This is a genomic window from Dyella sp. Tek66A03 (assembly GCF_052567735.1).
The window spans coordinates 4403088-4518430 of the sequence record NZ_CP199584.1; the positions used below are offsets into that span (position 1 = coordinate 4403088).

The following is a 115343-nucleotide window of genomic DNA, read 5'->3' on the forward strand; positions in this document are numbered from 1 at the left end:
TTTGAATATCGGCCTGGCCGGGATCCGCATCTTCACCAGCCAGCGCATCGGTGAGTGCGGAGTGATACCACACGCCCGCCAGCGCACCCGCCGGAGGCGGAGTGCTGAACGCGAAAACGCTAGTGGTTCCGGATGAGCCAAGCGTGCCGGAAGTGGCCGTGCAGGAGAGATCCTTGAAGGTCGCATTGTTGATCACTGGCACATCGCTCTTGAGCACCGCGCCCCATAAGTCGGCCGCGAAGCGGAACACGATCAGCGCCTGCTCACCGCGCGTCTTGCCTGGATTGCCGCCGATTGGCGTCACGGGGGTGGGATCGTCCAGGCCCTTCCTGGTGCCGACGTCCTGATTGACGATGCGGATCTCGGCGGCGGAAGCCATGCCTGGCGCAAAACCCGCAGACAGCGCGATGCATAGGAAGACCAGCTTGCGGCGGTTCATCGGACAGCCTCCTGCGCCTTGCCCTTGCTGTCGCCAGCGGCGTCACCCTGGTGATGAATCAGCACGCTTCCATCCGCCCGCTGCTCGGCCACCAGACTGCTCACCAGGCTTTCGGGCACGTCCACGGCGGTCACCTCCACACCGCTGCGCAGGCGCAGCTTGCGCGTGGTGGCGAGTGCCGCCTGTTCGGTCAACGGACGCGCGAAACCCGTGCCGCCAGCGGTGGGTTGCTGGCTACGGCTTTGCGCTTCCTGGCCGGTCAGTGCCATTGAAAGCGCCGTACGCTCGGCCTCCGTCGGCTCGCGTAACCGGCCGGTCGCAGGGTCAATCGCTACCTGCACGCCCTGTACCGTCACCGTGGTCTGTGGTGCAAGCGCCTGATCGGCCGCCTGCGCCGACACCGCGCCGGCAAACAGCCACCCAGCCAGACTCAAACCTGCGGTCTGGATCATCGTTTTTCCTCGCATGAGACCTCCTCCCTTGAGATGCGAAAAGCGATGCCGGCAACCGGCACCGCCACGACCGCAGCGGAACTACCCCTTCCACTCCGGCGTTATGTCCGGACAGCGCCCAGCGCAGGGCCACCTGATAGGGGTCCTGGACGTAGCCAACCGGTAAACCGATGCGTACGCCCACCCGAGGGGAATGACCCTGAGGTGCGGCTAAAAGACGCTACCAGCAACTTCTTGCGATCGCCAAGGGCGTGGGGCTGGGGTTTTCCCCGCCGTCGCGTAGGGCATTTCTCGAGGTTTTTTGCACTGCACCCAGTCCGGCCTTGCTACGTCGGACTTGTCTGGGACAATGAACGACTTTCACTGTCCACCAAGCCCATGCAGTTGCTCGATATCGGCGCCAATCTCACTCACGAATCGTTTCACCACGACTTTGATGCTGTGCTGCAGCGTGCGCAGGCGCATGGCGTGACACGACTGATCGTCACCGGTGCATCGCGTGATGGCAGCACGCATTCGCTAGCGCTGGCGCAAAAGCACCCCGGCGTGCTTTACGCCACGGCGGGCGTGCATCCCCATCACGCGATCGATTACAACGACGCCACTGATGCCCTGCTGCGCGAACTGGCGACGCATCCAGAAGTGCGTGCCGTGGGCGAAACCGGGTTGGACTACAACCGTAATTATTCGCCGCGCGACGTGCAGCTCGCGGTGTTCGAGCGCCAGCTGCAGATCGCAGTCGATGCGCAGAAGCCGCTGTTCCTGCATCAACGCGATGCGCACCACGATTTCATCGCCTTGCTGCGGCGCTACCGCGACAAGCTGCCGGGTGTGGTGGTGCATTGTTTTACCGATACCGGCGAGGCGCTGCGTGACTATCTCGCGCTGGATTGCCATATCGGCATTACCGGCTGGATCTGCGACGAACGGCGTGGCACGCATTTGCGTGAGCTTGTACGGGAGATTCCTGCGAATCGCCTGATGATCGAAACCGATGCGCCCTATCTGCTGCCGCGCACCGTACGGCCGCAACCCTCGCATCGACGCAATGAGCCGATGTATTTGCGACATATCTGCGAAGAGATTGCCCGCGATCGCGGCGAAGCGGTGGAAGTCACGGCGGCCAATAGTACGGCGGCGGCGATGGCGTTCTTCGGCATCACCTGATCGCAGGATAGTTGTGTAGAAGCGCACCCTGTGCGCGACAAGCCGGCAGGACTGCCGGCTTGCACAGCGCAAGCTGCCCATAGGGCGAGGGCCAAGGATGGCCCGAGTGACAAGCCGGCAGGACTGCCGGCTTGCACAGCGCAAGCTGCCCGTAGGGCGAGGGCCAAGGATGGCCCGAGTGACAAGCCGGTAGGACTGCCGGCTTGCACAGCGCAAGCTGCCCGTAGGGCGAGGGCCAAGGATGGCCCGAGTGAAAAGCCTACGCAGCGGCGACGCCGTGATCGCGCACAGGGTGCGCTCCTACAACAACACCTATATCGCACCTACGAAGTGAGGATGCGTGTTTCGCCCGGCGCCAGCCCATCCAGCGCGTAGCCGCCGACGCGCTCGCGGATCAGGCGCAGGGTCGGAAAACCGACCGCCGCCGTCATGCGTCGCACTTGGCGGTTGCGCCCTTCGTGCAAGGTGATGCGCAGCCAGCTGGTGGGAATCAGTTTGCGAAAACGCACAGGCGGATCACGCGGCCACAGCCAGGCCGGCTCGGCGGCGTGTTCCGCACTGGCCGGCAGCGTGGGGCCATCGTTGAGCGTCACGCCGCGCTGCAGTGCTGCCACGGCGTCGTCTGTAACCTGGCCATCGACTTGCACTAGATAAGTCTTCGGCTGCTTGTGCTTTGGGTCGGTGAGTCGATGGGCGAGACGGCCATCATCGGTCAGCAGCAGCAGGCCTTCGCTGTCGTGATCGAGCCGGCCTGCCGGATAGACGTCTTTCTGCGTGACGAAGTCCGCCAACGTGCGGCGACCGTCCGCATCGGTGAACTGGCACAGCACGCCATAGGGTTTGTTGAATGCGATCAGCATGCGGGATCGATCGCGCGCCAGCTCGGCGCGCGATCGTGGTGAATCACGGCGACTTGGCTGGCGCTTCGGGCTTCACGAAACGCAGGGTCATGCGATCCGATTCGCCGATGGCGAGGTACTTGGCCTTGTCCTGGTCACCCAGGGTCAGCGTGGGCGGCAAGGTCCACACACCCTTCGGGTAATCCTTGGTGTCTTTCGGATTGGCGTTGATCTCGCTCTGCTCTTCCAGCTTGAAGCCGGCGTCGGTCGCCAGCTTCACCACAAAGCTGGTCGGCAGGTAGCCGCTTTCCTTGATGGCATCGACATTGGCATTGTCCGCCGCGCGATGATCCACCACACCGAGCACACCGCCCGGTCGCAGGGCGGCGTAAAACGCCTTGAACATGGTCGGCGCCGTATCGGCGATCACCCAGTTATGCACATTGCGGAAGGTGAGGATCATGTCGGCCGAACCCGGTGCGCCGAAGACCGGGGCCTTCGGGTCGAACTCCAGGATCTGGGCTTTGCCGAAGTGCGCCGGATTGCCGGCAAACTTTTCGCGCAACGCGGTGACATCGCGGCGCGCTTCGCCATCGTCTTTCGGCTTCAGCACGGCAGCGATGTAGTGACCGTTGTCGCGCAGCAGCGGTGCCAGGATTTCGCTGTACCAGCCGCCACCCGGGGTTATTTCGATGACCGTCTGATCCGGCCTTACGCCAAAGAACTGCAGCGTGGCCTTGGGGTGGCGATAGACATCGCGCGCTCGGTTTTCGGGCGAACGCCAGTCGCCTGCCAGCACCTGGTCCAGCCGCGACGCAGTGAAGTCAGTGGCGCTGGTCGGCGGCACCGCGGCGCCGGCCGGTTGATCCTGCGGCTGCGCATCAGCCGGCCCGGAATTGCCGCTACAAGCCGCCAACAGCAGCGCTGCCAGGCCCGGAATCACACGCTTATTCATCGACAACCCCTATCAAACAGAACAAAAAGCGCCTACACGGCAGGCTAGCACGCAGCTTGCCGGCCGCCACGTATACAAATGGTGGATGGACGGCACCCGGTTGCGCCGCTCATCATGCTCCCGACGGGTATACCGGCAAAGACTTGATCGCGGCGGTTTGTGGCAGGAAAGCACACGACCCTAAAGTCGGGCTTTCATTTCGCTAAATGAGGCGTGCGCCAGCTCAGTAGTGGATCACCGAGCGGATCACCTTGCCCTCGTGCATCAGGTCGAACGCTTCGTTGATGCGCTCCAGCGGCAAGACTTCGGTAATCATCTCGTCGATCTTGATCTCGCCGGCCATATAGCGATCCACATAACCGGGCAGCTGCGTACGCCCCTTGACCCCGCCGAACGCCGATCCGCGCCACACCCGTCCGGTCACCAGTTGGAACGGTCGCGTGCTGATTTCCTGTCCCGCACCGGCGACGCCGATGATGATCGACTCGCCCCAACCCTTGTGGCAGCACTCCAGCGCCGAACGCATCACCTGCACGTTACCGATGCACTCGAACGAGTAATCCACGCCGCCGTCGGTCAGGTCGACGATGACCTGCTGGATCGGCGTGTCCGGGTAATCCTTCGGGTTGATGAAGTCCGTCGCGCCCAGCGCCTTGGCCATGACGAACTTGTCCGGGTTGGTATCCACCACCACGATGCGGCCGGCCTTCGCCATCACCGCGCCCTGCACCACCGACAGGCCGATGCCGCCCATGCCGAACACGGCCACGCTCGCACCCGGCTCGACCTTGGCGGTGTTGAGCACGGCGCCGATGCCCGTGGTGATGCCGCAGCCGAGCAGGCAGACCTTTTCCAGCGGCGCCTCCTTATTGATCTTGGCCAGCGAAATTTCCGGCAGCACGGTGTATTCGCTGAAGGTGCTGGTGCCCATGTAGTGCAGCAACGGCTTGCCGTTGAGCGAGAAGCGCGAGGTGCCGTCGGGCATCAAGCCCTTGCCCTGGGTCACGCGGATCTTCTGGCACAGATTGGTCTTGCCCGAGAGGCAGAATTTGCACTCGCCGCATTCGGGCGTGTACAGCGGAATCACGTGATCGCCGACTTTAAGCGAGGTTACGCCTTCACCCACTTCTTCCACGATGCCGCCGCCTTCGTGGCCAAGAATCACCGGGAACATGCCTTCCGGATCGGCGCCCGACAAGGTGAAAGCGTCGGTATGACAGACACCCGTCGCCACGATGCGTACCAGCACTTCGCCCGCCTTGGGACCAGCGACGTCGACTTGTTCGATGGTGAGGGGCTTGCCTGCTTCCCAGGCGACGGCGGCGCGAGATTTCATGGGGTTTACTCCGGGGGATCGGGGGGATGCGAAGGGGAATGATGACGTTTTGGCGCGCGATGGGAAACCTCGCGATGGGTCAGGGATGGGTGGGCGCCGAGGTCAAAAGGGCAGGAGCGCACCCTGTGTGCGACAAACTGGAAGGACTGCCGGTTTGCACAGCGCATGCTGCCCGCAGGGCGAGGGCCAAGGATGGCCCGAGTGAAAACCAACGCAGCGGTAAAGCCGTGATCGCGCAAAGGGTACGCTCCTACACAGAGGAACCGAGGGCTGCGCTTTTCTGGCCCACGGACGACGTTGCGTACGACATCGTCTTCGCATAGGCCGCTGCCTCCTCATGCAGCCAATCGCGAAAAATCCGCAGGCTTGCGTGATCCCGCGCCCGTTCCGGATAGACCAGGAAATAGGCCTCCGGAATCTGCAGGTAGCGGTTGCCCAACACCTGCAGCAAGCCCGCCTCGATCATCGGCCGCGCCATCACCATGCGTCCCAAGGCCACGCCCATGCCTTCGCTAGCCGCGCGCTGCAAGGCGTCGGTATTGTCGAACTGCGCCACGTAACGTCGCGGCGGCTGGCCGCCGGTGGCGGTAAACCAGTCACGCCAACGATCACCGGGATCACCCAGCAGCGGCCACTTGGCGAGATCGGCGGGATCGACGCCACGCATGCGTTCCAGCAACGCAGGCGCCGCTACCGGGGCGATCCACTCGTCGAACAGGCGTTCAGTGACGAGGCCCGGCCAGGGGCCACGGCCATAGCGCATGGCGGCATCGACCGGATCACGATCAAAGTTGACCAGCTCCACGCTCGATTGCAGGTTGAGTTCCAGCTCGGGATGCGCCGCCACCAGGCGCGCCAGACGTGGCACCAGCCAACTCGACATCACGCCGGGAATGGCGCTGAGCGTCAGCGCTTCCTCGCGACGGACACGGTAACCCGACAGTGCGCGGTCGATGCCTTCGAAGTGATGCCCCACGGCTTCCATCAGGCGACGTCCCTCGGGGGTGAGTTGCACGCCACGAGGGCCACGATCGAACAGCCTGCGCTCCAGCCGCTGTTCCAGTTGGCGTACCTGGTGGCTGAGCGCACTGACGGTAAGGTTGGCCTGTTCGGCGGCGCGAGAGAGGTTGCCCAGGCGGCCGACCTGCACGAATTGTTGGAGCAGATCCAGCGAGATGCGCGCCATATTGAAATTTCCTCAAGCCTGGCTTGTGAATATATCGCTTTTAGGCGGCATGCGAGCCTCCTATCTTGAGCGCACCACCACACATGGCAACACGAAGGGAGGATGTCATGAGCTCGCTCTGGACTGACCTGTTGTTCATGCACGGCCACATCACGAATGTCGACTTGGCGCGTCGGTTGGCCGAAATGCCGAAATCCGACAAGAAGCCCACCGGCAAGCGGCAGCGTGCGCCCTTGCAGGCCCAGCGTTCCGCGGACAAGGGATGCCCTGCCCTGGCTGCTGGCGACTGCCTGCCGACTTGATTCGCCGCGGATCCGCTACCACGTCGACCGGGTACGCCCGTCGCATTCCGCGGCGGCCCTGGTAGCAAGGACCCCGCCCATGCCACTGCGCCAACTCGGCCGATCCACACTCTCCGTCGCACCGCTCGCCTTTGGTGGCAATGTGTTTGGCTGGAGTGCGGACGAACAGCGTTCGTTCGAACTGCTCGATGCGTTCGTCGACGCCGGCTTCAACCTCATCGATACCGCGGACGTTTATTCGGCCTGGGTGCCAGGTAATCGCGGCGGCGAGTCCGAGACCATCATCGGCAAGTGGCTCAAGCGGAGCGGCAAGCGCGACAAGGTGGTGATCGCCACCAAGGTGGCGAAATGGGCCGAGCATCCGGGCCTGTCGCCGATCAACATCAACCAGGCCGTGGACGGCTCGCTCAAGCGGCTGCAGACGGATCACATCGATCTGTACCAGGCCCATGAAGACGACGCGACGGTGCCGCTGCATGAAACCCTGGGCGCGTTCGCACGGCTGATCGAGCAGGGCAAGGTGCGCGTGATTGGCGCGTCCAACTATGGCGCGGATCGTTTCGGCGAAGCGCTGGCGGTCTCCGCGAAAAACAACCTGCCGCGCTATGAAACGCTGCAGCCGGAATACAACCTGGTCAATCGCGCGGTTTACGAAAAGGAGCTCGAACCGCTGGTTGTTGCCGAGAACATCAGCGTCATCAACTACTACGCCTTGGCCAGCGGCTTTCTGAGCGGCAAATACCGTAGTGAGGCCGACCTTGGCAAGAGCGCCGCCCGCGGCGGTACGGTGCGGAAGTATCTCAATGCACGCGGGCTGGGTATTCTCGCCGCGCTCGACAAGGTGGCGGCTGCACATGGCGCGACACCTGCACAGGTTGCGCTAGCGTGGTTGATTGCACGCCCGAGTGTGACGGCGCCGATCGCCAGTGCTACCAGCATTCCGCAGCTGACGGAGCTGTTTGGTGCGGTGAAGTTGCAACTTAGTGCTGAGGATATTGCGGCGCTGGATCGAGCGAGCGCCTGACATAGCCTCCTCTCCCCTCGGGGGAGAGGACTGAGGTGAGGGGTGGGTGCTCGCGATGAAGCCGCAACAGAGCAGGTTTTAAACCGACGTTTCCGCAAGATTGACCCCTCACCCTAACCCTCTCCCCGAAGGGGAGAGGGGACTAGAAGCTACTCGCTGCCGTCCGGCGCTTCCACCTGATAACCCTTCGCCTTGAGCTGCGCGATCAGTCCCTTGGGCGACAACACTTCTTCCATCGGCAACATCGCGAAGGTTTGCGCGTTCGCGTTCAACGCCTGCTCGGCGGCGCCGAGCCAGATCGCCTGTGCTTTCTGCTGGATATCGCTGAAGCCCAGCTGCTTGGCGAAGCCTGCCTCGGTGACGGCAGAAATACATGCTTCGCGCAGATCATTCATCGGCAGGCTACGCAATGCCTCGATGTCACCCGTGGCCCAGGCGTTGGCGCGCGCCGTGATGCGGCCCATATCGTGTTCCACGGTATCGAGCGTACGTCCGAAGCATTCCAGATCGTCCATGGGCGAGACCTTGAAGGTCTTCACGGCAGAACGCGGCTGTTCGATCAGCATGGTGTAGCGCGCCGCGCTGACCTTCACGCCATGCTTCTTGGCCAGCTCGCGCACCGTTTCCTTCACGCCACCGGAGGCACTCAGTCCGCTGCGCTTGACTGCCTTGTCGTACAACTCCACGGCCGCGAAGATCGGGCGCCAGTCTTCCACGCTGCGATCGCTGCCGATGTATTGCTGCTTGAGCACTTGCCAGCGTGCGTACTGCGCCGCGGGCACGACCTGTTGCAGACTTTGCCCGTCCGGATTCTTGCGAGCGCCGATCAAGGAGGGCAGCAAGAACAGCTTGCCGAAGAAATTCGTCTTCGGCTTCAAGGCCACAGACGGCGGCCCCAGCACTTCCTGCGATTCGGCGATGGTCTGTTCGACTTCGTCGGTTTTCCATTGCATGTGATCAGGCAAGGGCGACAACGTGCCAAGCACCCACATCACGTGATCACCCTTGCTCACCTTCCACAGGCCAGGTCCGGGTTGAATGCCACTGACCGTCACCGCGTCGAGATTGGTGACCTGCGATGGCACAGGGGCCGTCGCAGGAGTGGGCGGCGCACTTTGCCCGAAGACCGGTGCCGCGGCGACCAGAACGAACAGACCGACGGCCAGCGCCTGATGCAGATGACGGCTTAGCGAGTTACTGGTGGCGGTCCGATTCATGGATCGTGCTTCCTTTAGGGTCTGCATTCTGACCATTGAGCCATGGGTGCGGTTCCATGCATAGAAACCATCGATTCAGCCGCCCAGGCTGGGGCCGAGGCATGCCGCGGCTACGCACCACAGCACCGCGGCCCATGCAGGCTGTTTCGCCAGCGTGAGCATGGCAAAACCGCATGCGGCGATCACGATGTCGGCGGGTCCGTGCACCGTGCCCGTCCACACCGGATGATAGAACGCGGCAGCAAGCAAGCCGACGACGGCCGCGTTGATCGCGGCAACCACGCGCACCGCTTCGGCACGCGACGACAGGCGCTGCCAGAAGGGGAGCACACCACCGAGCAGCAGAAAGCCGGGCAGGAAGATCGCGGCCAAGGCGACCAACGCGCCGATCATGCCGCCCTGCCCGCCTTGCATCTGGCGGCCGAGATACGCGGCCAACGAAAACATCGGCCCCGGCATCGCCTGTGCCGCGCCATAGCCGGCAAGGAAGCTGCTTTCATCCACCCAGCCGGGCACCACCAGCGCCTGCCGCAACCACGGCAGCACCACATGGCCACCGCCGAAGACGAGTGCCCCGGCGCGATAGAAGGCCGCGCCGATCCGCAGCAGCAACGCGCCATGCGTGCCCATGCTCAGGGCCAACAGCAGCAAGACCGCGTAGAGAGATAGCAGCGGCATGGCCACGCGACGACCGTAGCGCGGCGTAGGCGCCTCATCGCGATGCGCCGTGAGGTGGCGGCAAAGCCATGGCCCCATCAAGGCAGCCAACACAATCACCAGCAACTGCATCCATGCCTGTGGCTGCCACAGCACGATGGCTGCCGAGCCCAAGGCGAGCGCGCGGCGCGGCCAGTCGGGTGTCAGCGCACGCCACATGCCGAGCACACCATGCGCGACCACGACCACCGCCACCAGCTTGAGCCCGTGCAGCAACGACTGCCCCCATGGGCCATGCAGGTAGGGCGCCCACCAGGCGAAGCCAAGCATGAGCAAGGCGGAAGGCAAGGTGAAACCGACGAAAGCCGCGATGGCGCCGGGCCAGCCCGCGCGCAGCAAGCCGATGGCGAAACCGAGCTGACTGCTCGCCGGGCCCGGCAGGAACTGGCATAGCGCGAGTAACTGGGAGAAGCGCGCATCGTCGAGCCAGTGCCGCTGTTCGACGAAAGCGCGCCGGAAATAGCCCAGATGCGCGATGGGGCCGCCGAAGGAGCGCAGGCCAAGGGCGAGGAAGACGGTGAAGACTTCCGTGGCGCGGCCGGTTGGCACGGTGGACTCGTTGGATTGAGGCAGCGCGTTCATGGGCGGGAGCCTAGCGCAGTGCGGCGAGTGCCTGCATTACGGAAGAAGACACGCAGATCATTTTAGCCCTACGCAAATGCGAGCCCGCATCGGACCCGCCAGCGAAGAGCGCAAGATGCCAATCAAAGAGGGCCGCTTGCGCGGCCCTCTTTTTGGTCTATGAAGATCCGACGATCAGCCCGCCGCAACGAGCGCCGCGAGTGCATCGTTGAACGTAGCACTCGGACGCATGGCCTTGCTCACCAGCTCCAGGTTCGGGTGGAAGTAGCCATGGATGTCCACGGACTTGCCCTGGGCCCCGTTCAACTCGCCGATGATCTTCGCTTCGTTGTCGGCCAGAGCCTTGGCCAGCGGTGCGAACTTCGCCTTGAGCTTGGCGTCGTCGTTCTGCGCAGCAAGCGCCTGTGCCCAGTACAAGGCCAGGTAGAAGTGGCTGCCGCGGTTGTCCAGCTCACCGACCTTGCGCGCCGGCGACTTGTTGTTGTCGAGGATCTTGCCGTTCGCCTCATCCAGCGTCTTGGCCAGCACGCTGGCATCCTTGCTGTGGTACCGGTTGCCAAGATGCTCGAGCGAGGCCGCCAGTGCCAGGAACTCGCCCAGCGAATCCCAACGCAGATAGTCCTCTTCCAGGAACTGCTGCACATGCTTGGGCGCCGAACCACCCGCGCCGGTTTCGAACAGGCCGCCGCCGGCCATCAGCGGCACGATGGAGAGCATTTTGGCGCTGGTACCCAGCTCCATGATCGGGAACAGGTCGGTGAGGTAGTCGCGCAGCACGTTGCCGGTCACCGAGATGGTGTCCTCGCCTTTGCGGATGCGCTCCAGCGAGAAGCGCGTGGCATCGACCGGCGACATGATGCGGATATCCAGACCGCTGAGGTCGTGGTCCTTCAGGTACTGCTCGACTTTCTTGATGATCTGGGTGTCGTGCGCACGCTGCGGATCGAGCCAGAACACGGCCGGCGTGTTGCTCAGGCGTGCGCGGTCCACCGCCAGCTTGACCCAATCCTGGATCGGCGCATCCTTGGTCTGGCACAAGCGCCAGATGTCACCGGTCTCGACCGCCTGCTCAAGTAGCACGTTGCCGGCCTCGTCGATGACCTTGACCACGCCGTCGCCGGCGATCTTGAAGGTCTTGTCGTGCGAACCGTATTCCTCGGCGGCCTGCGCCATCAGGCCCACATTCGGCACGCTGCCCATGGTGGACGGATTGAACGCGCCATGCGCCTTGCAGTCCTCGATCACCACCTGATACACGCCTGCATAGCTGCGGTCTGGAATGATCGCCTTGGTGTCCTGCAGCTTGCCTTCGGTGTTCCACATCTTGCCGGAGTCGCGAATCATCGCCGGCATCGACGCGTCGACGATGACGTCGCTGGGCACGTGCAGGTTGGTGATGCCCTTGTCGGAATTGACCATGGCCAGCGCCGGACGCTTGGCGTACTCGGCAGCGATATCGGCCAGGATCGCATCCTGCTGGTTCTTCGGCAGCGCACCGATGCGTGCGTACAAGTCGCCGATGCCGTTGTTCGGATCGAAGCCGATGCTCTTGAGCGCATCCGCATGCTTGCCCAGCACGTCCTTGTAGAACTCGGTCACCACGACGCCGAACATGATGGGATCGGACACCTTCATCATGGTGGCCTTCAGATGTAGCGAGAACAGCACGCCCTGCTTCTTCGCGTCGGCGATCTGCGCGTCGATAAAACTGGCCAGCGCCTTCTTGCTCATCACGGCGGCGTCGATGATCTCGCCGTCCTTCAGCGCGGTCTTTTCCTTCAAGACGGTGTGGCTGCCGTCCTTGCCGAACCATTCGATCGACACGTTGCCGCCCTTGGCGACCACGGTCGACTTCTCGCTGCCATAGAAGTCGCCACCATCCATGTGCGCCACGTGGGTCTTCGAATCCGCGCTCCAGGCGCCCATCTTGTGCGGGTGCTTGCGCGCGAAGTTCTTCACCGAAAGCGGTGCGCGGCGGTCGGAGTTGCCTTCGCGCAGCACTGGGTTCACCGCGCTGCCCTTGACCTTGTCGTAGCGCGCCTTGACGTTCCAGTCGCTGACGTCCTTGGGATCTTCCGGATAGTCCGGCAGCGCATAGCCCTGGCCCTGCAGTTCCTTGATCGCGGCCTTCAGCTGCGGCATCGAGGCGCTGATATTGGGCAGCTTGATGATGTTCGCTTCCGGCGTGGTCGCCAGCTGGCCCAGTTCGGCCAGGTCATTGGCGATCTTCTGGTCGTCCTTCAACACATCCGGGAACAGCGCAATGATGCGGCCGGCCAGCGAGATGTCGCGGGTTTCGACCTGGATGCCGGCGGTGCCGGTAAAGGCTTTGACAATCGGCAGGAGCGACGCCGTAGCGAGGTACGGAGCTTCGTCCGTGAGCGTGTAGATGATCTTCGGCGTGTTCGACATTTCTGCAATGACCTCGCGGGTTACGGCCTTACCAATAGGGGGGCGTGCGGACGCTCGATTCGTCCGGAGGCAACCGACATGGGGGCGGAAGCGGGGGACGAAAGCCCCTTATTGTCACGATTTCCGTCGGAGGGCGAAAGCACGCGGGCCTGGACAATGCGCAAGGGTATGGAGATTCAGGCGTTTTCTGTAGGAGCGCACCCCGTGCGCGATCACGGCATCACCGCTCCGTTGGCTTTTCACTCGGGCCATCCTTGGCCCTCGCCCCGTGGGCAGCTTGCGCTGTGCAAACCGGCAGTCCTGCCGGTTTGTCACTCGGGCCATCCTTGGCCCTCGCCCCGTGGGCAGCTTGCGCTGTGCAAACCGGCAGTCCTGCCGGTTTGTCACTCGGGCCGTCCTTGGCCCTCGCCCCGTCGGCAGCTTGCGCTGTGCAAACCGGCAGTCCTGCCGGTTTGTCGCGCACAGGGTGCGCTCCAACAACAACAACGAGCGGGTCAGACGTTCTCGCTAGCCGCCGGCAGACGCTGGGGCTGGCGATGCCGCAGGCGCCACGCGTGCACACGGTCGGCGAGGCAGGTGAAGATGACATACAGCGCCGGTGTGCTGAGCAGGGTCAGGCTCTGCGAGATGATCAGACCACCGATCAGCGCGATACCCAGGGGGCGGCGCAAATCCGAGCCTTCGCCCAGGCCCACCGCGATCGGTACCGCGGCAAGGATCGCCACCATGGTCGTCATCATGATCGGGCGGAAGCGCACCATGCAGGCCTCGTAGGCGGCGTCCATCGCGCTCAGCCCGCGCTCGCGGCGCGATACCAGGGCGAAGTCGATCATCATGATGGCGTTTTTCTTCACGATGCCGATCAGCAACACCAGGGCAATCTGCGCGATCACCGACAGTTCGGTGTTGGTGAACCACAGGGCGAGCAGCGCACCGACACCGGCGGCCGGCAAGGTCGAGAGAATGGTGACCGGATGGATCAGGCTCTCGTAAAGCATGCCGAGCACGATGTAGACGGTGACCACGGCACCGAGCAGCAGCCACAGCATGCCGCTCTGCGATTGCTGGAAACGACGGAAATCGCCGCCGATGTTGATGCGGATATCGCCCGGCAGGCGCATCTGGGAGCCGGTCTTCTGGATGATCTGCAAGGCTTCGCCCATGCTCACGCCGGGCGCGAGATTGAAGCTCATGCTCATCGTCGTGTACTGGTTTTCGTGCGTGATCTGGGTGGGCGCCAGGCCCGGTACCTGCCGCGCGAACGCGGTAAGCGGCACCATCGCGCCACTGGTGCTGGATACGTAAAGCGCGTCGATGGCGGCCGGTGTCGCCGTCTGGTTCGGCAGCGCGTTGACCACCACTTTGTACTGGTTGAGGTCGGAGTAGATCGTGCTGATCTGGCGCTGGCCGAACGCGTTGTAGAGCGCGCCGTCGATGGTGCCGATGCCGACGCCCAGCCGCGCCGCCTTGTCGCGGTCGATCACGATGTTCTGCTGCAGGCCGGCGTCGTCGACGTCACTACCGACGTCCTTGAGCTTGGGATTCTTCTTCAGCTCGGCCACCAGCTTGGGCAGCCACAGCTGCAGTTCGCCGGGATCGTCGCCCTGCAGCGATACCTGGTACTGCGCACCCTGGCTGGTACCGCCACCACCGAAGCTGGGCAGATCCTGGATCGGGCGCAGGCGCACGTTGAGATCCGGATAACGCGCGGCCTTGGCACCGAGTCGCGCCAGCACGGCGAACGTATCGTCCTTGCGGCCCTGGGCATGCGTCCTGAGTTCGATATCGAACGTGCCGGAAGCGCCCTGGCGACTGGTGCCCAGGCGGGAGCCGACGCGGGCGACGTCATGGTCCTTCAGCAGCATGTCGATCAGTCGTTGCTGGCGTGCCACGGCATCCTGGAACGACACCGTGGCGCCCGAGGTGGCGCGACCGCGAATCAGTCCGGTGTCCTGCGGCGGGAACAAGCCAGTCTTGACCACGCCGAACAGGAGGATCGTCGCCACGATCAGCGCCAGCGGCGTCAAGGCAAACGCCAGCGTGTGCTTCAACGAGAACTTCAACGCCCGCGAATACACGCCGAGCATGCCTTGCTGGAACTTCTCCAGGGCGATGCCGACACGCGAGGTTGGCTTGTCGTCGTCATGGCCGCTAAGAAACTGGCCGCACAGCGAGGTGGTGAGCGTGAGCGAGACCAGCGCCGAGACGATGATCGCCGCCACCAAGGTGATGGTGAATTCCTTGAAGAACAGACCCGTGATGCCGCCCATGAACAGCAGCGGGATGAACACCGCCACCAGCGATGCGGTAATCGACACGATGGTGAAGCCGATTTCCCTGGCGCCTGCCAGCGCCGCGTCCATACGCGTCATGCCCTGGTCGATGTGACGCACGATGTTCTCGATCACCACGATCGCATCGTCCACCACGAAGCCGATCGCAATCACCAACGCCAGCAGGGTGAGGTTGTTGAGCGTATAGCCAAGCACGTACATCACCATCGCCGCGCCGGCCAGCGACAGCGGGACCGCCGCCGTGGCGATCAGGGTCGGTGCGAGCCGGCGCAGGAACACGGCCATGGTCAGCATCACCATCAGCAGGCTGATCAGCAGCGTGGCCTGCACTTCATGCAGCGAGGCGCGGATGGTCGGCGTGCCGTCGAAGTACGGCGTCAGCGTGGTGCCTGGCTGGAGATAACTGCGCAGCACCGGCACGGCCGCCTTCACCCGATCCACCGTACCGATGATGTTCGCGGTCGACTGCCGGTAGACGTACATCAGGATGGCCGGTTTACCCTGGAACCAGGCCGCCTGATAGGCATCCTGCAAACCGTCGTATACCTTGGCCACGTCCGACAGGCGCACCGGCACGCCGTTGTGCGAAGCGATCACCAGGTTGGCGAAGTCTTCCGCCTTGTGCAGCGAATCATTTGCGGTCACCGCCATGGTGGTCTTGCCGTCCGACAGGAAACCCTGCGGCGAGGTCACGTTGGCGGCGGTGAGCGCATTGCGCAGCTGATCGGGCGACAGACCCAGCGCATTGAGCTGGCGTAGGTTCACGTCGACGCGGATCGCCGGCGTGGCGGCGCCGACGATGTCCACTTCGGACACGCCTTCGAGCTGACGCAGGCGCTGTGCCAGCAGCGAGTCGGCCACGTCGTAGAGATCGCGCGCCGACTGCGTATCGGAGGTCAGGGCGAACGCAATGATCGGGTCGTCGTTCGGGTTGGCCTTCTGGTAACTCGGTGGCGCATTCAGACCGCTGGGCAGGTCGGACTGGGCGGCATTGATGGCCGCCTGCACATCGCGCGCGGCAGCATCCAGGTTGCGCCCGGTGTTGAACATCATGAACACCTGGGTACTGCCCAACGAACTGGACGAACGCATGGTGTCGATGCCGGCCACCTGGCCGAGATGCCGCTCCAGTGGCGCCGCCACGGTGGTCGCCATGGTGCCGGCGCTGGCACCGGCCTGACTCGCCTGCACGAAGATCACCGGGAACTGCATGTTCGGCAGTGCCGCCACACCGAGCAGCAAGTAGCAGATCAGACCTACCACAAACAAACCTATCGCCAGCAGCGAGGTGCCGATCGGGCGGCGAATGAAGGGGCCGGAGATGTTCATGCAGTCAACGTAACGCCAAATGCGCCCACCTGCCCTGCTGCCGCCGCAGCGGTATGGCGGGTGTGCGTCAGGAAACGACCGGCGCAATCAGGGGAAGCGCCGGAATGAACGGGCCGCCGGCCCATGATGGGATCAACGCACGAGTCCGCCATTGGTTGATTCGTGACCATGCCCAACACGCCGAAAGGGGGAGCGGTTAGAGCCTGTTCAAAGTCTCCGCGTGGCCCGCGCCGGGAGCTGTTTGCGCGCAGGCCTAGGAAGAAGGAGGGAGTGTACGTCCGTACACGACCGAGTGATGACGCCGGCGTGCGGGCAAACAGACCCGGCCCGTAGGGTTGAGCCCGTGTGCCCGCCAGGAACCGGCGCGCGGCTCGACCTGACAGCCAGTCAGGCGCTTCGCCACGCACCGCTCCCTGGCGGGCACACGGGCTCAACGCGGGCCACGCGGAGACTTTGAACAGGCTCTTAGAGACCGCTCCCCCTCGTTGGTTAGCTTTATTGCATCGCCGGCCAAGCGGCGACCGTACGCCACAATCACATCGCTCCTCGTACCTGTGCACGCTCCAGCTCTCGACGTTCGCGCCGCTCGCGCAGCCAGTCGGAGAAACGCTCCATGTACAGGTAGATCACCGGCGTCGTGTACAGCGTCACCAGCTGCGAGAGCAGCAGGCCGCCGACGATCGAAACGCCCAGCGGCCGGCGCAATTCGGCACCGATGCCGTTGCCCAATGCCAGCGGCAACGCACCCAACATGGCCGCGGCCGTGGTCATCATGATCGGGCGGAAGCGCAGCAGACAGGCGCGGCGAATCGCTTCGTGCGGCTTCATGCCTTCGCGCTGTGCCTCGATCGCGAAGTCGATCATCATGATCGCGTTTTTCTTCACGATGCCGATCAGCAAGACGATGCCCACGATGCCGTCCACCGACAGGCTCATGCCGCACAGGATCAGCGCCAGCAACGCACCCACACCGGCAGGCGGCAGGGTGGAGATGATCGTCAACGGGTGGATATAGCTCTCATAGAGCACGCCCAGCACGATGTAGATCACCACGATCGATGCCACCAGCAGCAGCACTTCGTTGGTCAGCGAGGTAGAGAACTCCGCCGCCTTGCCGACGAACTCGCCACGCACCTGCGGTGGGAAGTTGAGCTTCTGCTCTACCTCATGGATTGCCTTCACTGCCTCGGACAGCGAATAGCCCGGCGCCAGGTTGAACGACACAGTTACCGCCGGTAGCTGCTGCTGATGGCTCACCACCAGCGGCGCACTGGTGACTTCGGCCGTCGCCAGCGAAGCGAGCGGAATGGTGCCGCCCGCGCCGATGACCACGCCGGTGTTCGCCACGCCAAGGCCGGTACTGGTGGATGAATTACTCGATGCCACCTGGCCGAAGCTGGTGGCATTGCTGCCGGTCAGCGCACCGCTGCCGTTGCTCTTCACGGTGAGCTGGTTGAGCAGCGCCGTGCTGGAGCGGAACTGCGGCGCCACTTCCAGCACCACGCGGTACTGGTTGAGCTGGGTGAAGATGGTGGAGATCTGTCGCTGGCCGAAGGAGTCGTACAGCGTGTCGTCGATGGTCTGTACCGGCACGCCTAGTCGGCTCGCCTTTTCGCGATCAATGGTGAGCTTCAGCGACGTGCCCTGGTCGGCAAGGTTGTTGTCGACGTCGGACAGTTCCGGCCGCTCGCGCAGTGCCTGGGTCATCTGGTTGGCATAACCCGACAACTCGGTCGCATTCACATCGGACATCGAGTACTGGTACTCGGTGGCCGACACGCGGCTGTCCAAGGTCACGTCCTGCACCGGCTTGAGATACAAGGCCACGCCTGGAATATCGCCGGCCTCCCTCTGCAGGCGCGCGAGCACGGTGTCGAGACCATCGCGATCACCACGGTCCTTCAACACGATGCTGAGCTGACCCTGGTTGAGGGTCGGGTTGATCGAACCCGCACCGACAAAGGCCGCCACGCCGGTGACGGCGGGATCGCGACGCAGCGCATCGGCTACCGCCTTGGTGCGTTGCTCCATCTGCGGGAAGGCGACGTTCTGGTCAGCCTGCACCACGCCCGTCACCAGGCCGGTGTCCTGCTCGGGGAGCAGGCCCTTGGGAATCACGACATAGAGGAAGATCGTCACCACCACGGTGACCGCCGCCACCATGATGGTCAGGCGCTGGTGATCGAGCACCCAGTCCAGCGAACTCTCGTACAGGCCCACGATGCGCGACCAGGTGGTGCGCTTGCCGGCGGCCGCGTGGCGCTCGTGCGCGTCATCGCCTTCAGGCAGCGCATCGGGCTTCAGCAGATAGGCGCACATCATCGGCGTCAGGGTCAGCGACACCAGCATCGAGATGGTCACCGCAATCGTCAGCACCCAGGCGAACTCGTGGAACAGGCGCCCGGTGACGCCGGGCATCAGCAGCAGCGGCAGGAACACCGCCACCAGCGACACGGTCAGCGACAGCACGGTGAAGCCGATTTCCTTCGCGCCGATCTCGGCCGCTTCCTTGCCGTCCTTGCCCTGTTCGATGTAGCGCACGATGTTCTCGATCATCACGATCGCATCGTCCACCACGAAGCCGGTGGCGACGGTCAGCGCCATCAGCGAGAGGTTGTCCAGCGACATGCCGGTGAAGGCCATGACGCCAAACGTACCCATCAGCGACAACGGCACCGCGATCGACGGGATCACCGTCGCCCACAACCGGCGCAGGAACACGAAGATCACCGCCACCACCAGGAAGATGGTGAGGATCAGGGTGAACTGCACGTCCTCGACCGAGGCGCGGATGGTGATGGTGCGGTCGGCGAACACCTCTAGATGCACGTCGGCCGGCAGCACGCTGCGCAGCTGCGGCATGATCGAGCGGATCTGCTCCACCGTCTGCACGATGTTGGCACCGGGCTGGCGGCGGATGTCGAGCAGCACGGCGGGCTTGCCGTTGGCCCAGGCGGCCAGCTGGTCGTTCTCCACGCCATCGATGACATTGGCGACGTCGGACAGGCGCACCGGCGCGTTGTTCTTGTACGCGATGATGGTGCTCTTGTACTCGGCGGCAGTTGCCAGCTGGTCATTGGTGCCGATGCTGTACGACTGCGTGGCACCGTTGAGCGTGCCCTTCGGCGCGTTGACGTTGGCCTCGGTAAGCGCGCTGCGCACGTCTTCCATGGTCAGGCCGAGATTGGCCAGCTGCGCCGGATTCACCTGCACGCGCACGGCGGGGCGCACGTTGCCGGCGATCGACACCAGGCCCACGCCCTGCACCTGCGACAGCTTCTGCGCCAGGATCGAGTCGGCGTAGTTGTTCACGTCGCGCAGCGGCAGGCTGTCGGAGGTGAGCTTCAAGGTCATGATCGGCGCGTCGGCCGGATTCACGCGGTTGTACACCGGCGGATACGGCAGCGTACTGGGCAAGGTGCCGCGGGCCTGGTTGATGGCCGCCTGCACGTCCTGCGCCGCGATGTCGATGTCGCGGTCCATCGCAAACTGCAACACGATGGTGGACAGACCCGCCGACGAGTCGGAGGTCATCATGGTCAGGCCGGAGATCTGGCCGAAGTTGCGTTCCAGCGGCGTGGTGACCAGCGAGGCCATGGTGGAGGCACTGGCACCCGGGTACTGCGTGGTGACCACCAGGCTCGGCGCCGAAATTTCCGGCAATGCGGAAACCGGCAGCTGGCGGTAGCCCAGGATGCCGAGCAACAGCACCGCCACCATCAGCAGCGAGGTCGCGATCGGTCGGCGAATGAAGAGTGTGGAGAAGCCCATAGGTTTGCCGTTGATATCTCGCTGTCAGCCAGCTCGCGCCGACGGGTGATGGGGGACGGGTCGTGGGGGCACAAAGAGCGGCCGCCGCGAAACGTCGGCCGGCTCTTTCCGGGTGCAGGAGCATGCGCCCCCGTCACCCATCCCACGCTCCACGTCAGCCGCCGCGGCGACCGCCGCCGCTCTGCTGGGCCTTCTTCTTGGCCTGGTCCACTTCGGCAGCAGTCGGCGACGTCGGCACTTCGCCCGGCTTGAGCGACTTCACCTTGCTGCCCGGCTTCAGGCGGAACTGGCCTTCGGTCACCACCGGATCGTTCAAGGCCAGGCCCGAACCGATCATCACGTGGCTGTCGCCGACTTCGCCCGCCACCTTCACCGGCTGCATCTTCACCGTCTGGTCCTGCTGCACGAGATAGACGTAGTCGCCATCCGGTCCGCGCTGCACGGCCTGCCCCGGGATCACCAGGCCACCGCTCACGGTATGCACCTTCAGTCGCACGTTCACGAACTGGCCCGGCCACAGGGCGCTGTCGGTATTGGCAAACACCGAGCGCAGCTTGAACGTGCCGGTGGTGGTGTCGATCTGGTTGTCGACCACGTTCAACCGGCCGTCGTCGGCAATCGTGTGCGCGTCGGCACGGTCCAGCGCCAGCACCTCCAGTGCACTGCCAACGACGGCGGCCTTGCGCACCATCTCAAGGTTCTGCTCGGGCAGGTTGAACATCACGTAGATCGGATGGATCTGGGTCAGCGTGACCAGGGCCGTCGTGGTGGTGACCACGTTGCCCGGATCGACATTGCGGATGCCAGCCACGCCATCGATCGGCGAGATGATGCGGGTGTAGTCCAGATTGACCTTGGCCGCGCGCACGGACGCCTTGTCCGCCGTCACGGAGGCGATCAAGTTGGTCACGTTGTTGCGGAAGGTGTCCATGTCGAGCTGGGCGACATAGCCCTTGGCGACCAGGGAGTCATTACGCTTGAGGGTGCTCTGCGCCGTGGCGAGCAGGGCTTCGTCCTGCTGCTGCTTGGCCGAAGCCTGGTCGTAGGTGGCCTGGAACGAACGCGGATCGATCTGCGCCAGCAGCTCGCCCTTCTTCACTTCCTGGCCTTCCTTGAAGTTGATGCTCAGCAGCTCGCCGCTCACCTGAGGGTTCAACGTCACGGTGTTGAGCGCCTGCACGGTGCCCAGCGCGGTGAGATAGACCGGCACATCCTGCTTGACCACGTGCTCAACGGTCACCGGTACCGGTGCCGCATCCTTGTCCTTGTCCTGGCCCGATTTCTTGTCCTGCCCACCGCTTTGCCCCTGCGCACCGTCCTCGGTCGCAGGCTTATGCAGCAAGCGGAAGCCCACGGCTCCCACCACGATCACAGCCACAACGATCAGCGCGATCTTCCAAAAACGCGACATGAAAAACTCCCAGATATAGACGGCGGACCACCCGACCCCACCAGCGCGCACTGCGCGCCTGATTTGTACGTCGAATGAAAGGATAGGGTTTGTTCAACGGCATTGGACAATGCCAGTTGACATGGGTGCCCTATGACCGATGGCAGGGTTTTACCAGCTAATCATGTCAGGTTGCCGAAAATTGCGCCAAAACAGCCGCTTCAGTGCGCGCGGCGCGGCGACCTGAAAACTGCCGCAAGCTTCGACTATAATCCGGCGCTTGTTGCCTGAACCCATGCCCAATCTTGGTTGCATGGCCGTCCATTGATATGGAGTACTTGCGTGAGCGGTTCCCTGACCAAATCCGACCAGAGCTTCATGCGCAGCTTTTCGCTGCTGATTGCGGGCCTTAGTGTGCTGACCCTGATGCTGATCGGTGGTGCCTGGTTGATCTATGACCGCGAGGCCAAGGAAGTTAATCCCGACACGCAGAAGCAGGTCGCCGAGCGCATCGCCCCGGCCGGCGCCGTCTATGCTGGCGACACGGGCCGCGCCGCCATGCAGGCCGCTCAGGAAGCCGCCGCCAAGGCTGCCGCCTCGCAGGTCGCCTACGGTGGTTCCACCGACGGCAAGACGATTTACGACAACCTGTGCCACAGCTGCCATACCGCCGGCGTCGCCGGTGCACCGAAGCTGGGCGACAAGTCGAACTGGGGTCCGCGCATCGCCCAGGGCCTCGACGCCCTGGTCAAGCATGCCATCGAGGGCTACAAGGGCCCGGACGGCAACATGATGCCGGCCAAGGGCGGCAACCCGTCGCTGACCGACGAACAGGTGAAGAACGCGGTGCATTGGATTGTGGATCAGGCCAAGTAAGGCCAGCTCCAATCAGGTCAAAGCAAAACGCCGCCCAGAGGGCGGCGTTTTTCGTTTGCCCCTTCTCCCCCACGGGGCACGCGGGGAGGGGCCATGGATGGCCCCGGATTTGAGGAGCGAGGAGAAGGTTGGGATGAGGGGCGGGTGCTCGCGGGAAACTCTCATAGAGCTCGCTTCGATTGACCCTTACCGCAAGATTGGCCCCTCACCCCAGCCCTCTCCCCGAAGGGGAGAGGGAGGAGTTCGCTTCGATCCAATCGCGCGCAAACCCCTGCAGCTGCGGGAAAAACGTTACGAAATGCCCGTGCAGCGGCACGGCCAGCCCGTTGAGCACCGGCATCGCCTCACCCACTGGGTTCGCCCGGCTCAGCCGATGCGAAATGCCGTCCAGCGCAGCCGCCATTTCCTCGGGCCGGGCGTACCCGGCTGGCAACGCGTGCGCCTCCATGTACAGGCGAAAGCGCTGCAGGCCCGCCGGCAACCACACCTCATGGCGGCGCAGCAGGTCGCGCACACCCGCGGAGTACGGCTCCAGCCCCCGCGCACTCCATCGATCGAAATCTCGCGCCAGCAGGTGGTCGAACCACATGTCGAGCAGGATGCCGGCGTAGCGTCGGTACGGGGGCGGAAGCAGCGCGCGCGCCGCGGCGACTTCGGGGTGACTATCGGTGTAGACGTCGATGGCGCGGTGCAGGCGGATACCCGCGATCAGCCGCTCGGGCAGGGCCGGATCCGGCTGTCCGTGCACGAAATCGCCCATCAGGCCGCCCAGCTGCAGCAGCTCGTCATCGCCCGCCAGCAGCGTATGCGCCAGGTGATTCACGGCCGCCGCCTTGCTTCGCACGACCGGCGGCCGCACGTGGCGGTTATCATCATGGCCATGAATCTCGTCATGCTCCCTACCCAGCCCGACCATTTTCCCGAACAGGCTGCCAGCTTCGCGCTGAGCGGGCCCGCCGGCAAGCTCGAAAGCATCAGTGACGTGGCCCTGCCTGAAGAGGCGCGACGCGGTACGGTGGTCATCTGCCATCCCCATCCGCTGCAAGGCGGCACCATGCACAACAAGGTGGTGACGATGGTGGAGCGTGCGCTGCGCGAGTCAGGGCTGGACACCATACGTTTCAATTTTCGTGGCACGGGCGAGTCCGAAGGCAGCTATGACAACGGCGACGGCGAAGGCGACGACCTGGCTGCCGTCGTGGCCTGGGTGCGTCGCATGCGTCCGGACGAGGCGGTCTGGCTCGCCGGCTTTTCGTTCGGCAGCTATGTGTCGATCCGCAACGCCGTGCGCCTGCACGCCGATGCCTTGATCAGCATTGCGCCCCCCGCGGGCCGTTGGCCGTTCGAAGGATTCACCCTGCCCACCTGCCCCTGGCTGGTCGTACAGGGCGAGGAAGACGAAGTGGTCGATCCGCAGGCGGTGTTCGACTGGATCGATGGCATGGAGCATCCGCCCGAGCTGGTGCGCATGCCGGAAACCAGCCACTTTTTTCATCGTCGCCTGATGGATCTGCGTGGCGCCGTGAAGCATGCGATCCAGTCCTGGCTGCCGCCGCTGCGCCAGGACTGATGACGTACCGATTCCTTTCCACCCTATTAGCCGCTGCGCCTGATCGCGCAGCGCCCTAAGAGTTTGCCGTACCCATGACTGATACTCCCCTGCTCGCGCCCAGCGCCCGTTATCAGGAAGGCGTCGCCGCCCATCGCTGGGAGGCCGACCCGGCCCAGCAGGCGCTGCTGCCCGAGTTCGACCGCATGCACGCGGCGCTGATCGCTGCCACAGCCGACAACGGCAGCCTGTTTGGACGCCTGAAATCGCTGCTCGGCAACGAAACCCGCGAAGGCGTGGCCGGCCTGTATTTGTGGGGCAGCGTTGGGCGTGGCAAGACGTTCCTGATGGACCTGTTCGTCGCCAGCCTGCCGCATGGGCTGGCCTTGCGTCGCCACTACCACCGTTTCATGGGCGAGGTGCACGAACAACTGCGCGGCCTGGGCGAACGCCAGGATCCGTTGCTCGAGGTCGCCGCGAACATCGCCGGGCGCTGTCGGGTGCTTTGCCTGGACGAGTTCCTGGTCAACGACATCGGCGACGCGATGATACTGGGCATCTTGCTGCAGTCATTGTTCGAGCGCGGCGTCTCCCTGGTGACCACGTCCAACACGGCGCCGGCCAATCTCTACAAGGAAGGCCTGCAACGCGCGCGCTTCCTGCCGGCCATCGCCCTGATCGAGAAGCACTGCCACATCGTGCAGATGATTTCCTCGCACGACTGGCGCCTGCGCGCACTGTCGCAAGCGCCGGTGTATCACACGCCGCCCAGCCAGGAGGCGGAACGCGCGCTCACCCGTATCTTCGCCAGCCAGGCCGAGGGTGATGTACAGGAGGGCGGCGAGATCACGCTCAACGATCGCGCCATTCCCGTGCGCAAGCGCGCCAGGAACATCCTGTGGTTCGAATTCGCCGCCCTGTGCGAAGGTCCGCGCGCCGTCGCCGACTACATCGAGCTGGCCAAAGCGGGCCCGGAAATCATCATTTCCAACGTGCCGCAGTTCACCGTGTATACGGAAGACGCCGCTCGCCGCTTCGTATCGCTGGTGGACGAATTCTACGATCGGCGCGTGAAGCTGATTCTTTCCGCGGCGGCGCCGATCACCGAACTGTATGACGGTGAACGGTTGCGCGCGGAATTCGGTCGCACGGAGTCGCGCTTGATCGAGATGCAGAGCGAGGAATACCTCGCCAGCGAACACCTGCCCTGACGGGACAAGTGTTCGGGCGCGGAAGCCACCTGCTAACGTGTACACAGCCCAGTCGCCGGAGCCGCCATGTCTGTCCTGCTTGCCCTTGCCCTGCAACTGAGTCCCGCTGCCGGCGCCGACTTCCATGCGCGCATCACCCAAGCCAAGCTGGCCGAGGGTGCGGCCACCGGGGCGGCTTATCAGAAGCAGGTATGGGATCGCATCGGCCATCCGACCACGGACGCCTACAAGTCCTGCATCGACAGCAACAAGCCGACGGACAAGGGACCCTTCACCCTGGTGGCCGATGTCATGCCGGATGGCCGACTGGTCCAGATCGATGTACAGCCGCAAACAGCGGTGGCCAAATGCATGGCCGGCCAGTTCGCCAACTGGATGCTACCCGAGCCACCGGCACAGCCTAAGCCCTATCCGATCGAGATCGATTTCAGCATCGCGAAGTAGTTCGCCTCGCTCGTGGTGTCACGATGCCCAGCCCCAACGCCTCGGCCATCGCTCCGCGCACCGAATTCTCCGGTTCGCCGTATGGGAGTGCGCAGCAGCTCGCGTCCGTGCCCATGCGCCAAACGCGCTAGGATCGCCCGACCCTCCGAGGAGAAACCCCATGCGCCATACCGTGCTTGCCCTGGCCCTTTTCGCCGCCACCACCGTCGGTGGAACCGCTAATGCCACCGACACAGCGCAACTGGTGCAGAGCGAACTGCCACAGGTCACCGCATGGCGGCGCGATATCCACCAGCACCCGGAATTGAGCAACCGCGAGACGCGCACCGCCGCCCTGGTCGCCGCGCAACTCAAGAAGCTTGGGCTGGAAGTGCACACCGGCATCGCACATACCGGCGTGGTCGGCATCCTCAAGGGTGGCAAGCCCGGACCGAAGCTGGCCATTCGCGCCGACATGGATGCGTTGCCGGTGACCGAGGACGTGGATCTGCCATTCGCCTCCACGGCCAAGGGCGAGTATCGCGGCAAGCAGACCGGCGTGATGCACGCCTGCGGCCATGACGCGCACACCGCCATGCTGCTCGGCCTGGCGACCACGCTGGCTGGCATGAAGAAGGACCTGCCCGGTGAAGTGATGTTCGTCTTCCAGCCCGCCGAGGAAGGTGCACCGGCCGGCGAGGAAGGCGGCGCGTCCCTGATGTTGAAAGAGGGTGTCTTCCGCGACTTCAAGCCCGATGCCATGTTCGGCATGCACGTGGTCAGCGCGCTCAACACCGGTACGGTCGCCGTGCGCCCCGGCCCGACCATGGCCGGCTCGGACTGGTTCAAGCTGGTCGTGCACGGTCGCCAGACGCACGGCGCCATGCCCTGGAATGGCGTGGACCCAATCGTCACGTCGGCGGAAATCATCACTGCCGCCCAGACCATCGTGAGTCGCAAACTCAATATCGGCGACCTGCCTGCCGTGCTCAGCTTCGGCATCGTCGAAGGCGGTTCGCGCAACAACATCGTGCCCGACAAGGTGGAGCTGCAAGGCACGCTTCGTACCTTCGATCCGGTCATGCGGCAACAGGCCATCGACAACCTCAAGAGCATCGCCGATCACATTGCCCAGGCGAACGGCGCCACCGTCGACGCCGACATCCCGGTGGGCGACAGCAACCCTGTACTGGTCAATGACCCGGCGCTGGCCGGACGCGTGCGCGCCAGCATCGGCAAGGCCATCGGCGGCGACCACGCGATCGAAGCCAAGCCGTGGATGGCCTCGGAGGACTTCGCCTATTTCGCGAAGGAAGTGCCCAGCGTCTACTTCTTCGTCGGTTCCACCCCGGTAGGGCAGGATGCCGCGAAGGCGCCGGCCAACCATTCACCGAAATTCTTCATGGACGAAGGCGCCCTCAAGATCGGCATGGAGTCCATGCTGCAAGCGACGCTGGATTACCTCAACGGATCGGCGACCTGAGGTCGCCCGGCGACGTACCGGAGAGTTCGACGCAAACATCCCGCAAAGAAAAGGCCCCCTTTCGGGGGCCCAATGAGCCGATTCAGGGGGTTGAGGAGCGGCTCGGAGCGTCTGGGCTCAGCAGAGGAACCAACCAGACGTAGGCAGGATGCCGCAGCCGGATGATCTTTGATGTAGGCATTGGCTTACTCAAGAGTCAGTCCAATGCCCGTCTTCTGTCAGATCGTGGCGGCATGCACGGCTGCGGTGAGGTCGCGCTGCGTCTCAGGATTGCGCGCGACGCCGGCATCATTCGGTCTTCATTCGTTGCGGTGCGCGTGAGTGGCCCGCGGACTGGATGCTGTGCGCATTGACGATCGCGGCAAGCAGTCCCGGGAAGCGCTGCTCGATTTCCTGGCAGCGAGAGCTGTTGTGCATTTCAACACCCTGCCGCTCACTGCGTATCAACCCCGCCTCTCGCAAGGCGCGGAAATGCTGTGAAAGCGTGGATTTCGGAATGCTGCGGTCGCTCACCTGCAGGAAGTTCGAGCAGGTATGGGCGCAAGCGGAGCCAGCCAGTTGCACATAGATCGCAGCGCGCACCGGGTCGGACAGCGCATGCAGGATGCCCTCCACGGTAATGTCTTCGAGCGCTGGGTGGGTCAGGGGCCGCATGGGTCGATTTTATCAGCTCTTGATAATTAGTTCATAAGTTCATATGTTGCGAACTACTGAAGTACATTCTACCTCACCCTCCCCCCATAGGAAGACGTCATGAGCAAGCTCAAAGGTAAAGTCGCCGTCGTCACCGGCGCATCCAAAGGCATCGGCGCCGCCATCGCCAAGTCGCTCGCCAGCGCCGGCGCAGCGGTCGTGGTGAACTATGCGTCGAGCAAGGCAGGCGCTGACGCCGTCGTTGCCGCGATTGCAGCGGCCGGCGGCAAGGCGGTGGCGGTACGCGGCGATGTCTCCAAGGCTGCCGACGCGAAGGCCATCGTCGACGCAGCGATCAAGCATTTCGGCAAGCTGGATGTGCTGGTCAACAATTCGGGCGTCTACGAGTTCGCCCCACTCGAAGACATTACGGAAGAGCATTTCAACAAGCAGTTCAACGTCAACGTACTCGGCCTGCTACTGACCACTCAGGCAGCGGCCAAGCATCTGGGCGAAGGTTCCAGCATCATCAACATCGGCTCGCTGGTTACCCGCATCGTGCCGCCGGGTAGTTCGGTTTACACGGCTACCAAGGGCGCCGTGGATGCCATTACCGGCGTGCTGTCGCGTGAGCTTGGCCCGCGCAAGATTCGCGTCAATGCGGTCAATCCCGGCATGGTCGAAACGGAAGGCACCCACACGGCAGGCTTCATCGGGTCCGAATTCGAAACGAACTCCGTCGCCAACACGCCGCTTGGCCGGATTGGCCAGCCGAACGATATCGCCTCGATTGTCACCTTCCTCGCGTCAGACGACTCGGCCTGGCTGACTGGCGAACACCTGTTTGCGGGTGGTGGTTTGCGCTGATCGAATAGCGAACCACGCGAGGGCGCACTCCGATGTCGGAGTGCGCCTTGATCGTGCCGCCCGTGGCTACGGTGCACGGCGCTTTCATTCGTAGGTGGCTAGGGCAACTCCGACGAGGAGCCCCCGCTTTGCTCCTGCATACGCTCTTCATCACAGCCTGTTAATGCGTTCCGGCGCAGCTTCATCTATGGCAACGCAACGGCGATTACCTGACGGTCGCCACCGTCACCCAAGGTCCTCACACGATGGCGTACTCGACTTCAAGACCGCAGCTTCAATCCCATATCGATGCATGGCTTGATCGCGCCCGTCGGATGGCGCGCCGCATGGGTTACATGGCACCTGTAGCTGTGCCGATTCCATTGACGCGGCGTCAATCATTGTTGATCGCCCAGGACAGCAAGAAAGCGGACGAGCAGGCGCGCCGTCTCAGGCTGATCCGATCCATCAAGGGCCAGCCATAGCGGACACAGCAAGGTCATCAGCGGCTGAAAGACAGGCGGCACGATTGGCCGTCCAAACCAGTCACATCGTTTGAAGACTCAGCCTCGCAAATTCAGCGACCATGCCTGCCGCCAGCTCCTCTTGGATGAAGCCCATGCTTCAGCGGCGGAGAACCTCTTGAATCAACCGGCAACCCTGACCCTGTCACAGTGGGTACTACTGCGCGGTATCGACCATTGCTGCCCCGTATCCCTGGGATCCGTCGGCCATCTGGGGGACCTGCGCTGCCTGCTCAAGGAGCGGTTGGTGACGCTCGGCCGAACCAAGGTTTCGGTCACCCCGCTTGGCAGTGAGGTGCTCTGGTACCACCGCATGCACTGACACCGTCCTGGCACCACAGGACGAGCTTGCCGATAGCGCTTGACCCGCCCGCCAACTAGCGTATGGTGGAAGAACGTGTGGGTGCACGCCGCTCATGCCTTTCCGCATCCGCTGCGCGTGCCTGCCGCACTTAGCGCCTCAGCTATCGAGGTTTCGAAACGATGATTCACCCTGATCCTCGCGTTCAGGCTCAACTCAGAGCGACCGAATGAATCCGTTTCCTAAAGCACTCTCTCTTGCCAATATCCATAGCGTTTACAGCGGTGCGGAAGTGAAAACTGCACCGGACCCGACCCCGAGCAAGGCGACGGGATCGCGCGTCAGCTACAAAACCACGAACCAGTTCGCACGAGAGCCGAATCACTCGGGCACGGCTCCGTCGAAGCCGCTGGCACCCAATACGCGTTTCCGGCGCTAAGTCGGTACGAACGCGTTGCCAGTGCGCCGCCGACAGCGCGGCGTGCGGCAACCTAAAGTCGATTGGAAAGACGGATAAGCGCGACTCGTCGATCCATCCCTACTTCCGCCGGCGCGGGATCAAGCCCCGGCGCATCTGGGCACTTGGCCAGACACCAGCTCGCGCACTCCATGTTTGATCTGCTGATGCTCATCCCGGAGCCGTGTGCCGGGCGCCGTACCGTTTCGACATGGCGGCGATGACGGCACGCTCCCGCATGCAAGCGCGCCAACGTAACCGACGCACGGGATACGGCGAAGCATTCACGTAGGGGTACGCTATGGGCTGCCCCAAGCCTCGCCCCTACCCGGAGAGCTGCATGGCCGTGAAGTTCAACAGGCTGTCCACGATGGTGATCTGCGCTTTTGCGCTGCTCGCGTTCACAGCGCTGAGCCATGCCCAGGACGTCTCATCGCCGCAGCGACAACATCTCGTGGTGGTGGAGCTGTTCCAGAGCCAGGGTTGTTCTTCGTGCCCACCCGCGCAGGCCAACCTCAATGCGATCGCCGGACAGCAAGACATTCTTGCGCTGTCGTTTAGCGTGACCTATTGGGATGACCTCGGCTGGAAGGACACCTTCGCCCGGGACGCCTATACGCAGCGGCAGTGGGACTACGCGCGCTTTCACAAGCACAGCAACGTCTGGACGCCACAGATTTATATCAACGGCCACACGGACATCGTGGGAACGGATCGTGCGCAGCTCAACGACGCCATAGCGCATGCAGACAACAGCGGCCCCTCAATCGACTGGGACAAGGGTCAACTCGTGATCGGTGCAGGCCATCCAGCCACACCTTGTGATGTGTGGCTGGTGCGTTATGACCCGCACATGCTCAATGTTCGTATTGGCGCGGGAGAGAACAGTGGCCGCACGCTGCAGCATCGCAACGTCGTGCGCGAGCTGGTTCACCTCGGAACGTGGAACGGAGCACCGCAGAACTTCGCTCTCCCACCGTCTCCAGCATCGGTCCTGTCGACCGCCGCGTTGGTCCAGATTCCGCAGGGTGGCGAGATACTCAGTGCTTCAAAGGAAGCGATGTCGCACTGAGGGTTGAGAGCGAAAACGCGCAGTGACGCCACGCAAGTCGATTGAGGGCCTAATCGTTCGTCCGCAACGCCAGGAATTCAGCCGCCTCGAGCGCCGATCCCTGCCAGTGGCCCGGGGCCACACCCCGCCACCACGGCTGCACTTCTTCCCCATGGGCAGGTTCCACCGGCTCGCCCAAGCGCGGCATCAACAGCCCTTCGGGTGCCTTGGCGAGCAGCACTTCCGCCGGCTCGGCCCAGGGATGCATAGCCAGATTGAAAGTGCCCCAATGCACCGGCAGAAGACGACCGCTGCCCAACTGGGCCCATGCTTCCAGGGCATTGTCCGGCCCCAGGTGCACATTGCCCCAGGAAGGATGAAACGCGCCGACCTCGATCATCACCAGGTCGAACGGACCAAGCCGCTGCCCGATCTCGGTAAAGACAGGCGACAGGCCCGTATCGCCGCTGAAAAATACTGAATGCCGCTCACTACGCAACGCGAACGACGACCACAGCGTCGCATTGCGGTCGTGCAGTCCGCGCCCGGAAAAATGATGCGACGGCGCGGCGGTAATAGTCAGTCCGCCTGGCAAGACGGTCTGCTCCCACCAGTCGAGTTCGGTGATGCGCTCCGCTGGCACTCCCCACGCCTCCAGATGCATGCCCACACCAAGTGACGTGATGAAAGGCACCTGCAAGGCGGCCAACGCACGAATGCTCGGGTAGTCGAGATGGTCGTAGTGGTCGTGCGAGATAAGCACCGCGTCCAGCGGCGGCAATTGCGCGATGTCGACCGGTACCGGCTGGAACCGCTTGGGCCCAAAGAAGGAAAACGGCGAGGCGCGCTGTCCCCACACCGGATCGGTCAGCACACGATGGCCGTCCATCTCCAGCAGCACGGTCGAATGGCCCAGCCAGGTGGCGCGCAAGCCCGTTTCGACCGGCTGCATCCAAGCGCTGCGCGGATCGAGCGCAGGCAACGGGCGCCCCGGCGTGCGTCCCTCGCCACGAAACACGAAGTCGATCAACGAGGGCCGGTTCTCGCTCACCCGCTGCGTGCTGGAGGGGTAGGTATTGACGAAGCCATCGCCAGCGTACTGCGCGGAAGCATGCATTCGTTCAAGCCTGAGACCCGCCGGATGTCGAGCAAACAAAGCCATCTGGAACCTCCCGGGCAAGCGGCATCGGCGCGCCCGATCACTTGGAATTTCGACGCGCGACAAACATCCACCGCCGGTGTTCCGGCGGCGGCGAGAGTCGCACGTTTGTTATCGGGTCATTCCGGCGATTTCCAAGTCGTGACGTTTGGGCTGTGCCAAGAGGGACCAAGCGGCGTCCCTGCCCGTCAATGCCGGAGCCCGTTGCCGAGAGGCTGCTAGTTATTCTTGATCGACGGATTGGGGTTGTTCGCGGGTCCGGCGGCGAAGGTCAGAGGTACGCCGTACACCTTGTCGCCAAAGCGAGCGAACAGCTGGTAATGCCACGTGCCTTCGCTGCTCTTGTCAAGGTGATGATTCTGGATGCTGATCTGGTTATCCGGACCCCGATGGAGCTTCTGAAAAACCGATTCGCTCGGCGTCTTCACTAGCCAGACGAAGCCAGGATAGGTGGCATCATTAAGCGCACAAAACACACCACCACTTGCGTTCCCCGTTAGCGTCCAGGTGATTCTGTGCCAATGCTTGTCGTCCAGGAGCTTGTCGAACGCATGATGGTGGTCGCCCTTGTTGATGACGAGCATGTTGTAGTCGTCACCATCGCGCAGATCGTGTTCAAGCTCGACATTCAGCATCATATTCTGGTCGTTGTGCTGACTCATGGTGAACTCCTATCAGTGAGAGGTTTGATCCACGTGCCTGTTGGTGCCTACGTTTCCCCTGCTGTCTTGTTTAGCCTGACTAGCGCTCGTCTCTGCTGGTTGCTGCCAACAGCTGTTTCTGAAACGCCGTATTGACCGGATAGGCAATGTGCTCGCGATGCAATATCGCGAGCAGCGCAGCGTCGCGATAACCGCTGTTCCATAGCTGCCCGATCAGCGGCTGCGCGTCGGCCTTGCTACCCAGCGCCAGCATCGCCTCCACCTGCAACGCCAACAGCCGCGGATCACCCTGGCCGCTTCGCTGCGCCTGCGCCGCAGTCACCACTGCGCTGCGTAGCTGCGCGGAGGCAGCCGCGTCGGTGCTGACGTTGGCCAGCAACAATTGCGCGGTCATCGTAGCCAGCAAGGTCGAGCGGTCATGGGGCTGACGATCCAGCAAGGGAACCAGCGTATGCAGTGCCGCTTGCACTTGCGCACGTGCCGCATCCACCTGCCCGGCGGCGAGGGATTCGGCGGCCTGTTCCGTCTGCGCCTCGGCCAGCTCGCGTTGCAAACTTGCGTCGGCGGAGCTGTCTCGAACCAACGCGGAAAATATCGATAGCGACTGCGCGGTCAATGCCTGGGCCGAGGCCAGATCACCGTTGAGACGTTTCAGTCGTGCCAGCTGTTGAGCGTAGTGAGCCAGGTCTCTCTGAAAGTCGCTGTTGTGGGAATCGAGCTTCACGAGAGTAGTCGCCATCTGCACCGCCTGCTGCAGGTGCTGTACACCAGTGTCGTCCTCGCCGGCCAGCGCCAGCGTGCACCCAAGGGTGGCGCGCACCATCAGCACTTCGTCACTCTGGCTGTTGTCTTTCGGGTCGCGTGCCGCAAGCGCAGACTCGATGGCGTCATCGTTGCCGTACTCGGCAATGGCGGTGACCAAATTCCCGTGCAGCAGTGCCAGCCGCCCGAGGTTGTAGTGCGCGCCACCGAGTTCGACCGCCCATTCGGTTTTATTGGGATTGGCCGCGACCAGTTTCCTGGAGAGCTCAAGCGCTCTCCTGTACTGCACCGACGCTTCATCCAGTCGACCACGGGCCTCGAGTACATGGCCGAGATTGTTGTCGATCATCTCCAGCTCAAACTGCAGTACCAGATCATTTGCCGCATGAGACTCTGCCCGCTGCAATACGTTCTGCGCCGATTCAAAGCTCGCCTGGGCCTCGTCGAGCTGCCCTTGAAACCAGTGGTTCTCGCCGATAAAGGTCAAGATGCGCGCGTGCTGAAGCTGTCGTGGCGTGTCTGTGGGCGCCGCGGTGGCCAGTGTGGACGTCAGCTTCGCGGCGGCCTGGTACGACGCCATCGCTGCGGGCAGGTGACCCAGTTCCTCGCGAATGCGGCCGATCTTTTCCAGCGCCTTGGCGCGCTGGGCCAATGCCTGGCCAGTGACATCCGTGAGCGGCAACGAAGCGAAATACGCCATCGCCTTGTTGTCCACGGCTTCCATGATGTCCAGGCGCTTCACTTCCTGCAGTTTGTCGTTGAGGTCGCCAAGCATGAAGTCGACCAGATCCTCGGCCTGCTTCTGGCGACGTTCGGCGACCTGGCTGGCCACGTCGGCCGCGTGTTGCGCAATGGTTGCCCTGATCGCCAGGGCGGTGGTTACCGCCATCACGACCAGCGCCGCTGCGGTGATCGCCGTCATGCGGCGATGACGTCGCTGCAGCTCTCGTTGTCGCAGGCTGTCGAAACTGATATCGAGCATGCCGGCGATCAATTTCAGCTTGGCCGTGCTGCGGCTGTCCTTGCCCGGGCGAGCGTCCGCCGCGATGGGCTCGGTGCGCGCTGTCGTCGGCTGCCCATCGGCATCCAGCTGGCAGCGCAGTGCCGGCGCGAAGCATTCCTCGGCCTCACGGCCAGGCCAGTCACTTGCATTGGGTTCGCCATCGACGATCAGGCAAAAAATGCGTTCGCTACGACCCAGCCGCTTGAAAGCGAGCACTTCCTCCTGCACCCAGCGCGAAGCGGCCGAACGCGGCGAGCAGATCACGATCAGATTCTCGGATTGCCCGAGCGCCTCGTTGACCTTGCGGCCCAGGTCGGTGGCACTGGCCAGTTCGTCGCGGTCGCGGAAGATCGGCAAGAGACGACGTGGAATCGTCCCGGCGGCCGTCTGCTGGCCCACCAGGCGCGAGGGTACGCGGTAGGTTTCCAGTGCCTTGTGCAGCCAATCGGCCCAGGTCTTGTCCTGGTGGCTGTAGCTGATGAAGGCGCGGTAACGGAAAGCCGATACCACGGGGTTCTGCGCCATAACGCACCGCACTCCCGCAGAAGGCTGCAGCCCTCCTTGGCCGTGGAATCCCCACGACACTCGGCCGGAGACCAGGCACCGACCCTCCGAAAGCGCTGGCGAATGCCTTCGCAATCATCACGATAGCATAGAAAATGTGATGTACATCACACTTTACGCGACCATGGCGGCCAGCGCTCCTCTCCCCTGGAGATCAGGGCCGAATCCCGGCCGTGCGCGTCCTCGGCCTGGATGGCCAAACGCCCTGCCGGCTGGAGCTAGACTGCGAGCCTTCCAACGGGGGATTTTGCATGAGGCTTTTGCTGGCGGGCATCTTGAGCGCGTGGTTGTGGTGCGTGGCTCTGGACGCGCACGCGGAAAATATCCGGAAGATCGCCGAGGCCAGCATGCTGGTGAAGGGTACGATCCAGATCAATCCGGACGGCACCGTCAACAGCTATGTGCTCGATCGGGCCGAGAAGCTCCCGCAGGCGGTCATCGAGGTCATCCAGAAAAACATCCCCGCCTGGAAGTTCGAGGTTGCCGCCACGTCTGGGGCTGTCTTGAATGAGAGCATGAGCGTGCGCGTGCTCGCCAAGGCGGTCGACGCCGAACACGAATCGGTGAGCATCATCGCCGCGACGTTCGGCGACGATGATTCCGCCAAGAAAGAGCGCATCCACTTCAAGACGCGGCAGCCGCCTCACTATCCGCCCATGGCCATTGAAGCGCGGGTATCGGGCACGGTCTTTCTGCTGATACGCATCGACCGCGACGGCCGCGTTCAGGATGGCTTCGCGGAACAGGTCAACCTGCGTGCCTACGGCGAGCCGCGGGTCATGGACCGGTATCGCAAGATCCTGGCTGACGCCGCGCTCAAGTCCGCCTCGGAGTGGACCTACGACGTCCCCACTCAGGGTAAAGACGCCGATGCGCCTTACTGGCTGGTGCGAGTGCCCGTCAGTTTCGACCTTCGGCCCGTCGGCGGACAGCAGTCGCCAGCCTCGGAGTATGGCCATTGGGACATCTATGTTCCCGGACCCAAGCAGGAGGTGCCCTGGGTCAAGGACCGCACGCTGCTTTCCACGGCCCCCGACGCGATTCCCGATGGCGCACTTCAACAGCTTGGCTCAGGCCCGCGTCTCGTTACGCCATTAGGCAAAGGCTAAATCCGACGCTGCGGGTCGAATGCAAGCGAACCGGAAAGTTGCACTGGCACGTAGTTGGGGGCAGACATCATGAAACGGTTACTGATTTTCCCACTCAGCGCCTTGCTGACTTTCGTGGCACTGGACGGGCATGCGGACGATTTTCGCAAGATGGCCGAAGCGAGCATGCTGGTAAAGGGAACGGTCGATATCAACCCGGACGGCAGTCTCCGCGGCTACACGATCGACAGGGCCGAGACGCTTGCTCCGCCCGTTATCGCACTCATCGAGAAGAATGTTCCTGCCTGGAAATTTCGGCTCACCCACGCCTCCACAACAGCCGTGAAAGAAACGATGACTCTGCGCCTGGTTGCCAAGGCCGTGGACGACGCGCACGACTCCATTAGCATTGCCGCAGCGACTTTTGGCAACCCAGATCCCGATGACGAACACGTTCGCTTCAAATCACGCAAGGCACCGCATTATCCGCGTGAAGCCGTTGAAGCACGTGTCTCCGGGACAGTCTATCTGTTGGCGCGTGTTGGCCCGGACGGCCGGGTGCAGAATGTCTCCGCCGAACAGGTCAATCTGAGAACCTTGACCGACAAGCCGCTTATGGATCGGTATCGCAAAGACTTGGCGAACGCCGCGATTGCGGCAGCGAAAGACTGGACTTATGAGGTTCCCACCAAGGGCGAACACGTCAATGATCCCTATTGGTATGTGCGGACCCCAATAAATTTCGACGTGGTGGGCTCCCCCGGCGAGCCCAACGGTACAGCGTCCAAGTACGGCAAGTGGGAGGTCTACATACCCGGCCCCAAACAAGACGTGCCTTGGGTCCAGGATCGCTCGCTGCTCTCAGATGCGCCTGATGCCATTCCTGAGGGAGCGCTCCAACAGCTTGGTTCAGGCACTCGTCTTTCGACATCGCTAAGTAGCGGTTAGTCCCCGGGGCGATAAGCCACTAGCGTCAGCTGCGTACCACCCGAAGATCCGCGGCCCACGTTTTGTCTCGCCGCCAGGCCACAGCTGAATCGGGCTCCGCGAGTTGTTTGCCCAGCAAGGGCGAGCATCCTGGCGCTAGTGAACGCGACGACATACTCCCGTATCTACGGTCCACCAACATAGACGTTAGACTCCCCTCTATTCCTGGGGGGGAGAGGATCGATGAGGCGAACGCCTGCAATTATTCTGGGCATCTGGTCGGCTATAGCCACGACCAGTGCGATATCTGCCGACGGCAGGCCTCCATCCGAGGCGAGCATGCTGGTCACCGGCACGCTCGAGCTCAATGGCGATGGAAGCGTGAGGAGCTATACGGTCGATCATCAGGAGAAGCTTCCTGCTTCGGTCACCGAGGTCATCCACAAGAACGCACCGGCATGGAAGTTCCAACCTCCCGACCCGGAGGAAAGCAGCGGCAAGATGACCTTGCGCATCGTTGCTAGACCCATCGACGACAAGCGCGATTCGGTGAACATCGCGGGCGCCACGTTTGGCGATGTGCAAGCTGCCGATGGCAAGCACATTCGCTACAACAATACGTCGGTGATGCCTTTCTATCCGAAATACGCGTTCTACGGGCACGAGACCGCCACTGTCTATGTTCTGGTCCAAATAGGCAGGAACGGCAAGGCGCATGATGTCTTTGCCGAGCAGGTGAACCTGGGGGCTTACGCCAGCAAATCGGAAATGGATGGCTATCGCAGGATTTTTGCCGAAGCCTCAACCAAGGCGATCCGGGAGTGGACATTCGTCGTACCCACCCGCGGCAAGACTGCTGACGCGCCGTTCTGGTATGTGCGCATTCCGGTGGTTTTCGATATGGCGGATCGCAGCCGGCCGCTGCCTGATGACTACGGCAAGTGGCATGTCTACGTTCCCGGTCCACGGCGGCAACCGCCGTGGTTGCGCAGCCGCGCCACCGTCAGCACCGCATCCCCCGACGCCATCTCCAACGGCTCGTTACAGCAGCTCGACACCGGCATGCAGCTCGTTTCGGCGCTCGAGGGGGGCTGACATCGGCGTATGGCACACATACTCATCCCCCTACCCCACCAGGACTTTGATCCCAGCGAAGTCGCCGTGCCCTGGCGCGTACTTACCAGGGCAGGGCATCAGGTGATTTTCGCCACGCCGGATGGCACGCCGGCGAGCGCGGACCCGATCATGATCAGTGGCGAAGGGCTCGACCTCTGGGGCTGGATACCGGGCCTGCGCAAGCTGATTTTGTTTGGGCGTCTATTGCGTGCCAATGCGGTTGCGCGCCGCGATTACGCTGCGCTACTGAAGGACCAGGCATTCAACGCGCCACAGCGCTGGGATGACATCGAGGCCGCTCGCTTCGATGGTTTGCTGCTTCCCGGTGGTCACTGCGCGCGCGGCGTACTCGTCTATCTCGAAAGCACCCAACTCCAGAGCGTGGTCGCCACCTTCTTCGCTGCCGACAAACCGGTCGCCGCGATCTGTCATGGCGTGGTGCTGGCTGCGCGCAGCCGCGGTGTAGATGGTCGCTCCGTGCTGCATGGGCGACGCACCACCGCGCTGACTTGGGCGTTGGAAAAATCCGCGTGGTCGCTGACCCGCATCACTCGCTTCTGGGACCCGGACTATTACCGCACCTATCCCGATGGCCCCGGTCAGCCGGCGGGCTATATGTCGGTGCAGCAAGAAGTGACGCGCGCACTGGCCAGGCCGGACGATTTCCTCGACGTGCCGCGCGACGCGCCGCACTACCGCCGCAAGACTTCCGGCCTCTTGCGCGACAACGACTCGGATGCCACGCCGGCCTTCGTGGTGCGCGACGGCAACTACGTCTCTGCCCGTTGGCCCGGCGACGTGCATCGCTTTGCCGCGGAGTTCGCCGCCTTGCTGCCCAAAACCCTGCCCTGAACCACCCCAGGGGACCGCATAAGAAATTTTCCTGGCCGGCTGACAAGCCACGCCAGCCCTTGGGGTTTTCCCGCTTATCCACCGACCTATCCACAACTTGTTGGGTTGACCGACCAGGTTTAGCCCGATATGTTGTGTCGGTCGGTGCCTCTCTCAGACCTACGGTCGGATTGGCTTAATAGGGAATCCGGTGCAAATCCGGAACTGCCCCGCAGCGGTAAGCGGAAACGAAAGCCCCCATCGCACTGGCCCTCAGCGGCTGGGAAGCGGGAGCAAGTAGGCAGGGTCGAAAGACCCACGTCCGCAAGTCCGAAGACCTGCCGACACATCGCGGCCTGAGCGCCGCGGTGCGTGGTGACGGCTTCCGCGGGGAGGCGCGTCGTGGCGTCGGGCCTTCGAGTTCGGCCGATCGACCGTCCGTGGAAACCATCATCGCTTCAGCCCTGCGCGCGGGAGCAGGCGGTTGATGAACCTATGTCCGGAGCGACGCCATGCAACCTATCGACACCACCTCGCGCGAGCGTACTGACGAACGCGCGGACGCTGCCGCTTTCCCCGCCGACACCGCCGTCGCAGATGCCCCCCGCGCGGACACGCCGTTCGCGCTTACCCCGCCACATAACCCTGGCCAGATGCGCGTCACCAAGCGCAACGGCAGCCAGGAGATCGTCGACGTCAACAAGATCGTGCGCGCGGTCACTCGCAGCGGCGAAGGTCTGCATGGCGTCGATCCGCTGCGCGTGGCGCTCAAGACCATTGGCGGCCTGTACGACGGTGCCTCCACGCGCGAACTGGACGAACTGTCCATCCGCACCGCCGCCGCACTTACCGCTGAAGAACCCGAGTACGGCCAGCTGGCCGCGCGCCTGCTCAGCGCCTACGTCGACAAGGAAGTAAGCGGCCAGGAAATCCAGAGCTTCTCGCAGTCGATCGCGCGCGGCGCCGAGCTGGGCATCCTGAATTCGCGCCTGCGCGATTTCGTTGCCATCAATGCCCGCAAGCTCAACGATGCGATCGATCCGCTCGCCTCGCGTCGCTTCGAATACTTCGGCCTGCGCACGGTGTACGACCGCTACCTGTTGCGTCATCCGCAGCTGCGCAAGGTGATCGAAACGCCGCAGTACTTCTTCATGCGCATCGCCTGTTCGCTTGGCGGCAACGAGATCGGCGAGACGCTGGAGCTGTACCGCATGTTGTCGTCGCTGGAATACATCGCCAGCTCGCCCACGCTGTTCAATGCCGGCACCGCCCATGAGCAGCTTAGCTCGTGCTTCCTTCTCGACTCGCCGTCCGATTCGCTGGAATCGATCTACGACAAATATGCCGACGTGGCCAAGCTCAGCAAGTTCGCTGGCGGCATCGGCCTCGCCTATTCGCGCGTGCGTTCGCGCGGTTCGCTGATCAAGGGCACCAATGGCCATTCCAACGGCCTGACGCCCTGGCTGAAGACGCTGGATGCCTCGGTGGCCGCCGTCAACCAGGGTGGCAAACGCAAGGGCGCCGCCTGCGTCTACCTGGAACCGTGGCACGCCGACGTCGAGGAATTCCTCGAGCTGCGCGACAACACCGGCGACGAAGCCCGCCGCACGCATAACCTCAACCTCGCCAATTGGATTCCCGACGAATTCATGCGCCGCGTGGAGAGCGACGGCGACTGGTCGCTGTTCGATCCCAAGATCGTGCCGCACTTTGTCGACAGCTGGGGCGAGACCTTCGAGAACGCTTACCGCGAAGCCGAGGCGAAGGGGCTCGCCGCGAAAAAGGTGAAGGCGCGCGAGCTGTATGCACGCATGCTGCGCACCTTGGCTCAGACCGGCAACGGCTGGATCACCTTCAAGGATCGCAGCAACGCTACCAGCAACCAGACGGCGCGCCCCGAGAACGTCATCCACCTGTCCAACCTCTGCACCGAGATCCTTGAAGTGACCTCGGCCGAGGAAACCGCCGTGTGCAACCTGGGTTCGGTGAACCTGGCGCGCCACGTGGTCGATGGCGTATTCGATTTCGACAAGCTCGCTTCTACGGTTCGCACCGCGGTGCGCCAGCTGGATCGCGTGATCGATCTCAACTTCTACCCGATCGACACCGCCAAGACCGCCAATAGCAAGTGGCGTCCGGTGGGTCTGGGCGTGATGGGCATGCAGGACGTGTTCTTCAAACTGCGCCTGCCGTTCGACTCGGCCGAAGCCTTGGCCTTGTCCACGCGCATCGCCGAAGAGATCTACTTCCAGGCCCTGTCGCAGTCCAACGAATTGGCCGCACAGCAAGGCGCGCATCCCGGCTTTGCCGAGAGCCGCGCCGCCAACGGCGAACTCCAGTTCGACTACTGGACCAACGCACAGCCGCACGACAACGCCCGCTGGGAAGCCTTGCGTGAAGCGATCAAGGCCAAGGGCCTGCGCAACTCGCTGCTGATCGCGATTGCACCCACCGCCACGATCGCGTCGATTGCCGGCTGCTACGAGTGCATCGAGCCCCAGGTGAGCAACCTGTTCAAACGCGAGACGCTGTCCGGTGACTTCCTGGTGGTGAACCGCTACCTGGTTGAAGAGTTGAAGACGCTTGGCCTGTGGACCAGCGAAGTGCGCGACGCGATCAAGCTGGCCGAGGGTTCGATCCAGGGCATCACGGCGATTCCGGAACGCCTGCGCAGCATCTACCGCACCGTATGGGAACTGCCGCAGAAGGCGCTGATCGATCTGGGCGCGGCACGTGGCGCGTACATCGACCAGAGCCAGTCGCTGAACCTGTTCATGGAAAACCCTAACATCGGCCAGCTCAGCTCGATGTACATGTATGCGTGGAAGTCGGGCATCAAGACCACGTATTACCTGCGTTCGCGTCCGGCGACCAAGATTGCGAAGACGACGGTGTCTTCGGTACCGGCGGCGAAGGTGGCGCCGGTGGTGGAACAGGAACAGGCGACGGCGGCGGTGTTTTGTTCGCTCGAAAATCCTGAGTACTGCGAGGCGTGCCAGTAAACCTCTCGTCATTCCAGCGAAAGCTGGGATCCAGTGACTTTCGCTTCGGCCATAAATGCGCTGGATTCCAGCTTTCGCTGGAATGACGGCTCTTTATAACTTGCCTTGACTGGCGAGCAACAAACCACCTTTGAGGCACCGATGTCCACCCAGCACATCCTCGACCCCGGTTTCGAACTCACCTTGCGCCCCATGCGCTACCCCGAGTTCTACGAGATGTATCGCAACGCGATCAAGAACACCTGGACGGTGGAGGAAGTGGACTTCTCGCTCGACGTGACCGACCTGAAGTCGAAGATGTCGGAGGCGGATCGTCACCTGATCCATCGTCTGGTGGCGTTCTTCGCCACTGGCGACACCATCGTGGCGAACAACCTGGTGCTTAATCTGTACCAGCACATCAATGCGCCGGAAGCGCGGATGTACCTGTCGCGCCAGCTGTATGAAGAAGCGCTGCATGTACAGTTCTACCTGACCCTGCTCGATACCTATATTCCCGATCCGACCGAGCGCAACAAAGCGTTCCATGCGATCGAGACCATTCCATCGATTCGCCAGAAGGGTGAGTTCTGCTTTAAGTGGATTGATTCGGTGCAGAATCTGCATCGACTGGAAACGCGCGAGCACCGCCGTCAGTTCCTGCTCAACCTGATCTGCTTCGCCGCCTGCATCGAAGGACTGTTCTTCTTCGCTGCGTTCGCCTACGTGTACTTCCTGCGTTCGCGTGGCCTACTGCACGGGCTTGCATCCGGCACCAACTGGGTGTTCCGTGACGAGAGTTGCCACATGGCGTTTGCGTTCGACGTGGTGCGCACCGTGCGATCGGAGGAGCCCGATCTGTTCGATGACGAGATGCGCATCCAGATCGAAGAAATGATGGAAGAGGCGATTGCCTGCGAGACGCAGTTTGCCGAGGACGTGCTTTCCGGTGGCGTGGCCGGCCTGTCGGCAAAGGACATGCGCCAATACCTCGAATACTGCGCCGACCAGCGCCTGACCCAGCTCGACCTGCCCAAGAAATACGGCGCCAAGAACCCATTCGACTTCATGGACCTTCAGGACGTGCAGGAAGTGACCAACTTCTTCGAGCGCCGCGTCTCGGCTTACCAGGTAGGCGTGCAGGGCGAAGTGTCGTTCGACATGGCGTTCTGATGCCATGCGTCACTGGGGCGCGCAGGCTGCCTCAGTAACGCGCACCTCCGAAGAACCGCCCTAGCGCACGCGACAACCAGCCGCCTTCGTGGGGATCGTTGCCCACATCGCGCATATGGCGTCGCACGGAATCGGCGATGGCCTTGTCATCGTTACGGATATGGTTGAACAGCCAGTGCGATAGCGTGTGGAGCAGTTCCTTGGAAATGTCCTCGCCGGCACGAAAACGCATGCGATATTCGGATACGCGCTTGACGAAGACTTCGTGAACGCGCTTATGCGCCCGGCAGAACTCGTAGCCCGCATCCTCCATCAGCGACTCTTCAAAGGTGAAGTGCGACAGCGTGTAGTCCACCAGCTCGTCCAGTATGTCGCTGACGTCCTGTCGCTCACGGTGCTCCATGGCGTCATGCAGATGATTGATCATCTCCACGATGCGCCGATGCTGGTTGTCGATCACCTTGATGCCGGTGTTGAGATCGTCCTGCCAAGCCATAAAGGTCATGGCGCACCCTCCGTTGTGCGTAAGTCCGGCCCATTGGCGGGCATCCGTACCTTCCGTGGGATGACTTGAATCAAGAACGGGAAAATCACGCTGTGATCGCGGCACTACACCGCAGGCGACGTCCGGCGCTTGCGTCGACAGCGGGCGAGGCAGGTGCCTCGCCCGCAATCTTGCTTACTTTGTTGGCACCTGGCCGCTCAGATTCACGAAGGGCAAGGCACCACCACCGTTATAGGTAGGCAGGTGGCCGTCCCATTTCTCGATGGCCGACATCTGCACCACGTTCGGATTCTGGCGTAATGCCTCACCTTTCAGCGAAATGGCCTTGGCTTCTGCTTCCGCGATGGTGAGCTGAGCCTGCGCCTTGCCCAGGGCTTCGGCCTCCACCTTCTGCGCCTCGGCCTGTGCCTGGGCCACCTCGTTCTGGCGTTGCTCGGCCATTTGCGTGGCCTGGATCTTGGCGTTGATCGATTGCACCACGTTTTCCGGCAGCCGCAGTTCGCCGACCCAGTAGATTTTCTCCACCACGATGCCGACGGGCCCCACCTCGTCCGCGACGTCTTTCTGCACGGTGTCGATAAGACTTGCCTTGCCCTTGCCGTAGACCGATTCGATATCGAGACTGGAGGCGTCTTTCACCAGCGCATCCCGGATCATGTTGCGCAGATAGACATCGGTGATCTCGTCGATGCCCTTGCGGTACTTCTGGAAGATCAAGGTCACCTTGGATGGATCGATGTGATAGGTGATGCCCACGTCGGCATTCACGGTGAGACCTTGCGAGGTCTGGAAGCTGATCGACTCGTCGACTGGACGGCCTTCAGAGGTGGACCGGGTGAACGTATACGTCTGGGTGAAGGTGGGAAACGTGTACATCTCGTAACCCCAACCCACCCAGTAGCGACCCGGCGGCAATTCGTGCAAGGAGCCCTTGTCGTCGCCATACATCTGGAATTTCACGCCGACATTGCCCGCAGGCACTTTGGAACAGGCGGCAAGCAAGAGCACCGAAAGCGATATCAACACGGTCACTACGCGTTTCATGGCTTGATCATTCCTTGTGAGAGAGAACACGACGCAGGACGACATAGCCCCACGCCGCCAGTGCGGCCAAAACACCAAGGCCGACGAGCACGGCGGACGTGCTGGCGGCTGAAATCAGTTCTGGCCCGATAACAGCGATATAGACGAGCAGGCAGATGGCGAACGGCCACCATCGATGCGTCAGCCAGTTGACGAACGTCTTCATGGATTTCCCCTTGGGTTGAATACGGCGTTACGCGCCGATGTCGACGTCCATCCGGCAAGCCTCACCCGTCAGCGCGAGCGATGCGCTGGTGGAAGTCACCGCCTGGAGAACGATTGGGAGCGCTAGCCCGTCAGCGAGTTGCGTTGCCGCATGCGGCGGGACGGGTCGGCGAAAAAGCGGGATAAGGCCGTCATATAAGCGCACTCCAATGCGCGCTGCTGGATGAGGACGGCGCGAAGTCTACTCCGCTTTTTGTGCGACGCAACAAGCATGATTCCTACAGCCGCCCTGCCCAACGACCTATTGACTACATCTGTAGTCAGGGGTTAGGTTGACTACAGATGTAGTCACGAGAATCGCGAACATGGCCAAGCCATCCATCGGCGACCAGGAACTGGCGCTGCTGCAATACATCGCCGAACACAACCACGCCTCGGTCGCTGAAGTCGTCACCGGCTTCGGCGAACCCCGTGGGCTGGCCCGCTCCACCGTGTTGACCATGATGGACCGGCTGCGCAGCAAGGCGTTTCTTCGCCGCCGCCAAGTCGATGGCGTGTATCGCTACAGCCCGTCCACGGGTCCCGGCGAAGTCATGCGCTCGGCGGTCGGCCAGTTTGTGGAAAAGACGCTCAGCGGTTCGGTGTCTCCCTTCGTCGCGTGGATGTCCGAACGCGCCGAGGTCAGCGATACGGAACTCGCCGAGCTGGAAGCGCTGGTGAGCCAGCTGCAGTCGCGCCGCAAGGAGACCTGAGATGAGCGCGCTCACATCACTTGCCGAGGTCATCGTCAGCCGGCTGGCGTGGACGTCCGTACAGGCAGCCGTGCTGATCGGCATCGTCTGGCTGCTTGGCCGCTACATGCCGCGTCTGCCCGCCGCCACGCGAAGCCTGCTCTGGTGGCTGCTGGGCGTGCAGCTACTGCTTGGACTGCTGGTCGCCACACCGCTGCAACTGCGCCTGCTGTCGCCAACGCCCGCAGCGGCCCCGGCAGCATCCGTCGTTGCCACGTTCGCCGCCCCCACCGAGTATCACCGCTCGGGCTTTGCCCAGATTGCCGACAACACCGCCGCGCCGACAACGGATACATCGGCAAGCCAGGTCGCCGTTGCAACGCCGACGGCAGGCGAGCCAGCGCATACGAACTGGAAGCTTGTGTTGTTTGCCTTGTGGCTGGCCGGCGTACTCGTACAGATCGTGCTGGCCTGGCGCCAATGGCTTGAAGCACGCTCGGTCATCCGACAATCGCGGCCCTTGCACGACCCTGCCCTGCACGCCGCCTGTGCCGCCCAGGCGAAGGCCATGGGACTACGGCATTGCCCGTCGCTACGCGTGTCGCCTTCCATCAGCTCGCCGCAAGTCACCGGGCTGTGGCGACCGACGGTGCTGCTGCCGGCGCAACAGTGCCTCTCCGCTGACGAGTCTGCCTTGGCACTCGGGCACGAGCTGGCACATCTGCGTCGCGGCGACCTGTGGATGGGCTGGGTGCCGGCGTTGGCGCAACGGCTGTTCTTCTTCCATCCGCTGGCCGCCTGGGCGATGCGCGAATACGCACTGCACCGCGAGGCCGCATGCGATGCCCAGGTGATGCAACAACATCATGCCGCGCCACAGGACTACGGCCGCCTGCTGCTGCGCCTGGGTGTGGCCCATCCCCTGCATGCTGGTCTGGCCGGCGCCTCGCCCACCTTCAACAATCTGAAAAGGCGATTGACCATGCTGCAGCACAGCGCCCAGGACACCACCTCACGCACACGCGCCTGGCTGTTGATCGTCGTCGTCGCCGCCGCCGGTGTGCTGCCGTACCGCGTAACGCAGGCCGCTGCGGATGGCACCAGCGCTGCACCGGCCACGGCCGCCAGCACTGCCCAGCCGGCGCAGCCCGCCACACCTGCCGCTCAGGCCGTGCCGGCCGTGCCGGCCAAGGCAGCGTCCGTCGCGACAAAGGCGACCACGGCCAGCGTGACGGAAACGCACACGCATCTTCACTCGGCCCGCGTGCCAGCGGTTCCGCCGACGCCGCTTACTCCGCCGACACCTCCAACGCCGCCGACGCCGCTCACCCCGAGGACACCGCCGACGCCTCTCACTCCGCCCACGCCTCCCACACCGCCGACGCCGCCGACGCCGCCGACGCCGCCGTCCTACACGAGCGACCTGCAGGCGCGTCACGTCGACATCGATATCGATGACGGTTCCAGGAACGGCTTCGCCCTGTTCAATCGCGATGCCGACACCATCATGCTCAATGGCACGACCAGCGACATCGCCGCGGCAAAGCGCGAGCGCAAGAGCAACGAATCGATGCTGTGGATACGTCGCGAACAGCAGGCTTATGTCATTCGGGACGACACCTATATCCGTCGTGCGCAGAACGTCTATGCACCCATGACGGAGATGGCCCGGATGCAAGGTCGCCTGGCCGGTGAGCAGGGCCGCCTGGCCGGCGCCCAAAGCCGCCTGGCCAGCCAACAAGGTGCCATGGCCTCACGCATGGGCGAACTCGCTGCCCGCGAGGCCCAGCTCGAATCACAACGCAGCACGCTGGAAGCCCAACGCGCCGCGCTGGAAGCGCAGTCTTCAGTGCCGGCCACGGCGTTGCGCCAGCTCGATGCACAAACGCGTGCACTCGACAGTCAGCTCAAGGCGCTCGCCGACCGCCAGCGAGCGCCCCGCGACGAACACGAGTTCACGCAACAGCAAGCGGATCTCGCGCGTCAGCAAGCCGACCTCGAACGCCGGCAACGGGCGCTGGAGAAACAGCAACGCGAGGTCTCCGCCAAGGCTGACCGCGATATGCAAAGCCTGATCACCGAGGCCGTTGCCAAGGGTGCGGCGCAGCCGGTCAGCGCGCACTGAAGGAAGTCGAGGAGCGTCGCGCACTGAGCTCGCCATCCCAGCGGCTTTCAACAGCCGAAGGGATGACGAGCTGAGAATCAGTTGCTCGCAGCCTCTCAGCAATAGGCACTCTCTCGGAGCATCGACAACGAGTACCCAAACTTTATCGCTCCCTAATGAGGGGAGCGGGCGGCGAACTGCGCTTCAAAATCGGGTGACGGCGTCGCGTATTCCCCCGCCGACGCATCGCCAGCGACGTTGGAATCCACGGAGGCAACGATGTTCAACTACTACGCCGCGATTGCCTTGCGCAGTCTGCGCCTGACCAAGGGCTTGACGGCACTGATGATCCTGGTGATCGGCCTGGGCATCGGCGCCAGCATGACCATGATCACCGTGTTCCACGCGATGTCGGGCGATCCGCTGCCCGGGCGCAGCGCGACGCTCTATGTTCCGGTGATCGACGCTCGCCCTCTGGCCACGTCCAAGGACGGTGCATCACTTCCAGGCGGCAACCTGACCTGGCCCGATGCGCAGGCACTGCTGCGCGCGGCGAGGGCGGATGGTCAGGCCGCGATGACCGGCGGTTCGGTGCCGGTGCGCTCAACCCGCGCAGGGGAATCGCCCTTCTATGAAACCGGTCATTACGTCACCGCCGACTTCTTCCGCATGTTCGACGTGCCGTTTCGCGCCGGCGTCGGCTGGAGCGCGCAGGATGATGAGCAGCGCGCCCGCGTGGTGGTGCTCAATCATGGCCTCAACCGAAAATTGTTCGGCGACGCGTCGGGTATCGGCCGCACGGTGCGCATGAAAAACACGGACTTTCGGGTCATTGGCGTGGTCGACGACTGGCATCCGCAGCCGACCTTTTACGCGCAGCTCGACAACCGCGCGTTCGGCCGCAGCGACGAATTCTTTCTGCCCCTGCAAACCGCGATGGAGCTGGGCCTGGATTTCAACGGCCGCTTTTCCTGCTGGGGCGATGGCGGTGACGGGCGCACCAGCGATCACTGCAGCTGGCTGCAGTTCTGGGTTCAGCTCGACAGCCCGGCCAAGGCGCGCGCCTATCGCGATTTCCTTGCCGACTACTGGCGGGAACAGCAGGCGCATGGACGCTTCCCCCGTCCGGTGAACCCGGGCCTCTACGATCTGATGGGCTGGCTCGCCAACCAGCATGTCATTCCCGAGGACCTGCGCTTGCAACTGTCGCTGTCACTGGGCTTCCTCGCCGTATGCATGCTCAACGTGGTCGGCTTGTTGCTCGCACGCTTCCTGCGCCGTGCCGGCGAGATCAGCGTTCGACGTGCATTGGGCGCGCGTCGGCGCGACATCTTCCTGCAACTGGGCGTGGAAGCATCGGTGATCGGCGTGGCCGGTGGCGTACTCGGCTTGGTATTGGCCTGTGCCGGCCTATGGAGCGTGCGCCAGCGGCCCGATGGTTACGCGCAGCTGGCGCACCTGGATCTGAGCATGTTGCTCGGTACGTTCGTGCTGGCCGTGATCGCCAGCGTGCTGGCCGGCCTGCTGCCGGCCTGGCGCGCCTGTCACATCACGCCCGCCCTGCAACTCAAGACACAGTGAGGCCCACCATGCGCCGCTCACCCATGCTCGCCAGCCTCACTCGGCATAAGCTCACCGTGTTGCTGCTGGTACTGCAGGTCGCCTTTACCTGCGCCATCGTCTGCAATGTCGCTTCGATGATTGGCCATCGCACGGCCCAGATGCATGAGCCCAGCGGCGTGGCGGAAGACGAACTCGTCACCTTGGAAAGCATCAGCGTGGACGAGCACGACGATCCGCTGGCCCGGCACGACAGCGACCTCGCCGCGCTTCGGCAGATTCCCGGCGTGACCTCGGCCGTAGCGGTCGATGCGCTGCCGCTCAACAGCAACAACTGGAGCAACGGCATCGCCACCAAGCCCGGCGGCAACGCCGCGTTGACTGCCACCGCCTTCAACGGAACACCGGGCGAGCGGCAGGCGCTCGGTCTTCAGCTGATCGCGGGACGCGACTTTTTGCCCGACGAATACATGCCAATCGATAGCGCGCACGATTGGTCGGGCATCAACCACGTGCCCGCCACCATCGTCACGCGCGCGCTAGCCCAACAGTTGTTTCCCGGCCAGGATCCGCTGGGCAAGCTGATCTATCCGGGCGACGGCCCGGTACGCATCGTGGGCGTGGTCGAGCACCTGCTGCGCCCGACGTTGGACGAAAGCGCCGGCAACGAATACAGCACCCTGCTGCCCCTGCTGCCCGACACCGGCAGCGTCACCTATGTGCTGCGCACGGCGCCGTCTGAGCGCGCACGCGTGCTGAAACAAGCCGGCGATACGCTGATCCGACTCGACAATAACCGGGTGCTGCGCCATGCGCAGACGTTCGAGCAATTGCGCGCAGACTACTTCTCGCGCGACCGCAGCATGATCGGCCTGCTGCTGGCCGCCGCCGGCGCGCTTTTGCTGGTCACGGCGGCCGGCATCGCAGGCCTGGCCAGTTTCTGGGTGCAGCAGCGAAGGCAAGCGATTGGCATCCGCCGTGCGGTGGGTGCTACGCGTGACGACATTCTGCACTACTTCCAGCTGGAGAACTTTATGATCGTCAGCGGCGGCATCCTGCTCGGCGCGGTGCTCGCCTTTGCGCTCAATCTCTTGCTGATGGTGCACTACGCGCTGCCGCGGCTACCGTGGCTCTATCTGCCGGCGGGTGCGGTCGCGCTGTGGCTGCTGGGGCAGCTGGCTGTGCTTGGGCCGGCGCTGCGTGCGGCGGCGGTGCCGCCGGTGGTGGCGACGCGAGGGGGGTGAAGTGCGCTAGCTCTCGCAAGCTTATAGCTCCCTCTCCCCTCCGGGGAGAGGGTTGGGATGAGGGGACAATCTTGCAGCAAACTAAAAAAGAACGCCGCTTCTTTTGGAGCTCTTCCGCGAGCACCCGCCCCTCACCTCAGTCCTCTCCCCGGAGGGGAGAGGAAGACAAGCAGCTCAATCCTTCGGCGGCTTCATCGTGTACTCGTTCGGTGGCGTATCGCCGGCGAGATTGCGCACGAAATAATCCCAACGCTTGCGCATCATGTAGTTCGCAGCGGCGCCGTAAGCGTGATGCGCGTTGGGAATCAACAGCAGGTCGAAGTCCTTGTTGGCCTTGATCAGTGCATCGACCACCAGCAGCGTTTCGTAGGGCGGCACGTTGTCGTCCATGGTGCCGTGCGCCAGCAATAGATGACCCTTGAGGTCGGCGGCGTGACTCTGGTTGGCCTGGTCGTCGTAGTTGCTCTTGCCGTCCTTGTCGGTGACCAGCAGGCCCTGCCACTTCTCGGCCCAGTCGTCTTCGTAGTTGCGGTTGTCGTGATTGCCGCTTTCGGCAATGCCGACCTTGAAGAAATCCGGGTAGCGGAACATCGCGTCCGCCGTAGCGTTGCCACCGCCGGAATGTCCCCAGATGCCAACGCGGTCGAGATCGATCCACGCATGCTGCTTGCCCAGTTCCTTCAATCCAGCCACCTGATCGGGCAAGGTGTTGTCGCCGATATTGCCGAAGTAGGCGTCATGGAACGACTTGGAACGGCCCGGCGTGCCCATGCCATCGATGGCAACGACAATGAAGCCCAGCTCGGCCAATGCCTGATGATCGACACGGGCCGGATTGAAACTGCGCGTGCCCACCGAGCCCGTTTGCGGACCGGGATAGATGTAGTCGACGATCGGATATTTCTTGTTCGGATCGAAATGCGTCGGCTTGAACATCAGGCCGTATAGCGTGGTCTTGCCATCGCGCGCCTTCACCGTGAACGGCTCTGGCGGCAGCCAGCCGGTGGCGCGCAGGCGCGCGATATCGGCCTTGGCGATGGTATTGACCACGTGACCGTCGTCCGCGCTGCGCAGGACGGTGATCGACGGTGTGGTCGGCGTGGCATAGGCGTCGGCAAACAAGCGGCCGTCGGGCGACAGCGTGATGCTGTGGTCGGCGGGCTCGGGTGCCAGCAGGCCCGGCTCGCCCCCATCCAGGCTCACCTTGTAGAACTGCTGGTAGTACGGATCGACACCTTGCTGGCGACCCACGCCGCGGAACCACAGCGTGCGCGTCTTGGCATCGAGCTTGAGCACTTCGGTGACATTGCCTTCGCCGGTGGTGATGGCGTGCTTGAGCTTGCCAGTGCCCAGGTCGTAGAGGTAGAGGTTGCCCCAGTTGTTGCGCTCGCTGAACCAGACGACTTCCTTGCTTTCCGGCAGGTAGTGCCAGTTGACCTTGCCGTCGCCACTTTCGTAATAGGTGGGAACGCTCTCGTCGAACACCGTGCGCACCTCGCCGGTGCTGGCATCGGCAACGCGGAACCAGGCCTGCTTGTGATCGCGCGACGAGGACACAAAGGCCAGGGTGCTCGCGTCCGGCGCCCACTGCACATCGTCCCAGCCGCCATCGCGGCCGCAGCTCACGTCATCGCATAGGGTGGAACGGTGTTGATCCGCCGGCATCTTCAGGCGCAGCACCTTGTGGCTGTCCAGGTCGACGATGACGCGCTCGATCATGGTCACGTCTTTGTCGCCCACCAGCGGATACTTCCACTTTTCCACCTTGGGATGGCCGACATTGGTGCCGACCAGCACCATCTCGCCAGTCTTGCGCTGGTCCTGCTGGAAGGTGGCGATCTGCTTCGAGTCGGGCGACCACACCAGGATGGCTTTGTTGGTGTGCTTCCAGCCAGCGTTGTCGGTGGCGTAACCGAAATTCTCCACGCCATCGATGGTGAGCTCGGTTTCCTTGCCGGTGGCGACGTCGCGGACCCACAGGTTCCAGTCGCGCACGAAGGCCTCGCTGCGCTTGTCCGGGGAGAGCACGCCGGGCTCGTTGCCGACGCCACTGGCTTCGTCGTCCTTGCCAGCCGTACACACAGCGGCTTGCTTGAGATCGCACAGGTAGTGCTTGCCGCGCAGGTTGACGTTGAGTCGGCCATCGGCGGCCACCACGAAGCCGGTCAGGCCGAGCTTGTTGGCATCCACCGGCTTGCCGAGCAGCTTGCCCAGCGCGGCGGCGAGACGAGCCTGGTCGAAGGCCGGCTCGGCCTTGCCCGTGGTGGCATCGAAGCGCAGGTAGTGATCGCCACTGGCATCGTGATCGCGATACCAGAAGTGATCGTTGTCCAGCCAGGTCACGCTGGGCACCGCATGGTCAACCAGCGGGGTGGTGTTGTAGCCCACGAAGCGCTCGGCCCTGGCGTAGTCGTCAGCCGTCAGGGTCCTGCCCTGCGCTGCCACACCTGCCGATAGCGTACTCATCACCAACGCGCCGATAAGACGCGAGCTGCGTGCCGTCAAAACCATGCCAACTCCCCGGTTCAACCACTGAAGGCGAGCGCCCGTCTTGGCGCCCACCGCAACCTTCCATCGTAATGTCGCCGCGACACGCACACCCCTGCCATAGGTCGGGGGCGTGGCGAACGCTAGGCGAATTTCATCAGGTATACGCCCAGCATGATGAGCGCCAAGCCCAACCAGCCGGACATCCGCAGGCGCTCGTGAAATACGGTAATGCCCAACACCGCGGTAGCGATCAGGCCTATGCCGCCCCAAACGCCGTAAGCCACTGATAGCTGGATACCCCTGACCGCGAAACTGAGCGCCGTGAACGCCGCCAGCGCACATACGATGGCCGCAATGGCGGGGCGCTTGTAGGTGAAGCCGTGCGAAACCTTCATCAGCACGTTCGCGGCGATTTCCAGCACGATGGCAATGGCCAGGTAAAGCAGATGGATGGGTTCGAACTCAGGCAGCATGGTCATCTCCCGCCCGCGCCGGCGCCTCATCGGTGCCGCGTTCGAGCAGCACGATGCCGCCAATGATCAGGGCGATGGCCGCGAGCTTTATCGGCGTAAGGTTTTCGGCGAACAGCCACGCGCTGCATAGCGTGATCAGCACCAGGCCCAGGCTCTCCCACATGCCATACGCCACCGCCAGCGGAATGCGCTTGATGGCCATCGCCAGCGACGTGTACGAGAGCACCAGCATCACGAACATCACCGTCAGTCCGGCAGCGCGCGAACCCTGGTGCGCGCCGTACTTCATCGCCACCGTGCCGATCACTTCGGTCACAATGGCGGCCGCCATGAATAGCCAGTAGCGCACGCTGCTCTCCCGAGGTCGCGGTACGTGCATCGTAACGCCCATGCGCCCTGTTCCGGATAATCATGACCCGACACACCGCGTGACCCGAGCTCCCTCTCCCCTGCGGGGAGAGGGTTGGGGTGAGGGGCGGGTGCTCGCGGTGGCGCTGATTTTGTCGATGGTTTGTCGCTCTGCTTCAGCATTGCCGTGACTTGGCTCGCCTGCCGCGGGCTTCCGTCCTCCTGCCGGAGGCCGGGTTACTTTTCTCTGTTTGGCCAGAGAAACGTAACCAAAAGAGAGGCCACCCCGATGGCGCGCCTTCCGGGCTAACGCCCTCCAGGTACGCGGGTGGGTTACGGAGGTTTGTCGACAGGGCATCCTGCCCTGACGACAAACTGGCTTGCATCCATGCAAGCCACCCTGCGGGCTTTTTCCTCCACCCACCCGCCGCGCCATAGGGGCCCGAAGAGCCACAGAGCAAAGCAGAGCCAGAGCCAAACGACGCAGCGCCCCGGTGTCTTTCTTTTTTTCTGTAGGAGGGCACCCTGTGCGCGATAAGCCTACGCAGCAGTAACGCCGTGATCGCGCACAGGGTGCGCTCCTACAAGGCAGCGTTGCACTTGACCTTCGGGGCCCCTGTGCGGCGGTGAGGGGCGGACGATCAGGCCCGCAGGAGGATCGACAGGGATGTCGATCCCTTTTCGTCAGGGCAGGAGCCCTGTCGAAAAGCCCGGCCGACCCTCACGGACTTGCCGAGCTGTGCTCGGCAAGCGCCAAGCGGGGTGCCCTTCTCTTTGGTTACTTTCTCTTGGGCAAGCAAGAGAAAGTGACCCGGCCATCGGCAGATGGGCGGAAGCCCGCGGCAGGCGAGCCAGGTCGCGGAAGCAATCACACTGGGCGACAAAACCAACCACACCATCAGCGCCACCGCGAGCACCCGCCCCTCACCCCAACCCTCTCCCCGCAGGGGAGAGGGAAAGAGAAACTTAGCGCAAATGCAGCCAGTGCAGGTGCACGCCGTTGTCGCGATCCTCGGCGCGAAATCCTTCGCGACCCTCGGCCACGAGGCCCCACACGCTGCGTATGCTCAGACCCTGCGCCTCGTCGACACGGACGTGTTCGCCCAGTTCAATGGGAAAGCGGGTCTCGATCATCATCACCTGGTCGCGTTCCCACACCAAGACGGCCGGACGGGCGGTGGTCGCGCCCCAGCCAAGGTGGATCTGCACCTCCTTGGGTGCATAGCTGCCGCGATTGTCGAGCTTCCAGGCCTCGGTCTTGCGCAACAGTGCCTCCAGGCGCGGATCGCTCCAATCCACGCGATTACCTTTAGATTGATGTTTGTGAGCGTTCATACCGTTAGACATCCCATGGGACTGCGTGCAACCGACCGTCTTGCACCGGCGCCTCGTCCATCACCTTGGAAGCCGGCGGGCAGTGTCCGCACAACTGCCGAGCCGCTGCCGACTTGCCGTGGACGGATGGCGCGCATTCTCCGTTATCGGCCAGGCCCGAGCTGACTTGAGGGCGCGACGGCGACGCAACGAGGCGACGCGGCCGATCCGTCGCGGCAGCCCCCTTGTGGAAGGGACCTTACGGGCGTGTCTTCAAGGGATGGTCGAGGCCACCCACGGTGCGCAGCATCAGCTGCCGCGCCAGCGTCAGGTGGGCGGCCAGCGGTACCACTTCGTCGCGCACCCAGCGCAGCCAGGTCGGTCGGCCATGCACCAGGCGGGTAATCGCGCCGATGCGTCGCACCACTTCCTTGTGCACGGCGTGCCGAAGCACGGCGTAGTCATGCAACCGTGTCATGTCGCCAGCTAGCGCATCGGCGGCGCAGTCGGCATAAACATACGCATCCTCGATACCCAGGTTCATGCCGCGCGCACCGATGGGCGAATGGATGTGCGCCGCATCGCCACCGAGCGCGACACGACCTACCGCCGCCTTCGCTGCCACGCGGTGCCCGATGTGGAATTGCGATTGCCAGGCCACCGGCCCCACCATGCACGTACGGCGCAAGGCTCCGAGCGGATCGTGGCCGTTGCCGATCACACGCCAGAGATTGGCCTGCAAGCGCAGCAGGAAGATGAAGCCATCCGGCTCGAACATGATATGGGCGTGCCAGGGGTCGAGCGGTGTATCCAGCTGAAGATCCCACAGTTTCCACGGCTCGGGGAGGTTGCTTCCGGCGAAATCGAGCCCCAGCGCCTGGCGCGTCGTACTGCGTGCGCCATCGGCACCCAACAGCAACAGGCTTTTCACCTCTTCCGTCTCGCCTTCCATGTGGACCAGCGTCGATGTCACCTGCGTTTCGTCTTGCACCAGCGATTTCAGACTGATGCCGCGTTCGACAATCACGCCTTGCGCCTGCAAGGCCTCGGTCAGCAGCGCTTCGGTACGCGCCTGTGGCAACACCGTGATGGCACGTGGCGCGCCAAGCGTCGTCGGCAAATCGAACGAGAGAATCTCCTTGTCCTGCTGATGCAGGGTGGCCCCTCGCGCCGACCAGCCTTGCGTCACGATACGTTCGGACACGCCCGTGTCCTGCAGCATGTCGAGCGTGCGGCTGTTGACGGCTAGCGCCTTGGAGGTCACGGATGGCTGCGGTGCCGCATCGACGATACGAACGCCGACGCCGCGCCGCGCGAGAAACAGGGCCGCCGCCAGACCCGTGGGGCCGGCACCGGCTATCAAGACAGCCGCATGAATGGCGCGAGAAGTGTCGTTCGGTTGTCCCATCGATATGACACCAGGCTTCGACGCGTCGTAGTGTGCCGCCAACGAACGTTGCCCCGGCGTCAACGCACGCTAGGCCATCAGGCACCCCCCGGTCGCACTTCTACCCGGATCGCTACTCACCCATACTCCGTGCGAACCCATCGGAGGCTTTCCCATGCGCGCCCCGCTCGTCGTGTTCGCCTTGTGTTTCGCCCTGCCCTGTCTCGCCGGCACCGCTACGCCCACCGAGCAGCTCGCCACTCCACCTTCCAACGCACAGCACTTCACCATCATGTCGACGGCCGGCAAGCACGGCACGTCGGCGCGCTGGACCGCCGCCGACGGCACCCATATGGGCCGCGAAAGCATGGTGCTGCGTGGCCAGGTGTTCGAGATGGATAGTGCAGCCACCACGGGTGGCGATGGCATGTTCAACCACGTCGTCATTCGCGGCCATATACCGCAAGGCGATGCCGCGGAAACCTTCTCGGTGAAGGACGGCACGGCCGCCTGGAAGAGCCAGGTGGATGCAGGCTCAGCACCGTACAAGGCAGCCGCCGAATACGTGAGCTTTGGCGGACCCATGGACCTCACCGCCGATATGCTGGAGAAGCTGTTGGCTTCGCCCAACAAGTCGATCGCGCTCTTGCCCGGTGGCCAGGCGCACGCCGAGGAGCTCACCACCGCCATGGTGGGCGATGGCGCCACCAAGAAGAAGGTGACGGCTTATGCGATCACCGGCGTCGCCAACACGCCCATCCCGGTATGGGCCGATGCGTCGGGCAAGTTCTTCGCCTTCGTCAACGGCCTGTCCTGGATGCCAGTTGGTTACGAGAGTGCGCAGCCCGTGCTTGAGAAAGCCCAGTCGGATGCCCTGGCACTGAGTTCGAAAGCGCTGGTACCCAAGCTGCTCAAGACGCCGACGGGCCCGGTGGCCTTCACCAACGTGCGCGCCTTCCTCGACGGCTCTCACTTTGCGGATGGCCAAACCGTGCTGGTCGACAAGGGCGTGATCACCCAGGTCGGACCTGCCGCATCGGTCACCGTGCCCAAGAACGCGCAGGTGATCGACGGCCAGGGCAAGACGCTCGTGCCTGGCCTGTGGGATTCCCACCAGCATGTGCCCGACGACGCCGCCGGCCCGATGTTGCTGTCGCTTGGCATCACCTCGGTACGAGACCCCGGCAATATCAACGAACTGACCATGGCGCGCGCGGCGCGGCGTGCGAAGGGCGAGCTGCTGAGCCCGAAGGTCTATCCGTCCTCGCTGATCGACGGCAGGGGCCCCAATACTGCCCAGGTGGCCAGCGTGGCTACGTCGCAGGACGAAGCGCTCGCCCTGGTGCGCAAGGCCAAGGCCGACGGCTTTGATGCGATCAAGATCTACGGCACCTTCAATCTGGCCTGGGTCCCCGCCACCACGGCCGAAGCGCATCGACTCGGCCTGCATGTGCATGGGCATCTGCCCGCCGGCATGCGGCCGAGCGAGGCCATCCATGATGGCTACGACGAAATCACTCACATCTACTTCGTGATGATGCAGGCGATGCCGGACTCCGTGGTGAAGGTATCCAATGGCATGGCACGCTTTGAGGGCCCGGGTCGCTATGCGAAGGATGTCGATCTCACCAAGGACCCGATGAAGTCACTGATCGCCAGCATGGCGCAGCGCAAGATCGCATCGGACCCGACCCTGGTGGTGGCCGAAAGCCTGTTCGTGCCGGAAAACGGCGACCTCTCGCCGGCCTACGCACCCTTTGTGGGGACCTTGCCGCCAGCGGTCGAACGCGGCTTTCGCCAGGGCGGTTTCGCGGTTCCGCAGGATCTGACCCGCGCCGACTATCGCGCCAGCTTCGCCAAGCTGCAGGCCCTGGTCGCCGCCATGCACAAGGCGGGCGTGCCGATCGTGGCCGGCACCGATGGTTCGGGACTGGAACTGGTACGCGAGCTTGAACTCTACGTGCAAGCTGGTTTCACCAATGAAGAAGCGCTCGCCAGCGCCACCGTCGCGACTGCGCAGCTGGTGGGCGCAGACGCGCGCACCGGCAGCATCCAGGTCGGCAAGTCGGCCGACCTGGTGCTGGTCGACGGCAACCCGGCGGTGAATATCGGCGACCTGCGCCATACCGATGTGGTGATGATGGAAGGCAAGCTGATGGATGCCAATGCGCTGCGTACGGCGGGTGGAATCAGCAAGCGTCCAGCATTTGTGGATTGAGATGGGTCGCTGCAGACCGGCGCCGACGAACACATTGTCATCCCGGTAGCTAATTTGCTCGTCATTCCAGCGAAAGCTGGGATGACGAGCTCTCATTGCAAGGTCCCACCCGGCTCACGTGGCCTGATCACTCTGTCGCAGCGCATACATTGCCTACCATGGCAACCAGACGGCGGCGATGGCGGTTCCGGCTAGTGGAAGGACATGGTCGATGACACATCTGCTGATTGCCCTGACCATCTTCGTCTGTGTCTTCGCCAGCGCGATGCTCGGGCTCTATGTGCGCACTCGCTTGCCGGAACACCACCTGAGCGAAGAGTCGATCAGCACTATCAAGCTGGCTACCGGCTTGGTCGCCACCATCGCGGCGCTGGTGCTCGGCCTGCTTACATCCTCGGCGAAGAACTCGTTCGACACGGTCAGCGCCGACCTCGTTCGCAACGCGGTCACCGTCCTCCAGCTCGACCGTGAGCTGGCGCAGTACGGCCCCGAAGCCCACGACCTTCGCGTATCGCTAAAGCAAAACTATGCGATATGGGTCGACCTGCTGACCTCCGGCAACTCCAACGAGCTCGCCAGGCTCGAAAGTCCCGAAATACTTGCACATCTCGAAGATTTCCAACGCAAGCTGACCCAGCTCTCGCCGACGACGGCCATCCAGCGGCAAATGCAAGCGCGCGCCCTCGATATTGCCGACAGCGTCTTCGCTGCCCGCTCGCTGGCCCTGCTGCAGAAACGGGGCTCGCTTCCCACCTTGCTGCTGATCGTGCTGGTGTCGTGGCTGACAGTCATCTTCGGCACGTTCGGACTGTTCGCGCCCCGCAATGCCACGGTCATCTTCTTTTTCCTGGTATGCGCGCTGTCCGCCGCCGGAGCCATCTTTGTGATCCTGGAGATGGATACGCCGCTCGACGGCATCGTCAGGGTCTCGGCAGCGCCCTTGCAAGAGGCGCTTCAAGAATTGGGAAAGTAGGGGCGTGCGATCCATCCGTCGCGATACCTTCGCCGCCTTGCTCGAGCGCGGGGAACGGCTAGCGCACATGACTCATCAGCTCGGCCACCCAGTCGATGAACACACGCAATCGCAGCGGCAATTGACGTTGCGACTGGTAGAGCACGCTGACTGGCAATGACGGGGACGGCGTCGCCGGCAATAGCGCCACCAGCCGGCCTTCTGCAAGCGCGTCCTCGATGCGGTAACGCGGAAACTGGGCAATGCCCAGGCCGGCTTCGCAACTGGTGAGGTAAGCCTCGGTGCCGCTGACGGTAACGCGGGCAGGCAATGCGATCTCGCGCATCTTGCGGCCCACCATGAATTCCAGCGGCGTCTGGCGGCGCGTGGTCGGCGACGCCCAGGTCACCGCCACATGCCCGTGCTGCAGGTCGGCCAGCGTCCGCGGCAGGCCGTGGCGCCGCACATAGTCCGCACTGGCCACGGTGACCTGCGCCAGGGTGGCGACACGGCGTGCGACCATGGTGGAGTCCTGCAATTCGCCGGAGCGCAGGACGCAATCCACGCCTTCCTGCACCAGATCGACGAAGCGGTCGCTGGTACCTATATCCAGATCGATCTGCGGATAACGTGCAAGAAAGTCCGGCAGCGCCGGAATCAGCAGGTGCCGTGCCAGCGACGAGGCCAGGTCGATCCGCAACGTGCCCTTGGGCAGCACGGCGGCTTCGCGAAAATCCGCCTCCACCGCGTCGAGATCGGCCAGCAGGCGCACGCAGTGGTTGTAGTACACCTCGCCGTCGCGGGTCGGACGGACGCTGCGCGTGGTTCGCTGCAGCAGGTGCGCGCCTACCCGCTCCTCCAGCCGTTTGATGGTGTGGGTCAGGGTGGCGCGCGGCAGGCTCAGGTCGTCGGCAGCGCGCGTGAAGCTGCCCAGTTCAACGATCCGGGTGAATACCCGCATGGCTTGCAGTCGGTCCATGGCGATTGTTGGCGATTTTGGCAACAGATATGGCGATTATTGATCATTTATCACGAAGCCGTCATGGCGAAGAATGCTCGCCATCCCACCCAGCGAGCCCTACCCCATGCAAACACGACAGCTCGGCAAGAATGGTCCCCTCGTCTCCGCCCTCGGCCTCGGCTGCATGGGCATGAGCGACTTCTACGGCGCGCACGATGACGCCGAATCCATCGCCACCATCCACCACGCGCTGGAGCGTGGCCTCAACCTGCTCGACACCGCTGACGCCTACGGTCCCTTCACCAACGAGGTGCTGGTGGGCAAGGCGATCCACGATCGCCGCGAGCAGGCCTTCGTCGCCACCAAGTTCGGCATCGTGCGCGACCCCACCGATCCGTCGAAGCGCGGCTTCGACGGTAGCCCGGCCTACGTACGCGCCTCCTGCGACGCCAGCCTCAAGCGCCTGGGGCTGGACCATATCGACCTCTACTACCAGCACCGCGTGGATACGCGCGTGCCGATCGAGGACACCGTCGGCGCCATGGCTGACCTGGTGAAGGCCGGCAAGGTGCGCTACCTGGGACTGTCCGAAGCATCCGGCGCCACGCTGGAACGCGCCAGCAAGGTGCACCCCATCGCGGCGCTGCAAGTGGAGTACTCGCTGTGGACGCGCGACCCGGAAGAGAACGGCATGCTCGACGCCTGCCGCCGCCTGGGCACCGCCCTGGTCGCGTACTCGCCGCTGGGCCGAGGCTTCCTCACCGGCGCATTCGCCAGCCCCGATGATTTCGACGCGGACGACTACCGTCGCCAATCGCCGCGTTTCCAGGGTGAGAATTTCGCGCGCAACCTGCAGCTGGTCGACAAAGTGAAGTCCCTCGCTGCCGCCAAGGGTTGCACGCCGGCACAACTGGCGCTGGCTTGGGTATTGGCCCGGGGCAACGAGGTGCTGGCGATTCCCGGTACGAGGCGCCGCGTGCGCCTGGACGAGAACCTGGGCGCACTCGACATCACCCTCAGTGCGGCGGAGCTGAAAGCGATCGACGCGATCTTCCCGCCCGACATCGCCGCCGGCACGCGCTACCACGAAGCGATGATGCACGTGGTCAACGTCTGATCCAACGCTCGAAGCTCATCTCGCCGTCATGCGTGCAGTGACGGCGAGACCGTGGGAGAGCCGCTCTCCACCAACTCCCACGCTTGAAAGAATGCGAAGAATTTACGCCATACGTCAGCGCCGGTATGGTGCCTTTACGGCCGCGGGTCGCAGCATGGTCCATCCGCGGCGCTCGCCGTCACCAGCGTGCAGACATGACCATCATGATACTGCGGGGCCCCCACCCTGCCGGCAACGCCTTCAATGGTGAACTCTTGCGTAGCCTCCAACAGCTGGCACGCGAAGCGGGGCGCATCGTCGAGGTATGCACGTGCGCGGGGCTGCGCGATTTCATCACTGGCCTGCGCTTGGCCCGCTCCCAAGCACCGGAATTTGTGCTGCTCGATCCCGGCGACATTGCACAGGAAGCCCAGGCCCATCCCGAGGCAGGCCTGCACGACGCACTCGACGAACTGACCTCACCTTATATTGAAGTTCACGATGGTAGCGATAGCGCATTGGAAGCCGGGCCGTGTCAGCGCGGCGCTCCGCTCGCGACCATCATCATCAATGGCGATCTGTCGACGAGCTACCGAATCGCTTTGGGAATCGCCTTGCGCCAGCTGGGCACGCTCAAGTGTTGATAAGTGCTTGTGAGCGGCCAACCCGCATTCTTCAATCGTCTGGTCTATCAAGGGCCAAATCGCCACGCCTCGTCGCCCTTCGACCATTGACGACATCGGAACCCACTGGCTGAAAGACCAGGCCGCGCGTTCGACAAGGACGGGGGCGGCCGTCGCGATTTCGGTCCGCGGACGACCCTCTGCCACGGCCATGCCGTGAAGTGCCCGCGATGATCGACAAGCTCATGGGGAGGCGTGCGCGGCACGCCCTGCCTTCGCACCCTATGCGCGCCGCCTGGTTTATCTCCCAACGCACCAAAAGGCGCGATCGCGCAATCAACGATGAGATTCAAACGCTCGATTGCGGCGACTGCAAACGAAGAATCATTAAAGTCCGCCAGCAATTTCGTAATTGTTTAGTGGCACTCCCTCCTATTCACTACGCACACGCCTAAGGCCGGGTAATGGGGACCGCGTTGCAAGTTCTTGCGGACCGGACTTCCGTCGTGATGAAAAAAATAAGCCGCCTGGCGCAAGCCGTCGGCGACATTACACATGCTGGGGGAGTGATCCAAGAATGAAGAGCAAGCTGCAAACTTCGGTGTTGCAGGATGGCGTGTACCCGTCTTCCACCGTTTCGCTGTCCAGCCGTCGATTGACGGCCGCCGTCGCCCTGGGCCTGGCGCTAATGTATGCGCCAACCATGGTCCTGGCGCAGGACGCCACCAGTCAGACTTCCGGCACCACGACGCCGGCACCGGCCAAGCCGGATGCAAAAGCCGATGCCAAGAAAAAGGCCACCGACAAGAAGGACGTCAAGGACCTCGACGGCGTCGTTGTCACCGGCGTGCGTGCCAGCCTGGAGTCCGCACAGTCGCTGAAGCGGAACGCCAGCCAGATCATCGACTCCGTCACCGCGACGGACATGAACGCTTTGCCCGACCGCAGCGTGACCGAAACCCTGCAGCGCATCAGCGGCGTGACGGTCGACCATTTCCTTGCCGACAACGACCCGGACCATCCGTCCGCCGAGGGCAGCGGCGTGCTCATCCGCGGCCTGCCCTACGTGGCCAGCCAGCTCAATGGCCGCGACAGCTTCTCGGCCAATAACGGCCGCGCGCTGGGCTTCGAGGACGTGCCGGCCGAACTGATGGCCGGCGTCGACGTGTACAAGAATCCGTCGGCGGAAATCATCGAAGGTGGCATCGGCGGCACGGTGAACCTGCGCACGCGCATGCCATTCGATAACCCGGGCCAGGTGGTCAGCTTCTCCACCGGCATCAACGAAGGCGACATGGCGAAGCTGAGCAAGCCGTCGATGTCGTTCCTGTACAGCAACCGCTGGAAGACCGATGACCTCGGTGAGTTCGGCGCGATCGTTGATGTGTCCTACTCGGAACTGGCGTCACGCAATGACGGCATCCAGACCAACCCCTACGTCATGCGTCCCGACGCGACGGACACCTCGTATTACGCCCCCAACATCGCCGCCGGCTCGCCCACCAGCACGGTGTACGTGCCCGGTGACATCAATTGGCTGGAAATGCAGATGCAGCGCCGCCGCATCGGCTTGTACGGCGCCGTGCAGTGGCGTCCGACCAGCGACCTCGAGTTTTATTCGCAGTTCTTCCGGTCCGACTACAACCTGCAGTGGGACCAGCACAATGTGCAGACGAACGAGAGCGCCTACAACAACGTCTTGCCAGCGCCGGGTACCAATTTCAACTACAACAGCCAGGGCATCTTCCAGAGCGGCACCATGGCGTCCGACGCTTGGCGCGGCGCGGCGTCGATGGGCATTCCCAACGGCTACGTGAACTACTACACGGATAACCGCATCCAGACGCAGTTCACCCGCACCACCGACTGGTCGAACGGCTTCAAGTACAACATCAACGACCATGTGTTGCTCACCGGTGATGTGCAGTTCGTCAAGTCCACCAGCGACATGACCGACTTCTCGGTCTTTGGCCAGTTCTACATGCCGCCGGCGAACGTGAGCGTGGTCGGTACGCCCAGCCTGACGCTGGCCGATCCCAGCTACCTGGCCAACAAGGACAACTATTACCTGGGCGCGGCGATGGACCACCTGGAGCACGACTACGCCGAGCAGCGCACGGTCCGCACGGACCTGGAATACAACTTCCAGGACAGCAGCTGGCTGCAGTTCTTCCGTGTCGGTCTGCGCGCCACCGATCGCGATGCCCACAGCAACAACACCAGCAGCGGTTACAACTGGGGTCCGATCAGCCAGATCTGGAAGGCGTCCAGTTACACCTCGACGGGCCTGGACTGGTTCAACCAGATTCCGTCCGGGATGACCGAGCAGTACACGATGTCCAACTTCTACCGCGGTGCGAAGCTGCCGACCACGCTGTGGTTCCCCAGCAATGCGCTGGTGGGCAATTACGCGAAGGCGATCCAGCAGCTGTATGCGATCGAGGCCGCCGGTGGCTGGCAGGCACAGATCCCGGGCCTGGCCGGTGCAGACAATCATCTGAACGAAAAAACGCAGGCTGCCTACGCTTCGCTGTATTTCGGCAATGAAACCGCGCTGGGCATTCCGTTCGACGGCAACGTCGGCGTGCGCTTCGTGAATACGGACGTGCGCTCCAACGGCTCGATCCAGTACCCCGCGGCCAGCAACATCAGCGGCAGCACCGCCAACCTGACGCCGGAACAGCTGGCCCTGTTCAGTGGTGCCTACGTGCCGATCAACGGCAAAGGCAGTTACAGCAACTGGCTGCCCAGCCTGAACCTGCGCTTCAAGCTTACCGACGACCTGCAGCTGCGCCTGGCGGCATCCAAGGCAATGACGCGCCCGGATATCAACCAACTCAACTCGTACATGAAGCTCGGCGCTTCGTGGGGTGGTCCCGCGGGACAGCAGCCGACCATCACCGGCTGGACCGCCAGCACCGGCGGCAACCCGGCCCTGAAGCCGATGGAGGCGAACCAGTTCGATTCCGCGCTGGAATGGTATTTCGCGCCGACCGGCATGCTGTACACCACGGTGTTCTACAAGGAAATCAAGAACTACATCACCAATGAAATCACCACCGAGAACATCAGCGGCCAGGAATTCGCCGTCACCGGTCCGCAAAACGCGGGCACCGGTCGCGTGAGGGGCGTCGAGGCGGGTTACTCGCAGTTCTTCGACTTCCTGCCGGGTGCATGGAAGGGCCTGGGCGTGCAGGCCAACTACACCTATCTCAATAGCAGCAAGATTTCCGGCACCACCTCGTGTGATCCCGACCATGCCAATGGTTCGTGCGGAGCGAACTTCGTCGTCACCAACCCGCCGCTGCCGATGGCTGGCCTGTCGCCGAACAGCTACAACCTGATCGGCATGTACGAATACGGCAAGTGGTCGGCACGCGTGGCCTGGTCGTGGCGCAGCCGCTACCTGATCACGGCGGAGGACTCGGGTGACACCTACCTGCCAATGTGGAACGACGCGGCCGGTACGCTCGACGCCTCGGTGTTCTACCACATCAACAAGAACTTGCAGATCGGCTTGCAGATGAACAACCTCACCAACACCACCACGCGCGTGCTGATGGGTCCGTCCACCTACGTCAACGGCAGCGTGGATCCGAACCTTTACACCCGCGCGATCTTCCAGAACGACCGTCGCTACGAGATCGTGTTCCGCGGCACGTTCTAATGATGACTCAGCGTCAAAAGGCAAGCCGCTGGATGCTTGCCTGTCTGCTTGGAGTCGCTTGCATGCACACGCATGCAAGCGACAACGCAGTCGAGTACCGCTACACCAATGTTCGTATGGGTGGCGGTGGCTTCGTCAGCGGCTTGCTCTACCAGCCCGCCGCCGATGGCCTGCTGTACGCGCGCACCGATGTCGGTGGCGCGTATCGCTGGGACCAGGCGCGCGCGCAATGGACGCCGCTGCAAGACTGGCTTCCGGCTGCCGACAATAATCTCTATGGCGTGGACAGCCTCGCCGTCGATCCGCACGACGCCGATCGCCTGTACCTGCTGACCGGCACCTACACCCACCCCGGCGCCGGCAACGGCGCGGTACTCATTTCCACCGATCGCGGCGCCCATTTCAGCCGCAGCGACCTGCCGTTTCCGATGGGCGGCAACGAGCAGGGCCGCAACAACGGCGAACGTCTCGCGGTCGATCCCAACGATGGTCGCGTTCTGTTCCTGGGTTCGCGCACCGCCGGCTTGTGGCGTAGCGCGGACCATGGCGCGCACTGGACGAAAGTGGACCGCTTCCCGTCGGTCGCTACCAGCGCCAGCACCAACGCGGCCCACGGGTCACGCACGCAGCCGGTGGGTATCGTGTTCGTCGTGTTTGATCCCACCAGCGGCACCCCCGGGCACCCCAGCCGCAGCATGTATGCCGGCGTTTCCACTCAAGACACTAGCCTCTATCACTCCAACGATGGCGGCCAGAGTTGGAGCGCCGTCGAAGGGCAGCCCGCTGGTCTGCGCCCCCACCACATGCTGCGCGCCGGCGATGGCGCTTACTACCTCACTTACGGCGACGAGCCCGGCCCGGACAGCGTGCACGATGGCGCGGTGTGGAAATTCACACCGGCGAACGGCCAATGGGTCGACATCACGCCACTGCCGCGTAAGGCGGGCCATCCCAGTGGCTTTGGCTGGGATGGCATTGCGGTGGATGCAAGCAACCCGCAAGTGGTGATGACCTCCACGTTCGCGCATTACACGCCCAAGGATTTGCTCTTTCGCAGCACCGACGGTGGCCGGCATTGGCGGGAAGTGTTCGCGCAGTCGCAGTTCGACACCGAACATCCGGTGTGGCTGTCGGAACACACGCCGCACTGGATCGCCTCTATCGCCATCGACCACGACGCCGATCGCGTGTGGTTCGTCACCGGCTACGGCGTCTGGGCAGCGAATGACCTGGGCCAGCTTGACCATGGCGGCACGGTGCACTGGCAATTCCTCGATCAAGGCCTGGAGGAAATCGTCGCCAAGGCCATCATCAGCCCGCCCGCCGGTGCCTATCTGATCAGTGCGATGTATGACCAGGACGGTTACCGCCACGATGATCTCGACGTGGCACCGCCGCAGTTCACCGGGCCTCCGCGTTACGCGGATGCCGACGACGTCGACTATGCCGGCCGCAAGCCGAACGTGATCGTGCGCAGCGGCTGGCTGCGCAAGCCGTTTGGCCCGGCCGTCCGCGCGGCCTACTCCACCGATGGCGGCAGCCATTGGCAGGCCTTCGCCAGCGAACCGGCCGACATGGAAGGCGTCGGTGGCGGCAGCATCGCCATCGCGGCGGACGCGAAGCGCGTACTGTGGTTTCCGCGCGAAGCAAGGCACGGCTATCTCACGACCGACTTCGGCCAACACTGGCAGCTGATCGACGGACTGGAAGGCCATCTGCGCGTGGTCGCCGATCGCCTCGACCCGCAGCGCTACTACGCGGTCGACGCGGAACGGAAAGCACTGTTCGCCAGTCACGACGGCGGCGCGCATTTTGAGCCGATCCATGGTGACCTGGGCGCGTTCGCGGCCGCAGCCGCGCATCTGCGCCTGCAGGCCTCACCCGACGTCGCCGGCCGGGTTTATGTGTCCAGCCAGGATGGTTTGCTGCTCGGCAACGACGCCGGCACGCGTCTCGCCAGCGCCCGCGAACTGGGTAGCGTGGATGCCTTCGGCTTTGGCATGCCGGCGCCGGGTCGATCGCAGGCAACGCTATACGCCGCCGGCAAGCGCGATGGCGAACAAGGCATCTTCCGTTCCACCGATGACGGACAGCATTGGCAGCGCATCGACGACGACGCCCATCGATACGGCCAGATCAGCATGATCACCGGCGATCCGCGCCTGTTTGGCCGCGTCTATCTCGGCACCAGCGGACGCGGCATCATCTATGGCGATCCCGCCGAAGCGGGAAAGCGCTGAGTCAGCGGCCGCGCGCCTAACCTGCCGCCGCCGGTGCTTCGCTGGCCGGCAAATCGAACGACGGTGGCCGGTCGGCCAACGACGCGCCAAACAGCTTGTTCGGCGTGGCGGACATCTGGAACTCCAGCGCGCCGCCTTGTGCCAGATCGGCATGGCCGATCCAGCTGCGCGTCCACGGCTGGCCGTTCCAGTGCACTGCCTGGATATAGGGCCGGTCCGGTCCGTTGCCGACAGTCCGAATGGCCAGCTTGCGCCCGCCGCTGAGCTCGATCTCGGCGGCATCGAGCAGCGGACTGCCGAAGACGTAATGCGGACTCACCGGGTCCACGGCGTAGAGACCCAGGGCACTCAATACATACCAGGCGCTCATCTGACCGCAGTCTTCGTCACCTGCTAGACCATCGGGTTCGGGCGCGTACATGCTTTCCATCAGCTGGCGCACGCGCTGCTGGGTTTTGTAGTGCGCACCGGTATACGCGTAGAGATAGGCCATGTGATGGCTGGGCTCATTGCCATGCGCGTATTGCCCCACCATGCCGGCGATATCCGGCGGGGCGTCCGCCGGCAAGTCGGAGCTCGTGGTGAACAATCCATCCAGCTTGCTCTCGAACGCCTGTTGCCCACCAAACAGGCTCATGTAGGCGTACACATCGTGCTGGTTGAGGAAGGTGGCCTCCCATGCATTGGATTCGCAGAAGTCGCGCCAGCTCGAGGAATGCCCCATCGCGCGTGGATTAAACGGCTCCAGCCAGCGACCGTCCTCGGCACGCGGGCGCATGAACTGCATGCTCTTGTCGAAAAGTGTTCGATAGTTGCGCGAGCGCTCCCTCAGCTGCGTCGCGTCCTCCTTCGCGCCCACGGCGTCGGCCAGGTGCGCCACGGCCCAGTCGTCGTAGGCGTATTCGAGCGTCTTGCTGACGCCCTCCGCCTCCTTGTCGCTGGGCAGGTAGCCAAGCTTTCGGTAGTGGTAGAGGCCGCGATAATCGTCCTCCATCGCACGCCGGCGAAACACCGGCCACGCACTCGCGAAGTCGATCCCCTGGAAGCCCTTGGCCAGCGCTTCCGCGATCACCACGGCCGAGTGATAACCGATCATGCAGCCGGTCTCCACGCCCTGCAGCGGCCAGATCGGTGGGCCATCGGGGCTTTCGACCGCCATGCGCACCAGGCAATTGACCAGGTCCGGCACGCGCTCGGGTTGGTACAGCGTGAACAGCGGATGCAGGGCGCGGTAGGTGTCCCACAACGAATAGGTGCTGTAGTTGTGTTGCCCCGTGGGAAGCTGGTGCACGTTCGCGTCCATGCCGCGGTAGCGGCCATCGACATCGCTGAACAGCGTCGGCGCCAGCATGGTGTGATAGAGCGAGCTGTAGAAATTCCGCAAGGTGGACGTCGACTTCGACTGCACCCGGATGCGGCCAAGCTCGCGCTCCCACGCTGCTGCTGCGGCTTGTTGGATGCGCTCGAAATCCCAGTCCGGCATTTCGGTGTCGAGGTTGCGCAATGCGCCTTCGATATCGACGGCCGAAATGCCGACCTTCACCAGCAAGGGCACACTGGCGATGTCACTGATATGAAGAGCGGCCTTCAGGTGCGCGCCCTTGGCTTCAGTGGTGCCGGTCGGCAAGGCGACGTCATCCGAATAGAGCGTGGCATGCGAGAGCGGCCGCGAGACCTTCATCGCGAAGTAGAGGTAACGGCCCTTGGCCCATTGATGCACGCGCCGTCCGCCGACCAGGGTGTCATTGCCGATCAGGCGCAATTGCGCGTCGCTGACCTCGGATGGCACTTCGGCATGATCGTGGAAGCCGTGCGCCAGGTCGATCAGCAAATGGCCGTCGCCCTTGCGTTCAAACGTATACCGATGCATGCCGGCGCGCAGCGTGGCGGTCATTTCGGCGCGGATGGCGTGATCGGTCAGGTGAACGCGGTAATAGCCCGGACGCCCATGCTCCGAGGCGCGATCGTAACGCGAGCGGTAGCCTTGACCTGGATGCGGCGTCGCGTCGGGCGGCAGCGATGCCCCGGGACTCACCGCGCCGTCGTAACGCGAATGGTGGTTAGAGTCCGGCAGGCCGCGACCGCCCGGTTGCAGCGTCACCGCGCCTTGCGCCGGCATGACCAGGACGTCGAGCAGGTCGCCATCACCGGTACCGCTGAGGTGCGTATGCGAAAAGCCCATGATGGAACCATCGAGCTGGTGGTATCCGGCGCACGCATCCCAACCGACGTCGTGGGTATCCGGGCTGAGCTGCACCATGCCGAACGGCATCGACGCTCCGGGGAAGGTATGGCCATGGCCGGCCGTGCCAACGAACACGTCGACGTACTGCGACACGCCAGTCGCTGGCGACTGCGCACCAACTGCCCCTGCTGGCGTTCCGGCAAAGCGCATGCCCTCCGCCAGTGCGGACAGCGGCGTGCCGAGCACGCCGAGTGCCCCCAGGCCTTGCAGAAACTGACGACGAGACACCATGTTGCACTCTCCCCAAGCTGTCGATGGTTGACACGGTGGCGGACCGAACGCCACCCATGTCTAGGCGTCAGACGGTGATTTCATTGCGTCGCAAAGGGTTGGCTTGTTCCCGGCAGACGCCCTTCGGCACGGTGTGTTGTCATTCGGAGACTTGCGCCGGTGGGCTGGACCAGAGCGCCTGCGTCAGCCCGCGCAGGGATGCCCGCTTCGGTGTCTGAAGATCAAAAGCCACTACCGCGTTGTCGCCCTGCTTCACCCACGGCCCTGGCAGATAGAGTGACTGTTGCGGACCGATATCCCACATGCGTCCAAGGTTGTGGCCGTTGACCCACAACACGCCCTTGCCGAACGCACTCACATCCAGGAACGTGTCGGCTGGCTTTGTCGCATGCAAGTTGCCTCGATGGAAGGCAGGACCGCTCACCGACTGCGTGCTCCAGCCGTGTACGGCCTCCGGCGATGACATCGGCAAGGGGAATACCTGCCAGCCGTGCAGCTCGTTGCCGTTGAGCAGCACGGGATCGACCAGGCCGGCGCGACCATCGGCCAGGCGTGGCCCATAGTTGACGCGGCCGGTGTTCTCCACCAGCACGTCGATGCTGTGTCGCCCTGCATCAAGGGCGATGGACACATCGACCTGCTTCAAGCGGCGATCCACCGTGCCGATCAATTGCTTGTCGACGTAGACGGCGGCGTAATCGCGCACCTCGCCCAGATAGAGTTTCCCCGCGGTCGGACCGGAAAGCTCCGTGCGATAGAGGATGTAGCCGTAGTTCTGGCCAAATTGCTCCATCGACTGCGGCGCATCGACGGCGATCGGGGCCGGCAGGTTGTCCCACAGCGATGCGTGCTCGGTCAGCGCGAATGCGGGCAGTTCGATGATCGACGTCGGCGATGGCAGGGGTGGTGGTGTGGCGCCGGTAGCCTTGGCAATCACCTCGCGGAATTTGGCGAACTTCGGCTTGGGCCGACCCGCCTCGTCGAGCACCGCGTCGTAGTCGTAGCTGCTGGTCTCGGGCGTGTAGTGGTCGGTCGAATCATCGTGGAAGTTGGCGCCGTTCATGAAGCCGAACGTGGTGCCGCCTTCGAACATATAGATGTTCACCGAGTAGCCCTGGGCGAGCATCCACTCCAGCTCCCTGGCTTGCACGTCGGCGTCGGTATGCACATGTTGCACGCCCCACTGGTCGAACCAGCCATCCCAGTACTCACCGGCCATCATCGGCTGGCCGGGACGGAAGGCCTTCAGCTTGCCGAACGCGCTCTTGGCGTCGCCGGGTCCGAAGTTGACCACGGCGAGCACGCCCGGCAGGGCATCGTGCGCCAGGCCGTCGGCACCGTCGGAGGTGAACATCAAATTGGTGCCCAGGCCCGCGCGAATCAGCGCCTGATGGATGTCCTCCATATAGGTTCGATCATCGCCGTAGGAGCCGTATTCGTTCTCCACCTGCACCGCAATGATCGGCCCGCCGTGGGCCGCCATCAGTGGCGCGAGTTCCTTGCCGAGTCGCTGGAAATACTGATCGACCAGCTGCAGGAATTTCGGATCCTGCGTGCGCACGCGCAGATGCGGATTGGCATACAACCAGCCCGGAAAGCCACCCGCTTCCCACTCGGCACACACATAGGGGCCGGGACGAACGATCACGTCGAGGCCCTCGCGCTGAGCCATGTGCACGAACGCCGCCACATCGTTGTTGCCGCTGAAATCGAAGCTGCCGTGCTGCGGTTCGAGCGCGTTCCAGTAGACATAGGTGGTGATCGTGTTCAGGCCCATGGCCCGCGCCTTGCGCAGTCGATCCTGCCAATACGCGCGTGGAATGCGCTGGAAGTCCATCGAACCGGAAATGATCTGATGCGGCTTGCCTGCGCGGACGAAGTGATCGCCCTCGATGGTGATGGTGGCCGAGGTCGCCGCGTGCACCTCCTCGACCGGGCAAGCCAACGCTCCTACCAGGCAGATGGCAAGGATGCCGCGGAGACCCAGGGACATCCTTCCATCAAGGCCCGCGCCAAGGCGAGGTCGCACCAGCTCTGTCGACTCGGTGCGGGGCCATGCCTCGCCCGACGTACCAACGAATGCGCGCTTGATCGATTTCAGTAAGGCATACGTCACGTTGGCAGTACCTCGCCTCATAGTGGCCATCACGGCGTTTGTGCTGGGCGGCAATCCTTGCCCCTCGTCGGCCTTTATCGGCCGACGCTTCCTGTGTTTGCGATACGCGTCAGTGCGGGGCGTGGGGCGCGTCAATGCGCACCAGCCATACATCGTGGGACGCCAGTCCGATCGCCTGGTGATCGTCAAGGCTCACGGCCTTGCCGGTCCACAGGTCCGTCCCTTGCTGCTTGCCGTGCAGGCCAAGGCGCTTGAGATCGAGGAGGAACGGATGGGTGCCGGCAAAGCGCGTGTCGCCCACGTTGAAGATCGCGACGGCTAGGCCACCGTGACTCAGCGGCTTGGTCCACACTTCGACCTCACCGTCCGTATAGGCACGCGTTCCCTGCTTGCCGAGGGGATCCTGGTCGACCGCAATCACCTCGCGACGCGTAAGGATGTCCTTCACTTCCGGCTTCATATGGGCCAGGTCGTTGCCCGCCAACAGCGGGGCGGCCAGCATCGCCCACCAGCTGAAGTGCGTGCGGTTCTCAGCCTCGGTGAGGTCGCCATTGCCCACTTCCAGCATGTCCGGATCGTTCCAGTGACCCGGACCGGCGTAATGGGCGAGGCCCGCCTGCATGGTGGCGATGGCGTACACGAACTCGCCGTGCGGCGCGATATCACCCGTGGTGCGCCACAGGTTGGCGCCCACCTTCGGGTCGGCCGCCCATTCCCACACCGCATCCACGCCGTACTGGCACAGCGAGTAAACGATCGGACGCCCCGCCGCGTTGAGCCCCGTACGCATGGTGGCGTAGGCCTCGTGCATCATGCGCATCTGCTGTTCCGGATCGTTCGGCGCGCGCGCCTTCATCAGCTCGCCAAAACTGCACAAATCGTATTTGAGGTAGTCGACGCCCCATTCGGCATAGGTCTTGGCGTCCTGCTTCTCGTGCCCCAGCGAACCGGCGTAGCCGGCGCAGGTTTTCTCGCCCGGCGAGCTGTAGATGCCTAGCTTGAGCCCGCGTGCGTGCACATAGTCAGCGAGCGCCTTCATGTCGGGAAAGCGTTCATTGGCATGGATCACGCCATGGGCATCGCGCTGACCCTGCCAGCCGTCGTCGATGTTGACGTAGACATAGCCGGCATCGCGCATGCCGGTTGCCACCATGGCGTCGGCCGCTGCACGCACGTCAGCGTCAGTGACCTTTTCGGCGAAAAAATTCCAGCTATTCCAGCCCATCGGTGGCGTCGCCGCGATCGGTGCCGCCTGCGCGACGCCCTGCGCCAGACAAAGGACTGCTGCAAACAAGGCCGTATACGAAAGACGCATGGTTATTCCTCCCCAGGTCGGCGCGAGAGCCAGTCCGCGCACCGAGATTCAAATGTTTGATTGGCTGGATGGCGGCGTCGGGCCCGCCCCTCGGAACCCGACACCGCTCCAGGCTTGGCAGCGCCCGTTTCGAACGACTCGAAACGGACGGCTATCTCACTTGGCAGTACGCACGCGCAGGATGATGGAATGGTCGGGCAGCGACACGTGGCGCTCGTCGCCGTTGAGGCGTCGTGCGCGAACCCACTGGTCACCCTGGAACGTCCCTTCCTCGATCGAGAGCAGCTCCGCATCGCGCAGCGGGCCCTGCATTTCGCGGAAGGCCACGTCAAAACCCGTTCCCACGACCAGGAAATCATCCGGGGCCAACTCGATGATCATGCCCGCCGCGCGGCCCTTGACCGGGTCGAACGTCGCCGTGAACTCGATATTCGCAGCGAGTCGATCGGTGAGGCGGACGGACTGCTTCCAGTCCTCCCCGTTGCCCAGACCCTGCAGCACCGGGTGCAGCTTGCCGGTGTACTGCTTGCTCGCGATAAGCGGCAGCAGCGGACGCAGGACGCTGTAGGTGTCCTGGAAACGCATGCCGATGGCCGCACCGATGTCGCCCTTGGTCACGACGTCGTCGATGCCGAACGGGGTGAAGCCGATGCCGTTGAAGTCGCCGAACGTGGTATAGGCAAACGCGGCAAAGTACGGGATGAAGTTCGTTTCCGGCACATAGAGCGGGTTGTCTGGCCGGGTGTACTGCGCCGCGACGTCGTAGAACTTCGGGTAGTAGATATCCGGCGACAGCATGTCGATGACCGGCGCACCCGCCTTCCACACATCGAGCACGTTGACGGTGGCGCCACCGCTCGGCCAGCGACCCGGACGCTCCACGCCCTCGATCAGCCAGACGTTGACGTACATCGGCAGCGCGTATTCGTGCTTGCCGGCTTCGGCGACCGTATTGACGTAATTGGAGACGGCCCAGGCGCTGAACGCTTCCGGTGCCTTCTCGCCGAACACCTGGGTCCAGTTGCCGGTCTTCGGCGCGTGGCTCAACGCCTGCGCCATCCGCGCGGAGAGCTGCTGGCCATGGGCGTCCAGGTAACTCAACAGCGCAGCGGGCACCGGGGCCTCGAACTGCTTGTTGGCCGCGTCCGAATAGTCGCGGTCGGTGTTCATGATGCCCGGCTCGTTCTCTACCTGCATCATCAGCACGGTACGCTGGGACTGATCGATGCTCTTGATGTGCTGCATCAGGGCGGCGAATGCCTTGGTATCGGCCTGCATGGCGGCCTGGCTGAAGGGCGAGATGGTGGTTGTGACCTCACCTCGTGGTCCCTTTGCACGCGGGTAGGTGGCCTGGTCCGCCTTCATCCAGTCCGGTACATACTGGCTCTCACCGTTCTTCCAGGTGCCGAACCACAGCAAGACCGCACGCAAGCCGTGCTTGCGCGCCAGGTTGACCGCCACATCGACGGAGCTGAAGTCGTAGTGCCCCGGCGTAGGTTCGATCGCTTCCCAATAGATCGGCACCTCGACCGTATTGGCTTGCCAGCCTGCCAGCACGTCCATGGCCTTGCTGAGGTCTTCTGGGTTGGACGTATCGGAGTTGTGAACCTGTCCGCCAAGGATCAGATACGGCGCGCCGTCGACGATGAGATGTGCCTGCGCGCCCTTCTTCTCGAGGGTCGGGATCGGCGAGGCGCCGGCTTTGGCGACGCAGGCTGTCGTCAACACAAAGAGCGCAAGCAGGGCTGCCGCGACGGCGGTCACTTTCGGCAGTCGCGGGGAAGCGCTCGGAGAGCGCCGTTCATAAGTCATGTGAGCCATTTCCGGGTAATCGTTGTAGGGATGGGAGCCACCGAGGCGGCTCCCGATCAGACTGGGCGCGGCGCGTCAGAAGGCCGCACGGAACTCGATGCCGAAAGTTCGCGGCGGCGTGACCGTGGCATAGGGCGTACCGAACACGCTGGTCGTTTCGTTGCCGACGCCCAGCACGTAACGCTTGTTAAAGATGTTGTTGCCGTACAGACCCACACCCCAGCGGCGGTCCGGCGTATGCCAGTCCAGGCGCGCATCGGTGCGCTCGTTCGACTGCCCGATGGTGAACGCGGGCGTCGAGAAGCAAGCGCCCTGGATTCCCGAGTCCGCGTTGCAGCGGGTCGCGCCGCGGTAGGCGTACTGCATGTTCAGTTCCAGATCGCCGCGGAGGACGCCATGCCAGGTGTAATCGAAGCCCGTGGTCATGGAGAAGTACGGCTCGCCGGTGGGCTGGCCCGACAGGTCCACGCCTGAAGTCGAGGTCCCATGGACATAGGTGGCGTTGATGTAGGCGGAGGTGAAGTTCAGTCGCAGCGAATCGATCGGTATCCACTGCGCCTCGAGCTCCAGGCCGTGCGCATGCTGATCACTCGTGCTGACCATGTAGAACGGCACGCCCGAACCCGAGTAGTTCGGGTTTAGCACGTTCGACTGCAGGTTCGAGTAGCGGTAGTAGTACGCCGAGGCGTTGAACAGCAGGTTGTAGTCGGGCACCACGGTCTTCAGGCCGATTTCGTAGTTCCAGACCTTTTCCGGCTGATACGCGGAGCCGATCTCGAGACTGTTGTAGCCGCCCGCCTTGTAGCCCTTGGTGACGGAGGCGTAGCCCATCACATCGGGAGTGAATTTGTAGCTGCCCACCACGCGCGGGCTGAAGTCATGCCAGGTGTTGTCGGCCTGGACAAACTGGCCGACCGCGGTCGGGAAAACGACATTGGTGGTGAACGCCGCCAGTGCCCCCTGCGCGGCAGGTGGCAACATGGCGTAGATGCCGCTGGCCTGCAGCGCAGCCAGGGTCTGGTCGTAGCCTGGCGCTTGGCGCGGGATGTTGTACCAGGTAAAGGACTTCTGATCCTGCGTGTAGCGAAGACCGGTGGTGAGGTCAAACTTGTCGGTGACGTGCCAGATCACGTCGCCGAAAGCGGCATAGGCCTTGAATCGACCGTTGTTGTTGATCTGTTCCCGCCAGGAATCGCCGAGGAAGGAGAACGGCAGGCCCATGGCCTGCAGACTCTGCGTGATCTCGGTCAGCGGCAAACCAACGCCCATGACGTTTTGCGCGAGCGTATCCAGGCTGTCGGTGTTCGTGTTGACCTGGCTGGCCTGACGCGCCTGCTCGGAATAGAAGCTCACGCCGCTGACCCAGTCCATCAGGTCGTTGTTTCCGGCGAGCTTGAACTCCTGGTACCAGCTGTTGTTGTGCTCGATATTCGCGGTGTCGAGATAGCTGACGACGTGATTGGTGCCGTCGTTATCCATGTCGTTGTAGGTATCGAAGCCGCGCCATGCCGTGGTCGACGTCAGGCTACCCCACGAGAAGGAATGGTCGACGACCAGGTTGGCCCCGTTGAAGGTGCGCGTCTCGGACGCATTGATGGCGTCGTTGTAGAGGGGCGCGTGCAGGGGATTGAGGAACGTCGATGGATCGGCCGGAAACGGTGGCCGCTGATAGACGTCGTTCGACAGCGGGACGATGCCGATCTGGGGACGTGGCGGCTGATCGAGCCGCTCATGGTCCCACGAGAGCATCACGCGCGTATCCGGCGTGATGTTCCAGCGATAAGCGATGCGGGTGCCCCAGTCGTCGTTCTTGCCGTACTGCTGACCGTTGGCCTGGTTCTTGATCCAGCCGTCGCTCTGGTTGTCGAGCACGCTGACGCGCAGCGCCATGTCGTTGTTGATCGGCAGGTTGAGCAGCCCGCTGACGTAACGCTCGCCTTCATTGCCGATACGCACCACGGCCTTGCCTTCCAGCTTGTCGGACGGCTCGTTCGTAATGATGGAGATCGCGCCACCCGCGGCGTTGCGACCGAACAACGTACCCTGCGGCCCCTTCAGCACCTCGATGCGCTGGATATCGTTGAAAGCCAGCAGGGCGCCGCCGGAGCGGGCGGCATAGACGCCATCGATGTAGACACCGACAGCGGATTCGGTGCCGACGCCGAAGTTGCTCGTGCTGATGCCGCGCAATTCGTACGAAGGCTGGGTCGGCTGGCTGCCGTCCACGCCAAGGCCCGGCACGAAGATCGCGATCTTGCTCAGATCGGTGGCGGCCAGCGTCTGGATCTGCTGCGCGGTGATGATCTGCAGCGGGATCGGCACCTGCTGCATTTCCTGGCTGCGGGTCTGCGCCGTCACGACGATGTTGCCCAACTGCTTGGCCTTGGCCGTATCGGGCGTGGTGGAGGACGAAGCGGGTTTGGCGGCGGCATCCCCCGTGGCCTGCTGCGCGGCGGCGTCCGCGATGCTGGGGAACGGCGTGCAAAGCGCCATCGCCACGCCACTGTAGAGCACGTGACGCACATATCTGGGTAGTGAACGTTGACGCATGAGCAAGAATCTCCCCTTATCTTGTCGACTCGTATGATCGGAACGACGGCTGCCTGAACCCGATAGGGCGGCTCTCGGCGCATACGAGACCGCCTCGCCCCATCAAATGGCGAACCATCCACTACCCGCGGCTTTGTTGCCCCCCTCAAGAAGTAGGGTCCGATGCGGCCCTGCTCCTGCTTGGAGGGATTCCTCCCCAGGCGTTGCCAGCGAGCCCCGTACTTCCCCTCCCCAGGGTTAGCGTCTTGCGGGCTCGCGCTCTTCGTCAGGCCTCCGTCGTCGACACCCGGCTTCTCGTCCAGCAAGCCCCCCGCTTGCAGGCCCAAGCAGGCCCGGGTCGAACGCATCACACCTGCACATCACATCTGTCGAACGCCTTCGCGGCGCCCGGCGGATGAGGGGCATGCAACCACATTGTGTGATTATCATGCAAGTAGCTTCCGGCACGCGGCGACCTGCTTGTGCGACGCATCATGTGCGCGACAAGGCGCTTGCTCGAATCGAATCGGCGTTGCATGGCCCGCTGCGAGAGACGGAGTGGCGGCACGAACAGGTCATCGATGGATGTCGCTTATCGCAGCGCGTCATCGAGGAGCGTGTCGCGGTTGATGCAGGCCGGTCGCGACAATGAAAGAATCTGGCGACTCTGCTTGGCAGAGCAGCTGCAAAGTGCTTATAGTCAATTTGTATGACAATCGCATCGAGCGGCGCGCCGCGCGGCACGGCGACCATGGTCGGAACAGGGGAGCGCGAGCATTTCATGAGGAAGTCGAAGGCCGTCCGTAGCCTTTACGGGCACGTCATGCACGAGCTCGGCCAGCGCATAGTCAGCGGTAAGGTCAAGCCTGGCGATGTGCTGCCGCGCGAAGAGACGCTGGCGCAAAGCCTTGAGGTAAGCCGCACGGCGCTGCGCGAGGCGCTCAAGGTGCTATCCGCGAAGGGTTTGATCGAATCACGCACGGGCGTGGGCGCCCGCGTGCTGGAAGAGCGTCACTGGAATCAGCTCGACGCCGACGTACTCGCCTGGCGTTGCGCCTCCATGCCCACCGACGATTTCGTCGACAAGCTGGTCGAGATGCGCGAAATCATCGAACCGGCCGCTGCCGCCTCGGCTGCGCGCCGGCGCACCAGCGCGCAGCTGGTCCAGATCGAAAAATCCTTTCGTGCGATGGAAGCCGCGCAGACGCTCGAGGCGTGGACCGAGGCCGATCTCCAGTTCCACGATGCCGTGCTGCAAGCGACCTGCAACGAGTTGCTGCAATCGCTATTCTCCGTGGTGGAGTCCTCGCTCGGCACGTTCTTCACGCTGTCGGCGCGCAACGTGAGGGACTTCAAATATTCCTTGCCGCACCACCAGAAGGTCCTGGACGCCATCCGGCGCAAGCAACCCGAAGCCGCGCGCAAGGCCATGCTGACCATGATTGCCGACTCGCACGCCAGCTTGCAGCGCAACCGCAAGCGCGCGCAAAAGGGCTGAGTGCCTCACTCCATGCATCCAGCCGTAAAGTGCGTGATCCTTGCGTCGATCACGATCGCATGCGTGCTTGGAAGCGGCCGCGTATGCGCTGATTCGGCGGCGGCTCCGAACGACGCGGACACCCGCTATGACGACGTGCTTGATTTCCACGGCACACCCAAGACCGCCAGAGATCGAAGCTTCAATATCTTTTTTGATGCCGGATCCTGGCATGGTTACAGCTTGCCTCCCGCAAACGATCTGGCCACGGGCTTCACGGGCCCGTTTGTGCACAGCCTGGGGAACGGCGAATGGGCCGGCGCGCGCATGGCGCAATTGCAGCTGCAGGATGCGGCGACGCATCGGGGCATCGCGCTGGTCCCCTTGGAAAGTCACGCCGCTCCGGGCTACCTGGTGCGCCGCTTTCATTCCCCTTCCTTGGCGGTGGATCAGACGCTGTTCTTTGCCAATTCGTGGCATGCGCTGGTGCGGATCGAGCTCACCTCGTCGATGGTGCAAGACATCGACCTTGGTATCGAAGGGCATGTGATGCCCTCGCTGACAGGGGGAATCGCCAAGGAAGGTGACACCGTCGTGCAGACCTTTCCCGGCTCCCGCTCAAAGCTGACAACAAGAGTTCTCCTCGACGGCCTAGGCACCGACCGCATCCTGCTTTCTGGCACAAGCTATCGCATCGATCTGCATCAGACGCTGCATCTGCAGCCGAATCAGACGGTGGTGGTTTTCGTCGATCAAACCCTGATCGTCGACCCGCAGGCTGGAATGCCACTACCTGTCGATGTCGCTACAGCCTGGACGCAAAATCGCGCCCGTTGGACGGGTTACCTCAAGTCCATCGCATCCAGTGAAGTCTCAGGCCTAGCCGATGACCTGACACGACGTGTCGCCATCAAGGCGGCGGAGACGATGTTGGGTAACTGGCGAGCCGCGCGGGGCGATCTGCACCATGACGGCATCGTACCGTCCTATTCCAACCCTGACTTCAACGGATTCTGGGCCTGGGATTCGTGGAAACATGCAGCCGCGCTGGCCCGGTTCGCTCCCGAGCTCGCGCGCGATCAAATGCGTGCCATGTTCGACTATCAGGCCGCCGACGGCATGATTCCCGACTGCGTCTTCCGCGATCAGGCCAACAACAACTGGCGGGATTCCAAACCCCCGCTGGCCGCCTGGGCAACGCTGAAAATCTATCGCGCTACCGGCGATACGGCTTTTCTGGCCGAGATGTACGACAAGCTGGTGCGCTATCACCGCTGGTGGTTCGAGGCCCGCGACCACGATCACAACGGCCTTGCGGAATTTGGAGCGACCGACGGCAGCAAGAAGGCGGCGAGGTGGGAAAGCGGCATGGACAATGCCGTCCGTTTCGATGGCATCCGCATGCTCCCGAATGGAAAGAAGGCATGGTCGGTCGATCAGGAATCCGTCGATCTCAATGCTTATCTGTACGAGGAAAAGCGCGATCTGGCGCAGATCGCTGAGAAACTGGGTAATAGCCACGATCAACAACAATGGCTGGAGGAAGCCGCCGCCATGAGACGCGCCATCCAGGCGCGCATGTTTGACCCCGCGCTGGGCTACTTTTTCGATGCCAAGCTTGGCCGAGATGAACGCGTGCGTGTTTACGGTTCGGAAGGCTGGGCACCGCTGTGGACGGGTGTGGCCGACCCCGATCAGGCCAAGGCCGTGGTGAAGGTGATGCTGGATCCGAACAAGTTCGCCACGTTCCTGCCCTTCCCCACGCTTGCGAAGGACGATCCGAGATTTTCACCCATCAAGGGCTACTGGCGCGGCCCGGTGTGGCTGGATCAGGCTTATTTCGGCGTCGAGGCGCTGAGGCGCTATGGCTACGATCAGCAGGCAGACGAAATGACGCGTCGGTTGGTGCTCCACGCCAAGGGCCTGACCGACCAGGCCCCGATGTATGAGAACTATGACCCCCTGACCGGTCAGGGCTATCAATCAACCAATTTCAGCTGGGCCGCCGCAAGCTATCTTTTGCTGCTGCAAGGCAGTGCGCATGGCGAGCGGGCTGATCGTCCGATCGAGTAGCGCACCGCCCGGCTCGGTGGCTGCAGCGAGGCCACGCCATGGCAAGCGCGTAGCCTCGAACGTATCTCACCAAGCGACCGGTTTTTGCCCGGCGACCTTAAGCTGTGCGTTGATCGCGGCGAGATCGGTTTCCTTCAGCTGCTTCCAGGCGTCGAGCGTTGACGTCAGCGTCTGCGTGAGTGCGGCATAGGACGCCAGGGCGTCCTTGCTGGGATCGGCATCGGCACCATCGACCGCTTGTTTGAGCTTGGCCAGGTTCATCGAGAGCGCAGTCAGGCTATCGGTGCGCCGAGGTGGTGCGCCCATGCTGTTGCGCGGATCGGGATGCAGCACGACTCCGGACAAGTCCAAGGTCTTGTCCATCAGGCTCGCGATCTGGGTGTGCAGGGTGGTGTCAGCGTGCGCCTGCCGTGCATCCAGCTCCTTGAGCAAGTGGGTGGCTTCCGTGGTGGCCGCCCCGGTTTTCTCGGCCGCCTCCTCTACCTTGCGCGCCAGCTCGAATTCGCGCTGCAAGCCGGCTTCGGAGACTTTCACGCGAGGATCGGCAAGTAGCCGCAATGGCTGTCGATAGCCGTGGCCATCCACCTTGAGCTCAACGGTATAGCTGCCAGGTGCCGCCCACACGCCCAGGTTTTCCTTCTCGGGATCCGGCGTGGCGGCCACCGGCTGCGGATAATGCAGATCCCACACGAAACGGTGCATGCCGGCCGCCGTCGAGAGGCGTATCGGTTCGGGCACCCATTCCGGCGCCATTTCGAGTTTGCCCGCATCCGGCGATGTCACCGGGTCGGTGCTACTGAAGCCGCGCACCTTGTTGCCCTGCGCGTCGAACACGCTCAGCGTCACGGCACCCTTGCTACCTTTGGGCAGTGCGTAATCGATGACGGCGCCATCGGGCGGGTTCGCCGCCATCGGCTCGTCCTTCGGGAACGGTGTGCCGGTGAAGCCGGACGGGCGCACGCGAATCGCGTCGGCGGGCTTGAACAAGGTGACCGCGTTGGCGCGCACGTCGTTGGCCTGCTGCAGCGCCGTGACATTGTCCATGATCCAGAAGCCGCGACCGTGCGTGGCGATGACCAGGTCGCTGCCATGCACGTCGATGTCGCGCACCGAGGTCATCGGCAGGTTCTGCTGCAGCGGCTGCCAATGCGTACCGTCGTCAAACGACACGTAGATGCCCTTTTCGGTGCCGGCGTAGAGCAGGCCCCGGCGCACGGGATCCTCACGCACGACGTTGACGAAGCTATCGGCGGGAAGGCCGGCGTCAACGCGCGTCCAACTGCTGCCACCATCATTGGTGCGGTAGATGTACGGAGCGTCGTCGTCCAGACGATGGCGGTCGACCGCCAGGTAGGCCACGTTGGCGTCGTAGTGTGACGGTTCGATGCCACCGACCTTGGACCATGGCGTTAGCGCATTCGGCGTCACCTGGCGCCAGTGGTCCCCGTCGTCATCGCTACGCCAGACCAGCCCGTCGTCCGTGCCCACCCACAGCGCCTTGGCGCTGAGCGGCGAGGGTGCGATGGTGTAGATCACGCCGCGGCGCGCGTCGATATGGTTATCGTCGGCCGCGGTGGCTGCGTCCAGATTGGACGGTATACCGGCATCCTCGCGGGTCAGGTCGGGGCTGATCGGCGTCCAGTGGTCGCCACCATCGGCCGTGCGAAACAGGCGTTGGTTGGCGAAGTACAGCACCTTGCTGTCACGTTTGGAGAAGGTCAGCGGCAGCGTCCACGCGCCGCGATAATGCGCGGCGGGATAGGCCAGGGTGGGATCGACATCGCGCACCTGCCCGCTATGCGTGTCCAGCTTGTCGACGTTGCCGCCATAAACGATATCGGGATCATCCGGATCGGGCGCGATCATGCCGCTCTCGCCGCCGGGCGTGATCTCGTGGAACTGTTCCATGGTGATGCCATCGCCGCCACCGCGGCTGGGTAGCGCCACCGCGCCGGAATCCTGTTGCGCACCGTAGACCCAATACGGAAAGCGATTATCCGTGCTGACGTGATAGATCTGCGCCGTCGGCTGGTTGAACCAGGTGCTCCAGGTCTTGCCGCCGTTGAGGGTGATCACGGCGCCCTGATCGGTGCCAAGAATCTGTCGACCCGGCTCGGTCGGGTCGATCCACATCTGGTGGAAATCGTCGCCGGTCGGATCGCCCTTCATGGCGATGAACTGCTTGCCGCCGTCGTCGGAGCGCAACACGATGGTATTCATCACGTAGACGCGATCTGCGTTCTTAGGATCGACGGTCAGACGGGAGAAGTACCAACCGCGCTTCCAGATACGCTGATCGTCGGTGAGGTGCTTCCAATGCGTGCCGCCATCGTCGGATCGGTACAGTCCGCCTTCGCCCTGCGCCGCATCGACCAGGGCATACACGCGATTGGGCTGACTGGGCGCCACCGCGATGCCGATGCGGCCCGGATGCGCAGGAAAGCCGTTGCCTTGCAGCTGGCTCCAGTGACTGCCGCCGTCACGCGATACGTACAGGCCACTGCCCGGCCCGTCCGACGGTGGGTACACACTCCATGGTGGGCGCCGCGTCTGCCATAGCGCCGCGTAGATGGTGTCGGGGTCGCCGGGCTTGAAAGCAAGGTCGATCGCGCCGGTGTCGGCGTCCTTGAACAGCACCTTGCTCCAATGCGTGCCGCCGTCAGTGGAGCGGAACACGCCGCGCTCGGCATTGGCGCCGTAGGCATGGCCAAGCGCCGCGGTGAACACCACGTTGGGGTTGCGCGGATCCACCAGCACATTGGCGATCTGCCGGGTGTCTTCCAGGCCGATATGGGTCCAGTGCTTGCCGGCATCCGTCGATTTGTACATGCCATCGCCATGGGCGATGTCCGAGCGCATGTCGGCTTCACCCGAGCCCACGTAGATCGTGTTCGGATCGGACGGCGCCAAGGCCAACGCGCCAATCGAACCTGCCTGCTGACCGTCGAAGATCGGCTGCCAGGTACGCCCGGCATCCTGGGTCGCCCACACGCCACCATCCACGGCACCGAAATAGAAATGACGGCTGTCCCCGGGAATGCCGGCGGCCGTCAGCACGCGACCGCCACGAAACGGCCCGATCAGGCGCCAGTGCAGATCCTGATACAGGGACGGATCCACGGCCGCATGTGCGCTGAGCGCTGTGGAGATTCCAAGGGCAAGCAGCGCAAGTTGGCGACGCAGAAGCATGAGCAATTCCTTAGTACAAAACGGGTCAAAGGGTTAAGGCAACGGGCCAGGTCGTGAATGAATCAGGGCGCCGAGGCGCCCCGATTCAAGCCATCTTTCGAGTTCCACGGTGAGCCGCCATCTTCAATCGCGCTCCTGCTCCTGCCCACGCATGGCCGCCTCCAGCGCCGCCTTGCCACCGCCCGCGGCACCTTCCTCTTCCGGCATCGTCTCCGGCACCGTGATTTGCTTGAGGTGCTTCGCGCCAAGCGCGGCATTGGTCTTGCTCAGGTCATTGGCGGTGAAATCGGCGAAGGCCTTCTGCACGTCACCGAGCTCACGCTTGAGCGCGTCGATCGAAGCCAGCTGATAGTCCGACGGCTTGCCCTCGTACGACATGATCGCGCCGTACAGTTCGTCGGTGTGTTCGCGCAGGCGCAACTCACCCGTGATGGCTCCCCCTTCGGTCGTCGCCACGATCTTCTTGCGAATATCGTTCGCCTTGTCGCCGAGCTCGTCGAGCTGCTTGCGCGTGGCATCCTGCGCCGGCAGCGTGGCGGCTTCGGCCTCGGCGTCGTGGCGCACCGCGTTGATCTTGCCCACCAGATCGCTCATGTCGCCAAACAGCTGCTTGACCCGGTTGGAGGCGTCGAACTGCGCCTGCCGATCGGCCACGCTGAACTTGTCGCGGCGATCGAGGCCCACCTCGAGCTGGGTCTCGAACACGTCCTTGCCCTTGGTCATGCGCACCGTATAGGTGCCCGGCGGCACGCGTGGACCCTGGATCGAGTTGCCGGCGATCTGCGCTGCCGGAGGCACGCGCGGCGCCTTGGTCTGCATCGACCATTCGACCCGGTTGATGCCGCGACGCACACTGGCGGGAATGGAGTCGACCAGGTTGCCCTTGCTGTCCAGCACCTCGATCTTGAGCTTGCCGAACAGATGACGATCGCGCTGGTAGTAGGTGATAGCCGCACCCTCCGGCGGATTCGGGCCCACGAAACCGGCGTCTCCGCCCGGCCAGCCGCCAAACGCATCGATGCGTTGCTGGATCGGCCGCGAGGGCAGGAACATCGCCTCGCTGCCTAGGACCTTGGGATCGAGCGCCCGCAACGGCGTGATGTCGTCGACGATCCAGATGCCGCGCCCGTGGGTAGCCAGCACCAGGTCCCCATCACGCGGCTGGATGGCGATATCGCGCACGGCCACGGCCGGGAAATCGCCGCCCTTGAACTCCGCCCAGTGGGCACCGCCATCGATCGAAATCCACAGACCAAACTCGGTGCCGGCAAACAGCAGGTTAGGCTTGAGCGGATCCTGCCGGATGACGTGAACATAGCCGCGCAGACCCTTGCTGTCCTGCCCTGTCACCAGGGGGGTCCACGACTTGCCGTAATCGGTGGTCTTGTAGATATACGGGTTCATGTCGCCGAAGCTGTGGCGATCGAACGCCGCAAACGCGGTGCCGGCCTCATACGGACTCGCCTCCACCCACGACACCCAGGTGCCGGCAGGCTGGCCCTTGATGTTGCCGCCCACCTTGGTCCAGCTCTTGCCGCCATCGCGGGTGAGCTGCAGGTTGCCATCGTCCGTGCCGACCCAGATCAGTCCAGCCTGTTTCGGCGATTCGCTGATCGAATAAATCGTCGTATAGGTTTCCGCCGCGGAGTTGTCCACGGTGACGCCGCCGGATTTCTCCTGTTCCTGCTTTTTAGGATCGTTGGTGGTCAGATCCGGCGAGATGCGCTCCCAACTCTGTCCATGGTCGCGCGAGCGGAACAGGAACTGCGCGCCCATGTAGATCGTGCCCTTCTCGTTCGGGCTCAACGCGATCGGCGTGTTCCAGTTCCAGCGCAGCTTCTCGTGGTAGTTCGGCTTGGGCTGGATATCGCGCGCTTCATGGGTGTGGCGGTTGACGCGGGTGATGCTGCCGCCCTGCGTCTCCATATAGATGTAATCGGCATCGGCCGGATCGGCGAACATCCAGAAGCCATCGCCACCGCAATAGTTCGTCCACTGCTGGTTGGCAATGCCGCCGGGATAGGCCGAGTCACCGACCCAGCAGGCGTTGTCCTGCACGCCGCCGTAGACACGGTAGGGATCGGCATCGTCCACACTCACGTGGTAGTACTGCGATACCGGCAGGTTGTTGCCCTTCCACCATTTGTTGCCGCCATCCGTCGAATACCACAGTCCGCCGTCGTCGCCGACGATGCTGCTCTGGGTATTGCGCGGATCGATCCACAGCACATGCGAATCGCCGTGGGCACCGCCACCGACATTGGAGAAACTCTTGCCACCGTCGAGGCTCTGGATCAACCGGAGATCGGGCTTGAACAGTCGATCCGGGTTGTTCGGGTCGACGATCAGGCTGGCGAAGTAGAACGGCCGCCACACCATCAACTGGCTCTTGTCACGCTGCTGCCAGGTCTTGCCGCCATCGTCGGAACGGTACAGCGCCGAATCCGGCGACTCGACCAGGGCGTAGACGATGGCTGGATTGGAAGGTGCCACTGTCACCGCAATACGGCCAAACGGTTGCTTCGGGAATCCCTGGTTGGCCGCGGCGGTGACTTCGGTCCAGGACTGGCCGCCATTGGCGGAGCGAAACAGGCCACTGCCGGACGGCGCGGTCGGCGATTCGCCGCCGGAACGGAAGGTCCAGCCCTTGCGACGAAAATCCCACATGCCGGCGAAGATCACGTTCGGATCTTTCGGATCCATCGAGATCGAGGCACAACCGGTGGAGAGATTCTTGCCACTCAGTACCAGCTTCCAGCTCTTGCCGCCGTCGCTGGTCTTGTACAGGCCACGATCGGACGAATCGCTCCACAACTTGCCTGGCGCACAGGCATAGACGGTGTTGCTGTCCTTCGGATCGATCAGGATCTTGGCGATGTGTTCGGAGCCTTTCAGGCCCATGTTGGTCCACGATTCGCCGCCATCGGTGGACTTGTAGATGCCGTCGCCGATCGACACGGAGTTGCGCGTCCACGACTCACCGGTACCCGCCCAGATCGTTTCGTGATTGGACGGATCGATCGCGATGTCACCGATCGACTGCACCGCCTGCTTGTCGAATACCGGCTTGTAGGTGGTACCGCCGTCGCTGGATTTCCAGATGCCACCGCTGGCCGCACCGACATAGACAGTCAGCTTGCCGTCCTTCTCGGGCACGGCAGCGAGTGCGGAGATGCGTCCGCTCATCGCGGCCGAGCCGATATTGCGTGCACTGAGGCCGGAGATCACGCCTGCATCGAATTTGGCCGGCGCTTTCGCTGCGTCAGGTGCTGCCGCTTGCGCACCCGCAGCAAACGAAAATGACGAGACCAGGACGATGGCGGGCAGCACCGCCAGCTTGCAAGGGAGGTGTTTCATGGCTTCGCTCCTGCAGCGGCGTGCCCAGTCCCGGCGGCGTGCGGGAAGGCAAAGAGGGTGTCGTCCATCGCCACGTTGGCGGCGGCCTTCTCGATCGTGACCTGTTGTTTGGCAAACGGGCCGGCACCCTTGGTCGAGGAGGCAATCGAGAACGGGAAATACACCCCGTCGACCTGTTCGTAATCGCCGTAGTCGGTCACCGTCTCGACATGGGTGCCGCGCACGATCTGGTCGGCGATCGTACGGATCTCGAGGTAGTGATCCGGATCGAGATAGACATACTCGATATCGCCGTTTTTCAGGGTGACCTTGAGCTTGTGCGCCTCGGTACCGTCGATGTCTTCGGTGCCGAGGTATTCGAGCTTGTTGCCCTGGGTCTTCCAGTCCACCAGTGGGCCGCCAATCGCCGCGTCGTCGGACAAGCCCTTGGCGTCGTCACCGGACATCGCCTCGGGATCCCGGCGACCCTCGAAGGGGGAGATCTGCCAGGCGCTCTTGCCGTCCCAGGCCTGGATCTGGGTCAGGCCCTGGAGGGTGGCCTCGGTGCGCACCGAATCGGGCGCCTTCTTGTACTGGGCAAGCGCCAGCTCGAACTGGCCACCGACGCGTAGCTTGCCGTCGAGCTTGAGCGACTTGATGGCGTGGATCTTGTCGAGCCCGCCGCGGGCGTCGACGTTCTTGGCCACCAACTCATCGGCGGTCAAGGCATGCGCCGACGTGGCCATGAGCAGCAGCCCAGCCACCAGGAACAACGATTGTGTACGCATGAAACCAAACCTCCCGCCGATGAAGCCTGCGCTAACAGGTCACACCCGGTCGCAGCGCGACCGGCCAAGAAGACACATCCAAGGCCGGCGCCGCATCCCTTGGCGGCGCCGCTGCCTGTGACACTACAGAGGTCGCAGCGGCCGCACGATGGGACAGAAGTCATGGAGCCAGGGATACTCTGATCTGTTCAGCGAGGGTGGCATGATGTCCAGAAAGCTCGCAGGGTGTGGGGCGTGGCGCCGCGCAGGCTGGCCGCCTGGGCAAGCCGCGCACCGCGGCCTGCGGGCTTTCTGGACATCACCCGAAGGGCCGGAGCTGCGGGCAGACAGAACCGGTGACACCCTCGTTGAATAGATCAGAGCATCCCTAAACGCTTGGCCTATGGCGGTGCGCTCGCCAATGCAAGATAAAGGCGTCTTTGCATCGCCACCCTGGGTAGCTCTTGTCGATTCCAAATCACACCGTCCGGCCGCTGGCCCTGGCCCTGTCCCTGGCTTCCATGACCGCACTGGCGCAACAAGCGCCCGACACACCAGTCGACCCTGACCGGGTTGCGCAGAAGCCGGCGACCAATCTTCCAGCCGTCGAAGTCAAAGCCCAGAGCTGGCGCCAGACCCTTAAGGCCAAGCTTGAGCACATGCTGGCCGAAGTCGACGGCACCATGATCACGGTGACCAAGAAGACCACGGTGACGCATCTGGACCAGCAGCCCACGGTGATTGGCAATAATCTCGATCAGCTGCTGGCACGCACTCCCGGCATCCAGGTATCCCAGCAGCCCACCCCGACCCAGTTCAACCTGAGCTATCGGGGCCTGGGCAATCCGCAAGAATCCGAATACGTGCTGGTGATGCAGGACGGCATTCCGCTGGAAAGCGATTGGATCGGCTTTCCCACCCTGTATGCCATGCCACTAACCCAGGGCCTGGCTGCCGTGGAGCTTATCCGCGGCGGCTCCAGTCTGTTGTACGGGCCCGAGCCTGCACCCGTGATCAACTTCGTGTCGCGCCGTCCCGCCGCCGACGCGCCGCTGTCGTTCACCACCGAACAGGTGGTGGGCAATCACGGTCTGTACTCGACCTACAACGCGCTCGAAGGTAGCAGCGGACACTGGAGCTATCGCGTCGACGCCGGCTATGTCGGCAGCGACGGCACCCGTCCCAACGCGGACTCGCAGATGCGTCAGGCGGATCTCTACCTCGCCTACCGACCGACAACCCAAGAGCAGTGGTGGCTGGACCTGCATGTGATCGACGCGGCATCAGGGGATGCCGGGCGGCTGAGCTACCCGCAATGGCAGGCCAACCCGCAGGCAACGCCTACACCCTACAACCGGGACTGGGTCGATCGCGACCAACTGGTGCTGGGGCATAGCCGCGAGTTCGGCGATGGCTGGCTGTTCACCGGCAAGCTGTGGTTCGCCTACCAGGACCTCGCCAGTCGAGCGGCCAACGGGGCGCTGCCACCACAACCACCGCCGACCACCACCACGCTGCAGGACGAACAGTTCCGCACGGCCGGTGCGGACCTGCGCCTGCGCAAGCTGTGGGGCAAGGGCAATGCCTTCACCGTCGGCACGACCCTGTTCGACGGCAACGATCCGTTCCGGCAGTGGACCAGCACCGACCTCTACGTCGACCGCGATGACCACAGCGGTACGCCGCGGCTGGTGCAGGCGCGCAGCTCCCGTTACGCCTCGGTGTTCGCCGAGAACGTGTTCCGTTTGCCGCATCGCTTCCATATCGTGCCCTCGGTGCGGCTTGAGCACGAACGGGTGGCGGTGGAGGAAACCGTCAAGCCGCCCTTCCTCAGCCGCCCGCTGATCAACGAGGCGGATGCGCGCACGGTGCCGCTGTTCGGGCTGGGCATCGGCAACGACTTTGGCCACGGCAACGAAACCTATTTCAACGTGTCGCAGGGCTGGCGACCGCTGCGCTACTTCGACATGGCCTCGCCGTTCGCCAATATCGTGCCGGGGCATGCGCCCGATCCGTCCAAGTCACTGTCCTGGGAAGCGGGCGTACACGGCGTGCCGGTCACCGGCCTCTACTACGACGTGAGCCTGTTCTGGATCGACTTCAAGAACCGCATCGAGGCGCAGCACATCAACGCCACCGACGTGATCGAAGTGAACTCCGGCGATACCCGCAGCCGCGGCATGGAAGGCCAGCTCAACTACGACTTCTTCGCGCCGACGGCGCTGGCCGATCACGGTGAGCATCTGGAAGGCTTCCTCAACGCCAGCCTGTTGAATGCGCGCTTCACCGCCAGTGCCACACCCGGACAAGTCGGCAAGGTGCCGGCCTATGCGCCGCGCTATCTGCTCAAGGCCGGCGTGACCTGGCGCGTCGAGCAGCGCATCAAGCTCAGTCTGACGGCGGTGTCGTCCGCCGCGCAGTATTGGCAGGACTCGAACCAGCCGCTGGGCAGCGGCAACACCTATCTGCCGGCACGCATTCCCGCCTATACCGTGCTGGATCTGGCCAGCGACTGGCAGCTCAACCGCACCGTCAAACTGCTGGCCGGCATCAGCAATCTCGCCAACCGCCAGTATTACGACCGGGTCTGGCAGACGGGGCTGGAGCCGGCGGCGGGACGCACCTGGTATACCGGTGTGAAGCTGACACTGTGAGCGATGACGCGCTACGCAACTGCTCGCCTGCCGTACCTTTTCCGTAATGTTGTCGCCACTTCGCCGCGAGAATCGCCCCATGTTGAAGCGCAATGTGCTTTGCCCCGTCATCGTGATGGCCGGCCTGCTGATGGCCGGCGCCAATCCGCTTCGGGCGACTGAGGCCGCCCCTCCATCGAGCGCGCAGGATTCGCTGGCATGGCGTCAGGTAGGACCATTCCGCGGTGGTTGGGCGACGATGGCGGCCGGTGTATCGGCTCAGCCTCATACGTTTTACATCGGCACGGCCGGTGGCGGCGTGTGGAAGACCGGCGATGCCGGGCGCACCTGGCAGTCGCTATTCGACGGGCAGCCGGCCTCGGCGGTGGGCGCGCTGGCCGTGGCGCCCTCCGACCCGAACGTCATCTACGTAGGTACCGGCGATGTGGCCGCCCGCTACGACATCGGTGCGGGTAACGGCGTGTATCGCTCGGCGGACGGCGGCAAACGTTGGCAGCACGTGGGTCTTGATGAGACACGTCACATCGGCGCCATCCTGGTCGATCCGCAGCATCCCGATACCCTGCTGGTCGGTGCGCTCGGTCACTACTACGGACCGAACCAGGAACGCGGCGTGTTCCGCTCCACCGACGGTGGCAAGACCTGGAAACAGACACTCTTCATCGATGCGGATACCGGTGTCGTCGATCTGGCCGCCGATCCCGATCATCCCAACATCGTTTATGCCGCGGCCTGGCAGGTGCGCAACTACCCGTGGCTGTCCTATTTCCAGCCGAACGCCGGGCCGGGCAGCGGGCTCTACCGCTCCAGCGACGGCGGTATCAGCTGGAGGCGCATCAGTGGACATGGTTGGCCGACCGACACGCTCGCTCGCATCGGCATCGCGACGGCGGACCATGGTCGTGTCTATGCCGTGGTCAACGATGCGACGACGAAAAGCGAGAGCGGGCTGTACCGATCGGATGACGACGGCGCCACGTGGCACGCGACCAGTCATGAAAGCTGGCTTGCCAACGACTACTTCAGCCGCATCACCGTCGATCCGGGCAACCGCGACCGCGTCTACTCGGCAGGGCAGTCGATCCGCCGTTCCGATGACGGCGGTCAACACTGGACTGTCTTCAAGGGTGCGCCCGGTGGCGACGATTACCACTATCTGTGGATCGACCCGAAAGACACGCAGCGGATGATTACCGCCAGCGACCAGGGTGCGGTCGTCAGCCTCAACGGCGGCCAGAGCTGGAGTAGCTGGTACAACCAGCCCACGGGCCAGTTCTATCACCTCAGCGCCGACGAGCAGTTTCCGTACTGGATTTATTCCGGCCAGCAGGATTCGGGCACCGTCGGTATCGCCAGTCGCAGCGACTATGGCTCGATCTCCTACCGCGACTGGCGTCCGGTCGGCGGCGACGAGCGTGACTACGACCTGCCGTATCCGGGCGACCCGAACATCGTGTTCGGCTCCGGCCTCGGTGGGCGCGTATCGCGCTGGGATCGGCGCACCGGCGCGGTGCAGAACGTCACGCCGTGGCCGGTCAACAGCTACGGCGAGCGCCCCACCGACTTCAAATACCACTACACCTGGATCACCCCGATCGCGTTCTCGGCACAGGCTCCCTATGCCTTGTACCTGGGTGCGCAGGTGTTGTTCCGCAGTACCGACCAAGGGCGGCACTGGGACGTGATCAGCCCCGAGTTGAACGCCAGGAAGGATGGCGCAACCCATTGCGACGGCTCCCCCACCACGGCACAAGCGCGCGCCTGTGGCTACGGCGTCATCTATAGCATTGCGCCGTCGCCACGGAGCAACGACGAAATCTGGATCGGTACCGACGACGGCCTGATCCAGCTCACCCGGGACGGCGGCAAGAGCTGGCACAACGTCACCCCGAAAGGCTTGCCCGAGTGGGCCCAGGTCAGCTCGTTGGATGCCTCGGCCGTGCAAGCGGGCACGGCCTATGCGGCCGTGGACAATCATCGCCAGGACGATTTCAATCCGCACGCCTGGCGCACACATGACTTCGGCGCCAGCTGGACCGACATCGCCGCGGGACTACCGGCAGGCAGTTTCGTCAGCGTGGTGCGCGCGGATCCCAAGCGTGCCGGACTGCTCTACGCCGGCACCGACCGCGGCGCCTTTGTTTCCTTCGACGACGGCTCGCACTGGCAATCGCTGCAACGCAACCTGCCGACTGCCTGGGTCCGTGACCTGCTCGTGCACGGCAACGACTTGATCGCCGCGACGCAAGGGCGCGCGATTTGGATCCTCGATGACGTGACGCCCTTGCGCCAGGCTAGCGCCGACACCGAACGCGCGGCGGCGTACCTTTACACGCCGGCACCGGCTCTGCGCGTGCGCGCAAACCAAAACAAGGACACGCCCCTGCCGCCGGAAACGCCGGTTGGCAAGAATCCACCTAGTGGCGCGGTGATCGACTACCGGCTCGCGGCTAACGCCAAGGGTCTGGTGACGCTCGACATCCTCGACAGCGACGGCAAACTCGTGCGTCAGTTCTCCAGCGCCGACCAGCCACCGAAGCTCGACGCCAAACGGTACTTCGCCGACGACTGGGTGAAGCCGCCGGCCGCGCTGTCCGCGAAAGCTGGTACCCATCGCTTTGTATGGGATCTGCGCTATCCACGTCCACAGGCGATCGAGTACGGCTACAGCATCGCTGCGACCTGGGACTCGGACACGCCAGTGACACCCGAGGGGCCGCTGGTTTTGCCGGGCAACTATCAGCTGGTGCTCCACGTCGGCGGCAAGTCGTATCGCGCGCCGCTGGTCATTGCGCTCGACCCGCGCGAGCAGGTCAGCCAGGACGAACTGGTCGCCGCGCTTACCTACTCACGCAACATCGCGGCCATCCTTCAACGCGTGTGGCAGGGCTACGGCGAAGTTGAAGCCGTACGCGATCAGCTGGATACACTTGATCGCAAACTCAACCAGAGTGCCGCGCACCAGGCGCTGCTCGAAAGCGTGGATTCGCTGCGCATCAAAACCACACCGTTGGTCGACGGCACCGGCGAAGCGTCCCTCAATCTGCACGCGATCAGCGACGCACTCGCTGCGATCGCGACCGATGTCGAAGGCGCCGACCATGCGCCGACCGACGGTCAGCAGCAGACGCTCGCCCAGTACCAGACTCATGTCGACAAGGCGCTCGCCCAATGGAGCGCGATCCGCACGACCGAGCTAACCAAGCTCAACCAGCAACTGCACGATGCAGGCATCGACGCGATCACCGTAGCGAATCCGGATCGCGTCGCCAGCAAGGAAGCCGGGGAATCAGAAGGCACCCCCTAGCTGGCCTGACCCAAGGCCCACACGATTCAATGCAAGCGTCCACATCGGTGCGAGTTCAACCGGTGGACGCGACACGTTTCTGCTTGGGCGTCCATGCGGCGATGCCCCCTGCCGCTGGCGCGATGGTGCAAGGACCGATGCCGCCTTGGTTCGCGCCATGCGCGTTTCACGTCGTCCGCAGTTGATCCAGATACTGCTTCGGCGTGCAGTTGAACTCGCGGCGGAACACCGCGTACATGTATTGCAACGAGGTAAACCCGCTGCGCACCGCCACGTCGGACAGTGACACCAACGGATTGGCCAACATGTGCCGGGCGGTCTCCAGCTTGTGGTCCAGGATGACCTGATGCACGGATTTCTTCAGCTCGCGCTTGAAGTGTTCCTCCAGCGACGTGCGCGAAATGCCAGCGTAGCAGGCCACCTGTTCGGTCTTGATCCCCATGCAGGCGTATTGGCGGATGTAATGCCGTGCGCGCATCACGTGCGGGCTGCGAATGCACTGGTACTGGCTGCTGGCCTGCACATTGATACCCGCCGGCGGCACCAGGACACGGGTAGCCGAGTAATTGCCGCCATGCAGCATCTGGTGCAGCAATTGTGCGGCGGTACGACCCATTTCTTCCGCGCCCTGGATCACCGAGCTGAGCCGGATGCAGCTGAGCATCTGCACCATGGGATCATTGTCGATGCCGACGATGGCCACCTGCTCCGGCACCGGCACGTCGGCCACGATGCACGCCTGCAGCAGCTGCCGCGCGCGAGCATCGGTGGCGGCGATGATGCCGATCGGCTTGGGCAGCGAACGCACCCATTCGGCAACCTCTTCCTGCGCTCGTCCCCAGCCACCGGCACTGGTGGGCGAGCCGTGATAGACGATGCCTTCCAGCCCGTCTGCCGAGACGAGATGACGAAACCACATCTCGCGCTCATGCGCCCAGCGGTTGTCCGGCGCAGGCGGTTTGCCGAAAAAGGCAAAGCGTTGCAAGCCGTGCTCGATCAGTTGATCGTAGGCCAGCTGCACCAGCTTCTGGTTGTCGGTGGCCACATAGGGAACGCCGACCGGATAGTGCGACTCGTCGGCATACGAACCGCCCACGGCCACCACAGGAATGGACAGGGCCGACGCTGCCTCGGCCACCATCGGGTCATCGAAGTCGGCAATGATGCCGTCGCCACGCCACTGGCGGATGCCGACCGTGCGGCTGCGGAAGTCCTCTTCCATGAACAGGTCCCACTTCACGCGCGTGCACGTGATGTATTGCCCGATACCGGCGATAACTTGCCGGTCGTAAACCTTGTTGGCATTGAAAAGCAGCGCGATGCGATGAGGTGACATAGGGACCGTTACATAAGCAACCCATTACGACATGTATTACGGTTGAATACGTAACGTAACATTTCATCGGCATACGATGCGGCGCATCAGCGGAAATAGGCCGTAAGTCACGTACGAATATTTCCTAACGGGGCTGCCACGGCTTGTTCCACACTCGCCGAAATTAGTTTCCAGCGTTTAGATCGAGACAAACAAAAGCATTGGCGACAACGCGGCTCACGTTCCCGGACTTTCTTATCTTGATCGTCTGTCCGCACGGCGCGGATACGGCATTTATCCTCGCTGGAGAGCTCATGCGGCGTTGTGCGAGTTTGCCAACGATTAACATTCATTTTTAATGATTGGATAAATCGAATTCAGCGGACCTGCTTTAGCTAGCCGGCTTGGCCGCCCTGGTACTCGGAGGCACAGGCCCTTGGTCTGTCGATCCCTGGCTGTTGCGACGGCAATGGCAGACCGCCGCATCGCCACAAGCGCGCCTACTTCATGAGCTACCTGGCTAGCGTCGGGCCATCGGTAGCGCACCTCCTGCTGCCGCAGCCCATAGGTGTTGCAACGACCGGTCGGATCCGCAACCCCATGGCAGGCGCCATTTGCCCGCAAAAATCGCTAGGCACAACACAGGGTTTGGGGCCGGAACTTTGCACTCGTTCATGACAAGAGAGCGACCCCAACGCGCACTTACAGTGCATCGACTACCATGCACTTACCTCCCCCGAGTGCGCGCCATGCCCCCAGATTCACTCGATCGTACGGTCGAAGCCGTTCGATCTTCGCCTGCGGGCACCACCACCGATCGACTGAAATTCAGCGGCGACAATACGTTCCATCGCGAGTTACGGCGGCGTGTCGACGATTATTTCAAGCAGAGCGGGCGCCCACAGCGCGACAGTGCGCGCATGTATCTGAAGACGGCAATCATCCTCACCTGCTTCATCGCCTCGTACGTGCTTTTGGTGTTCTTCGCGGCGACGTGGTGGCAGGGGCTGTTGCTTAGTGTCGTGCTTGGAATCGCCACGGCTCAGATCGGCTTCAACATACAGCACGATGCCGGCCACCAGGCATATTCGGAGCGGCGATCGATCAACAAGTGGATGGCCAGAACGCTTGACCTGATCGGCGGCAGTTCGTACATCTGGCATTGGAAGCACGCCCACTTCCACCATACGTACGTCAACATCGACGGCTATGACAGCGATATCAATCTTGGCGCACTGGCGCGGTTTTCGCCGCAGCAAAAGCACCATTGGCACCATCGCTGGCAGCACATCTATCTTTGGGTGCTATACGGCTTCACTGCCGTGAGCTGGCATCTGCATGACGACTTCCGCGACATCTTCACCGCCACGATCGGCAAGCGCCAGATTCCACGGCCGCGGGGCAAGGAGCTGGCGGTCTTCATAGTTGGCAAAGTGGCTTTCTTCACCATCGCCTTTGGCTTGCCTCTGGTATTTCACCCGATTGGCACGGTCCTGCTGTACTACACGATCGTCGCCATGGTTGCAGGCTTGCTGCTGGCGCTGGTGTTTCAGCTGGCGCATGCCGTGGAAGAGGCATCGTTTCCATCGCCGAATGAATCGGGGCGCATGGACACGCCATGGGCGATCCACCAGCTCGAGACCACCGTGAACTTCTCGCGCGATAGCCGGGTGATCACCTGGCTGGTCGGAGGCCTGAACTTCCAGATCGAGCACCACCTGTTTCCACGCGTCTGCCACATCCATTATCCGGCCATCTCACGCGTGATCGAAACAACCTGCGTCGAATATGGCGTGCCCTACCATGCCAACCGCTCATTCGCCGCCGGTCTCGCCTCGCACTATCGCTGGCTCCGGCGCATGGGCAGATAGGCAAGTCCGCCGTCACCGTGTGGCTCGAAACGCCTTGCTTCCCGGATCCTCGGGGCAGTCCAGGTAAGTGATGCCCCACCCCATTGGCCCTGTGCCGCTCCTGGCTGTAGCTCGCCACGGGCCTGGGTGTGATGAACTTGCGTCCGAACCGCTTTACGAATTCGCAACTTGGCGTAATCTTTCCTTCGCTGGGTGACCACGCAGGCGTGAGTACCAGTAGCTCATGGACGCGGCGCCTAAAGCGCGAAGCTACAAACCATAACCAAAAGAGAGGAGAAGAAATGAGCAAGGGTATGGATTCGAAAAAAGGCGATAAGAAAAAGCCGGCCAAAACCATGAAAGAGAAGAAGGCGGCCAAGCAGGAAAAGAAGAAGAACACCAAATAGGCGGATAGCCCTGCGGCACAGCGCTTGCGTCGGCCACATTTGATCGCGGCAGCAGCTCTGCAAGCGCTGGTTTTCGTCAAACCCCGGTGTTCACATTCGAGCCGGAGCGGACCTTGTCTACCAGCTGAAGATTAGGTCGAGGAGCGGAGCCCATGGAGATCAAGGTAGAGGTTTGGGATCGCGTCATGGCGTTCGCCTCCCTGCTCGCAAACGAAGAGCAGCCGGAAAAGTATGCGGTTAGCTACAACGCGCTAAGAGACTACTGCGAGGCGCAGAGTCTCGATGGCTACGACCATCCTTTTCTATGGGAGAGCCTCGCGGACTTCACCATTGACGACAGCGCAGCCATACCTCTTTATCTGCGAGCTCTGTCCAAGGCGTCAGGTGACGAGGCGCGCGCGTATCGGGTATCGATCCGGTTCGCGCTGGCTGAGCGCCATAAGAACATAGGCGAGATGGCGTTGGCTCGTGAATACGCCATAGCGGCTGACGACGAAGCCAAGGAGATAGACGACCTGGAGCTACGTCGCAGGATCAGCAGGTTTTTGCTCGCGCGGGAATGATGACGTCCGCTCCCGACTCGAACGGGACCTTCGCTAGACTGCTGTGACCAGGATCCGGGAGGGGGCTTCGAGATCATATGATTCATCGCCTGATTGGCTGCGCCGTCGTGCTGGTATGGCTTTGGATGGTTTGCCATTTGTCCCACGTGGTACCGAGCCTCGGAGTGGCGGAATCATCTGGCATTGCTCGTGCGGGGCGCGGCGCCATGTACGTCTTGCTCATGCCGCTACTTGCCGCAACTCTACTGATCTTTCCAGACTTCCTTGCAGGCCGCTTCGGCCCTGTCTCGAGAATGACCGGTGAACCGCTGCTCGAAGCCGGCATTTGGAGATTCTTTGGCTATTTCGCGTTGCTTGTCAGCTGGGGCCTTTGGGAGCTATTTCGTTGATCACGAAGGTGGCCGATGCCGCGGCCTAGCATCCGCCCGGCCTGAACGCGCGCTTCCGACCCGATGCGGACATCTGCCTCGCTAAGGTCTTCCTCGACCGGAAGAGCGCTGTCCTTCGACAGTGCGGCATGAAAGTCATGGGCCTGGCGATGCCGGGAGGAGTTGCGAGAAAACGTTGATCAAACCAGCAGTGGAGTAGTTAAGCCAGACCCCTTCTGGGCGTAGACTCCAAAAGCGGGGCGACACGCCAGACCAGGGAGTGCAATGAGCGAACAGGCCACTTCGACACCACACGCGGTTTCCGTCCGTGGTGTCACCAAGACCTATAAGGGCGGCTTCGAGGCACTGAAGTCGATTGACCTCGACATCCGACGGGGCGAGATCTTTGCTCTGCTTGGCCCGAATGGAGCGGGCAAAACCACCCTGATCAGCATCATCTGCGGCATCGTGAAGCCCAGCGGCGGCACGGTGACCGCCGATGGCCACGATGTGAGTCGCAATTATCGCCTCACACGCTCGAAGATCGGACTGGTTCCGCAAGAGTTGTCGACGGACGCGTTCGAGACGGTGTGGGCATCGGTCAGGTTCAGCCGGGGCCTGTTCGGACGCGATCGTGATGACAAGCACATCGAAAAGGTGCTGCGTGATCTGTCGCTCTGGGACAAGAAAGACGCGAAGATCATGACGCTGTCCGGCGGCATGAAGCGCCGCGTATTGATCGCAAAGGCGCTGGCCCACGAGCCAAGCATCCTGTTCCTGGACGAGCCCACCGCCGGCGTGGACGTGGAGCTTCGTCACGACATGTGGCAGATGGTTCGCCGGCTGCGTGAAACCGGCGTCACGGTCATCCTCACCACGCATTACATCGAAGAGGCCGAGGAAATGGCCGACCGCGTGGGCGTGATCTCTCGTGGCGAGTTGATTCTTGTCGAAGACAAGAACGTGCTGATGCGAAAGCTGGGGAAGAAGCAGCTATCCATCAGCCTTCAGGCACCCATGCACGTGCTCCCTGAGGGATTGGACGAGTATGCGTTGGAGCTCGCCGACGACGGCACGACGCTTACCTACACGTTTGATGCCCAGAGCGACGACACGGGCATTGCAGGCTTGTTGCGCAGGCTGGGGGACCGAGGGGTGGACTTCAAGGATCTGCATACGCTGGAAAGTTCGCTCGAAGACATCTTCGTCAGCCTGGTGCGGGGGGCACGATGAACATTCCGGCCGTTCGCGCCATTTACCGCTTTGAGATGGCCCGCACGTTTCGCACGCTGACGCAAAGCATCGTTGCGCCGGTGCTGTCGACATCGCTGTATTTCATCGTGTTCGGCGCCGCCATCGGCTCGCGCATCGGTGATATCGGCGGAACCAGCTTCGCTGCCTTCATTATCCCCGGCCTGATCATGTTGTCGCTACTCAACGAAAGCATTTCCAATGCCTCGTTCGGCATCTATCTGCCTAAATGGTCGGGCACCATCTACGAGTTGCTCTCTGCGCCTGTTTCGCCCTTCGAAGCGGTGCTTGGCTACGTCGGGGCCGCGTCGACCAAGTCGGTGATGCTGGGCTTGCTGATACTTCTCACGGCGCGTTTCTTCGTGCCTTACAGCATCATGCACCCGTTATGGATGATCGCTTTCCTGCTGCTAACGGCTGTCACCTTCAGCTTGTTCGGATTCATCATCGGTCTATGGGCCGACGACTTCCAGAAGCTGCAGGTTATCCCGCTGATGGTGGTCACCCCATTGACGTTTCTCGGCGGCGCTTTCTATTCGATCGGCATGCTCCCGCCCATCTGGCAGAAGGTCGCGCTGTTAAATCCAGTGGTGTACTTGATCAGCGCCTTTCGCTGGAGCTTCTACGGCCACTCCGACGTCAACGTCGTGTTGAGCGTCAGCATGACTGTCGCGTTCCTACTGCTCTGCGCCACGACCATTGCATGGATCTTCCGCACCGGCTACAAGCTGCGCTTGTAGCGAGTGCCGAGGGCTCAGGGTCGGCGGCAAATCGGGATGTCTCTCTTCGACCCGAAGCAGACATTACCCAAAACCTTGGTTCACTAGTTGAGAAGGAACTCATGATGAACCCGCGGTACAGGAGGTGGTTGAGGGCACCGCGCTGAAACGCAGGTATTGCGACAGGGTGAGCCAAAGGCCTGACGTGCGTTGCCGCCTCAGCCTTGGCTACGCGCTCAGCAGGACGGCACAGTTGTCCCGCCACCTCGAGTAAACGAGTAAATTGAGCCGTCAATCATGACGGCGCGCAAGATTGGGCCTGGCCACGCTTCCCCGACGGGGATTGACATGGCGTACACATTTCAACGAAAAGTGTCCCCTGTTCGACTCACTGCTCAACGCTAGGGGAAGCGCTTGACCACCGACGAACAAAGCAAGTACGAGCTGCTAGTCGACTCGGTCGTCGACTACGCTATCTTTCTACTCGATCCAGCCGGCCGCATCGCGAGCTGGAATAAGGGTGCCGAACGCAATACCGGTTATTTGGCCGAAGAAGTTATTGGGCGCCCCTTCAGCTGGTTCTACACCGAGGAAGACCGAGAAGCTGACGAACCCACCCGAGCATTGTCCAAGGCGAGGAGCGAGGGTCAATTCGAAGCCGAAGGCTGGAAGCTTCGAAAGGATGGGCGTGCCTATTGGGCCAGTACCGTGGTTGACCTCGCCACATCGGCGGATGGTGAGGTGATTGGCTACGCGGTGGTGACCCGGGATCTCACCGAAAGAAAGGAAGCGGAAGATCGTCTTCGGCACAGCGAAGACCAGTTTCGTCTCCTGGTGCAGGGCGTAGGCGATTGTGCCATTTACATGCTGGATCCTTCAGGCCTCATAACGAGTTGGAATACCGGCGCCCAGCGCATCAAGGGATACACCCGGGACGAGATTCTCGGGAAGCACCTGTCCACCTTCTATACGCTGGAAGATCGCGCAAAAGGCGAGCCTGGGCGCGCTTTAGGGACTGCCCTGGACATCGGCCGGTACGAGAATGAAGGGTGGCGCGTACGCAAAGATGGAAGCTCATTCTGGGCACACGTCATCATCGATCGCATTTCCGACGATGAAGGCCGCCATATCGGATTTGCAAAAGTCACACGTGATATTACGGCCAGGCGCGATGCGGACTTTGCGCTGGCTGAAGCGCGAGAAGCGCTGTTTCAGTCGCAAAAGCTCGAAGCAGTGGGGCAGCTGACCGGAGGCGTTGCGCACGACTTCAACAACCTGTTGATGGCTGTGATCGGTAGCCTGGAACTCCTGGAAGGGCGTCTCGCGCATGATCCGCAGGCACTCAACCTCTTGGGCAATGCGCTTGCAGGCGCCCAACGGGGCGCGGCATTGACCAAACGTATGCTGGCGTTCGCCAGAAAACAGGAACTCACGCCGACGGTCGTTGATGTAAGAGTGCTTGTGCAAGGCATCGGCGGACTATTGCAACGCTCGGCTGGCCCCACCATAACGATCGATACGGTCTTTCCGCTTGCACTTCAACACGTCTATGTTGACGCCAATCAGTTCGAGCTGGCACTGCTTAATCTGGTCATGAATGCTCGCGACGCGATGCCCGAGGGTGGACAGATCATCATCGCCGCGAAGGGCGAAACCATCGAACGTGATGCTCATCGCACCGCGTTGCCGAAAGGGGACTATGTTTGCCTCGCGGTGACTGACGAAGGCCACGGCATGGATGGGGAAACGCTCGCTAGGTCGATGGAGCCGTTCTTCACCACCAAGGGGGTTGGCAAAGGAACGGGGCTCGGCCTTTCCATGGTTCACGGGTTGGCCGAACAGTCTGGGGGGCGCCTCGTCCTGCGGAGCGCAGTGGGGCGTGGTACGACGGCCGAACTCTGGTTGCCTACGGCATCCGCACCCGCCGAAAAACCCCTTTTGACGACGCCGAGCTCGACCACACCGCGTACGACCCGAACGTTGACGATTGTCGTGGTGGACGATGATCCGCTCATCGCCATGACCATGGAAGCGGTGCTAAGTGACATCGGGCACCGCACCCTCGTCGCACATTCCGCCCAAGGCGCACTGCTGCTGCTCGAGCAACAGCAAAGCGTCGACCTCTTGATTACCGATTACGCCATGCCCGGTATCAATGGTGCTCAACTGGTTGAGGAGGTACGGAAAAGGTGGCCCAAGCTTCGAGCAATCCTGGCCTCTGGATACGCGGAATTACCCGAAGGTACGGCCAAGGACGTTATTCGCTTGCCGAAGCCTTTCGGCCGACAAGCCTTGCTGCAGGCCGTAAATAGCGCGGCGACAGATTCATCGTCTGAATAGGCGGAAAGCTCTTAACCCGCCTAGGCGGGCTCGGATCTCACTTGGCTAAATGTGAGCTGGGTTGGCGACTGGGAGGAATCTAAGCGGGCGAGAAACGCTAGGATTTGAAACACCGGCCGAACGTTTTCAACAAGCTGTTGCATCGACCGGTTGAGGCCGCCACCCGAAGCGGACACAAACAATGACAGTTCGGTGATGCTTTGATGGCTCAAGGGGAGTCAGTGCTTATCACGGTTCCATTGCTGCGTTCTGGCTCGGAAGGCTCGGTTTCAAAGGAGTATTCCGTTGCGTCAGCCAGTAACGACTACCGGGGCGCGGTCACTGTGCCACGCTCTACGGAGACATCGCTCATGCCAGCGGGTTGAGCGCAGCGACGCCGAGACAGTATTCGGTGGATCTCGAGACGGCCGCCGATGCACCCAGCCGATGAGGAATTAGAGTGTCTATGTTGACCTGGGGCCGATAATGGGCGGTTTGAAGCTGTCATGAATTTTGGTCAGAGCGCAATGCTGCGCATTTTGGTTTTTGCCTTTCTTATGGTCGGCAGTGTGGGCGCCTCTGCTGAGGATGTTGTCCGGATCGACCCGTCTCAGCGATCTCTTCCGTTCGAAGGATGGGGAGTCTCGCTGGCCTGGTGGGCCAAGGTGGTAGGCGAATTTCCGGACTCCTATCGAAACGACTACATCGAAAAGATCTTCGATCCGGAGAAGGGGCTCGGACTTACCGTTGTTCGTTACAACATCGGCGGCGGTGAAAATCCCGATCTGCACATGCTGCCCTTCCGCGCTGACATGGAAGGGTTTGAACCCGCACCCGGGCACTGGAACTGGAGCGCCGACGCGGGGCAGCGCTGGGTGTTACGCCAGGCGAAGGCGCATGGCGCCACGCTTTTCGAAGCGTTCGCCAATTCCCCTCCCTATTGGATGACCGTCAGTGGCAGTGTCAGCGGTGCGAGATGCGGCTGGCGGGTGAAGGGAGTGTGCGTGTGGGCCGTTATAGCGCCCGATAAGCTGAACAATCTGGCGCGCGCGCATGAAGAGGACTTCGCCCAGTATCTGGCGACCGTTGTGGCGCAAATCCAAAGCCAGGACGGAATCGTGTTTCGAACATTGGAGCCGCTGAACGAGCCTAGTTCCATTTGGTGGTGGTATGGCCATAACCAGGAGGGGTGCCATGTTGATCGTCAGGCGCAGTCCCGCATCGTGCAGGATACGAGTCGGGCCCTGGCATCTCGGGGGCTTACAAGCACGGTCAGCGCATCCGATGAAAACGACATTGACGAAGCCCTTGCCACGTTCCGCAGTTTCGATCACGGAACGCTGTCTTCTCTGAGCCAAGTCAACACCCACAGTTACAATGGGAGCAAGCGCGACGCACTGGCCGATAGCGTTGCCGCTGCGGGCAAAAGGCTGTGGCAATCCGAATACGGTGATGGTGATCCAACGGGCATGACTCTGTCCGAAACCATCTTGGCCGACCTACGACACATGCATCCCGCGGCTTGGATTTATTGGCAGGCGGTCGATGGACCGAACTGGGGTTTGCTCACAAATGAGATGGACGGAAAACCCTCGCCGCCGCAACGGGGTAGAAAATACTGGGTCATGGCGAATTACAGCCGGTTCATCCGACCCGGCGCGATATTTCTGGACACCGACGACGAACAGAGCTTGGCTGCGCTGAATGCCAAGGAGGCGCGTTTGATCGTGGTGACCACCAACTCCTCCAATCGCACCAGACATGTCCGTTACGATCTTTCGCGGCTATCGTCCAGGGGAACAAGTGTCACAGCCTTTCGCACCTCGACCACGGAGAGTTTGGCTCCCGTATCGGGCCTTGTTCTATCGAATGGCATCCTGACGGCCAGCCTTCCCAAAGATTCGGTAACGACTTTCGTTATTGCCGGAGCCGGCGTGGAAGTTGGCCACAAGAGCGAAACAGCCAAGACCATCCTCCAGTAACGGGGCACCTGCTTCCTGTTCCTGCCGCACTGAGGGAGGGAGCTTCTCCGGGCGGTAACCTGAGGCCGCCACCCAGAACGGATATTCCTGCTGCAAAGGCACAAGCCGAGATTGCTTGACCAATCTCGGCCGCGGCCATGTGGCCCCTGAGTTCAACCACTCACCGGGTGGCGGTACGCGCTGACGATCGAACCGTTGCCATCGACCAGCAAGTAAACAGTTTCTGCGCCGTTGCGGCGCTCTACAACATAGCGGTCCCAACCGAAGTCGGTAACACCGCCAAACTTGTAGGACTGGACGGGCCCAAGCCTGTCTAAATATTTCTGTCGATCCGGTTTTTGTTCTTTCCTGATCTGTGCAAGCTCGGGACTTAGACCCTTGATGTCTTCGGGGTCGCTAAGCAAAAGCTGAAGTGCTTTTTCGCTACCGGGGAACGGTTTCTGGTCGGCAATCCGGTTGGCCAGCGCCTTGTTGATATGAGTGGCCACTGCCTCATCTACGCGATTCGCCCTCACGGCAACGTGACCTTCGATGCTGCCCACGAGTGCCTTCGTAACGCCTTCGACGTTTTGGAGAAAATCGACCGAGGCATTCATGCTCGGGACGAAGAACTCCCTGTTGTTACGAGGATAGAGGTCTACAGGCCCCTTGAGGGCGACCTGGCCGTTCATGCGAAGCACCAGATGGTCGGCGTTGCGCGTAATGGTGATGACCGACAGGTCGCTGACCTTGTAGTAGCCCGCGTACCCGTCCAGTACGCCCGGACTCAAGGTCACTGCTTTCTCAGCGCTCTTTTGGTTAGCGTCGGGTGGCGTGACCTGTGCAGCAACGGCCACCACGCCCAGGGAAAGACAGGCAAGGCCGACGGCCCATGCGCGCGCCCACTTCTTCGGTTTCAGGAGCATAAGCTTGATCCTCTGTTCGAGAAACGACACGGATTCCGACATACCAGCGGCTACGCCGATAGTTGTCGAGCGGTACTGCCCTACTTCAATAAGGGTTTCGCAGTATTCGTGAAGATCGCCGCCGCCCCGCAGGACGCGGGCGTCACAGTCGACCTCGACCGCGCGCCGTAGCCGGTGGAACTGCCACCACAGCATCACGTTCCATGGCATGAGCACGACCAGCGCCATGGCCAGTGCGAGTAGCTGCGGGTCGCGTGCCCGCAGATGAGAGCTTTCGTGTGCGATGACATGAAGCTGCTGCGCGTCGGGCGTCCGGGCGAGCCATGTCGGCACGACAATATGAGGCTGAAAGATGCCAACCACTGCTGGGCCGACGTTGGGTGAGAACAGCACCGTGGCGTTGCAAAGGCTTCCCTCTTTCCAGTGACGCTTTTGTCGGTGCAACGATGCTGTGGTGATGGCGAATATGCCGAGCAAGAGGACGGACAGAGTCAGCCAGATCCCCGCCACCGCTGAGTCGAGGGTGTGGGCGGTCGACGCGTGCTGTGCCATGGCATCCCAGGCGAGCATTCCGGCGGGTATGGGTATCGACGTCGCGCCCCGCAGCGCTAGCGTTGTCGCCGGCATGACGGCGTGGAAGATCACCGGGACCCGGATCGAAGCAAAGGCGATGGTCAAGGGCAGAAGTAGTGACAAGATCATGGCGGTCAACCAGGCTCCGCGCGTTGCCCGCTGGCGCTGCTTCGCCGCATATTCGCCAAGCAAAGCCGCCATGCTCAGAAAAACGGTGACAAGCGCCGCATAGACCATCCAGGGGAGCATCAGGACTTCTCCTTGCCCAGCCTCTCGGCCAACAGTTTCCGCATGCGCGCCATTTGCTCGGGGCTGAGCTTCTGGTCGGACACCAGATGCGTCAGCAGCAGCTCGGCGGAGCCGTTGAAGAACTTATTGGTCAGGTGTTGTAGTGCGCTCTTTTGCGCCGTCTGCTGCTTGATGCTGGCGAAATAGCGGTGCCCTCGGCCCTCTTCGTCATGGTTGACGTATCCCTTGGCCTCAAGGGTCCGGAGCACCGTGAGCACAGTCGTGTACGCGAGGTCGTCCTTCAGGCGCTCGCGGACTTCGGCCACCAGCGATGGGCCGTGATCCCACAACACCTGGATGACGTCGGCTTCCCGGTCCGTCAACGAAACTTTCATCTGGGCACCTGCCTATCTACTAGTCTTATAGTTATTAGGATCCCGGCGAGGGTCGCTTGTCAACTATAACTTTAGTAGTTAATGCCATCCCGGCCCGACCGCCACCTCCATGTGGCCAGGTTACGGCGCAATGACCAACGTTCGCTGCGCCGCGGGGCGTCGACTTTTGCCTGTCGAGGACCTTGCGGGCAACCCAGCGACTCGGCAATCTCGCAAGGTCTGCTTCCGACCCAAAGCTGACTCATGGGCCAGAGCTCATGTTCTTGAAGACATGACAGTAAAAAGCGCACTCCGACCACCGTGTTGGTTGATGCCGCCCGCCGGGCGTACCGGCGCTATGCTGGGCGCGTGAGCAAGGAGGGAACATGAACCCGACCGACGCACCGACCGCGCACGAGCATCCTGTGCGCCAGCACCATGTCCATCAGCGCCATTTCGACCGCTTGGTCGTACTCGCCGACGGGGTGTTCGCCATCGCACTGACGCTATCCGCCCTTGAGCTCCGGCCGGAGTCCAGACCTGGGCTCTCGATGCTTGGCGCCTGGGGTGTGCCGCTGCTGGTCTATTTCTTCAGCTTCTACCTGGTCGCCCGCGTCTGGTACCAGCATCGCCGAGCCATGGCGCAGCTGCGCCACATAGACGCCGCGCTCACCGTACTCACGATGGTCCTGCTGAGCTTGGTCGCTCTTGTGCCCGTCGTGATCCGGAACCTGGTCGCGGGAGGCAGTCTCGTCGAATTACCGAACGAGTTACCTGTCAGCGAGGTGAGGGTCTACGGCTTTTCCTCGGGGGGCTTCGAGCCGTACGCGTTGACGATGCTGATGATCCAGCTCTGCCTCACGGCAGCGTGGGCCTATGCAGCCTTCGTGGCTCGGCTGGCGCCGGATCTTTTGCCTGCGCGCGCCAAGGCCTGGCTGCTCCACGATCTTTCGCTCACTACGCTATGGGCGACCATGCTTTGCTGGACCCTACACGTGTACTGGCTGGCGGCTGTGTTTCTAGTCGCGGCCGTGGTGGAGCGGTTCGCCGAGCGGCGCATGCGACGTGTCGCATCAGCTGCCGAGGTCGGCATGGACGAATCCCAGCCCGATGAGAGTTGAGGCCCCAAGAAAAATTGCGACAGAGCGCACTATTCGGTCTCGTCGCGAAAGCAGAGTAAGGTCTGCTTCCGACTGCGAATTCAACCGGTCGTTGCAACACACTAAAAACTGCGCGAGCGGCGGGAGTGTTGCAACGACCGGTTGAGTCCGCAACCCGGAGCGGACGTAGTCAACGGTTGGCCGAAATGACCCCCGTCGCTGTGTTGCACGAGACTCGGCAAAGGCGATAGCTTGGTTTCCACCCCATCCTCAGACAATCAAAGGCAGCGCCATGGCTCTTCCGAAGCTAGTGACGTTCTGTTCGTTTTGTCTTTTCGCAGGGCTCGGGGTCTCAGCCGCCCGCGCCCAAACCGCTACCGACCCGTCACTGCCGACCATCCCCGTCGATGCCAAGCCGTCGACCAAGGCGATTGCGTTTCACGACCCGACCGCCGATCAGTCGAATGACGAGTCGGGTGCCTTCAATACCCCGACTAGCGACGGTAAGCCCGGCGAGTACTACTTCCATCTCGGTGTTCAAGCGGTCACCAAGCGCGACTTTTCGCATGCCATCGCAATGTACAAGGTAGCCGCCTCGTGGGCGTACAAACCGGCGGAGTACAACCTCGGCGTGATGTACCTCAGTGGCCAGGGCACGGCGGTGGATCTGCCGCAGGCCATGGCCTGGATGGCGCTGGCCGCCGAGCGCGACGAAGCGCAATACGTGCGGGCTCGCCAGCTGGTCTATGCGAACCTGACGCCGGAGCAATTCGCCAAGGCCAACGAGATCTGGCGCCAGCTGTTGCCCACCTATGGCGATGCCGCCGCGCTTCCCCGCGCCAAGGCGCGTTGGCTGGAGGCCCGCAACACCGCGACGGGTTCACGCGTCGGTTCATCGGCCGCCCACGTGGAAGTCGGCGGCGTCGCAGGCAGCGCCAATCATATGAATTCGCCAAACTACGACGTTCATGATGGCGGCCATGTCAGCACCAACCCCGGCGAAGTTGCGGGTGTTCGCCAGACTGACGGCGCCGTGGCCTATCAACAGCTTCGCTCGACCGACAATCCCTACGATCCAAAATTCAGCGCGAGCACGGGTACGGTCCAGGTGGGTGACCTCGCCCCGGTCAAGAGCAAGGATGGCGAGGCCACCAAAGACAACAGTACGTCGACGGATAGCGCCAGCCAGGGCCATCCCTGAGCAACGCGGGTGATGCCGCACCTGCCTCACCCTCGGAGCACTGGATGCAGCTTCGAGGGTCATGGACCTATTTTGCCGCGCGGCCTAAATCAGTGATGTGGATCACTCGTTCCTTCAGTCCATAGGTACGACGACGCAGTCGTGCTCATCTGACTCGTCTGGCCCAGACATGTAGAAGTACCCGCCGTCCTCACTGGATTTCTATAGTCATTTACGTCTTGACTCATAGGGCCACCGTAGAGGTGCAAGCTAACTAAGGAGAAGTCATGCGCAATCTCACGTTGATGGGCGTTTTCTTTGCTACATCGCTGTTGACTGGCTGCGCCAGTACGCCCGCAACCAGCGGTGCTGGCGCGCAGTTGTTTGGCGCGAACGATATGCCTCACTTCCATGCCTACCTGGCATGCACGAGTAACACGGTCGATTGTTCCATTGTTGAGCGCGCATTCGATCGCTGGGCGGGCGCACGCCACGTCAAGCTGGATACAGTCATGCCCGACGATCAAGCCTTTAGCGCCGGGACGCCTTCTCCCGCGGCGGAGCGGTCGGTGCCTTATCGCCTTACGGTGCGATTCGTGCCGGATCTATCCGCGCCATCAAACCCCTTGGGTGGCGGAAGCATGCCGTTGATGATCAGTTATGCCGCGTCCGTCCAGGTATTCGATGCGGAGACCGGGCATTTGTTGAAGACGATGTCGTTCAAGGACAAGGCGGTCATCGACCAAAACGGCGGCGTGGCAAACCCCTATATCAATGCGCAAGTGAAAACGTTCCTGAAACACATCGATCCGACCTACGAAAAGCTGTCGGCGTCCTGAGCCACCTGCGGATTCAGCCGGTCGTTGCAACACTCCCGCTGCTCGCGCAGTCTTTAGTGTGTTGCAACGACCGGCTGAATCCGCAGTGGCGGACAAGTCCTCAAATTCAATCACGTGCTTTCAGGGGGGGCGCACGAAGCATCTAAGCGTTGTGAAGGCCGCTTCGCCTAGCGGACACAGGTCAGTAGAGAGCTTGACTTGATTTGTGCTCGATGAGCACCCAAGCGGCTGAGCCTACCCATACGAAGCTTCGGCACTAGAGAGAAGAGATTATGCGGATACTTAGTCTTGGTACCCTGATGCTTGCGGCGTTTTGCGTCTTTTCCCCTTGGGTCGCACTTGCTCAAAACTCGCCTGCTGATTTCGGTTCGGACGCCACCCGGCTTAAGACTGGACTTTTCGCCTACCAAGATCGAAACCAAGACGACGGTTCTGTCGTCGGTAGCTCACGCATCGTGATTAGGCGCCTAGGCAACGAAAGCGAATACGAATTTTCAAACCTCGCCACGTTCACGTCAGGTTTCCTGGGTTTTCACAGCCAGCGATGGACTACCGTGGCGTCCAAGCGATTTCAGCCAAAATCCGCGGCCCTCTCTTTCCTCAATGGAAGTGAAGTCGCGCCTATCTTCGACATCATCTATCAAGCAGGCAAGGCAACGGGATTCGTTGTGTCAAGGTCATCGAACGAAGCTGCGAAGAAGTCCTACGTAAACGATCCCATACCGGCGGATACCGTTGATCAGCGTATCGATTGGGCGGCAGTGATCGCCAACGACCTCGAAGTCGGCCGACATTTCGAATTCAACGTGTATGACCCGAAAGGCGGCATCAGCCATGTCCAGGCAGACGTTGGAGCCCTAATCGATGTTCACGTTCCCGCCGGCGACTTCGTGTCCTATGCCATCGACTACCGCATTCACAAAGCAAATGGCATCGAGCATTTTAGGGTCTTCGCCAGCAAGGAAAGCCCCCGCTTTATGGTGCGGGAGGAGTTCTCCAACGGGGTCGTCACGGATCTTGTGCGAATCGAAAATGCAGCCCCATCGAATTGACACGATGGGAGGCAACTGACGGGTCAATGATCTGCTCCGATTGGAATCATGGTTTGCGGGCCTTGCCGCTCGCGCAGTCTTTAGTGTGTTGCAGCCACCGGCTGAATCCGCAGCCCGGAGCAGGCATTTTGCTTTTTTGTCGTTCGCTGCGTTACGTCCCTGCTTCGCATCCCGTGCCTCAAGGCGCTGATGAAAGTTAAGTGCTACAGCGCGGACTTCTCTTGGTGCATATGGGAGTTCGCAATCGGCATGGGCTCTTGCAAGGAGCATGAGGAGAAAGATCCCGACCAGGCGGTACATAGTGGCGCTCCAAAGATGGAGCAAATATCCATTGGCAACTGGTCGCCGACTATCCGGATCTTGCGCTTCGGCCAATCGAGGCGATCGACTATTAGCGAGCGCTTGCGACCCGTGCCGGTCATTCACACCAAAACCCCGGCGATGACCGCACCATCGAGCTTTGAAAGTTAGGGGCTTCAGCCGTCCTTCGATCGGCTGGCAACGACGTAGAAATGCTGAACATCCGGCTCGAATTCGAGGAGAAAGTCGGTGTCTTCGGGGTAGTAGTTAGCCTTCAGAATGTCATCGCCGGCAAAACGACGAATCGACTCCTCCGAGTCCCAGTGCGTCACCGTCAAGAAGTGCGTGACCTCTCCATCGTCTCGACGCAGTACTTGGACATCGATGTTCCCCTCAACGGAGCGATAGTCTGGAATCGCACGTTGTTCGAGAAATGACGCATACGCTTCAGCGTTCTCCCGAGATGTAAGGCCATGCCATATGCGACAGATCATGAGCTTTCCTCGGTGGATAGAAGGCGGGTTCCACTTCCTCAGGCGTAACTTACTTGGTGTGATGTATGGATTGCGCTCACGAGGCCCCGGATGAAAGAAGCGCCATGCAGCGGGCCTCCTCGGTCCGCGCTCCGCAGCTGCGGTGGCCATTGGCCGATGGTAGACCTTGCAGCCACGCTCTTCATTGGGCAAGCTCGGACCGCCCGTTTTCGACCCAAAGAAGACCTGGCCAATCAGTGGAATCAACTAATCCGTACATCGGACGTCTATTGGCTCCCTGCGATCGGGAGAAAGGAATGGATTACCTGATACTTGGAGCCCTTTGTGTGCTGCTGTACTTGTGGTCTAACAGCATCTCAAAGTTACTCGTCAAGCCCTGCTTTGCGTGATTTGCTTATGCAATCCCTTCGCCCTGCCCTATAGCCGTCGTCTTAGCTTCTGAGACAAGGCAATGCTCTAGTCAAAAAATCATGGAGACGTCGCGGCTGAGCGTCAACATGGCACAGCACGTGTAGTCGCCGGACAATGCGCCCTCATCTGAGCACCACATACGATCAGCTATGACCATTTCCTGCGTCGATCCAAAGCTCGTTTTCGCCTGGCAAGCAGCGCATTCCATCGCTCGGAGCTCCCCGCCCCCTGTTCACGATCGCGGGGGCTTCCGGGTAGATACCCACTCGGAGAAGGAAGTAAAACGCTGGGTATTCCCACAGCTATGTGATGGGTTGCGCGCCATCGGACATGAGATTACGGCTCCACGACATTACTTGAAGCTGTGCGGCTCTGACGAGGAGCTGCGAAACGCACTGCCAGCTCGCTGGGAGGTTCAGCCAGCGAACTATTTTATGCTGGCCGCCGTGGCAACCCTCGATACCAAGCCTCTGCCGCATGGGTACAGGATGGAGTTTCATCGAGCCGGGCCTGTCACCCGAGCTCGCATCATCGCGCCGGATGGCGATCTGGCCGCCAGCGGATGCGCGGCAGAAACGGCAGATGTCTTCATTTACGATCGCATCGAAACTGCGCAGGATCACCGGCGGAAAGGATTGGGTGTCGCGGTGATGACGGCTCTTGGAACGGCGAGAAAATCCCCTGCAAGTCCGCAGCTTCTGGTCGCGACAGGAGACGGCCGCAAGCTTTATGCGAATCTTGGTTGGACCTTGCTCGCGCCATTCGCTGCTGCAACCATTCCGGAAAGTTGAATCGATACGCGGACGGATCTTGCAGTTCGGCCACGCTTACTTTCAGTAGAAGCATGGGACTCGCCGCGTATCGCATCGGCCGTGGTGGGTGGCTATTCCCTGCTTTGCGGGCGCCGCCAAATGTTGTTTTACGCCACAAGCCTGTTGTCCCTCCTGCTGACGCAGCCCATGGATGTTGCAACGACCGGTTGAATCCGCAACGAAGTCCGAGGACGACAACAGCCATGTCACCCGAACGGAGGCGCCGCGACGGCAATCCCTGACAGGCAGTAACGTTGGCCTTTGCTACTTTCGGCCTGTCACTCGCGGCGTTCTTTGATTCGGGGCAACGCGAGTGACCATGGCAGCAATGTCATGAGGCGCGGGCCGCAGGTGCTAGAACACCTACGACCCGCTAACCATCACCAACTACCTGGGTCGAGTAGCCCACGGGAACTTCCCCCACAGGCTCTCACGGAACCGGACGTGACAGTCTCCCGTCATCCGGCTCTTGTCATCCACCCTCACCGAAGATCCAGTGTGGCAGGAGGTTGGGTTGACGTTGCTTGATGCCATTCAACCATTGCCACCCACGGCTCCAGTGTCTCTTCAGTCGTTTGTATTTCCGTAACGCCCAACGCACGAGATAGCGATCGATGGTGAACATGGCTTTGTTTAGTGCAGAGCGGTGGAAGTGGCCGTAATACTGCACCCATCCCCGTAACACAGGACTTAGCCAGTCCACGATTTGTTGGAAGCCCAAATCGCTGCGTCGATGTATCGCCCATCCGCGGACGGTCTGCCGCATCGCACGTGCGGCCTTGGCACTGATCGCGGGTGTGAAGTTGGTGAAAAATTGCCCTCGCCGATTCCGCGCTTCTCTTGGCCGAAACTCGTAGCCAAGAAAATCAAAAGAGCAGCTGACATAGATGCTCTTCCGATTGGCATCTTTGCAATAGACAACCTTCGTCTTCTCCGGGTGCAGTGCCAACTTGCAGCGGGCCAGCCGATCCTCAATGGACTGCCTGAGTGCTTTCGCTTCCTGCTCGCTTCGGCAGTGACAAACGATGTCATCGGCATAGCGTTCGAAGGTGATGCC

Annotated in this window: 82 protein-coding genes, 1 pseudogene and 1 riboswitch (2 of these 84 cut by a window edge); of the genes and pseudogenes, 43 read left to right on the forward strand and 40 right to left on the reverse strand. The window is 62.6% G+C overall.

Features of this window, described 5'->3' with window-relative positions:
- Positions 1–439, reverse strand: partial view of a PA domain-containing protein gene (locus tag ACT01B_RS19620; protein WP_445144883.1) — the 5' end (the start) only. The gene continues 1550 nt to the left of window position 1, outside the view; 439 of the gene's 1989 nt are visible here — the first part of the coding sequence; its start codon is at positions 437–439; its stop codon lies beyond the left edge, outside the window.
- Positions 436–891 carry a post-PEP-CTERM-1 domain-containing protein gene (locus ACT01B_RS19625; protein ID WP_445144884.1) on the reverse strand — a complete coding sequence of 152 codons (456 nt, stop codon included), beginning with the start codon at positions 889–891 and terminating at the stop codon, positions 436–438. The genes ACT01B_RS19620 and ACT01B_RS19625 overlap by 4 nt, the downstream gene beginning before the upstream one ends.
- A 378-nt stretch (positions 892–1269) precedes the next feature.
- Here ACT01B_RS19625 and ACT01B_RS19630 point away from each other — a divergent pair, with 378 nt between their 5' ends.
- On the forward strand, positions 1270–2058 hold the full coding sequence (locus ACT01B_RS19630) for a TatD family hydrolase (protein WP_445144885.1): 789 nt from the start codon (positions 1270–1272) through the stop codon (positions 2056–2058).
- 323 nt (positions 2059–2381) lie between these two features.
- Here ACT01B_RS19630 and ACT01B_RS19635 read toward each other — a convergent pair whose 3' ends face one another.
- The 4 genes from ACT01B_RS19635 to ACT01B_RS19650 form a co-directional block, all read right to left on the reverse strand.
- Complete coding sequence (locus ACT01B_RS19635; protein WP_445144886.1) at positions 2382–2918, reverse strand: rRNA large subunit pseudouridine synthase E; 537 nt, start codon at positions 2916–2918, stop codon at positions 2382–2384.
- A gap of 43 nt (positions 2919–2961) precedes the next feature.
- Positions 2962–3852 (reverse strand): class I SAM-dependent methyltransferase, encoded by an 891-nt coding sequence (locus ACT01B_RS19640; protein ID WP_445144887.1) that lies wholly within the window; start codon positions 3850–3852, stop codon positions 2962–2964.
- Between the two features lie 223 nt (positions 3853–4075).
- Positions 4076–5188, reverse strand: coding sequence for an S-(hydroxymethyl)glutathione dehydrogenase/class III alcohol dehydrogenase (locus tag ACT01B_RS19645; RefSeq protein ID WP_445144888.1), 1113 nt, complete (start codon positions 5186–5188; stop codon positions 4076–4078).
- Positions 5189–5438: 250 nt separating this feature from the next.
- On the reverse strand, positions 5439–6374 hold the full coding sequence (locus tag ACT01B_RS19650) for a LysR substrate-binding domain-containing protein (protein WP_445144889.1): 936 nt from the start codon (positions 6372–6374) through the stop codon (positions 5439–5441).
- Between the two features lie 107 nt (positions 6375–6481).
- Here ACT01B_RS19650 and ACT01B_RS19655 point away from each other — a divergent pair, with 107 nt between their 5' ends.
- Positions 6482–6676: a hypothetical protein gene (locus ACT01B_RS19655; RefSeq protein ID WP_445144890.1), complete on the forward strand. Its 195-nt coding sequence runs from the start codon at positions 6482–6484 to the stop codon at positions 6674–6676.
- Between the two features lie 79 nt (positions 6677–6755).
- Positions 6756–7700 carry an aldo/keto reductase gene (locus tag ACT01B_RS19660; RefSeq protein WP_445144891.1) on the forward strand — a complete coding sequence of 315 codons (945 nt, stop codon included), beginning with the start codon at positions 6756–6758 and terminating at the stop codon, positions 7698–7700.
- Positions 7701–7849: 149 nt separating this feature from the next.
- Here the strand turns inward: ACT01B_RS19660 and ACT01B_RS19665 are convergent, their stop codons facing one another.
- The 6 genes from ACT01B_RS19665 to ACT01B_RS19690 form a co-directional block, all read right to left on the reverse strand.
- Positions 7850–8917 (reverse strand): TraB/GumN family protein, encoded by a 1068-nt coding sequence (locus ACT01B_RS19665; protein WP_445144892.1) that lies wholly within the window; start codon positions 8915–8917, stop codon positions 7850–7852.
- A 75-nt stretch (positions 8918–8992) separates the two neighbouring features.
- The gene (gene chrA / locus ACT01B_RS19670; protein ID WP_445144893.1) at positions 8993–10216 is read right to left on the reverse strand and encodes a chromate efflux transporter; all 1224 of its coding nucleotides are present in this window, start codon (positions 10214–10216) and stop codon (positions 8993–8995) included.
- A gap of 174 nt (positions 10217–10390) precedes the next feature.
- Positions 10391–12628 (reverse strand): NADP-dependent isocitrate dehydrogenase, encoded by a 2238-nt coding sequence (locus ACT01B_RS19675; RefSeq protein ID WP_445144894.1) that lies wholly within the window; start codon positions 12626–12628, stop codon positions 10391–10393.
- Positions 12629–13122: 494 nt separating this feature from the next.
- Positions 13123–16251, reverse strand: a complete 3129-nt coding sequence (locus tag ACT01B_RS19680) for an efflux RND transporter permease subunit (protein ID WP_445144895.1) — start codon at positions 16249–16251, stop codon at positions 13123–13125.
- 534 nt (positions 16252–16785) lie between these two features.
- Positions 16786–20022, reverse strand: a complete 3237-nt coding sequence (locus ACT01B_RS19685; protein WP_445144896.1) for an efflux RND transporter permease subunit — start codon at positions 20020–20022, stop codon at positions 16786–16788.
- Between the two features lie 154 nt (positions 20023–20176).
- Positions 20177–21433, reverse strand: a complete 1257-nt coding sequence (locus ACT01B_RS19690) for an efflux RND transporter periplasmic adaptor subunit (RefSeq protein ID WP_445144897.1) — start codon at positions 21431–21433, stop codon at positions 20177–20179.
- A gap of 333 nt (positions 21434–21766) precedes the next feature.
- Between ACT01B_RS19690 and ACT01B_RS19695 the strand changes: the two genes are divergently transcribed.
- The gene (locus tag ACT01B_RS19695) at positions 21767–22288 is read left to right on the forward strand and encodes a c-type cytochrome (protein WP_445147534.1); all 522 of its coding nucleotides are present in this window, start codon (positions 21767–21769) and stop codon (positions 22286–22288) included.
- A 205-nt stretch (positions 22289–22493) separates the two neighbouring features.
- Here ACT01B_RS19695 and ACT01B_RS19700 read toward each other — a convergent pair whose 3' ends face one another.
- A complete protein-coding gene (locus tag ACT01B_RS19700) occupies positions 22494–23111 on the reverse strand; it encodes an acyl carrier protein phosphodiesterase (protein ID WP_445144898.1) in 618 nt (205 codons plus the stop codon).
- A 57-nt stretch (positions 23112–23168) separates the two neighbouring features.
- Here ACT01B_RS19700 and ACT01B_RS19705 point away from each other — a divergent pair, with 57 nt between their 5' ends.
- The 4 genes from ACT01B_RS19705 to ACT01B_RS19720 all read left to right on the forward strand — a co-directional run bounded on the left by ACT01B_RS19705 (position 23169) and on the right by ACT01B_RS19720 (position 26954).
- Positions 23169–23858, forward strand: a complete 690-nt coding sequence (locus tag ACT01B_RS19705; protein ID WP_445147535.1) for an alpha/beta hydrolase — start codon at positions 23169–23171, stop codon at positions 23856–23858.
- Between the two features lie 74 nt (positions 23859–23932).
- Positions 23933–25048, forward strand: coding sequence for a cell division protein ZapE (gene zapE / locus ACT01B_RS19710; RefSeq protein ID WP_445144899.1), 1116 nt, complete (start codon positions 23933–23935; stop codon positions 25046–25048).
- 66 nt (positions 25049–25114) lie between these two features.
- The gene (locus ACT01B_RS19715; protein ID WP_445144900.1) at positions 25115–25492 is read left to right on the forward strand and encodes a peptidase C13; all 378 of its coding nucleotides are present in this window, start codon (positions 25115–25117) and stop codon (positions 25490–25492) included.
- A 160-nt stretch (positions 25493–25652) separates the two neighbouring features.
- Entirely contained in the window at positions 25653–26954 is a 1302-nt protein-coding gene (locus ACT01B_RS19720) for an amidohydrolase (RefSeq protein ID WP_445144901.1), read from the forward strand.
- Positions 26955–27242: 288 nt separating this feature from the next.
- On the opposite strand, the gene ACT01B_RS19725 is transcribed toward ACT01B_RS19720, so the two are convergent.
- Entirely contained in the window at positions 27243–27608 is a 366-nt protein-coding gene (locus ACT01B_RS19725; protein WP_445144902.1) for an ArsR/SmtB family transcription factor, read from the reverse strand.
- A gap of 99 nt (positions 27609–27707) precedes the next feature.
- On the opposite strand from ACT01B_RS19725, the gene ACT01B_RS19730 reads away from it, so the two are divergent.
- The 3 genes from ACT01B_RS19730 (at position 27708) to ACT01B_RS19740 (ending at position 30787) form a co-directional block, all read left to right on the forward strand.
- Positions 27708–28454 (forward strand): glucose 1-dehydrogenase, encoded by a 747-nt coding sequence (locus ACT01B_RS19730; RefSeq protein ID WP_445144903.1) that lies wholly within the window; start codon positions 27708–27710, stop codon positions 28452–28454.
- A 534-nt stretch (positions 28455–28988) separates the two neighbouring features.
- Positions 28989–29279 carry a hypothetical protein gene (locus ACT01B_RS19735; protein ID WP_445144904.1) on the forward strand — a complete coding sequence of 97 codons (291 nt, stop codon included), beginning with the start codon at positions 28989–28991 and terminating at the stop codon, positions 29277–29279.
- 776 nt (positions 29280–30055) lie between these two features.
- Complete coding sequence (locus ACT01B_RS19740; RefSeq protein WP_445144905.1) at positions 30056–30787, forward strand: DUF1223 domain-containing protein; 732 nt, start codon at positions 30056–30058, stop codon at positions 30785–30787.
- A 49-nt stretch (positions 30788–30836) separates the two neighbouring features.
- Here ACT01B_RS19740 and ACT01B_RS19745 read toward each other — a convergent pair whose 3' ends face one another.
- The 3 genes from ACT01B_RS19745 to ACT01B_RS19755 all read right to left on the reverse strand — a co-directional run bounded on the left by ACT01B_RS19745 (position 30837) and on the right by ACT01B_RS19755 (position 34877).
- Positions 30837–31883, reverse strand: a complete 1047-nt coding sequence (locus ACT01B_RS19745; protein WP_445144906.1) for an MBL fold metallo-hydrolase — start codon at positions 31881–31883, stop codon at positions 30837–30839.
- A 260-nt stretch (positions 31884–32143) separates the two neighbouring features.
- Positions 32144–32587, reverse strand: a complete 444-nt coding sequence (locus ACT01B_RS19750) for a hypothetical protein (RefSeq protein ID WP_445144907.1) — start codon at positions 32585–32587, stop codon at positions 32144–32146.
- A 79-nt stretch (positions 32588–32666) separates the two neighbouring features.
- Complete coding sequence (locus tag ACT01B_RS19755) at positions 32667–34877, reverse strand: TIR domain-containing protein (protein ID WP_445144908.1); 2211 nt, start codon at positions 34875–34877, stop codon at positions 32667–32669.
- Between the two features lie 212 nt (positions 34878–35089).
- On the opposite strand from ACT01B_RS19755, the gene ACT01B_RS19760 reads away from it, so the two are divergent.
- From ACT01B_RS19760 to ACT01B_RS19785, 6 genes are all read left to right on the forward strand, one after another.
- Positions 35090–36025 carry an energy transducer TonB gene (locus ACT01B_RS19760; RefSeq protein ID WP_445144909.1) on the forward strand — a complete coding sequence of 312 codons (936 nt, stop codon included), beginning with the start codon at positions 35090–35092 and terminating at the stop codon, positions 36023–36025.
- A 69-nt stretch (positions 36026–36094) separates the two neighbouring features.
- A complete protein-coding gene (locus ACT01B_RS19765) occupies positions 36095–36952 on the forward strand; it encodes an energy transducer TonB (protein WP_445144910.1) in 858 nt (285 codons plus the stop codon).
- Between the two features lie 222 nt (positions 36953–37174).
- Positions 37175–38026 (forward strand): energy transducer TonB, encoded by an 852-nt coding sequence (locus ACT01B_RS19770; protein ID WP_445144911.1) that lies wholly within the window; start codon positions 37175–37177, stop codon positions 38024–38026.
- A gap of 9 nt (positions 38027–38035) precedes the next feature.
- Positions 38036–38899, forward strand: a complete 864-nt coding sequence (locus tag ACT01B_RS19775) for a DJ-1/PfpI family protein (RefSeq protein ID WP_445144912.1) — start codon at positions 38036–38038, stop codon at positions 38897–38899.
- 126 nt (positions 38900–39025) lie between these two features.
- Positions 39026–39238, forward strand: a riboswitch (cobalamin riboswitch).
- A gap of 152 nt (positions 39239–39390) precedes the next feature.
- Positions 39391–41880, forward strand: coding sequence for a ribonucleoside-diphosphate reductase subunit alpha (locus ACT01B_RS19780; protein WP_445144913.1), 2490 nt, complete (start codon positions 39391–39393; stop codon positions 41878–41880).
- A gap of 141 nt (positions 41881–42021) precedes the next feature.
- A complete protein-coding gene (locus ACT01B_RS19785; protein ID WP_445144914.1) occupies positions 42022–43032 on the forward strand; it encodes a ribonucleotide-diphosphate reductase subunit beta in 1011 nt (336 codons plus the stop codon).
- A 31-nt stretch (positions 43033–43063) separates the two neighbouring features.
- Here the strand turns inward: ACT01B_RS19785 and ACT01B_RS19790 are convergent, their stop codons facing one another.
- The 3 genes from ACT01B_RS19790 to ACT01B_RS19800 all read right to left on the reverse strand — a co-directional run bounded on the left by ACT01B_RS19790 (position 43064) and on the right by ACT01B_RS19800 (position 44786).
- Positions 43064–43537: a bacteriohemerythrin gene (locus ACT01B_RS19790; RefSeq protein WP_445144915.1), complete on the reverse strand. Its 474-nt coding sequence runs from the start codon at positions 43535–43537 to the stop codon at positions 43064–43066.
- A gap of 174 nt (positions 43538–43711) precedes the next feature.
- On the reverse strand, positions 43712–44581 hold the full coding sequence (locus tag ACT01B_RS19795) for an SPFH domain-containing protein (RefSeq protein WP_445144916.1): 870 nt from the start codon (positions 44579–44581) through the stop codon (positions 43712–43714).
- A gap of 7 nt (positions 44582–44588) precedes the next feature.
- Positions 44589–44786: a hypothetical protein gene (locus ACT01B_RS19800; protein ID WP_445144917.1), complete on the reverse strand. Its 198-nt coding sequence runs from the start codon at positions 44784–44786 to the stop codon at positions 44589–44591.
- Positions 44787–45150: 364 nt separating this feature from the next.
- Between ACT01B_RS19800 and ACT01B_RS19805 the strand changes: the two genes are divergently transcribed.
- The 4 genes from ACT01B_RS19805 (at position 45151) to ACT01B_RS19820 (ending at position 50424) form a co-directional block, all read left to right on the forward strand.
- Positions 45151–45537, forward strand: coding sequence for a BlaI/MecI/CopY family transcriptional regulator (locus tag ACT01B_RS19805; RefSeq protein WP_445144918.1), 387 nt, complete (start codon positions 45151–45153; stop codon positions 45535–45537).
- Position 45538: 1 nt separating this feature from the next.
- The gene (locus ACT01B_RS19810; RefSeq protein WP_445144919.1) at positions 45539–47641 is read left to right on the forward strand and encodes a M56 family metallopeptidase; all 2103 of its coding nucleotides are present in this window, start codon (positions 45539–45541) and stop codon (positions 47639–47641) included.
- A gap of 258 nt (positions 47642–47899) precedes the next feature.
- On the forward strand, positions 47900–49201 hold the full coding sequence (locus ACT01B_RS19815) for an ABC transporter permease (RefSeq protein WP_445144920.1): 1302 nt from the start codon (positions 47900–47902) through the stop codon (positions 49199–49201).
- A gap of 8 nt (positions 49202–49209) precedes the next feature.
- Complete coding sequence (locus tag ACT01B_RS19820) at positions 49210–50424, forward strand: ABC transporter permease (RefSeq protein ID WP_445144921.1); 1215 nt, start codon at positions 49210–49212, stop codon at positions 50422–50424.
- Positions 50425–50598: 174 nt separating this feature from the next.
- Here ACT01B_RS19820 and ACT01B_RS19825 read toward each other — a convergent pair whose 3' ends face one another.
- The 5 genes from ACT01B_RS19825 to ACT01B_RS19845 form a co-directional block, all read right to left on the reverse strand.
- Positions 50599–52935: a DPP IV N-terminal domain-containing protein gene (locus ACT01B_RS19825; protein ID WP_445144922.1), complete on the reverse strand. Its 2337-nt coding sequence runs from the start codon at positions 52933–52935 to the stop codon at positions 50599–50601.
- 119 nt (positions 52936–53054) lie between these two features.
- Positions 53055–53387 (reverse strand): multidrug/spermidine efflux SMR transporter subunit MdtI, encoded by a 333-nt coding sequence (gene mdtI / locus ACT01B_RS19830; RefSeq protein ID WP_445144923.1) that lies wholly within the window; start codon positions 53385–53387, stop codon positions 53055–53057.
- The gene (locus ACT01B_RS19835; protein WP_445144924.1) at positions 53377–53736 is read right to left on the reverse strand and encodes an SMR family transporter; all 360 of its coding nucleotides are present in this window, start codon (positions 53734–53736) and stop codon (positions 53377–53379) included. The genes mdtI and ACT01B_RS19835 overlap by 11 nt, the downstream gene beginning before the upstream one ends.
- 965 nt (positions 53737–54701) lie before the next feature.
- On the reverse strand, positions 54702–55070 hold the full coding sequence (locus ACT01B_RS19840) for a hypothetical protein (protein ID WP_445144925.1): 369 nt from the start codon (positions 55068–55070) through the stop codon (positions 54702–54704).
- A 238-nt stretch (positions 55071–55308) separates the two neighbouring features.
- Positions 55309–56457: an FAD-dependent oxidoreductase gene (locus ACT01B_RS19845; protein ID WP_445144926.1), complete on the reverse strand. Its 1149-nt coding sequence runs from the start codon at positions 56455–56457 to the stop codon at positions 55309–55311.
- A 154-nt stretch (positions 56458–56611) separates the two neighbouring features.
- On the opposite strand from ACT01B_RS19845, the gene ACT01B_RS19850 reads away from it, so the two are divergent.
- Positions 56612–58654: an amidohydrolase family protein gene (locus ACT01B_RS19850; RefSeq protein ID WP_445144927.1), complete on the forward strand. Its 2043-nt coding sequence runs from the start codon at positions 56612–56614 to the stop codon at positions 58652–58654.
- Positions 58655–58865: 211 nt separating this feature from the next.
- On the forward strand, positions 58866–59627 hold the full coding sequence (locus ACT01B_RS19855; protein ID WP_445144928.1) for a bestrophin-like domain: 762 nt from the start codon (positions 58866–58868) through the stop codon (positions 59625–59627).
- A 58-nt stretch (positions 59628–59685) separates the two neighbouring features.
- Here the strand turns inward: ACT01B_RS19855 and ACT01B_RS19860 are convergent, their stop codons facing one another.
- On the reverse strand, positions 59686–60585 hold the full coding sequence (locus ACT01B_RS19860) for a LysR substrate-binding domain-containing protein (protein WP_445144929.1): 900 nt from the start codon (positions 60583–60585) through the stop codon (positions 59686–59688).
- A gap of 106 nt (positions 60586–60691) precedes the next feature.
- Here ACT01B_RS19860 and ACT01B_RS19865 point away from each other — a divergent pair, with 106 nt between their 5' ends.
- From ACT01B_RS19865 to ACT01B_RS19880, 4 genes are all read left to right on the forward strand, one after another.
- Positions 60692–61684: an aldo/keto reductase gene (locus tag ACT01B_RS19865; protein WP_445144930.1), complete on the forward strand. Its 993-nt coding sequence runs from the start codon at positions 60692–60694 to the stop codon at positions 61682–61684.
- Between the two features lie 83 nt (positions 61685–61767).
- A complete protein-coding gene (locus ACT01B_RS19870; protein ID WP_445144931.1) occupies positions 61768–62307 on the forward strand; it encodes a hypothetical protein in 540 nt (179 codons plus the stop codon).
- Positions 62308–62974: 667 nt separating this feature from the next.
- Entirely contained in the window at positions 62975–65953 is a 2979-nt protein-coding gene (locus ACT01B_RS19875) for a TonB-dependent receptor (protein WP_445147536.1), read from the forward strand.
- Between the two features lie 62 nt (positions 65954–66015).
- Positions 66016–68193, forward strand: a complete 2178-nt coding sequence (locus ACT01B_RS19880; protein ID WP_445144932.1) for a cellulase — start codon at positions 66016–66018, stop codon at positions 68191–68193.
- A gap of 16 nt (positions 68194–68209) precedes the next feature.
- On the opposite strand, the gene ACT01B_RS19885 is transcribed toward ACT01B_RS19880, so the two are convergent.
- The 6 genes and pseudogenes from ACT01B_RS19885 to ACT01B_RS19910 form a co-directional block, all read right to left on the reverse strand.
- Complete coding sequence (locus tag ACT01B_RS19885) at positions 68210–70669, reverse strand: GH92 family glycosyl hydrolase (RefSeq protein WP_445144933.1); 2460 nt, start codon at positions 70667–70669, stop codon at positions 68210–68212.
- Between the two features lie 139 nt (positions 70670–70808).
- The gene (locus ACT01B_RS19890) at positions 70809–72662 is read right to left on the reverse strand and encodes a glycoside hydrolase family 35 protein (protein WP_445144934.1); all 1854 of its coding nucleotides are present in this window, start codon (positions 72660–72662) and stop codon (positions 70809–70811) included.
- 232 nt (positions 72663–72894) lie between these two features.
- A complete protein-coding gene (locus ACT01B_RS19895) occupies positions 72895–73245 on the reverse strand; it encodes an alpha-galactosidase (protein WP_445147537.1) in 351 nt (116 codons plus the stop codon).
- Positions 73246–74100 (reverse strand): annotated as a pseudogene (locus ACT01B_RS19900) (glycoside hydrolase family 27 protein); the annotation flags it as partial. It lies immediately after the preceding gene.
- Positions 74101–74256: 156 nt separating this feature from the next.
- Positions 74257–75912, reverse strand: a complete 1656-nt coding sequence (locus ACT01B_RS19905) for a GH35 family beta-galactosidase (RefSeq protein ID WP_445144935.1) — start codon at positions 75910–75912, stop codon at positions 74257–74259.
- 75 nt (positions 75913–75987) lie between these two features.
- Positions 75988–78462, reverse strand: a complete 2475-nt coding sequence (locus tag ACT01B_RS19910) for a TonB-dependent receptor (RefSeq protein WP_445144936.1) — start codon at positions 78460–78462, stop codon at positions 75988–75990.
- Positions 78463–79222: 760 nt separating this feature from the next.
- Here ACT01B_RS19910 and ACT01B_RS19915 point away from each other — a divergent pair.
- The gene (locus ACT01B_RS19915) at positions 79223–79939 is read left to right on the forward strand and encodes a FadR/GntR family transcriptional regulator (RefSeq protein WP_445144937.1); all 717 of its coding nucleotides are present in this window, start codon (positions 79223–79225) and stop codon (positions 79937–79939) included.
- Positions 79940–79951: 12 nt separating this feature from the next.
- Positions 79952–81991, forward strand: a complete 2040-nt coding sequence (locus ACT01B_RS19920) for an MGH1-like glycoside hydrolase domain-containing protein (RefSeq protein WP_445144938.1) — start codon at positions 79952–79954, stop codon at positions 81989–81991.
- Positions 81992–82057: 66 nt separating this feature from the next.
- On the opposite strand, the gene ACT01B_RS19925 is transcribed toward ACT01B_RS19920, so the two are convergent.
- The 3 genes from ACT01B_RS19925 to ACT01B_RS19935 all read right to left on the reverse strand — a co-directional run bounded on the left by ACT01B_RS19925 (position 82058) and on the right by ACT01B_RS19935 (position 89304).
- Positions 82058–85180 carry a WD40/YVTN/BNR-like repeat-containing protein gene (locus ACT01B_RS19925; RefSeq protein ID WP_445144939.1) on the reverse strand — a complete coding sequence of 1041 codons (3123 nt, stop codon included), beginning with the start codon at positions 85178–85180 and terminating at the stop codon, positions 82058–82060.
- Positions 85181–85303: 123 nt separating this feature from the next.
- Positions 85304–88537 carry a WD40/YVTN/BNR-like repeat-containing protein gene (locus ACT01B_RS19930; RefSeq protein WP_445144940.1) on the reverse strand — a complete coding sequence of 1078 codons (3234 nt, stop codon included), beginning with the start codon at positions 88535–88537 and terminating at the stop codon, positions 85304–85306.
- Complete coding sequence (locus ACT01B_RS19935; RefSeq protein ID WP_445144941.1) at positions 88534–89304, reverse strand: hypothetical protein; 771 nt, start codon at positions 89302–89304, stop codon at positions 88534–88536. Before ACT01B_RS19935 ends, ACT01B_RS19930 begins: the two co-directional genes overlap by 4 nt.
- A 443-nt stretch (positions 89305–89747) precedes the next feature.
- Here ACT01B_RS19935 and ACT01B_RS19940 point away from each other — a divergent pair, with 443 nt between their 5' ends.
- Both ACT01B_RS19940 and ACT01B_RS19945 read left to right on the forward strand, forming a co-directional pair.
- Positions 89748–91937: a TonB-dependent receptor family protein gene (locus ACT01B_RS19940; RefSeq protein ID WP_445144942.1), complete on the forward strand. Its 2190-nt coding sequence runs from the start codon at positions 89748–89750 to the stop codon at positions 91935–91937.
- A 79-nt stretch (positions 91938–92016) separates the two neighbouring features.
- The gene (locus ACT01B_RS19945) at positions 92017–95244 is read left to right on the forward strand and encodes a WD40/YVTN/BNR-like repeat-containing protein (RefSeq protein ID WP_445144943.1); all 3228 of its coding nucleotides are present in this window, start codon (positions 92017–92019) and stop codon (positions 95242–95244) included.
- Between the two features lie 166 nt (positions 95245–95410).
- Here ACT01B_RS19945 and ACT01B_RS19950 read toward each other — a convergent pair whose 3' ends face one another.
- A complete protein-coding gene (locus ACT01B_RS19950; protein ID WP_445144944.1) occupies positions 95411–96580 on the reverse strand; it encodes a XylR family transcriptional regulator in 1170 nt (389 codons plus the stop codon).
- 728 nt (positions 96581–97308) lie between these two features.
- On the opposite strand from ACT01B_RS19950, the gene ACT01B_RS19955 reads away from it, so the two are divergent.
- The 7 genes from ACT01B_RS19955 to ACT01B_RS19985 all read left to right on the forward strand — a co-directional run bounded on the left by ACT01B_RS19955 (position 97309) and on the right by ACT01B_RS19985 (position 106018).
- On the forward strand, positions 97309–98430 hold the full coding sequence (locus tag ACT01B_RS19955) for a fatty acid desaturase family protein (protein ID WP_445144945.1): 1122 nt from the start codon (positions 97309–97311) through the stop codon (positions 98428–98430).
- A gap of 538 nt (positions 98431–98968) precedes the next feature.
- Positions 98969–99379 (forward strand): hypothetical protein, encoded by a 411-nt coding sequence (locus ACT01B_RS19960; protein ID WP_445144946.1) that lies wholly within the window; start codon positions 98969–98971, stop codon positions 99377–99379.
- 77 nt (positions 99380–99456) lie between these two features.
- Positions 99457–99768, forward strand: coding sequence for a hypothetical protein (locus tag ACT01B_RS19965; protein WP_445144947.1), 312 nt, complete (start codon positions 99457–99459; stop codon positions 99766–99768).
- Between the two features lie 264 nt (positions 99769–100032).
- The gene (locus ACT01B_RS19970) at positions 100033–100980 is read left to right on the forward strand and encodes an ABC transporter ATP-binding protein (RefSeq protein WP_445144948.1); all 948 of its coding nucleotides are present in this window, start codon (positions 100033–100035) and stop codon (positions 100978–100980) included.
- Positions 100977–101738, forward strand: coding sequence for an ABC transporter permease (locus ACT01B_RS19975; RefSeq protein ID WP_445144949.1), 762 nt, complete (start codon positions 100977–100979; stop codon positions 101736–101738). The genes ACT01B_RS19970 and ACT01B_RS19975 overlap by 4 nt, the downstream gene beginning before the upstream one ends.
- A 393-nt stretch (positions 101739–102131) precedes the next feature.
- Positions 102132–104057 (forward strand): PAS domain S-box protein, encoded by a 1926-nt coding sequence (locus ACT01B_RS19980; protein ID WP_445144950.1) that lies wholly within the window; start codon positions 102132–102134, stop codon positions 104055–104057.
- A gap of 485 nt (positions 104058–104542) precedes the next feature.
- The gene (locus ACT01B_RS19985) at positions 104543–106018 is read left to right on the forward strand and encodes a glycoside hydrolase family 30 protein (RefSeq protein WP_445144951.1); all 1476 of its coding nucleotides are present in this window, start codon (positions 104543–104545) and stop codon (positions 106016–106018) included.
- Between the two features lie 152 nt (positions 106019–106170).
- Here ACT01B_RS19985 and ACT01B_RS19990 read toward each other — a convergent pair whose 3' ends face one another.
- Positions 106171–107745 carry a M56 family metallopeptidase gene (locus tag ACT01B_RS19990; protein ID WP_445144952.1) on the reverse strand — a complete coding sequence of 525 codons (1575 nt, stop codon included), beginning with the start codon at positions 107743–107745 and terminating at the stop codon, positions 106171–106173.
- Positions 107745–108119: a BlaI/MecI/CopY family transcriptional regulator gene (locus ACT01B_RS19995; protein ID WP_445144953.1), complete on the reverse strand. Its 375-nt coding sequence runs from the start codon at positions 108117–108119 to the stop codon at positions 107745–107747. The genes ACT01B_RS19990 and ACT01B_RS19995 overlap by 1 nt, the downstream gene beginning before the upstream one ends.
- Positions 108120–108484: 365 nt before the next feature.
- On the opposite strand from ACT01B_RS19995, the gene ACT01B_RS20000 reads away from it, so the two are divergent.
- The 4 genes from ACT01B_RS20000 (at position 108485) to ACT01B_RS20015 (ending at position 112269) form a co-directional block, all read left to right on the forward strand.
- Positions 108485–109219, forward strand: a complete 735-nt coding sequence (locus ACT01B_RS20000) for a TMEM175 family protein (RefSeq protein ID WP_445144954.1) — start codon at positions 108485–108487, stop codon at positions 109217–109219.
- 271 nt (positions 109220–109490) lie between these two features.
- Positions 109491–110399, forward strand: a complete 909-nt coding sequence (locus tag ACT01B_RS20005) for a tetratricopeptide repeat protein (RefSeq protein WP_445144955.1) — start codon at positions 109491–109493, stop codon at positions 110397–110399.
- A 266-nt stretch (positions 110400–110665) separates the two neighbouring features.
- Positions 110666–111217 carry a hypothetical protein gene (locus ACT01B_RS20010; RefSeq protein WP_445144956.1) on the forward strand — a complete coding sequence of 184 codons (552 nt, stop codon included), beginning with the start codon at positions 110666–110668 and terminating at the stop codon, positions 111215–111217.
- A gap of 299 nt (positions 111218–111516) precedes the next feature.
- Positions 111517–112269 (forward strand): hypothetical protein, encoded by a 753-nt coding sequence (locus tag ACT01B_RS20015; protein WP_445144957.1) that lies wholly within the window; start codon positions 111517–111519, stop codon positions 112267–112269.
- A 476-nt stretch (positions 112270–112745) separates the two neighbouring features.
- On the opposite strand, the gene ACT01B_RS20020 is transcribed toward ACT01B_RS20015, so the two are convergent.
- Positions 112746–113063: an antibiotic biosynthesis monooxygenase family protein gene (locus tag ACT01B_RS20020; RefSeq protein WP_445144958.1), complete on the reverse strand. Its 318-nt coding sequence runs from the start codon at positions 113061–113063 to the stop codon at positions 112746–112748.
- 560 nt (positions 113064–113623) lie between these two features.
- On the opposite strand from ACT01B_RS20020, the gene ACT01B_RS20025 reads away from it, so the two are divergent.
- Positions 113624–114265, forward strand: a complete 642-nt coding sequence (locus ACT01B_RS20025) for a hypothetical protein (RefSeq protein WP_445144959.1) — start codon at positions 113624–113626, stop codon at positions 114263–114265.
- Between the two features lie 493 nt (positions 114266–114758).
- Here the strand turns inward: ACT01B_RS20025 and ltrA are convergent, their stop codons facing one another.
- A protein-coding gene (gene ltrA / locus ACT01B_RS20030; protein ID WP_445143493.1) for a group II intron reverse transcriptase/maturase crosses the window boundary here: on the reverse strand, positions 114759–115343 show its 3' portion. Its footprint extends 657 nt past the window's final position; only the last 585 of its 1242 coding nucleotides appear in the window; its start codon lies beyond the right edge, outside the window — the gene reads right to left on this strand; it ends in the stop codon at positions 114759–114761.

Coding starts and splice junctions, on each gene's coding strand:
- ACT01B_RS19775 (WP_445144912.1), top strand. CDS start 38,036: ATGGCACACATACTCATCCCCCTACCCCACCAGGACTTTGATCCCAGC.
- ACT01B_RS19705 (WP_445147535.1), top strand. CDS start 23,169: ATGAATCTCGTCATGCTCCCTACCCAGCCCGACCATTTTCCCGAACAG.
- ACT01B_RS19850 (WP_445144927.1), top strand. CDS start 56,612: ATGCGCGCCCCGCTCGTCGTGTTCGCCTTGTGTTTCGCCCTGCCCTGT.
- ACT01B_RS19685 (WP_445144896.1), bottom strand. CDS start 20,022: ATGGGCTTCTCCACACTCTTCATTCGCCGACCGATCGCGACCTCGCTG.
- ACT01B_RS19855 (WP_445144928.1), top strand. CDS start 58,866: ATGACACATCTGCTGATTGCCCTGACCATCTTCGTCTGTGTCTTCGCC.
- ACT01B_RS19825 (WP_445144922.1), bottom strand. CDS start 52,935: ATGGTTTTGACGGCACGCAGCTCGCGTCTTATCGGCGCGTTGGTGATG.
- ACT01B_RS19715 (WP_445144900.1), top strand. CDS start 25,115: ATGTCTGTCCTGCTTGCCCTTGCCCTGCAACTGAGTCCCGCTGCCGGC.
- ACT01B_RS20015 (WP_445144957.1), top strand. CDS start 111,517: ATGCTTGCGGCGTTTTGCGTCTTTTCCCCTTGGGTCGCACTTGCTCAA.
- ACT01B_RS19935 (WP_445144941.1), bottom strand. CDS start 89,304: ATGCGTACACAATCGTTGTTCCTGGTGGCTGGGCTGCTGCTCATGGCC.
- ACT01B_RS19890 (WP_445144934.1), bottom strand. CDS start 72,662: ATGTCCCTGGGTCTCCGCGGCATCCTTGCCATCTGCCTGGTAGGAGCG.
- ACT01B_RS19950 (WP_445144944.1), bottom strand. CDS start 96,580: ATGTCACCTCATCGCATCGCGCTGCTTTTCAATGCCAACAAGGTTTAC.
- ACT01B_RS19720 (WP_445144901.1), top strand. CDS start 25,653: ATGCGCCATACCGTGCTTGCCCTGGCCCTTTTCGCCGCCACCACCGTC.
- ACT01B_RS19745 (WP_445144906.1), bottom strand. CDS start 31,883: ATGCATGCTTCCGCGCAGTACGCTGGCGATGGCTTCGTCAATACCTAC.
- ACT01B_RS19965 (WP_445144947.1), top strand. CDS start 99,457: ATGATTCATCGCCTGATTGGCTGCGCCGTCGTGCTGGTATGGCTTTGG.
- ACT01B_RS19820 (WP_445144921.1), top strand. CDS start 49,210: ATGCGCCGCTCACCCATGCTCGCCAGCCTCACTCGGCATAAGCTCACC.
- ACT01B_RS19955 (WP_445144945.1), top strand. CDS start 97,309: ATGCCCCCAGATTCACTCGATCGTACGGTCGAAGCCGTTCGATCTTCG.
- ACT01B_RS19905 (WP_445144935.1), bottom strand. CDS start 75,912: ATGACTTATGAACGGCGCTCTCCGAGCGCTTCCCCGCGACTGCCGAAA.
- ACT01B_RS19665 (WP_445144892.1), bottom strand. CDS start 8,917: ATGAATCGGACCGCCACCAGTAACTCGCTAAGCCGTCATCTGCATCAG.
- ACT01B_RS19925 (WP_445144939.1), bottom strand. CDS start 85,180: ATGCTTCTGCGTCGCCAACTTGCGCTGCTTGCCCTTGGAATCTCCACA.
- chrA (WP_445144893.1), bottom strand. CDS start 10,216: ATGAACGCGCTGCCTCAATCCAACGAGTCCACCGTGCCAACCGGCCGC.
- ACT01B_RS19770 (WP_445144911.1), top strand. CDS start 37,175: ATGAGGCGAACGCCTGCAATTATTCTGGGCATCTGGTCGGCTATAGCC.
- ACT01B_RS19910 (WP_445144936.1), bottom strand. CDS start 78,462: ATGCGTCAACGTTCACTACCCAGATATGTGCGTCACGTGCTCTACAGT.
- ACT01B_RS19945 (WP_445144943.1), top strand. CDS start 92,017: ATGTTGAAGCGCAATGTGCTTTGCCCCGTCATCGTGATGGCCGGCCTG.
- ACT01B_RS19810 (WP_445144919.1), top strand. CDS start 45,539: ATGAGCGCGCTCACATCACTTGCCGAGGTCATCGTCAGCCGGCTGGCG.
- ACT01B_RS19885 (WP_445144933.1), bottom strand. CDS start 70,669: ATGGTGTCTCGTCGTCAGTTTCTGCAAGGCCTGGGGGCACTCGGCGTG.
- ACT01B_RS19640 (WP_445144887.1), bottom strand. CDS start 3,852: ATGAATAAGCGTGTGATTCCGGGCCTGGCAGCGCTGCTGTTGGCGGCT.
- ACT01B_RS19795 (WP_445144916.1), bottom strand. CDS start 44,581: ATGAAACGCGTAGTGACCGTGTTGATATCGCTTTCGGTGCTCTTGCTT.
- ACT01B_RS19875 (WP_445147536.1), top strand. CDS start 62,975: ATGTATGCGCCAACCATGGTCCTGGCGCAGGACGCCACCAGTCAGACT.
- ACT01B_RS20000 (WP_445144954.1), top strand. CDS start 108,485: ATGAACCCGACCGACGCACCGACCGCGCACGAGCATCCTGTGCGCCAG.
- ACT01B_RS19755 (WP_445144908.1), bottom strand. CDS start 34,877: ATGGCGCAGAACCCCGTGGTATCGGCTTTCCGTTACCGCGCCTTCATC.
- ACT01B_RS19970 (WP_445144948.1), top strand. CDS start 100,033: ATGAGCGAACAGGCCACTTCGACACCACACGCGGTTTCCGTCCGTGGT.
- ACT01B_RS19920 (WP_445144938.1), top strand. CDS start 79,952: ATGCATCCAGCCGTAAAGTGCGTGATCCTTGCGTCGATCACGATCGCA.
- ACT01B_RS19845 (WP_445144926.1), bottom strand. CDS start 56,457: ATGGGACAACCGAACGACACTTCTCGCGCCATTCATGCGGCTGTCTTG.
- ACT01B_RS19650 (WP_445144889.1), bottom strand. CDS start 6,374: ATGGCGCGCATCTCGCTGGATCTGCTCCAACAATTCGTGCAGGTCGGC.
- ACT01B_RS19750 (WP_445144907.1), bottom strand. CDS start 32,587: ATGAGTCAGCACAACGACCAGAATATGATGCTGAATGTCGAGCTTGAA.
- ACT01B_RS19785 (WP_445144914.1), top strand. CDS start 42,022: ATGTCCACCCAGCACATCCTCGACCCCGGTTTCGAACTCACCTTGCGC.
- ACT01B_RS19895 (WP_445147537.1), bottom strand. CDS start 73,245: ATGAAGCCGGAAGTGAAGGACATCCTTACGCGTCGCGAGGTGATTGCG.
- ACT01B_RS19765 (WP_445144910.1), top strand. CDS start 36,095: ATGAAACGGTTACTGATTTTCCCACTCAGCGCCTTGCTGACTTTCGTG.
- ACT01B_RS19915 (WP_445144937.1), top strand. CDS start 79,223: ATGAGGAAGTCGAAGGCCGTCCGTAGCCTTTACGGGCACGTCATGCAC.
- ACT01B_RS19880 (WP_445144932.1), top strand. CDS start 66,016: ATGCACACGCATGCAAGCGACAACGCAGTCGAGTACCGCTACACCAAT.
- ACT01B_RS19645 (WP_445144888.1), bottom strand. CDS start 5,188: ATGAAATCTCGCGCCGCCGTCGCCTGGGAAGCAGGCAAGCCCCTCACC.
- ACT01B_RS19725 (WP_445144902.1), bottom strand. CDS start 27,608: ATGCGGCCCCTGACCCACCCAGCGCTCGAAGACATTACCGTGGAGGGC.
- ACT01B_RS19655 (WP_445144890.1), top strand. CDS start 6,482: ATGAGCTCGCTCTGGACTGACCTGTTGTTCATGCACGGCCACATCACG.
- ACT01B_RS19675 (WP_445144894.1), bottom strand. CDS start 12,628: ATGTCGAACACGCCGAAGATCATCTACACGCTCACGGACGAAGCTCCG.
- ACT01B_RS19975 (WP_445144949.1), top strand. CDS start 100,977: ATGAACATTCCGGCCGTTCGCGCCATTTACCGCTTTGAGATGGCCCGC.
- ACT01B_RS19740 (WP_445144905.1), top strand. CDS start 30,056: ATGGCCGTGAAGTTCAACAGGCTGTCCACGATGGTGATCTGCGCTTTT.
- ACT01B_RS19635 (WP_445144886.1), bottom strand. CDS start 2,918: ATGCTGATCGCATTCAACAAACCCTATGGCGTGCTGTGCCAGTTCACC.
- ACT01B_RS19780 (WP_445144913.1), top strand. CDS start 39,391: ATGCAACCTATCGACACCACCTCGCGCGAGCGTACTGACGAACGCGCG.
- ACT01B_RS19690 (WP_445144897.1), bottom strand. CDS start 21,433: ATGTCGCGTTTTTGGAAGATCGCGCTGATCGTTGTGGCTGTGATCGTG.
- ACT01B_RS19800 (WP_445144917.1), bottom strand. CDS start 44,786: ATGAAGACGTTCGTCAACTGGCTGACGCATCGATGGTGGCCGTTCGCC.
- ACT01B_RS19840 (WP_445144925.1), bottom strand. CDS start 55,070: ATGAACGCTCACAAACATCAATCTAAAGGTAATCGCGTGGATTGGAGC.
- ACT01B_RS20020 (WP_445144958.1), bottom strand. CDS start 113,063: ATGATCTGTCGCATATGGCATGGCCTTACATCTCGGGAGAACGCTGAA.
- ACT01B_RS19815 (WP_445144920.1), top strand. CDS start 47,900: ATGTTCAACTACTACGCCGCGATTGCCTTGCGCAGTCTGCGCCTGACC.
- ACT01B_RS19660 (WP_445144891.1), top strand. CDS start 6,756: ATGCCACTGCGCCAACTCGGCCGATCCACACTCTCCGTCGCACCGCTC.
- ACT01B_RS19730 (WP_445144903.1), top strand. CDS start 27,708: ATGAGCAAGCTCAAAGGTAAAGTCGCCGTCGTCACCGGCGCATCCAAA.
- ACT01B_RS20010 (WP_445144956.1), top strand. CDS start 110,666: ATGCGCAATCTCACGTTGATGGGCGTTTTCTTTGCTACATCGCTGTTG.
- zapE (WP_445144899.1), top strand. CDS start 23,933: ATGACTGATACTCCCCTGCTCGCGCCCAGCGCCCGTTATCAGGAAGGC.
- ACT01B_RS19985 (WP_445144951.1), top strand. CDS start 104,543: ATGAATTTTGGTCAGAGCGCAATGCTGCGCATTTTGGTTTTTGCCTTT.
- ACT01B_RS19865 (WP_445144930.1), top strand. CDS start 60,692: ATGCAAACACGACAGCTCGGCAAGAATGGTCCCCTCGTCTCCGCCCTC.
- ACT01B_RS19960 (WP_445144946.1), top strand. CDS start 98,969: ATGGAGATCAAGGTAGAGGTTTGGGATCGCGTCATGGCGTTCGCCTCC.
- ACT01B_RS19790 (WP_445144915.1), bottom strand. CDS start 43,537: ATGACCTTTATGGCTTGGCAGGACGATCTCAACACCGGCATCAAGGTG.
- ACT01B_RS19625 (WP_445144884.1), bottom strand. CDS start 891: ATGATCCAGACCGCAGGTTTGAGTCTGGCTGGGTGGCTGTTTGCCGGC.
- ACT01B_RS19805 (WP_445144918.1), top strand. CDS start 45,151: ATGGCCAAGCCATCCATCGGCGACCAGGAACTGGCGCTGCTGCAATAC.
- ACT01B_RS20025 (WP_445144959.1), top strand. CDS start 113,624: ATGACCATTTCCTGCGTCGATCCAAAGCTCGTTTTCGCCTGGCAAGCA.
- ACT01B_RS19680 (WP_445144895.1), bottom strand. CDS start 16,251: ATGAACATCTCCGGCCCCTTCATTCGCCGCCCGATCGGCACCTCGCTG.
- ACT01B_RS19860 (WP_445144929.1), bottom strand. CDS start 60,585: ATGGACCGACTGCAAGCCATGCGGGTATTCACCCGGATCGTTGAACTG.
- ACT01B_RS19630 (WP_445144885.1), top strand. CDS start 1,270: ATGCAGTTGCTCGATATCGGCGCCAATCTCACTCACGAATCGTTTCAC.
- ACT01B_RS19990 (WP_445144952.1), bottom strand. CDS start 107,745: ATGCTCCCCTGGATGGTCTATGCGGCGCTTGTCACCGTTTTTCTGAGC.
- mdtI (WP_445144923.1), bottom strand. CDS start 53,387: ATGCTGCCTGAGTTCGAACCCATCCATCTGCTTTACCTGGCCATTGCC.
- ACT01B_RS19995 (WP_445144953.1), bottom strand. CDS start 108,119: ATGAAAGTTTCGTTGACGGACCGGGAAGCCGACGTCATCCAGGTGTTG.
- ACT01B_RS20005 (WP_445144955.1), top strand. CDS start 109,491: ATGGCTCTTCCGAAGCTAGTGACGTTCTGTTCGTTTTGTCTTTTCGCA.
- ACT01B_RS19930 (WP_445144940.1), bottom strand. CDS start 88,537: ATGAAACACCTCCCTTGCAAGCTGGCGGTGCTGCCCGCCATCGTCCTG.